This window comes from Brevibacterium sp. GP-SGM9, assembly GCF_047300845.1.
Lineage (GTDB): Bacteria > Actinomycetota > Actinomycetes > Actinomycetales > Brevibacteriaceae > Brevibacterium.
This window is the reverse complement of the sequence record NZ_CP178563.1, coordinates 1,596,010-1,711,352: the sequence shown is the minus strand read 5'-3', so window position 1 is coordinate 1,711,352 and position 115,343 is coordinate 1,596,010. Positions and strand designations below refer to the sequence as shown.

Annotated in this window: 90 protein-coding genes, 6 rRNA genes and 1 riboswitch (1 of these 97 running past the window's edge); of the genes, 55 read left to right on the top strand and 41 right to left on the bottom strand. The window is 65.2% G+C overall.

Annotation, left to right across the window (positions count from 1 at the left end):
* From ACH82I_RS07835 to ACH82I_RS07810, 6 genes are all read left to right on the top strand, one after another.
* Positions 1 to 437 carry the 3' portion of an ABC transporter ATP-binding protein gene (locus ACH82I_RS07835; protein WP_413336557.1) on the top strand. The gene continues 355 nt to the left of window position 1, outside the view, so the window shows 437 of its 792 coding nt (coding positions 356-792); its start codon lies off the left edge, out of view; its stop codon occupies positions 435 to 437.
* A gap of 46 nt (positions 438 to 483) precedes the next feature.
* Positions 484 to 1,074: a TetR/AcrR family transcriptional regulator gene (locus ACH82I_RS07830; RefSeq protein WP_413336556.1), complete on the top strand. Its 591-nt coding sequence runs from the start codon at positions 484 to 486 to the stop codon at positions 1,072 to 1,074.
* A gap of 35 nt (positions 1,075 to 1,109) precedes the next feature.
* Positions 1,110 to 1,472 (top strand): DMT family transporter, encoded by a 363-nt coding sequence (locus tag ACH82I_RS07825; protein WP_230748091.1) that lies wholly within the window; start codon positions 1,110 to 1,112, stop codon positions 1,470 to 1,472.
* Positions 1,469 to 1,783 carry a DMT family transporter gene (locus ACH82I_RS07820; RefSeq protein WP_413336555.1) on the top strand — a complete coding sequence of 105 codons (315 nt, stop codon included), beginning with the start codon at positions 1,469 to 1,471 and terminating at the stop codon, positions 1,781 to 1,783. The genes ACH82I_RS07825 and ACH82I_RS07820 overlap by 4 nt, the downstream gene beginning before the upstream one ends.
* A 68-nt stretch (positions 1,784 to 1,851) precedes the next feature.
* A complete protein-coding gene (locus ACH82I_RS07815; protein WP_413336554.1) occupies positions 1,852 to 2,085 on the top strand; it encodes a hypothetical protein in 234 nt (77 codons plus the stop codon).
* Between the two features lie 60 nt (positions 2,086 to 2,145).
* The gene (locus ACH82I_RS07810; protein WP_413336553.1) at positions 2,146 to 4,299 is read left to right on the top strand and encodes a BCCT family transporter; all 2,154 of its coding nucleotides are present in this window, start codon (positions 2,146 to 2,148) and stop codon (positions 4,297 to 4,299) included.
* On the opposite strand, the gene ACH82I_RS07805 is transcribed toward ACH82I_RS07810, so the two are convergent.
* Positions 4,258 to 5,175 carry a formylglycine-generating enzyme family protein gene (locus ACH82I_RS07805; protein WP_413336552.1) on the bottom strand — a complete coding sequence of 306 codons (918 nt, stop codon included), beginning with the start codon at positions 5,173 to 5,175 and terminating at the stop codon, positions 4,258 to 4,260. The two genes, ACH82I_RS07810 and ACH82I_RS07805, sit on opposite strands and share 42 nt — an antisense overlap.
* 147 nt (positions 5,176 to 5,322) lie before the next feature.
* On the opposite strand from ACH82I_RS07805, the gene betC reads away from it, so the two are divergent.
* A complete protein-coding gene (betC, locus tag ACH82I_RS07800) occupies positions 5,323 to 6,891 on the top strand; it encodes a choline-sulfatase (RefSeq protein WP_413336551.1) in 1,569 nt (522 codons plus the stop codon).
* 108 nt (positions 6,892 to 6,999) lie between these two features.
* On the opposite strand, the gene ACH82I_RS07795 is transcribed toward betC, so the two are convergent.
* Together ACH82I_RS07795 and ACH82I_RS07790 are read right to left on the bottom strand one after the other, a co-directional pair.
* Positions 7,000 to 7,461: a MarR family winged helix-turn-helix transcriptional regulator gene (locus ACH82I_RS07795; RefSeq protein WP_230748080.1), complete on the bottom strand. Its 462-nt coding sequence runs from the start codon at positions 7,459 to 7,461 to the stop codon at positions 7,000 to 7,002.
* Positions 7,458 to 7,859 carry a hypothetical protein gene (locus tag ACH82I_RS07790; RefSeq protein ID WP_413336550.1) on the bottom strand — a complete coding sequence of 134 codons (402 nt, stop codon included), beginning with the start codon at positions 7,857 to 7,859 and terminating at the stop codon, positions 7,458 to 7,460. The genes ACH82I_RS07795 and ACH82I_RS07790 overlap by 4 nt, the downstream gene beginning before the upstream one ends.
* Before the next feature lie 228 nt (positions 7,860 to 8,087).
* Here ACH82I_RS07790 and ACH82I_RS07785 point away from each other — a divergent pair, with 228 nt between their 5' ends.
* Positions 8,088 to 9,488 carry a TIGR01777 family oxidoreductase gene (locus tag ACH82I_RS07785; RefSeq protein WP_230748076.1) on the top strand — a complete coding sequence of 467 codons (1,401 nt, stop codon included), beginning with the start codon at positions 8,088 to 8,090 and terminating at the stop codon, positions 9,486 to 9,488.
* Between the two features lie 37 nt (positions 9,489 to 9,525).
* Here ACH82I_RS07785 and ACH82I_RS07780 read toward each other — a convergent pair whose 3' ends face one another.
* Positions 9,526 to 10,755 carry a cobalamin-independent methionine synthase II family protein gene (locus ACH82I_RS07780; protein WP_413336549.1) on the bottom strand — a complete coding sequence of 410 codons (1,230 nt, stop codon included), beginning with the start codon at positions 10,753 to 10,755 and terminating at the stop codon, positions 9,526 to 9,528.
* Between the two features lie 341 nt (positions 10,756 to 11,096).
* Between ACH82I_RS07780 and ACH82I_RS07775 the strand changes: the two genes are divergently transcribed.
* Complete coding sequence (locus ACH82I_RS07775; RefSeq protein WP_230748072.1) at positions 11,097 to 11,993, top strand: hypothetical protein; 897 nt, start codon at positions 11,097 to 11,099, stop codon at positions 11,991 to 11,993.
* A gap of 103 nt (positions 11,994 to 12,096) precedes the next feature.
* Here ACH82I_RS07775 and purL read toward each other — a convergent pair whose 3' ends face one another.
* A complete protein-coding gene (gene purL / locus ACH82I_RS07770) occupies positions 12,097 to 14,481 on the bottom strand; it encodes a phosphoribosylformylglycinamidine synthase subunit PurL (protein ID WP_230748070.1) in 2,385 nt (794 codons plus the stop codon).
* 192 nt (positions 14,482 to 14,673) lie between these two features.
* On the opposite strand from purL, the gene ACH82I_RS07765 reads away from it, so the two are divergent.
* Positions 14,674 to 15,585 carry a rhodanese-related sulfurtransferase gene (locus ACH82I_RS07765; protein WP_230748068.1) on the top strand — a complete coding sequence of 304 codons (912 nt, stop codon included), beginning with the start codon at positions 14,674 to 14,676 and terminating at the stop codon, positions 15,583 to 15,585.
* Between the two features lie 43 nt (positions 15,586 to 15,628).
* Here ACH82I_RS07765 and ACH82I_RS07760 read toward each other — a convergent pair whose 3' ends face one another.
* A complete protein-coding gene (locus ACH82I_RS07760; RefSeq protein ID WP_230748067.1) occupies positions 15,629 to 16,654 on the bottom strand; it encodes an epimerase in 1,026 nt (341 codons plus the stop codon).
* A gap of 509 nt (positions 16,655 to 17,163) precedes the next feature.
* Here ACH82I_RS07760 and ACH82I_RS07755 point away from each other — a divergent pair.
* The 9 genes from ACH82I_RS07755 (at position 17,164) to ACH82I_RS07715 (ending at position 31,528) form a co-directional block, all read left to right on the top strand.
* Positions 17,164 to 18,689 (top strand): 16S ribosomal RNA (locus ACH82I_RS07755).
* Positions 18,690 to 19,134: 445 nt separating this feature from the next.
* A 23S ribosomal RNA gene (locus ACH82I_RS07750) occupies positions 19,135 to 22,249 on the top strand.
* A gap of 147 nt (positions 22,250 to 22,396) precedes the next feature.
* A 5S ribosomal RNA gene (rrf, locus tag ACH82I_RS07745) occupies positions 22,397 to 22,516 on the top strand.
* Together the 16S, 23S and 5S rRNA genes form the textbook arrangement of a ribosomal RNA operon.
* A 318-nt stretch (positions 22,517 to 22,834) precedes the next feature.
* Complete coding sequence (locus tag ACH82I_RS07740) at positions 22,835 to 23,128, top strand: helix-turn-helix domain-containing protein (protein ID WP_230748576.1); 294 nt, start codon at positions 22,835 to 22,837, stop codon at positions 23,126 to 23,128.
* Positions 23,125 to 24,360, top strand: coding sequence for a type II toxin-antitoxin system HipA family toxin (locus ACH82I_RS07735; protein WP_230748575.1), 1,236 nt, complete (start codon positions 23,125 to 23,127; stop codon positions 24,358 to 24,360). The genes ACH82I_RS07740 and ACH82I_RS07735 overlap by 4 nt, the downstream gene beginning before the upstream one ends.
* A gap of 548 nt (positions 24,361 to 24,908) precedes the next feature.
* A 16S ribosomal RNA gene (locus ACH82I_RS07730) occupies positions 24,909 to 26,434 on the top strand.
* A 445-nt stretch (positions 26,435 to 26,879) separates the two neighbouring features.
* A 23S ribosomal RNA gene (locus ACH82I_RS07725) occupies positions 26,880 to 29,994 on the top strand.
* 147 nt (positions 29,995 to 30,141) lie between these two features.
* Positions 30,142 to 30,261: ribosomal RNA gene (gene rrf, locus ACH82I_RS07720) — 5S ribosomal RNA — on the top strand.
* Positions 30,262 to 30,649: 388 nt separating this feature from the next.
* Entirely contained in the window at positions 30,650 to 31,528 is an 879-nt protein-coding gene (locus tag ACH82I_RS07715) for a DoxX family protein (RefSeq protein ID WP_230748569.1), read from the top strand.
* 106 nt (positions 31,529 to 31,634) lie between these two features.
* Here ACH82I_RS07715 and ACH82I_RS07710 read toward each other — a convergent pair whose 3' ends face one another.
* Positions 31,635 to 32,819: a DUF6882 domain-containing protein gene (locus tag ACH82I_RS07710; RefSeq protein ID WP_413336548.1), complete on the bottom strand. Its 1,185-nt coding sequence runs from the start codon at positions 32,817 to 32,819 to the stop codon at positions 31,635 to 31,637.
* A gap of 269 nt (positions 32,820 to 33,088) precedes the next feature.
* Between ACH82I_RS07710 and ACH82I_RS07705 the strand changes: the two genes are divergently transcribed.
* The 4 genes from ACH82I_RS07705 (at position 33,089) to ACH82I_RS07690 (ending at position 39,084) form a co-directional block, all read left to right on the top strand.
* Positions 33,089 to 34,822 (top strand): ABC transporter ATP-binding protein, encoded by a 1,734-nt coding sequence (locus ACH82I_RS07705; protein ID WP_413336547.1) that lies wholly within the window; start codon positions 33,089 to 33,091, stop codon positions 34,820 to 34,822.
* Between the two features lies 1 nt (position 34,823).
* Complete coding sequence (locus ACH82I_RS07700) at positions 34,824 to 36,968, top strand: ABC transporter ATP-binding protein (protein WP_284934810.1); 2,145 nt, start codon at positions 34,824 to 34,826, stop codon at positions 36,966 to 36,968.
* A gap of 394 nt (positions 36,969 to 37,362) precedes the next feature.
* A complete protein-coding gene (locus tag ACH82I_RS07695) occupies positions 37,363 to 38,133 on the top strand; it encodes a hypothetical protein (RefSeq protein ID WP_413336546.1) in 771 nt (256 codons plus the stop codon).
* Positions 38,134 to 38,181: 48 nt separating this feature from the next.
* On the top strand, positions 38,182 to 39,084 hold the full coding sequence (locus tag ACH82I_RS07690; RefSeq protein WP_413336545.1) for a hypothetical protein: 903 nt from the start codon (positions 38,182 to 38,184) through the stop codon (positions 39,082 to 39,084).
* 268 nt (positions 39,085 to 39,352) lie between these two features.
* On the opposite strand, the gene purQ is transcribed toward ACH82I_RS07690, so the two are convergent.
* The 9 genes from purQ to purD form a co-directional block, all read right to left on the bottom strand.
* Positions 39,353 to 40,093 carry a phosphoribosylformylglycinamidine synthase subunit PurQ gene (gene purQ / locus ACH82I_RS07685; protein WP_413336544.1) on the bottom strand — a complete coding sequence of 247 codons (741 nt, stop codon included), beginning with the start codon at positions 40,091 to 40,093 and terminating at the stop codon, positions 39,353 to 39,355.
* Entirely contained in the window at positions 40,090 to 40,347 is a 258-nt protein-coding gene (purS, locus tag ACH82I_RS07680; protein WP_230748039.1) for a phosphoribosylformylglycinamidine synthase subunit PurS, read from the bottom strand. Before purS ends, purQ begins: the two co-directional genes overlap by 4 nt.
* Positions 40,348 to 40,437: 90 nt before the next feature.
* Positions 40,438 to 41,859: an NAD(P)/FAD-dependent oxidoreductase gene (locus tag ACH82I_RS07675; protein WP_230748037.1), complete on the bottom strand. Its 1,422-nt coding sequence runs from the start codon at positions 41,857 to 41,859 to the stop codon at positions 40,438 to 40,440.
* A gap of 79 nt (positions 41,860 to 41,938) precedes the next feature.
* Positions 41,939 to 42,802: an ABC transporter permease gene (locus ACH82I_RS07670; protein WP_230748036.1), complete on the bottom strand. Its 864-nt coding sequence runs from the start codon at positions 42,800 to 42,802 to the stop codon at positions 41,939 to 41,941.
* Position 42,803: 1 nt separating this feature from the next.
* On the bottom strand, positions 42,804 to 43,760 hold the full coding sequence (locus tag ACH82I_RS07665; protein WP_230748030.1) for an ABC transporter permease: 957 nt from the start codon (positions 43,758 to 43,760) through the stop codon (positions 42,804 to 42,806).
* Positions 43,757 to 44,920, bottom strand: a complete 1,164-nt coding sequence (locus ACH82I_RS07660; RefSeq protein WP_230748028.1) for a spermidine/putrescine ABC transporter substrate-binding protein — start codon at positions 44,918 to 44,920, stop codon at positions 43,757 to 43,759. Before ACH82I_RS07660 ends, ACH82I_RS07665 begins: the two co-directional genes overlap by 4 nt.
* Before the next feature lies 1 nt (position 44,921).
* A complete protein-coding gene (locus ACH82I_RS07655; protein WP_230748026.1) occupies positions 44,922 to 46,109 on the bottom strand; it encodes an ABC transporter ATP-binding protein in 1,188 nt (395 codons plus the stop codon).
* Complete coding sequence (locus ACH82I_RS07650) at positions 46,106 to 47,755, bottom strand: amidohydrolase (protein WP_230748024.1); 1,650 nt, start codon at positions 47,753 to 47,755, stop codon at positions 46,106 to 46,108. Before ACH82I_RS07650 ends, ACH82I_RS07655 begins: the two co-directional genes overlap by 4 nt.
* 440 nt (positions 47,756 to 48,195) lie before the next feature.
* On the bottom strand, positions 48,196 to 50,466 hold the full coding sequence (purD, locus tag ACH82I_RS07645; protein WP_413336543.1) for a phosphoribosylamine--glycine ligase: 2,271 nt from the start codon (positions 50,464 to 50,466) through the stop codon (positions 48,196 to 48,198).
* A 33-nt stretch (positions 50,467 to 50,499) separates the two neighbouring features.
* Here purD and ACH82I_RS07640 point away from each other — a divergent pair, with 33 nt between their 5' ends.
* The 4 genes from ACH82I_RS07640 (at position 50,500) to ACH82I_RS07625 (ending at position 54,632) form a co-directional block, all read left to right on the top strand.
* The gene (locus ACH82I_RS07640) at positions 50,500 to 51,762 is read left to right on the top strand and encodes an asparaginase (RefSeq protein ID WP_230748020.1); all 1,263 of its coding nucleotides are present in this window, start codon (positions 50,500 to 50,502) and stop codon (positions 51,760 to 51,762) included.
* Positions 51,740 to 52,141 carry a sterol carrier family protein gene (locus ACH82I_RS07635; RefSeq protein ID WP_230748018.1) on the top strand — a complete coding sequence of 134 codons (402 nt, stop codon included), beginning with the start codon at positions 51,740 to 51,742 and terminating at the stop codon, positions 52,139 to 52,141. Before ACH82I_RS07640 ends, ACH82I_RS07635 begins: the two co-directional genes overlap by 23 nt.
* Entirely contained in the window at positions 52,138 to 53,580 is a 1,443-nt protein-coding gene (locus ACH82I_RS07630; protein ID WP_413336542.1) for an aldehyde dehydrogenase family protein, read from the top strand. The genes ACH82I_RS07635 and ACH82I_RS07630 overlap by 4 nt, the downstream gene beginning before the upstream one ends.
* Before the next feature lie 122 nt (positions 53,581 to 53,702).
* Positions 53,703 to 54,632 carry an EamA family transporter gene (locus ACH82I_RS07625; RefSeq protein WP_413336541.1) on the top strand — a complete coding sequence of 310 codons (930 nt, stop codon included), beginning with the start codon at positions 53,703 to 53,705 and terminating at the stop codon, positions 54,630 to 54,632.
* Positions 54,633 to 54,788: 156 nt separating this feature from the next.
* Here ACH82I_RS07625 and ACH82I_RS07620 read toward each other — a convergent pair whose 3' ends face one another.
* Positions 54,789 to 55,769 carry a universal stress protein gene (locus ACH82I_RS07620; RefSeq protein WP_230748012.1) on the bottom strand — a complete coding sequence of 327 codons (981 nt, stop codon included), beginning with the start codon at positions 55,767 to 55,769 and terminating at the stop codon, positions 54,789 to 54,791.
* Positions 55,770 to 56,006: 237 nt separating this feature from the next.
* Between ACH82I_RS07620 and ACH82I_RS07615 the strand changes: the two genes are divergently transcribed.
* From ACH82I_RS07615 to purM, 3 genes are read left to right on the top strand one after another with little or no spacing between them, the layout of a single operon-like run.
* Positions 56,007 to 56,570, top strand: coding sequence for a hypothetical protein (locus ACH82I_RS07615; protein WP_413336540.1), 564 nt, complete (start codon positions 56,007 to 56,009; stop codon positions 56,568 to 56,570).
* Positions 56,571 to 56,614: 44 nt separating this feature from the next.
* The gene (gene purF / locus ACH82I_RS07610) at positions 56,615 to 58,096 is read left to right on the top strand and encodes an amidophosphoribosyltransferase (protein ID WP_413336539.1); all 1,482 of its coding nucleotides are present in this window, start codon (positions 56,615 to 56,617) and stop codon (positions 58,094 to 58,096) included.
* Position 58,097: 1 nt separating this feature from the next.
* Entirely contained in the window at positions 58,098 to 59,198 is a 1,101-nt protein-coding gene (gene purM / locus ACH82I_RS07605; protein WP_413336538.1) for a phosphoribosylformylglycinamidine cyclo-ligase, read from the top strand.
* Positions 59,199 to 59,309: 111 nt separating this feature from the next.
* Here purM and ACH82I_RS07600 read toward each other — a convergent pair whose 3' ends face one another.
* Positions 59,310 to 59,564 (bottom strand): DUF3073 domain-containing protein, encoded by a 255-nt coding sequence (locus ACH82I_RS07600; protein WP_413336537.1) that lies wholly within the window; start codon positions 59,562 to 59,564, stop codon positions 59,310 to 59,312.
* A gap of 104 nt (positions 59,565 to 59,668) precedes the next feature.
* Here ACH82I_RS07600 and ACH82I_RS07595 point away from each other — a divergent pair, with 104 nt between their 5' ends.
* From ACH82I_RS07595 to ACH82I_RS07585, 3 genes are all read left to right on the top strand, one after another.
* Positions 59,669 to 60,484 carry a hypothetical protein gene (locus ACH82I_RS07595; RefSeq protein ID WP_413336536.1) on the top strand — a complete coding sequence of 272 codons (816 nt, stop codon included), beginning with the start codon at positions 59,669 to 59,671 and terminating at the stop codon, positions 60,482 to 60,484.
* A 67-nt stretch (positions 60,485 to 60,551) separates the two neighbouring features.
* Positions 60,552 to 61,145, top strand: coding sequence for a hypothetical protein (locus ACH82I_RS07590; protein WP_413336535.1), 594 nt, complete (start codon positions 60,552 to 60,554; stop codon positions 61,143 to 61,145).
* Positions 61,142 to 62,068 (top strand): hypothetical protein, encoded by a 927-nt coding sequence (locus tag ACH82I_RS07585; RefSeq protein ID WP_413336534.1) that lies wholly within the window; start codon positions 61,142 to 61,144, stop codon positions 62,066 to 62,068. Before ACH82I_RS07590 ends, ACH82I_RS07585 begins: the two co-directional genes overlap by 4 nt.
* Positions 62,069 to 62,090: 22 nt before the next feature.
* On the opposite strand, the gene ACH82I_RS07580 is transcribed toward ACH82I_RS07585, so the two are convergent.
* Entirely contained in the window at positions 62,091 to 63,017 is a 927-nt protein-coding gene (locus tag ACH82I_RS07580; RefSeq protein WP_413336533.1) for a LysR family transcriptional regulator, read from the bottom strand.
* 103 nt (positions 63,018 to 63,120) lie between these two features.
* Between ACH82I_RS07580 and ACH82I_RS07575 the strand changes: the two genes are divergently transcribed.
* Positions 63,121 to 64,104 carry an EamA family transporter gene (locus tag ACH82I_RS07575; RefSeq protein WP_413336532.1) on the top strand — a complete coding sequence of 328 codons (984 nt, stop codon included), beginning with the start codon at positions 63,121 to 63,123 and terminating at the stop codon, positions 64,102 to 64,104.
* Positions 64,105 to 64,126: 22 nt separating this feature from the next.
* Here ACH82I_RS07575 and ACH82I_RS07570 read toward each other — a convergent pair whose 3' ends face one another.
* Positions 64,127 to 65,005 carry an AraC family transcriptional regulator gene (locus tag ACH82I_RS07570; RefSeq protein ID WP_413336531.1) on the bottom strand — a complete coding sequence of 293 codons (879 nt, stop codon included), beginning with the start codon at positions 65,003 to 65,005 and terminating at the stop codon, positions 64,127 to 64,129.
* Positions 65,006 to 65,117: 112 nt separating this feature from the next.
* Here ACH82I_RS07570 and ACH82I_RS07565 point away from each other — a divergent pair, with 112 nt between their 5' ends.
* Positions 65,118 to 66,449, top strand: coding sequence for a hypothetical protein (locus ACH82I_RS07565; RefSeq protein WP_413336530.1), 1,332 nt, complete (start codon positions 65,118 to 65,120; stop codon positions 66,447 to 66,449).
* A 29-nt stretch (positions 66,450 to 66,478) separates the two neighbouring features.
* Here the strand turns inward: ACH82I_RS07565 and ACH82I_RS07560 are convergent, their stop codons facing one another.
* Entirely contained in the window at positions 66,479 to 67,960 is a 1,482-nt protein-coding gene (locus ACH82I_RS07560; protein ID WP_413336529.1) for a phytoene desaturase family protein, read from the bottom strand.
* 429 nt (positions 67,961 to 68,389) lie between these two features.
* Between ACH82I_RS07560 and ACH82I_RS07555 the strand changes: the two genes are divergently transcribed.
* Positions 68,390 to 68,647 (top strand): hypothetical protein, encoded by a 258-nt coding sequence (locus ACH82I_RS07555; protein ID WP_413336528.1) that lies wholly within the window; start codon positions 68,390 to 68,392, stop codon positions 68,645 to 68,647.
* A 49-nt stretch (positions 68,648 to 68,696) separates the two neighbouring features.
* Here ACH82I_RS07555 and ACH82I_RS07550 read toward each other — a convergent pair whose 3' ends face one another.
* The 4 genes from ACH82I_RS07550 to ACH82I_RS07535 form a co-directional block, all read right to left on the bottom strand.
* Positions 68,697 to 69,062 (bottom strand): hypothetical protein, encoded by a 366-nt coding sequence (locus ACH82I_RS07550; protein ID WP_413336527.1) that lies wholly within the window; start codon positions 69,060 to 69,062, stop codon positions 68,697 to 68,699.
* 176 nt (positions 69,063 to 69,238) lie between these two features.
* Complete coding sequence (locus ACH82I_RS07545) at positions 69,239 to 69,892, bottom strand: uridine kinase (protein ID WP_413336526.1); 654 nt, start codon at positions 69,890 to 69,892, stop codon at positions 69,239 to 69,241.
* 72 nt (positions 69,893 to 69,964) lie between these two features.
* Positions 69,965 to 70,972, bottom strand: coding sequence for an ATP-grasp domain-containing protein (locus ACH82I_RS07540; RefSeq protein WP_413336525.1), 1,008 nt, complete (start codon positions 70,970 to 70,972; stop codon positions 69,965 to 69,967).
* Between the two features lie 134 nt (positions 70,973 to 71,106).
* A complete protein-coding gene (locus ACH82I_RS07535; RefSeq protein WP_413336524.1) occupies positions 71,107 to 71,799 on the bottom strand; it encodes a TenA family protein in 693 nt (230 codons plus the stop codon).
* A riboswitch (TPP riboswitch) is annotated at positions 71,796 to 71,902 on the bottom strand. Its footprint overlaps the gene before it by 4 nt.
* Before the next feature lie 68 nt (positions 71,903 to 71,970).
* Here ACH82I_RS07535 and ACH82I_RS07530 point away from each other — a divergent pair.
* Positions 71,971 to 72,333 (top strand): VOC family protein, encoded by a 363-nt coding sequence (locus tag ACH82I_RS07530; RefSeq protein ID WP_230747979.1) that lies wholly within the window; start codon positions 71,971 to 71,973, stop codon positions 72,331 to 72,333.
* 72 nt (positions 72,334 to 72,405) lie between these two features.
* Here ACH82I_RS07530 and ACH82I_RS07525 read toward each other — a convergent pair whose 3' ends face one another.
* Positions 72,406 to 73,839, bottom strand: a complete 1,434-nt coding sequence (locus ACH82I_RS07525) for an MFS transporter (protein ID WP_230747977.1) — start codon at positions 73,837 to 73,839, stop codon at positions 72,406 to 72,408.
* 246 nt (positions 73,840 to 74,085) lie between these two features.
* Between ACH82I_RS07525 and ACH82I_RS07520 the strand changes: the two genes are divergently transcribed.
* From ACH82I_RS07520 to ACH82I_RS07510, 3 genes are all read left to right on the top strand, one after another.
* On the top strand, positions 74,086 to 74,655 hold the full coding sequence (locus ACH82I_RS07520) for a HutD family protein (protein ID WP_413336523.1): 570 nt from the start codon (positions 74,086 to 74,088) through the stop codon (positions 74,653 to 74,655).
* A 248-nt stretch (positions 74,656 to 74,903) separates the two neighbouring features.
* A complete protein-coding gene (locus ACH82I_RS07515; protein WP_230747973.1) occupies positions 74,904 to 76,313 on the top strand; it encodes a hypothetical protein in 1,410 nt (469 codons plus the stop codon).
* 248 nt (positions 76,314 to 76,561) lie between these two features.
* Positions 76,562 to 78,046: a catalase gene (locus tag ACH82I_RS07510; RefSeq protein WP_230747971.1), complete on the top strand. Its 1,485-nt coding sequence runs from the start codon at positions 76,562 to 76,564 to the stop codon at positions 78,044 to 78,046.
* A gap of 87 nt (positions 78,047 to 78,133) precedes the next feature.
* On the opposite strand, the gene ACH82I_RS07505 is transcribed toward ACH82I_RS07510, so the two are convergent.
* The gene (locus ACH82I_RS07505; RefSeq protein ID WP_413336522.1) at positions 78,134 to 80,068 is read right to left on the bottom strand and encodes an aconitate hydratase; all 1,935 of its coding nucleotides are present in this window, start codon (positions 80,066 to 80,068) and stop codon (positions 78,134 to 78,136) included.
* A gap of 213 nt (positions 80,069 to 80,281) precedes the next feature.
* On the opposite strand from ACH82I_RS07505, the gene ACH82I_RS07500 reads away from it, so the two are divergent.
* Together ACH82I_RS07500 and ACH82I_RS07495 are read left to right on the top strand one after the other, a co-directional pair.
* Positions 80,282 to 81,154: a DNA-formamidopyrimidine glycosylase family protein gene (locus ACH82I_RS07500; protein ID WP_413336521.1), complete on the top strand. Its 873-nt coding sequence runs from the start codon at positions 80,282 to 80,284 to the stop codon at positions 81,152 to 81,154.
* Between the two features lie 89 nt (positions 81,155 to 81,243).
* Positions 81,244 to 82,194 carry an aldo/keto reductase gene (locus ACH82I_RS07495; protein WP_413336520.1) on the top strand — a complete coding sequence of 317 codons (951 nt, stop codon included), beginning with the start codon at positions 81,244 to 81,246 and terminating at the stop codon, positions 82,192 to 82,194.
* 14 nt (positions 82,195 to 82,208) lie between these two features.
* Here ACH82I_RS07495 and ACH82I_RS07490 read toward each other — a convergent pair whose 3' ends face one another.
* The gene (locus tag ACH82I_RS07490) at positions 82,209 to 82,697 is read right to left on the bottom strand and encodes an Lrp/AsnC family transcriptional regulator (protein ID WP_413336519.1); all 489 of its coding nucleotides are present in this window, start codon (positions 82,695 to 82,697) and stop codon (positions 82,209 to 82,211) included.
* 290 nt (positions 82,698 to 82,987) lie between these two features.
* On the opposite strand from ACH82I_RS07490, the gene ACH82I_RS07485 reads away from it, so the two are divergent.
* The gene (locus ACH82I_RS07485) at positions 82,988 to 85,351 is read left to right on the top strand and encodes a transketolase-like TK C-terminal-containing protein (protein WP_413336745.1); all 2,364 of its coding nucleotides are present in this window, start codon (positions 82,988 to 82,990) and stop codon (positions 85,349 to 85,351) included.
* Between the two features lie 115 nt (positions 85,352 to 85,466).
* Here ACH82I_RS07485 and ACH82I_RS07480 read toward each other — a convergent pair whose 3' ends face one another.
* Together ACH82I_RS07480 and ACH82I_RS07475 are read right to left on the bottom strand one after the other, a co-directional pair.
* Positions 85,467 to 87,089 (bottom strand): GMC family oxidoreductase, encoded by a 1,623-nt coding sequence (locus ACH82I_RS07480; protein ID WP_413336518.1) that lies wholly within the window; start codon positions 87,087 to 87,089, stop codon positions 85,467 to 85,469.
* A gap of 195 nt (positions 87,090 to 87,284) precedes the next feature.
* Positions 87,285 to 89,234, bottom strand: coding sequence for a primary-amine oxidase (locus ACH82I_RS07475; RefSeq protein WP_413336517.1), 1,950 nt, complete (start codon positions 89,232 to 89,234; stop codon positions 87,285 to 87,287).
* A gap of 101 nt (positions 89,235 to 89,335) precedes the next feature.
* Between ACH82I_RS07475 and ACH82I_RS07470 the strand changes: the two genes are divergently transcribed.
* The 4 genes from ACH82I_RS07470 to ACH82I_RS07455 all read left to right on the top strand — a co-directional run bounded on the left by ACH82I_RS07470 (position 89,336) and on the right by ACH82I_RS07455 (position 94,144).
* On the top strand, positions 89,336 to 89,965 hold the full coding sequence (locus ACH82I_RS07470; protein WP_413336516.1) for a TetR/AcrR family transcriptional regulator: 630 nt from the start codon (positions 89,336 to 89,338) through the stop codon (positions 89,963 to 89,965).
* 34 nt (positions 89,966 to 89,999) lie between these two features.
* Positions 90,000 to 91,028 carry a helix-turn-helix domain-containing protein gene (locus ACH82I_RS07465; RefSeq protein ID WP_413336515.1) on the top strand — a complete coding sequence of 343 codons (1,029 nt, stop codon included), beginning with the start codon at positions 90,000 to 90,002 and terminating at the stop codon, positions 91,026 to 91,028.
* Between the two features lie 109 nt (positions 91,029 to 91,137).
* Entirely contained in the window at positions 91,138 to 92,637 is a 1,500-nt protein-coding gene (locus tag ACH82I_RS07460) for an APC family permease (protein WP_413336514.1), read from the top strand.
* Between the two features lie 91 nt (positions 92,638 to 92,728).
* Entirely contained in the window at positions 92,729 to 94,144 is a 1,416-nt protein-coding gene (locus ACH82I_RS07455; protein WP_413336513.1) for an aldehyde dehydrogenase family protein, read from the top strand.
* Positions 94,145 to 94,205: 61 nt separating this feature from the next.
* On the opposite strand, the gene ACH82I_RS07450 is transcribed toward ACH82I_RS07455, so the two are convergent.
* Positions 94,206 to 95,108, bottom strand: coding sequence for a LysR family transcriptional regulator (locus ACH82I_RS07450; RefSeq protein ID WP_413336512.1), 903 nt, complete (start codon positions 95,106 to 95,108; stop codon positions 94,206 to 94,208).
* Between the two features lie 168 nt (positions 95,109 to 95,276).
* Between ACH82I_RS07450 and ACH82I_RS07445 the strand changes: the two genes are divergently transcribed.
* Genes ACH82I_RS07445 through ACH82I_RS07430 form a run of 4 tightly spaced genes read left to right on the top strand, consistent with a single transcriptional unit; the run spans position 95,277 to position 100,861 of the window.
* The gene (locus ACH82I_RS07445) at positions 95,277 to 96,647 is read left to right on the top strand and encodes an MFS transporter (protein WP_413336511.1); all 1,371 of its coding nucleotides are present in this window, start codon (positions 95,277 to 95,279) and stop codon (positions 96,645 to 96,647) included.
* Positions 96,648 to 96,682: 35 nt separating this feature from the next.
* Positions 96,683 to 98,383: an acyl-CoA dehydrogenase family protein gene (locus ACH82I_RS07440; protein WP_413336510.1), complete on the top strand. Its 1,701-nt coding sequence runs from the start codon at positions 96,683 to 96,685 to the stop codon at positions 98,381 to 98,383.
* 26 nt (positions 98,384 to 98,409) lie between these two features.
* Positions 98,410 to 99,663 (top strand): CaiB/BaiF CoA transferase family protein, encoded by a 1,254-nt coding sequence (locus ACH82I_RS07435; RefSeq protein WP_413336509.1) that lies wholly within the window; start codon positions 98,410 to 98,412, stop codon positions 99,661 to 99,663.
* A gap of 1 nt (position 99,664) precedes the next feature.
* Complete coding sequence (locus tag ACH82I_RS07430; RefSeq protein WP_413336508.1) at positions 99,665 to 100,861, top strand: acyl-CoA dehydrogenase family protein; 1,197 nt, start codon at positions 99,665 to 99,667, stop codon at positions 100,859 to 100,861.
* Here ACH82I_RS07430 and ACH82I_RS07425 read toward each other — a convergent pair.
* Both ACH82I_RS07425 and ACH82I_RS07420 read right to left on the bottom strand, forming a co-directional pair.
* A complete protein-coding gene (locus ACH82I_RS07425) occupies positions 100,854 to 101,924 on the bottom strand; it encodes an amidohydrolase family protein (protein ID WP_413336507.1) in 1,071 nt (356 codons plus the stop codon). The genes ACH82I_RS07430 and ACH82I_RS07425 overlap by 8 nt on opposite strands.
* A gap of 39 nt (positions 101,925 to 101,963) precedes the next feature.
* On the bottom strand, positions 101,964 to 102,863 hold the full coding sequence (locus ACH82I_RS07420) for an oxidoreductase (RefSeq protein WP_413336506.1): 900 nt from the start codon (positions 102,861 to 102,863) through the stop codon (positions 101,964 to 101,966).
* 49 nt (positions 102,864 to 102,912) lie between these two features.
* Here ACH82I_RS07420 and ACH82I_RS07415 point away from each other — a divergent pair, with 49 nt between their 5' ends.
* Positions 102,913 to 104,610 (top strand): ABC transporter transmembrane domain-containing protein, encoded by a 1,698-nt coding sequence (locus ACH82I_RS07415; protein ID WP_413336505.1) that lies wholly within the window; start codon positions 102,913 to 102,915, stop codon positions 104,608 to 104,610.
* Positions 104,607 to 106,382, top strand: a complete 1,776-nt coding sequence (locus ACH82I_RS07410) for an ABC transporter ATP-binding protein (RefSeq protein ID WP_413336504.1) — start codon at positions 104,607 to 104,609, stop codon at positions 106,380 to 106,382. The genes ACH82I_RS07415 and ACH82I_RS07410 overlap by 4 nt, the downstream gene beginning before the upstream one ends.
* 28 nt (positions 106,383 to 106,410) lie before the next feature.
* Here the strand turns inward: ACH82I_RS07410 and ACH82I_RS07405 are convergent, their stop codons facing one another.
* From ACH82I_RS07405 to ACH82I_RS07390, 4 genes are all read right to left on the bottom strand, one after another.
* On the bottom strand, positions 106,411 to 107,679 hold the full coding sequence (locus ACH82I_RS07405; protein ID WP_413336503.1) for a C45 family autoproteolytic acyltransferase/hydolase: 1,269 nt from the start codon (positions 107,677 to 107,679) through the stop codon (positions 106,411 to 106,413).
* 66 nt (positions 107,680 to 107,745) lie between these two features.
* Positions 107,746 to 109,113, bottom strand: coding sequence for a magnesium transporter (gene mgtE, locus ACH82I_RS07400; RefSeq protein WP_413336502.1), 1,368 nt, complete (start codon positions 109,111 to 109,113; stop codon positions 107,746 to 107,748).
* Between the two features lie 70 nt (positions 109,114 to 109,183).
* Entirely contained in the window at positions 109,184 to 109,558 is a 375-nt protein-coding gene (locus ACH82I_RS07395; RefSeq protein ID WP_230747927.1) for a universal stress protein, read from the bottom strand.
* Positions 109,559 to 109,574: 16 nt separating this feature from the next.
* Positions 109,575 to 111,002, bottom strand: a complete 1,428-nt coding sequence (locus ACH82I_RS07390) for a sugar porter family MFS transporter (RefSeq protein WP_413336501.1) — start codon at positions 111,000 to 111,002, stop codon at positions 109,575 to 109,577.
* Between the two features lie 73 nt (positions 111,003 to 111,075).
* Between ACH82I_RS07390 and ACH82I_RS07385 the strand changes: the two genes are divergently transcribed.
* Complete coding sequence (locus tag ACH82I_RS07385; protein ID WP_413336500.1) at positions 111,076 to 111,786, top strand: ArsR/SmtB family transcription factor; 711 nt, start codon at positions 111,076 to 111,078, stop codon at positions 111,784 to 111,786.
* Positions 111,783 to 112,589: an isocitrate lyase/PEP mutase family protein gene (locus tag ACH82I_RS07380; RefSeq protein ID WP_413336499.1), complete on the top strand. Its 807-nt coding sequence runs from the start codon at positions 111,783 to 111,785 to the stop codon at positions 112,587 to 112,589. Before ACH82I_RS07385 ends, ACH82I_RS07380 begins: the two co-directional genes overlap by 4 nt.
* A gap of 10 nt (positions 112,590 to 112,599) precedes the next feature.
* Here ACH82I_RS07380 and ACH82I_RS07375 read toward each other — a convergent pair whose 3' ends face one another.
* From ACH82I_RS07375 to ACH82I_RS07360, 4 genes are all read right to left on the bottom strand, one after another.
* Positions 112,600 to 113,055, bottom strand: coding sequence for a hypothetical protein (locus ACH82I_RS07375; protein ID WP_413336498.1), 456 nt, complete (start codon positions 113,053 to 113,055; stop codon positions 112,600 to 112,602).
* 97 nt (positions 113,056 to 113,152) lie between these two features.
* Entirely contained in the window at positions 113,153 to 113,896 is a 744-nt protein-coding gene (locus ACH82I_RS07370) for a TSUP family transporter (protein ID WP_413336497.1), read from the bottom strand.
* A 98-nt stretch (positions 113,897 to 113,994) separates the two neighbouring features.
* Positions 113,995 to 114,879, bottom strand: coding sequence for an SDR family oxidoreductase (locus ACH82I_RS07365; protein WP_230747919.1), 885 nt, complete (start codon positions 114,877 to 114,879; stop codon positions 113,995 to 113,997).
* Positions 114,880 to 114,983: 104 nt separating this feature from the next.
* Positions 114,984 to 115,343 carry a dihydrofolate reductase family protein gene (locus tag ACH82I_RS07360; RefSeq protein WP_413336496.1) on the bottom strand — a complete coding sequence of 120 codons (360 nt, stop codon included), beginning with the start codon at positions 115,341 to 115,343 and terminating at the stop codon, positions 114,984 to 114,986.

Below are 115,343 nucleotides of genomic sequence, written 5' to 3'. Positions count from 1 at the left end.
CCACCTCGGCGAGGCGGGAGAGATTCAAGGAGGAGCTGGCCACCCTGGAACTCGGCCTCGAGAACCGGCTGAAGACGAAGGTCGGGCTGCTCTCGGGCGGGCAGCGGCAGGCACTGAGCCTGCTCATGGCCGGATTCACCCAGCCCCGCATCCTCCTCCTCGACGAGCACACCGCCGCCCTCGATCCGCAGCGGGCGGCCCTGGTCACGGCGCTGACGAAGAAGATCGTCGAGAACGACGGGCTGACCACTCTCATGGTCACCCACAACATGGAGCAGGCGATTGCGCTGGGCAACCGCCTGATCATGATGCACGAGGGCCGGATCATCTACGAGGCGACGGCCGAGGAGAAGAAGAACCTGACCGTGAAGATGCTGCTCGCCGAGTTCTCCAAGCTCAAGGGCGCAAGCCTCGGCGACCGGGCGCTGCTGAACTGAGGGGCCGCCTTCGCCACTTTACCAACCGGAAGGTAAAGTGGAGGGCATGGACGGGAACACGAGAGACCGCATTCTCCAGGCAGCGCAGGAACTGGCCGGGCAGAACGAGTCGATTCAGGGTGTCACGATCTCCTTGGAATCGGTGGCGCAGCAGGCGGGTCTGACCAAACCCGGCCTGATGTATCACTTCCCCAACAAGGAAGCGCTCATGCTCGGCCTCGTCGCGCACGCCGCCGAACACTGGGCGCTGCTGCTGCGCACCCAGTCGGGCAGTGACGCCGCAGCGCTGGGTCCCTGCGACCGGCATCGCGCCTATATCAGGGTGGCGACCACCGCCGAGGTCTCCCGGGCCGACTACTGGATCTTCTCCGATGCGCTCTACCATCCGACCCTCGCCCAGGCCTGGAACGAGCAGCTGAGTCCCTGGTTCGACACCGCGGGACTGAATCCGCAGGCCCGGTCGCTGCTCACAGCCGCCCGGTTCTGCGCCGACGGGGCCTGGATGTCGGAGGCGACCGGAGTGTTCCCCGCCGAGGACCTCGCCGCGGTCCAGATCCACGCGCTCGGACTCATCGACGCGGCCGAATCCCTCGCGGCCGAATCCCTCGCGGCCGGCGACCGGAACGCAGAAGCATGAATGCCAATGACCATCACGACCGAGGAGGTGTGTCGATGAAGAGGAAACGCAAGTGGACGCTGCTGGCAGGAGCGATCGCCGCCGAGGTGGCCGGAACCCTGACCTTGAAGGCCTCTCTCGATCACCCGGGATGGATCCCCGCGGTCGTTGTCTTCTACGCCCTCGCCTTCGCCCTGCTCGGTCTGACGCAGCGCCTGGGCATGCCGATCGGCGCAGTCTACGGTGTGTGGGCGGCCTGCGGGGTCAGCCTCGTCGCGATCCTCGGCATGGTGCTCTTCGGTGATGCCCTGAGCATCGGCACGATGATCGGAATCGTCATCATCATCGTCGGCGTCGTCCTCGTCGAGACCGGAACCCCGGACAAACCCGCCGAGGCGGAGAGCGAGGTGTCCACATGAGCTGGATCTGGCTTTCGGCCGCCATCCTCAGCGAGGTCACCGGCACGCTCAGTCTGCGTGCGAGCGCCGGGCTCAAACGCAAACGCTGGTTCATCCCGGTGGCCACCAGCTATGCGATCGCGTTCTTCTTCCTCAGCCTGGCCCTCGGCGAAGGCATGCCGCTGGGGGTCGCCTATGGTCTCTGGGCCGCCTGCGGTGTGGCCCTGGTCAGCCTGCTCGCCCGAGCGATATGGAAGGATCCGCTGACCAGACGGGCACTCATCGGCATCGGACTCATCGCGATCGGCGTCTTCCTCGTCGAAATCAGCTGAGTGAAGTTCGGGCGAAGATGACAGCATTCCTTTGAGAAGCTCACAGGCAGCTGTTAAGGTCCGAAGCTATGGCAGTGACACGGATCTCCAGGGCGCAGCACCGTGCCCGGACTCTGCCTGCCGCGACGAACGCTCTCGCCCTGCCCCCTGCCGCCGCACTGAGGAATCGTGGGCGGGTGCGCCCGGCCACCTCGGCGGGGCCTGAACTCATCATCGCCACGCCGGCACCCCGGCCCACCCTCGGCTATGCCAACGACTCCTGGGAGGGTGCGGCGATCGGGTGGTGCGGTCGGGAGCCATAGACCCCACGGACAGTCTCCGATCACCCGCTTCGTCAATTCATGAGAAAGGGCCATCGCCGCATGTCCGATGAGACCACACCCGAACCCGAGAGTCACACCGTCGCCCGGAAGGCCTCCCGCGACCGCCTCAAGGCCGATGCCAAACGCGTCGGCCGCGAGACCGGAAAGACCCTGGGCAAACTCGACTACGCACGCCCCCGCTACCCGCGGGAGGAACAGGCCGAGAGCAACACCCAATACCCCCACAACACGCACCCGATCCTCGTCCCCGGCATCGCCATCGACGAACAGCGTCGCCGCTACTCCCTCGACAAGGTCATCTTCGCCATCGCCGGCACACTGACGGTGGCCTTCGTGATCTGGGGCATCGCCGATTCGGCCAGCGTCGCCTCGGTGGCCAAGGCCGCCTACGACTGGTCGACGATGAACGTCGGCTGGTTCTTCAACCTCGTCGCCATCATCATCCTCGTCGCCCTGCTCATCCTCGCGTTCTCGCCCTACGGCAAGATCCCCCTGGGCAAGGACGGGGAGAAATCGGAGTTCTCCACCTTCTCATGGGTGGCCATGCTCTTCGCCGCGGGCATCGGCATCGGCGTGCTCTTCTTCGGACCCTCCGAACCGCTGACCTACTTCATCAGCCCGCCGCCGCTGACCAATGAGGCAGAGACGACCGAGGCCCTGCACACGGCAATGGCGCAGACCTACTTCCACTGGGGCTTCCACGCCTGGGCGATGTACGCCCTCGTCGGCGGCGCCATCGCCTATGCCGCGTACCGCCGCGGCCGCTCCCTGCTGCTGTCCTCGATCTTCGTCACACTCTTCGGCAAACGCCAGTCCGAGGGCTTCGCCGGCAAGCTCGTCGACATCTTCGCGATCGTCGCCACTCTCTTCGGCACCGCGGCGGCCCTGGGCATCGCGGCCATGCAGATCGGCACCGGGGTCAGCATCGTCTCCGGGGCGGGACCGATGACGAACAACATGCTCGTCGTCATCATCTGCGTGCTCACCGTCGGCTTCATCATCTCCGCCGTCTCCGGTGTCTCGAAGGGCATCCGCTACCTCTCGTCGATCAACATCATCCTCACCGTCGGCATCGTCGCGCTCGTCCTCTTCCTCGGCCCGACCCTGTTCCTGCTCAACCTGCTGCCCTCGGCACTGATGGAGTACATGGGCTCGCTCTTCGACCTCATGGGCCGCTCCCTGTCCTGGGGTGCCGAGACGCAGGAGTTCCAGTCCGTGTGGACCGTGTACTACTGGGCCTGGTGGATCTCCTGGTCGCCGTTCGTCGGCACTTTCATCGCCCGCATCTCCCGCGGTCGCAGCATCCGCCAGTTCATCCTCGGCACGATCTTCATCCCCTCGACCCTGCTCTTCGTCGCCTACGGCATCATGGGCGGAACCTCGATCTCGATGTACCGTTCCGGGGCCGCCGGGTTCACCGACAGCATGGAGGCCCCCGAGGTGTTCTTCACGCTCATCGACAACCTGCCCTATGTCGAATGGCTGCCGTTCGTGGCGATCATCGTGCTCGCGATCTTCTTCATCACCTCGGCGGATTCCGCTTCGGTGGTGATGGGCATGCTCGCCAGCCGCGGGGACCAGGAGCCGAAGAAGTGGGTCGTCGTGTTCTGGGGGCTCGTGATGTCCGGGATCGCCGTGGTCATGCTGCTCCTCGGCGACGCCAGCGCGCTCGAAGGCCTGCAGCAGCTCGTCATCGTCACGGCCGTGCCGTTCGCGGTGATCATGCTCTTCATCGTCGTCGCCTGGTTCAAGGAGCTGCGCACGGATCCGCACGCTCTGCGCCGGAAGTACGCGCAGAACGCGATGGACAATGCCGTGATCGCCGGTGCCGATGCCTACGGGGACAACTTCGCCCTGCAGGTCGTCGAGACCGAACCGGGCGACGGCGCCAACGGCGACATCGACTCCGAACACGAGGACTACACGGACTGGTACCAGCGCACCGATGAGGACGGCGAGCCCGTCGGCTACGACTACGAGACCGGCCGGTGGGACGACGGGTGGACACCCGAGTCGGCTGAGTCCGATGAGTCCGGTGCGTCGGAGGCGGACGGCAGGGATTCCGAGAATACGGACCCCAGCGCCGAGGCGACCGCGGCCGAACGCTCGGCCGCCGGCAACTCAGAGGTTGGCGGCTCAGACGCCGACGGCTCAGATGTCGACGGCCAGTCGAAACCCCGTGTGACCGAGTGAGGTGTCCGGTGTCGAGCCAGTGCGCGCCGAGGTCCGATACCGGCGGCAGTAGGAGTCGTGGCACATGTATGAGCCACCGCGGAGGACCGCGCGATGGTCTCCGGAACTGAACGCATCGGTCGTCCACTCCCAGACGTTGCCGGTCATGTTGTAGAGACCGAAGCCGAAGGGCCGGAACGCATCGGCGGGCATCGTGCCCACGGGAGCGCTCGGTGCGTCGGGGAATTCGCCTTGGAAGGTGTTCATCCACGGTTGTCCGTGGGGTTCGCGTTCGGCACCCCACGGGTAGGGCTGCTGTTCGTGCTTGCCGCGCGCGGCGTACTCCCATTCGGCTTCGCTGGGCAGGCGGACTCCCGCCCAAGCGGCGAAGGCCTCGGCATCCCGTCGCGAGACATGCGTGACCGGATGATCGGCTCGTTCTCTCACGTCGGAACCGGGGCCTTCGGGTGCGTACCAGGCGGCGCCGGAGACCTGACGCCACCACGGGGTCGCCGCCACCGCGGGAGCGCTCTCCTGCAGGTCGGGGGAGAGCAGGCCGGTGAAGACGAGCGAGTCGCCGAAGGACTCGGCATCCGTAACATGACCGGTGTTGACGACGAAGGCCGCGAACTGGGCCACGGTCACCGTGGTCGGCGCCAGCGCGAACGGCGCGACCTCGACCCGGCGGACCGGTCCCTCACCGTCCTCGGGATAGGCCAGCGGGTCGTCGCTGCCCATGAGGAACTGACCTCCCGGCAGGGCGATCATCGGCAGATCCTGCGAGGCGCGGGCCGCCAGATCGGCCAGCAGCCCAGGATCGGCACCGGTCGCTTCGGGGGACGATTCCCGGCCCGGCACAGCCACCTCGGCGGGGGATTCTTCTTCCTCAACACCCACTTCGGAAGGCCGACGATCGCCCTGCCCCGCAGCAGCGGGAGACGTCCGTTCCGGTCCGCAGCATGAGCTCATCTTCGCCACCTTCACATTCCCGACAACAACTCCGCCTCCGCGGCGACGCCGTCGCCGGCGCGGAGACTTCCTTCCATGAGAAAAGGACGTGACCAGCATATGCAACCGCCGAACATCGTCGTCATCCAGGCCGATCAGATGGCCGCCCAGGCGCTCGGCGCCTACGGAAACGATGCCGCACTGACCCCGAACATCGATGCCCTCGCCGCCGAGGGCGCCGTGTTCGATCGCGCCTACTGCAACACCCCGCTCTGCGCCCCCTCCCGGGCGTCGATGATGACCGGGCGCATGCCCTCCGAGGTCGACTGCCTCGACAACGGTGACGACTTCGCCGCCTCGGTGCCGACCTTCGCCCACCGGCTGCGGGCGCAGGGCTATCACACGGCGCTGATCGGGCGCATGCACTTCATCGGCCCCGATCAGCACCATGGCTTCGAGGAGCGCCTGACCACGGATGTCTACCCGGCCGACCTCGACATGGTGCCCGACTGGACGAGGCCGCTGGACCAGAAGCTGCAGTGGTATCACGAAGCCGATCCGGTGTTCACCGCCGGTGCCGCGAAGGCGAACGTCCAGCAGGACTTCGACGACGAGGTGATCTTCCGGACCCTGCGTCATCTCAATGACCGGAAGCGGGCCAACCAGGCCGCGGGGGAGGATCAGCCGTTCCTCATGGTCACCTCGTTCATCCACCCGCACGACCCGTACGAGCCGCCGCGGGAGAACTGGGACCGATTCGCCGAGGTGGACATCCCCGACCCCGCCCACCCCGAGGTGCCCGATCCCGCCGTCGACCCGCACAGCCACCGGCTGCGGACGATGAGCGGATTCGACAAGCGCAACCCCGGCATCGAGGACGTGCGCCGGGCCAGGCGCGCCTACTATGCGGCCGTGAGCTACATCGACGACCACATCGGTGCGATCCGCAGGCGGCTGTGCGAGCTCGAACTCGAGGACAACACGGTCATCATCGTCACCAGCGACCACGGAGACATGCTTGGGGAGAAGGGCCTGTGGTACAAGATGTCCCCGTACGAGCAGTCCTCCCGGGTCCCGATCGTCATCACCGGCCCCGCCGAGGTGGTCCGCCCCGGCCGTTATGCCAACCCGGTGTGCCTGATCGACCTCGCCCCGACCCTGCTCGAGATCGCGCAGGGTTCGCGTGGTGGCGCCGAGGAAGAGGACCTCGCCGGGACCTCTCTGCTCGAGTCCGCGCGTCGGGAAGTCGCCGGCGAGCAGGGTCCAGAAGACCGGGACATCGTCATCGAGTACTTCGCCGAGGGCACCTACCGGCCGCAGGTGACGCTGGTGCGCGGAGCGTACAAGCTGACGATCTGCCCGGGCGATCCCGAGCTGCTCTTCGACCTCGAATCCGATCCGGATGAGCTGGTCAACCGGGCCGGGGATCCCGCGTATGCGGAGGCGCTCTCTGCGATGCGGGCCGATCTGGGAACCAGCTACGACCTCGAGCATCTCGAGGACCACGTGCTGGGTTCGCAGCGCAGCCGCCAGCTCGTCGCCGACTCCCTCAAGGTCGGGAAGGTCCGTCACTGGGACTTCGACCCGGATCCGGAGAACGGCTATGTCCGCGGTGACTTCTGGGCCGCGTTCAGCTTCGGCAAGATCCCCGACTCCACGCAGTAAGGGCTCTGCGCCGAGCGCAGGTCGCGGCTTCGAGAGCAGGCTTCACGAAGTCGTCCCTCGACGCTGCGGCCTGCGTTCGGCGTTGCACCCTGCGCTCGGTGGGCGCCGCTAGAGGGCGCCGCCGCTGTCGAGTTCACGCGAGCGGTCGATGAGTTCGCTCATCGACCGCTCGAATTCGCTGCGGCGCTGCTCGCTCCAGTCTGCGGTCAGTTCGCCGAAGACCCGTTCCTGCCAGGCGTGGGCATCGGTGAGCAGCGATCGGCCGGCCGCAGTCACGGTCACCTCTCGGCGACGGGCGTCGTTCGCCGAGGCGGTCGCAACGAGATGACCGGACTTCGTGGCCGCGGCGACCAATCGGGACGCCCCGCTCTGGTCGATGCCGATCTCAGCCGCGACCGCATTCACCGTCGCCGGCTCCCCGCGGAGCACGAGCGAATCGACGGCCTCAGTGACGAGGACGATCCGTCCCTGTTGTGAGGACTCCGACGGGTGGCCGCTGAGCTGTCGTCGCGACCAATGTCGGACGAAGGAGAAGAGGGTCTGTCCCGGCCCGGGCGAGCGGGCGTTCATTCGCTGGCCGCCATCTCACGGCAGATATAGGCCAGATCGAGCGCCGACCTGAGATCCGGCAGCCGCAGGGCGGCGGTGACCGTTCCATCGGTCACCCGGAAGACGGTGGCGACCTTGGTGATGTCGTTGCTCGGCTCGGCAGGATTGCGCGACCACGAGGCATCCTGCTCGACGACCATGAGCCGGTCGCTGACCGGATGCCATGAGCGTGGAACGAGGCAGATGCCGGAGCGTTCGACCCATTGGGCGAACTGTTCGGCGGTGATCGGCCCCGCGCCCTTCGGGCCGAGGACGACGATCGGCGTGCCGACCGCGGCGGCTGCCCGCTCGAGGTCGCCGTGATTGACCGCAGTGTGCCATTCGCTGATCGCGTCTTCGAGCGCAGTGTTCATGTTCATGAGCAGAATTATATGCGAATTGCATAGAAATCGATGCGGTGCGGTAGGACACTTCGCCGAGAGCAGACCGCAGCTTCGAGAGCATCCTGCAGGGAGTCGCCCCTCGACGCTGCGGTCTGCCCTCGACGCAGCCTGCGCCCAGGCGTGGGGATAATTCATCTGGGCTTGGGCGCGTTGTCGGGCTGGCTTTCAGATTCCGGTGGCATCATCTCTGGTAGGAGGGATGTCATGACCAATTTCGAGTGGACATCTGAAGTCCCGCTCGCTGCCGAGACGACTTTCAACTGGCACGCGCAGCCGGGAGCTCTGACCAGGCTGTCGCCCCATTGGGCGCAGGAGATCGTCGAGGAGAGCTATCCGCCGATCGCGCCGGGCTCCGTCGCTCAGGTTAAGACCAGCCTGCCCGGCAGCTACGGACTCGTCCGGCGGCCGTTCAGCTCGGTGCACTCGGAGGGGCCGTCCCGGTTCTCCTTCGTCGATGAGCTCAAGAAGGGTCCGCTGATTCAGTGGAAGCACACCCACGAGTTCACCTCGGTCGCGGGTGGGACGAAGATCGACGATCACATCGAGTTCTCGATGGCACCCCAGGGATTCGAGGCCATCGACCGCAGCCTCACCCACAATCTCGAGGCCACGTTCGAAGCCAGACACCGCCGCATGCTCGCGGACATCAAATTCCTCGAGAGCATCAACGCACCCCTGCTGACCAGGAACAAGGGCAAGAGGATCCTTATCGCCGGCGGCAGTGGGCTGATCGGCCGGCAGGTCGCGGCACTGTTCTCCACCGCCGGCCACTTCGTTCGCCTGCTGGTGCGCGGGACTCCGAAGTTCCCCTACGAAGTGCACTGGAACCCCGACCTCGGGATCATCAACTCCCGCGACCTCGCATGGGCGGATGCGGTCGTCCACCTCGGCGGGAAATCCATCGCCACCCGGTTCACGAAGAAGGCGAAGGAGGAAATCAGGTCCTCCCGGATCGAATCGACGACGCTGCTCGCAGAGACGATGTGCGCCCTGCCGGAGGAGAAGCGCCCCGAGGTGTTCGTCTGCGCCTCGGCGGTCGGGATCTACGGATCCAGCTCGGCGGAGCCCGTGGATGAATCCGCACCCGCCGGAGAGGGATTCCTCGCCGAGGTGTGCCAGGAGTGGGAGGCTGCGGCGGCCCGGGTCGAGGACGCCGGGATCCGTCGGGTCTCGATCCGCACCGGGGTCGTGCTGACCTCGCTGAGCGGGTTCCTCAAGCTTCAGGCTCCCCTCTATCTCGCCGGTGCCGGAGGCCGATTGGGCAGCGGTGAGCAGGGGCTGGCCTGGGTCTCCCTCGACGACGTGGCCAGGGCCTATGTGCATGCCGTGCTCTATGACTATGTGCGCGGTCCGGTCAACGCGGTTGCCCCGGATCTGGTGTCACAGGCGGAGTTCGCCGAGGCGCTCGCCGCCCACCTACGCAGGCCCGCCCGGATCTCGACGCCCGGTTTCGTCACCGAACTCGTGCTCGGCCGCGACGGTGCCAAGGAGCTCGCGCTGGCCGATCAGAAGGTGGTGCCGGAGAAGCTCCAGGAGACCGGATACCAGTTCGCCCACCCCACGCTGCCCGCCTGCCTCGAGGAGGAACTCGGCAGCGGAGCGTGAAGTGGGCGAAGAGTCGGATCGGATCAGGTTCTGTGAGTCAGAACCGCTTCGAGGCGATCTCGGCACCTTGAGTCAGGGACTGCAGCTTGGCCACAGCGATCTCCGGGTGGACGCGTCCGCCGAGGCCGCAGTCGGTTGACGCGACGACGTTCTCGGGGCCGACGAGCTTGGCGAAGCGCTCGATGCAATCGGCGACGAGCTCGGGGTGCTCGACGACGTTCGTCGAGTGGGAGACGATGCCGGGGATGATGTACTTGCCCTCGGGCAGCTTGGTGTCCTCCCAGATCCGCCATTCGTGCTCATGGCGGACGTTGGCGGCCTCGAATGTGATGCCGCCGGCGTTGACGGAGAGCACCTGATCGACGATCTCCTTGAACGGCAGGTCGGTCACGTGCGGTCCGTGCCATGAGCCCCAGCAGGTGTGCAGACGCACCTGGGCCGGGTCGATTCCGCGCAGGGCATGGTTGAGGGCATCGATGCGCACCTGGATGAACGCCCGGTAGTCGTCGAAGGACGGTTCGGGGTTGATCTGGTCGAAGTTCTCGGCCAGGGACGGATCGTCGATCTGGACGGTCAGCCCCGCCTCGGTGATGGCGAGGTATTCCTCACGCAGCACATCGGCCCAGGCCCAGATGAACTCTTCATCGGACTTGTAGTATTCGTTGGCGATGCGGGAGGCAGAGCCGGGGGAGAGGGCGTTGATGTAGCCTTCGCGCTCGCCGTAGCCGGCCGCAGCCAGGCCCGTCTTGAGGTTCTTGATATCGCTGGCGACCTGATCGTGGCCGATGTAGCTGATGGCGCTCGTGGCCTTGGGGAACTGGGGCTGCTGGCCGGTGTCCGTGCCGGCATTCGCGTCACCGTAGACCCCGGGGAAGAGGTTGCGGTCGCGGCGGTCGCCGAAGCTGGTGAGAACCGTCTTGCCCGGTTCGGAGCGGACGGCGGGAGCGTCCCACTTGTCGACGTTGTCGAGCTCGAGTCCGCCGGTGCGGGCGAACGAGTAGTGCCACCAGGCTCCGTAGTCGAAGTCCGCCGCCATCGAGTGACCGTATTCGCCGTCGTTGGGCAAGGAGATGCCGAGGTTCTTCTGTCGCTTGACGAGGTCGACGACGCTGGCGGCCAGCAGCTCGTCGAACTCCTTGGTCTCGGCGTCGGAGACGGACTCACCAGCGAGACGCGCGTGGTTCTGCGCCTGCTTGACCTTGTTGGCTTCGATGAGTTCGGGGGTGCGGGGTAAGGATCCTGCGTGCGAGGTGCGGATGGCGGCCATCGTTGACTCCTTCGGTGGTTCGACTGCCTGTGCACTGCGGTCGTGGCAACGGCCGTTCGACCGCAGTTCTTCCCTCAGGCAATCACATCAGCGTGGATGCATGTGTGGGTGTCGTCATCTTGGGTCACCTGGGTGATTCGGGTCCTGGAACGTCGCGCGCAATCGTCGCTGGTGGGTCCTGGTCGTCGCCGTGATGTGGGCCGGTGTCTGCGACGGAGTCACGGCGCTGGTCCAAACGACGATCGGGTCGAGTGGATCCGTCGGCGCCGGTTTGAACATCGTCGTTCGGCTGAACACGGCGTTGCGGGTAGGAGGCCCCGGCGCAGGACTATAGTTGCGGAATGAGCGACCAGCGGTCGGAGCGGAGCGGTCCCGGGGGCGACTCGGACTGGGGCCCGGGAGACAATGCCGAGGCGCACTTCGGGCTGGGGATCCTCCCCGGCCAGCAGGAACGAGTCCGCAACTCCGGCATCCCGGCGCACTTGCGAGGAGTGACCGCGTCCCAGGACGCACAGGTGCCGTCCCCTGGGAATCCTGCGGTTCAGGCCCCAATCGGAGGCTGGAACGCGATGCCGACCCCGCCGTCCGCGGTCGTTTCCGGCTCCTCCACCCCGGGTTCCTCCACCCCGGGCTGGCCTGCTCGGATCCTGCTGTGGTCGGGAATCCTCGTCGCCCACCTGCCCGGCATCGTTCTGCTGCCGCTCGTCATCACCGGGGAGCGGCTGGTGATTCTCTCGGCATATCCGCTCATCAGCGTCATGGCTGGGGTGCTCAGTCTCCTCGTTGTCGGCGGCGCCTTCCTCCTCGCGCGGAACACGACCTGGGCCAAGAGACTGATCGGTGGAGGGATCTACGCGGTCGCCGGAGTCCTCGCGCTCGTTGTCCCGCCAGCTCTGAACAGGCTCATGCTCATGATGATGTATGACTTCGGTCCCGGAATGTGGATCCACAGCCTCATCTTCATCGTCTTCTCCATGGGCATCACGGCGGCAATGCTCATCGCCTGGAACATCGCCCGCAACCGTCGCTGGTGGGTGCATCTCATGGCGGCAGGTCTTGCCATCCTCTTCGGCACGTTCTCGACGACGGTGCAGCTGCTCTTCAACATCTCAGGGGTTCCGCCGGTCCTCGCGACCGTATCGACGCAGCTGCTCGCGCTCGTGCTCATGTACGGCTCCCTCATCCTGCTCCACGCCTGCGGACGTATGAACGGAGGATCGGTGCCGAGCGAAGGCTGACCCGTCCCGCCAGGCACTGACCCACCCCGCCGGACGACGAGAAAAGGCCCGGACCAAGCCCCTTTGCGGGGGTGGTCCGGGCCTGAGCTCTGCCGGATTCGACTTACAGAGCGGCTTCGGTCGCCGCAGCGGCTGCGCCGCCGAAGTGCTTCGGCAACGTCGCCTCGTGCGTCTCGCGCAGTTCGTCCAAGCCGATGGAGAAGTGATCGACGACCTCGAGGGCGGGTGCCTCGTCACCGGTGTCGGTCATGCCGATGCGGATGAACGGGAAGTGCCGAGCGGTGCACATGTCCTTGAACCGGACCTCCTCCGACCGCGGCACGGCCACGATCGCCCGGGCCGTCGACTCGGAGAAAAGAGCGGTGAAGACGTCGATGCCATCGCGTTCGCACACCTCATCGAGCCAGACCCTGGCCCCGGTGCCGAACCGCAGGGACGATTCGACGAGCGCCTGGGACAGGCCGCCCTCGGACAGATCGTGGGCGGCATCGATCATGCCGTCGCGCGAGGCGTTGACGAGGATCTCGCCGAGCTCCCGCTCCGCGGCCGGCTTGTACTGCGGGGGAACCCCGCCGAGGTGGCCGGCAGTGACATCGGCCCATGCCGATCCGTCGAGCTCCGCCGCGGTCGTGCCGAGCAGGTAGATCGTCTGGCCGGGCTCCTTCCACCCGCTCGGGGTGGCGCGGGTGACGTCGTCGAAGACACCGAGGACACCGACGACCGGGGTCGGGTGGATGGCCACTCCGCCGGTCTGGTTGTAGAGGGAGACGTTGCCGCCGGTGACGGGAATGCCGAGATCCTGGCACGCCTCGGCGAGGCCTTCGACGGCGGCGGCGAACTGCCACATGATCTCCGGATCCTCGGGGGAGCCGAAGTTGAGGCAGTCAGTCACGGCCCGGGGGATGGCCCCGGCGGTGGTGACATTCCGGTAGGCCTCGGCCAGTGCCAGCTGGGCGCCGCGAGCAGGATCGAGGTAGCCGTAGCGGCCGTTGGCATCGGTGGCGATGGCCACGCCGAGCCCGGATTCCTCGTCGACGCGGACGACTCCGGCATCATCGGGGAAGGCCTGGGCGGTATTGCCCTGGACGTACTTGTCGTACTGCCCGGTGATCCAATCCGCCGAGGCGAGGTTGGGCGATCCGGCCAGCTGGAGGACGGTCCGACGCAGTTCCTCATCGGTGGACGGACGCGCCAATCCGGCGGCTTCGACGGTGTTCGCAGCCACCTCGGCGGTCCATGAGGGCTCACGCATCGGACGCTCATAGACGGGTCCGTCGTGGGCGACCGAACGCGGGGGCACGTCGACGATGACATCGCCGTGCCATTCGATGATGAGGCGGCCGGTGTCGGTGACCTCGCCGAGCACGGAGGTCTCGACATCCCACTTGCCGACGATTGCGAGGAAATCCTCGAGGCGGTCGGGGCGGACCACGGCCATCATGCGCTCCTGCGACTCCGACATGAGGATCTCCTCGGGAGTCAGGGTCTCATCGCGCAGCAGCACATCGTCGAGGGCGATGTGCATGCCGCCGTCGCCGTTCGACGCCAGCTCCGAGGTCGCGCAGCTGATGCCGGCGGCTCCGAGGTCCTGGATGCCCTCGACGACTCCGGCGTGGAAGAGTTCGAGGCAGCATTCGATGAGCACCTTCTCCGCGAAGGGGTCGCCGACCTGCACGGCCGGACGCTTCGAGGGCTTCGTATCGTCGAAGGACTCCGAGGCGAGGATCGAAGCCCCGCCGATGCCGTCGCCGCCGGTCCGGGCACCGAAGAGCACGACCTTGTTGCCCTTGCCCGAGGCATTCGCCAGGCGAATGTCCTCGTGGCGGAGGACGCCGACAGCCAAGGCGTTGACCAGGGGGTTTCCCTGGTAGACGGAGTCGAAGACGGTTTCGCCGCCGATGTTGGGCAGGCCCAGGGAATTGCCGTAGTTGCTGATGCCCGAGACGACGCCGTGGACGACGCGGGAGGTGTCGGGATGGTCGATCGCACCGAAGCGCAGCTGATCCATCACGGCGACCGGGCGGGCGCCCATCGAGATGATGTCGCGGACGATTCCGCCCACGCCGGTGGCCGCACCCTGGTGCGGTTCGACATAGCTGGGGTGGTTGTGGGACTCGACCTTGAAGGTCACGGCCCAACCGTCGCCGATGTCGACGACGCCGGCGTTCTCGCCGATGCCCACGAGCAGGTGCTTCTTCATGTCTTCGGTGACCTTGTCACCGAACTTCGACAGGTGGACCTTCGAGGACTTGTAGGAGCAGTGTTCGGACCACATGACCGAATACATCGCCAACTCCGCCGAGGTGGGGCGACGTCCCAGGATCTCCCGGATCCTGTCATATTCGTCGGCCTTGAGACCGAGATCCGCATAGGGCTGTTCGACCTCCGGATTCGCGGCGGCGAACTCGACCGTCTCCTTGACCTTCTTCGAATTCTCCTGCGGGGGATCGACCTGCGCGGAATCGGCAGAACTGAGGTGTGACGACATGTCCTCTTCGGGGCCCTTTCATACGACGCGGCACTCAGCGCCAATCTTAGCCGGGGTCACGGCGGGGGAGCGAAGCGGTCCGCGCCTTGACCATCGCGGGCCGGATGTCGGGCGGATGTCGGGCGGACATGCGGTGAGCGCCACGGTCCGGATGAGGATCGAGCGCCTCGGCGCGCATTTAGAATGGTGGCCATGGCAACTCCCAAGATCGTCCTGTTCTACGTCTTCACCCCCTTGGCCGACCCCGAGGCGGTCAAGCTCTGGCAGCACACCCTGGCCGAGAGCCTCGGGCTCAAGGGGCGAGTGATCGTGTCGAAGGACGGCATCAACGCTACCATCGGCGGGGACATCTTCGACGTCAAGCAGTACGTGCGGGCCACGAAGTCCTACGCCCCATTCAAGAAGGCCGACATCAAATGGTCCAACGGCGAGGGCGACGACTTCCCGCGCCTGAGCGTCAAGGTCCGCCCCGAGCTCGTCACCTTCGGCACCGACGACGAGATCACCGTGACCGAGAACGGCGTCGAAGGCGGCGGCCGACATCTCAAGCCCGGAGCCCTGCACAAACTCCTCGACGAACGCGGCGATGACGTCGTCTTCTTCGACGGCCGCAACGCCATGGAGGCCCAGATCGGGAAGTTCCGCGACGCCATCGTGCCCGAGACCGACACGACCCGCGACTTCATCGCGGAGATCGAATCCGGCAAATACGACGAACTCAAGGACAAGCCGGTCGTCACCTACTGCACCGGCGGAATCCGCTGCGAGGTCCTGTCCGTGCTGATGAAGAACCGCGGCTTCTCGGAGGTCTACCAACTCGACGGCGGGATCGTCCGCTACGGCGAGACCTTCGGCAACTCCGGCTACTGGGACGGCTCCCTCTACGTCTTCGACAAGCGCATGCACGTGGAGTTCGGGGAGGACGGCGAATCGATCGGCCAATGCGTGTGCTGCGGGAAGAACACCCCGGAGTTCGTCAACTGTGCCAACCTCGAATGCCGCCGGCAGTATCTGCGCTGCGCCGAGTGCACGGAGAAGGGTCTCCAGCCCTACTGTGCCGAGTGCGTGGAGGCAGGGATCCCCGCCGAGGCGGCCGCCGGCTGAGCGCAGCCGTCACCTACGCGGCTGGCGCGGCAGAGCGCAGCCGTCACCTACCGGGGTGGCGCAGCAGAGACTTGGTCGCGGCCCGGATATCCGTCCAGCGGAAGTCGAAGCCGGCCCGCTCGAGCTTTTCGGGCACGGCCCAGCGGCTCTTGAGTACGAGCTCGGATTCCTGCTGCAGGACGATCATCCCGATCTCGAGCAGCCACCTCGGAGCGGGAATGCCGATCGGCATCCGCACGGCCGAGCGCAGTGCGGACATGAGGGCCGAGTTGTCGGAGGCCCCGGGGGTGGAGACGTTGATCGGGCCGGTGAGCTCGTCGTGGGTGTCGATGAACCGGATCGCGCGGATGACGTCCTCGATGTGCACCCAGCTGAAGCGCTGGTGGCCATGCGTCGGCGGGTGCTGTCGCCAGACTCTCGGCCCCGAGGCGTCAGGACCGATCCCGCGGTACCGGGTATGCGGCAACCATCGGCCCTCGAGCTGAGGGCCGCCGACGCCGAAGCGTGCGGCAGTTGCCAGCATGTTCAGGGCGGCACCGTCGCCGAGCACGATGGCCATGCGCAGCGCCACTCGCCGGGTCTCAGGCAGCTCTCCGGCGAAGAGCTCCTTCTCCCACCCTTTGGCCACATCGACGGAGAAGCCCTCCCCGACGTCGCCGTCGGCCTCGGTCTGCGGACGGTCCGTCGCATGGCGGTAGATCGTCGCCGTGCTCGAGTTGATCCACAGGCGTGGAGGCGCCGAGGCGGCCGCGACAGCATCGTTGAGCGCTCGGGTGGTCAGCATCCGGGAGTCCCAGATCTCCTGCCGGTTGCGATCGCGATAGCGACATCCGACGCTGCGCCCGGCGAAGTTGATGAGGAGATCGGCGCCGTCGATTAGGTCGGCGATCTCGTTCGGTGAGTCCCAAGTGGCATCGCTGCCCGAGGCGGGGCGTCCGATGGTGCGCACCTCATAGCCCCACACGCGCAGGGGAGTGACGAGAGAACCGCCGATGAAGCCGGAAGCTCCCGCGATGACGGCACGAGGACGGGCGGACTGACCGGAAGAACTGATGGAGTCATCGCTCATGGCACGACCGTAGCACCGGGTGCAGGGCCAAGCCGCGGGAGAAATCAGCCGCTCGAGTTTGCTGGTGACCGTTGTCACAAGCAAGACTCCGGTTTCGAGTTGCACGCACATCCCGAACTGGTCTAGAGTTATATCTCGTTGCCCCGGCGATAACGGATCGAAACGAAACGTTCTCCACAGGGTGTGACCAGGACAAACACTCAGATGTTTGGCAGGTCTTCCAGCAGGGCAACAAGAAGCTGATACCCCCAGTGAACGTGCCGCTCTTTTGTGTGGTTCGGTGATGGGTGTGTGTTTGTGGTTTGAGAATCCAATAGCGTGTTTGTTTGAACAATTAGTGATGCCAGATAATTATTTTCTGGTAAGACAACCACATGATCAAACATTTGGTGCCGACCCTTCGCCGGGTGGGTGCCGTTGTGGTGTTTGGTTGTGTTTTTTTTGGGTCAACCTTCTCACCCCGTGAGGGGTTGGCTGTCTTGCTGGGATTCTTACGTAACATAAAGTTTTTTATGGAGAGTTTGATCCTGGCTCAGGACGAACGCTGGCTGCGTGCTTAACACATGCAAGTCGAACGCTGAAGCCTACAGCTTGCTGTGGGTGGATGAGTGGCGAACGGGTGAGTAACACGTGAGTAACCTGCCCCCGATTTCGGGATAAGCCCGGGAAACTGGGTCTAATACCGGATATGACCAGAGGACGCATGTTCTCTGGTGGAAAGTTTTTCGATCGGGGATGGGCTCGCGGCCTATCAGCTTGTTGGTGGGGTAATGGCCTACCAAGGCGACGACGGGTAGCCGGCCTGAGAGGGCGACCGGCCACACTGGGACTGAGACACGGCCCAGACTCCTACGGGAGGCAGCAGTGGGGAATATTGCACAATGGGGGAAACCCTGATGCAGCGACGCAGCGTGCGGGATGACGGCCTTCGGGTTGTAAACCGCTTTCAGCAGGGAAGAAGCGAAAGTGACGGTACCTGCAGAAGAAGTACCGGCTAACTACGTGCCAGCAGCCGCGGTAATACGTAGGGTACGAGCGTTGTCCGGAATTATTGGGCGTAAAGAGCTCGTAGGTGGTTGGTCACGTCTGCTGTGGAAACGCAACGCTTAACGTTGCGCGGGCAGTGGGTACGGGCTGACTAGAGTGCAGTAGGGGAGTCTGGAATTCCTGGTGTAGCGGTGAAATGCGCAGATATCAGGAGGAACACCGGTGGCGAAGGCGGGACTCTGGGCTGTAACTGACACTGAGGAGCGAAAGCATGGGGAGCGAACAGGATTAGATACCCTGGTAGTCCATGCCGTAAACGTTGGGCACTAGGTGTGGGGGACATTCCACGTTCTCCGCGCCGTAGCTAACGCATTAAGTGCCCCGCCTGGGGAGTACGGTCGCAAGGCTAAAACTCAAAGGAATTGACGGGGGCCCGCACAAGCGGCGGAGCATGCGGATTAATTCGATGCAACGCGAAGAACCTTACCAAGGCTTGACATACACCGGACCGGGCTGGAAACAGTCTTTCCCTTTTTGGGCTGGTGTACAGGTGGTGCATGGTTGTCGTCAGCTCGTGTCGTGAGATGTTGGGTTAAGTCCCGCAACGAGCGCAACCCTCGTTCTATGTTGCCAGCACGTGATGGTGGGAACTCATAGGAGACTGCCGGGGTCAACTCGGAGGAAGGTGGGGATGACGTCAAATCATCATGCCCTTTATGTCTTGGGCTTCACGCATGCTACAATGGCTGGTACAGAGAGAGGCGAACCCGTGAGGGTAAGCGAATCCCTTAAAGCCAGTCTCAGTTCGGATCGTAGTCTGCAATTCGACTACGTGAAGTCGGAGTCGCTAGTAATCGCAGATCAGCAACGCTGCGGTGAATACGTTCCCGGGCCTTGTACACACCGCCCGTCAAGTCACGAAAGTCGGTAACACCCGAAGCCGGTGGCCCAACCCTTGTGGAGGGGGCCGTCTAAGGTGGGACTGGTGATTGGGACTAAGTCGTAACAAGGTAGCCGTACCGGAAGGTGCGGCTGGATCACCTCCTTTCTAAGGAGCACACATTAAGATCCTCATGCCACGACCCGTACGTGGTCGTCATGAGAGCTCAAGGGTGGAACATCATCTAATTGGCTCGTCCACACAGCGTCGCCTGGGGTTTGTGCCTCGGGTGGCGGTGAGCGTGGGCGAATATGAACTGACACGTTATTGGGTCCTGGAATCACAAGCTCCCGCACACTGTGTGTGGGTGTGGTTTCAACCAACAGGACCAACCCGAACCAGCAGGTGCCACGTGTTGTGGCAGGTGTTGGGGTGGTGTTTGGTAGTGGTTTGAGAATCGTATAGTGGACGCGAGCATCAACAGGCCCGCAGCAATCCCCTCTTTGTGGGGGAGTGTGTGTGGGGTTGTTTATGTAATGTGATTTTCTTGTGATCATCTTAGAGTGATTGAAAAATATTTTCGCGCATACACGAAACCAGCCCGTGTGGGGTGGGATGAGTGTATAAGAGCGCATGGTGGATGCCTTGGCATCAGGAGCCGATGAAGGACGTGGAAATCTGCGATAAGCCTCGGGGAGCCGATAAACGGGCGTTGATCCGAGGGTGTCCGAATGGGGAAACCCCGCCACCTGTGAGGGTGGTGACCCGCATCTGAATATATAGGGTGTGTGGAGGGAACGCGGGGAAGTGAAACATCTCAGTACCCGTAGGAAGAGAAAATAACAATGATTCCGGGAGTAGTGGCGAGCGAAACTGGATGAGCCTAAACCTGATCAGTGTCAAGCGTGCTGGTGTTGCTGGTTGGGTGTTGTGGGGTGTGCGTGTTCGGTCCAGCATGACCGGGACGTTGATGTGTGATGCGTGTAGTCGAACCTGGTGGGAAACAGGACCGGAGTGGGTGAGAGTCCCGTAGGCGAAACATGTGTCCCCGACGTTGTGTACATACCCGAGTAGCACGGAACTCGTGGAATTTCGTGTGAATCTGCCAGGACCACCTGGTAAGGCTAAATACTTCCTGATGACCGATAGCGGAATAGTACCGTGAGGGAATGGTGAAAAGTACCCCGGGAGGGGAGTGAAAGAGTACCTGAAACCATGTGCTTACAATCCGTCAGAGCCTCCTTTGTTGGGGTGATGGCGTGCCTTTTGAAGAATGAGCCTGCGAGTTAGCGGTGCGTGGCGAGGTTAACCCGTGTGGGGTAGCCGTAGCGAAAGCGAGTCCGAATAGGGCGAATCTAGTCGCGTGTCCTAGACCCGAAGCGGAGTGATCTAGCCATGGGCAGGGTGAAGCAGCAGTAAGATGTTGTGGAGGCCCGCACCCACTTCAGTTGAAAATGGAGGGGATGACCTGTGGTTAGGGGTGAAAGGCCAATCAAACTCTGTGATAGCTGGTTCTCCCCGAAATGCATTTAGGTGCAGCGTTGCGTGGTTCTTGCCGGAGGTAGAGCTACTGGATGGCTGATGGGCCCCACCGGGTTACTGACGTCAACTAAACTCCGAATGCCGGTAAGGTTCAGCGTGGCAGTGAGACAGTGGGGGATAAGCTTCATTGTCGAGAGGGAAACAGCCCAGACCATCAACTAAGGCCCCTAAGCGTGTGCTGAGTGGGAAAGGATGTTCAGTTGCGAAGACAACCAGGAGGTTGGCTTAGAAGCAGCCACCCTTGAAAGAGTGCGTAATAGCTCACTGGTCAAGTGATTGAGCGCCGATAATGTAGCGGGGCTAAGTACACCGCCGAAGTTGTGGCAGCATCCCAGATAGCCGTAATGGTGGGGTGTTGGGTAGGGGAGCGTCGAGTCGCCGGTGAAGCTGCAGTGTGAACTAGTGGTGGAGGCGGCTCGAGTGAGAATGCAGGCATGAGTAGCGAAAGACGGGTGAGAAACCCGTCCACCGGATGACCAAGGGTTCCAGGGCTAGGCTAATCCGCCCTGGGTAAGTCGGGACCTAAGGCGAGGCCGACAGGCGTAGTCGATGGACAACCAGTTGATATTCTGGTACCGACACACAACCGACAGTACCAAAACACATGATACTAACCCCCAGACTCGCCCTTTTCGACTTCGGTTGAGTTGGGATGAGCGAGGGGGGACCTGAGTGTGGAGTCGGTAAGCGTGAGGTGTGACGCAGAAAGGTAGCCAGGCCGTGCGATGGTAGTCACGGTCTAAGGTTGTAGCACGTGGGGGTAGGCAAATCCGTCCCCACACATAGTGTGAGAGCTGATGGGCGCCCCACTTGGTGGGGTGATCTGGTGATCCTCTGCTGCCGAGAAAAGCATCGACGTGAGGGTGTGTGTTGCCCGTACCCTATAACCGACACAGGTGGTCGAGTAGAGAATACTAAGGTGATCGAGAGAATCGTGGTTAAGGAACTCGGCAAAATGCCCCCGTAACTTCGGGAGAAGGGGGGCCATCCCGGTGAACCCAACTTGCTTGGGGATGTGCTGGTGGTGGTCGCAGAGGCCAGAGAGAAGCGACTGTTTATTAAAAACACAGGTCCGTGCGAAGATGTAAGTCGATGTATACGGACTGACGCCTGCCCGGTGCTGGAAGGTTAAGAGGACCTGTTAACCCCTTTCGGGGGGTGAAGCGGAGAATTTAAGCCCCAGTAAACGGCGGTGGTAACTATAACCATCCTAAGGTAGCGAAATTCCTTGTCGGGTAAGTTCCGACCTGCACGAATGGCGTAACGACTTCTCTGCTGTCTCAACCACGAACTCGGCGAAATTGCATTACGAGTAAAGATGCTCGTTACGCGCAGCAGGACGGAAAGACCCCGAGACCTTCACTATAGTTTGGTATTGGGCTTCGGTGTGGTTTGTGTAGGATAGGTGGGAGACTATGAAGCTGGATCGCTAGATCTGGTGGAGTCATTCGTGAAATACCACTCTGACCATTCTGGATTCCTTAACTTCGGACCCTGATCGGGTTCAGGGACAGTGCCTGATGGGTAGTTTAACTGGGGCGGTTGCCTCCTAAAGAGTAACGGAGGCGCCCAAAGGTTCCCTCAGCCTGGTTGGCAATCAGGTGTCGAGTGTAAGTGCACAAGGGAGCTTGACTGTGAGACGGACGTGTCGAGCAGGAGCGAAAGCTGGGACTAGTGACCCGGCCATGGCTTGTGGAAGCGTGGTCGCTCAACGGATAAAAGGTACCTCGGGGATAACAGGCTGATCTTGCCCAAGAGTCCATATCGACGGCATGGTTTGGCACCTCGATGTCGGCTCGTCGCATCCTGGGGCTGTAGTCGGTCCCAAGGGTTGGGCTGTTCGCCCATTAAAGCGGTACGCGAGCTGGGTTTAGAACGTCGTGAGACAGTTCGGTCCCTATCCGCTGCGTGCGTAGGAAATTTGTGGAGGTCTGTCCTTAGTACGAGAGGACCGGGACGGACGAACCTCTGGTGTGCCAGTTGTTCTGCCAAGGGCATGGCTGGTTGGCTACGTTCGGGATGGATAACCGCTGAAAGCATCTAAGCGGGAAGCCTGCTCCGAGATGAGATTTCCAACCCACTTTGTGGGGGGAGGTGTCCTATAGATGATGGGGTTGATAGGCCGGGTATGGAAGCACTGTGAGGTGTGGAGTTGACTGGTACTAATACACCGATCACTCATCAACCTTTTGGGTTGGTGTGTGCGTGGAAGAGTAGACACTCTGTTTGATCATACGAGATCACATTTTTTGTGGTGTTCGCGTTCGCTGTGCGGTTCTTGGACCACTACCGCCGATACGTCGTTGTGGCGTGTGGTGGTGGTTTGTTGGTTTTGCGGTGGTGATAGTGGTGGGGAAACGCCCGGTTAACCGTTCCGATCCCGGTAGCTAAGCCCATTTCATGCTGATGGTACTGCAACTTGGTGGTTGTGGGAGAGTAGGTGACTGCCGCAATATTTTTTGGAGAGGGTCACCCCCTGTTGGGGGTGGCCCTCTTCGTGTATTCACACCCAAACACAAACGAGGGGAGTGTCCTCCTGGCTACGGTCAGGAGGACACTCCCCTCGTGGCTTTTGCGGCTTCCAATCGGCTGCATAGTTATCTGCTGATGATGGCAGCTCGGAGCCAAGTGGGAGTAGCTGGTTATGACGGTGTGCAGTGGCGCAGCGACGCCGCACGGATGCCGAGTCGCCCCTTGTCGAGCCGTATGATGAGTCGTAATCTAGTCATATAGCGGGTTAGTGGGTAGTAGCTCAGTCGTTAGGATTCGAGATGGACGTTACACGGTCAGTTACGCGTCGCCTCGGCGAGGTCGGAGGGTCTGTACGCCGGTGGCGACTGCTGCAGTCGCTCAAGGCCGAGGAGCTCGCGGAGCGTGCAGGAATCTCCCGCTCTACCCTGCAGAAGATCGAACGCGGTGAGGCCGGTGTCTCGTTCGGGGCGGTGCTGTCGGTGATGCAGGCATTAGGGCAGCTGGAGCACGTCGCCGAGTCGTTCGACCCTCTGAGCACCGACGTGGGCAAGTTGCGTGCATCTGAGGTACTGCCTGAGCGGATCCGTCGATGAGCGAAGAGATCCGGGTCGAGATGGCTCATGACGATGGCGCGGTGCTCGTCGGCACGGCCTACTTCCATGTGGCCAGAGGGCAAATCTCGACGACCTTCAGATACTCCGACGACTATCTCTCCTCTCGTTGGGCCTACCCCATCGATCCATTGCTGTCGCTGTCTGCTGCTCCCTTCAGCGTTCCTGGGCTGCCCGGGTGCTTCTCCGACTGCGCCCCCGATCGATGGGGCAGGAATCTTGTGGCCAAACAGCACCGCAGGCTTGTCGGCGAGGGCATCGCTCGGGATCGTCGGCTGACCGATGTCGACTATCTGCTCGGCGTCAGCGATGAGACACGGCAGGGTGCGCTTCGCTTCAGACATTCCATCGCAGAGGAGTACCTCGGCTCCGGCACTCATATCCCGAAGCTGCTCTCACTCCCGGAGCTGCAGCGGGCCGCGGACGATGCGGCAGAGGGATCCGACGTCGCCATCAAACGCCTGCTCGAGGCCGGTACCGGTTCACTTGGTGGCGCCCGGCCCAAAGCGTCCGTCCTCGGCGATGACGGAACGCTGATGATCGCGAAGTTCTCACGAGAGACCGACGACTGGAACGTCATCGCCTGGGAAGCCCTGTCGCTCAGGCTTGCGCAGTCCGCCGGCATCTCGGTTCCGGTCAATAGACTGCTGACGATCGACGAGAGGCCCGTCCTGCTTCTGCAGCGATTCGACCGCACCGGCAACCGTCGCCACGGCTACATCAGCGCCATGACAGCCGCAGGACGACGTGACGGAGAGCCGGCCGACTACCTCGACGTCGTCGAAGCCATCGAAGATCTCAGCGGTCGCTGGCGTCGCGACTGCGAAGCACTCTTCCGTCGTTTGGTCTTCTCGGTGGCCACTCACAATACAGATGATCATCTGCGCAACCATGGATTCGTTCGCACCGAATCCGGTTGGGAGCTGTCGCCGGCGTTCGACATCAATCCCCAGCCTTCGCTCGTCGTTGATCGGCAGACTGGGATCAACGGCGTCACCGAAACCGACGACGAAGCAGAGGCGCTCCTCGAGTTCGCCGGCTTATGTCACCTGACCATTCCGGCCGCACGGAGGATCATGGTCGACGTCGCCGAGGCGGTCGGGCAGTGGCGACAGCATGCTGCGGCACTGCCGATCACGTCCACAGACCTCGACCGCATCGGCAGTGCCATCGAGACACAGGTTGACCGGGTGAAGAACGCCGCAGGCGCCTGACCGGACAGCGGCGATTCCAGCTCGGATGTTCGGTGTGCTGAAAGCAGGAAAGCGTCGTCAATCCAGGTCGATGGTCCGGTGATGACGGGGCTGCAGGGCTACGTGCGCGGTGTCACAGTGGCGTGGTTGGGTTTCGAGTTGCACGCACATCCCGAACTGGTCTAGAGTTATATCTCGTTGCCCCGGCGATAACGGATCGAAACGAAACGTTCTCCACAGGGTGTGACCAGGACAAACACTCAGATGTTTGGCAGGTCTTCCAGCAGGGCAACAAGAAGCTGATACCCCCAGTGAACGTGCCGCTCTTTTGTGTGGTTCGGTGATGGGTGTGTGTTTGTGGTTTGAGAATCCAATAGCGTGTTTGTTTGAACAATTAGTGATGCCAGATAATTATTTTCTGGTAAGACAACCACATGATCAAACATTTGGTGCCGACCCTTCGCCGGGTGGGTGCCGTTGTGGTGTTTGGTTGTGTTTTTTTTGGGTCAACCTTCTCACCCCGTGAGGGGTTGGCTGTCTTGCTGGGATTCTTACGTAACATAAAGTTTTTTATGGAGAGTTTGATCCTGGCTCAGGACGAACGCTGGCTGCGTGCTTAACACATGCAAGTCGAACGCTGAAGCCTACAGCTTGCTGTGGGTGGATGAGTGGCGAACGGGTGAGTAACACGTGAGTAACCTGCCCCCGATTTCGGGATAAGCCCGGGAAACTGGGTCTAATACCGGATATGACCAGAGGACGCATGTTCTCTGGTGGAAAGTTTTTCGATCGGGGATGGGCTCGCGGCCTATCAGCTTGTTGGTGGGGTAATGGCCTACCAAGGCGACGACGGGTAGCCGGCCTGAGAGGGCGACCGGCCACACTGGGACTGAGACACGGCCCAGACTCCTACGGGAGGCAGCAGTGGGGAATATTGCACAATGGGGGAAACCCTGATGCAGCGACGCAGCGTGCGGGATGACGGCCTTCGGGTTGTAAACCGCTTTCAGCAGGGAAGAAGCGAAAGTGACGGTACCTGCAGAAGAAGTACCGGCTAACTACGTGCCAGCAGCCGCGGTAATACGTAGGGTACGAGCGTTGTCCGGAATTATTGGGCGTAAAGAGCTCGTAGGTGGTTGGTCACGTCTGCTGTGGAAACGCAACGCTTAACGTTGCGCGGGCAGTGGGTACGGGCTGACTAGAGTGCAGTAGGGGAGTCTGGAATTCCTGGTGTAGCGGTGAAATGCGCAGATATCAGGAGGAACACCGGTGGCGAAGGCGGGACTCTGGGCTGTAACTGACACTGAGGAGCGAAAGCATGGGGAGCGAACAGGATTAGATACCCTGGTAGTCCATGCCGTAAACGTTGGGCACTAGGTGTGGGGGACATTCCACGTTCTCCGCGCCGTAGCTAACGCATTAAGTGCCCCGCCTGGGGAGTACGGTCGCAAGGCTAAAACTCAAAGGAATTGACGGGGGCCCGCACAAGCGGCGGAGCATGCGGATTAATTCGATGCAACGCGAAGAACCTTACCAAGGCTTGACATACACCGGACCGGGCTGGAAACAGTCTTTCCCTTTTTGGGCTGGTGTACAGGTGGTGCATGGTTGTCGTCAGCTCGTGTCGTGAGATGTTGGGTTAAGTCCCGCAACGAGCGCAACCCTCGTTCTATGTTGCCAGCACGTGATGGTGGGAACTCATAGGAGACTGCCGGGGTCAACTCGGAGGAAGGTGGGGATGACGTCAAATCATCATGCCCTTTATGTCTTGGGCTTCACGCATGCTACAATGGCTGGTACAGAGAGAGGCGAACCCGTGAGGGTAAGCGAATCCCTTAAAGCCAGTCTCAGTTCGGATCGTAGTCTGCAATTCGACTACGTGAAGTCGGAGTCGCTAGTAATCGCAGATCAGCAACGCTGCGGTGAATACGTTCCCGGGCCTTGTACACACCGCCCGTCAAGTCACGAAAGTCGGTAACACCCGAAGCCGGTGGCCCAACCCTTGTGGAGGGGGCCGTCTAAGGTGGGACTGGTGATTGGGACTAAGTCGTAACAAGGTAGCCGTACCGGAAGGTGCGGCTGGATCACCTCCTTTCTAAGGAGCACACATTAAGATCCTCATGCCACGACCCGTACGTGGTCGTCATGAGAGCTCAAGGGTGGAACATCATCTAATTGGCTCGTCCACACAGCGTCGCCTGGGGTTTGTGCCTCGGGTGGCGGTGAGCGTGGGCGAATATGAACTGACACGTTATTGGGTCCTGGAATCACAAGCTCCCGCACACTGTGTGTGGGTGTGGTTTCAACCAACAGGACCAACCCGAACCAGCAGGTGCCACGTGTTGTGGCAGGTGTTGGGGTGGTGTTTGGTAGTGGTTTGAGAATCGTATAGTGGACGCGAGCATCAACAGGCCCGCAGCAATCCCCTCTTTGTGGGGGAGTGTGTGTGGGGTTGTTTATGTAATGTGATTTTCTTGTGATCATCTTAGAGTGATTGAAAAATATTTTCGCGCATACACGAAACCAGCCCGTGTGGGGTGGGATGAGTGTATAAGAGCGCATGGTGGATGCCTTGGCATCAGGAGCCGATGAAGGACGTGGAAATCTGCGATAAGCCTCGGGGAGCCGATAAACGGGCGTTGATCCGAGGGTGTCCGAATGGGGAAACCCCGCCACCTGTGAGGGTGGTGACCCGCATCTGAATATATAGGGTGTGTGGAGGGAACGCGGGGAAGTGAAACATCTCAGTACCCGTAGGAAGAGAAAATAACAATGATTCCGGGAGTAGTGGCGAGCGAAACTGGATGAGCCTAAACCTGATCAGTGTCAAGCGTGCTGGTGTTGCTGGTTGGGTGTTGTGGGGTGTGCGTGTTCGGTCCAGCATGACCGGGACGTTGATGTGTGATGCGTGTAGTCGAACCTGGTGGGAAACAGGACCGGAGTGGGTGAGAGTCCCGTAGGCGAAACATGTGTCCCCGACGTTGTGTACATACCCGAGTAGCACGGAACTCGTGGAATTTCGTGTGAATCTGCCAGGACCACCTGGTAAGGCTAAATACTTCCTGATGACCGATAGCGGAATAGTACCGTGAGGGAATGGTGAAAAGTACCCCGGGAGGGGAGTGAAAGAGTACCTGAAACCATGTGCTTACAATCCGTCAGAGCCTCCTTTGTTGGGGTGATGGCGTGCCTTTTGAAGAATGAGCCTGCGAGTTAGCGGTGCGTGGCGAGGTTAACCCGTGTGGGGTAGCCGTAGCGAAAGCGAGTCCGAATAGGGCGAATCTAGTCGCGTGTCCTAGACCCGAAGCGGAGTGATCTAGCCATGGGCAGGGTGAAGCAGCAGTAAGATGTTGTGGAGGCCCGCACCCACTTCAGTTGAAAATGGAGGGGATGACCTGTGGTTAGGGGTGAAAGGCCAATCAAACTCTGTGATAGCTGGTTCTCCCCGAAATGCATTTAGGTGCAGCGTTGCGTGGTTCTTGCCGGAGGTAGAGCTACTGGATGGCTGATGGGCCCCACCGGGTTACTGACGTCAACTAAACTCCGAATGCCGGTAAGGTTCAGCGTGGCAGTGAGACAGTGGGGGATAAGCTTCATTGTCGAGAGGGAAACAGCCCAGACCATCAACTAAGGCCCCTAAGCGTGTGCTGAGTGGGAAAGGATGTTCAGTTGCGAAGACAACCAGGAGGTTGGCTTAGAAGCAGCCACCCTTGAAAGAGTGCGTAATAGCTCACTGGTCAAGTGATTGAGCGCCGATAATGTAGCGGGGCTAAGTACACCGCCGAAGTTGTGGCAGCATCCCAGATAGCCGTAATGGTGGGGTGTTGGGTAGGGGAGCGTCGAGTCGCCGGTGAAGCTGCAGTGTGAACTAGTGGTGGAGGCGGCTCGAGTGAGAATGCAGGCATGAGTAGCGAAAGACGGGTGAGAAACCCGTCCACCGGATGACCAAGGGTTCCAGGGCTAGGCTAATCCGCCCTGGGTAAGTCGGGACCTAAGGCGAGGCCGACAGGCGTAGTCGATGGACAACCAGTTGATATTCTGGTACCGACACACAACCGACAGTACCAAAACACATGATACTAACCCCCAGACTCGCCCTTTTCGACTTCGGTTGAGTTGGGATGAGCGAGGGGGGACCTGAGTGTGGAGTCGGTAAGCGTGAGGTGTGACGCAGAAAGGTAGCCAGGCCGTGCGATGGTAGTCACGGTCTAAGGTTGTAGCACGTGGGGGTAGGCAAATCCGTCCCCACACATAGTGTGAGAGCTGATGGGCGCCCCACTTGGTGGGGTGATCTGGTGATCCTCTGCTGCCGAGAAAAGCATCGACGTGAGGGTGTGTGTTGCCCGTACCCTATAACCGACACAGGTGGTCGAGTAGAGAATACTAAGGTGATCGAGAGAATCGTGGTTAAGGAACTCGGCAAAATGCCCCCGTAACTTCGGGAGAAGGGGGGCCATCCCGGTGAACCCAACTTGCTTGGGGATGTGCTGGTGGTGGTCGCAGAGGCCAGAGAGAAGCGACTGTTTATTAAAAACACAGGTCCGTGCGAAGATGTAAGTCGATGTATACGGACTGACGCCTGCCCGGTGCTGGAAGGTTAAGAGGACCTGTTAACCCCTTTCGGGGGGTGAAGCGGAGAATTTAAGCCCCAGTAAACGGCGGTGGTAACTATAACCATCCTAAGGTAGCGAAATTCCTTGTCGGGTAAGTTCCGACCTGCACGAATGGCGTAACGACTTCTCTGCTGTCTCAACCACGAACTCGGCGAAATTGCATTACGAGTAAAGATGCTCGTTACGCGCAGCAGGACGGAAAGACCCCGAGACCTTCACTATAGTTTGGTATTGGGCTTCGGTGTGGTTTGTGTAGGATAGGTGGGAGACTATGAAGCTGGATCGCTAGATCTGGTGGAGTCATTCGTGAAATACCACTCTGACCATTCTGGATTCCTTAACTTCGGACCCTGATCGGGTTCAGGGACAGTGCCTGATGGGTAGTTTAACTGGGGCGGTTGCCTCCTAAAGAGTAACGGAGGCGCCCAAAGGTTCCCTCAGCCTGGTTGGCAATCAGGTGTCGAGTGTAAGTGCACAAGGGAGCTTGACTGTGAGACGGACGTGTCGAGCAGGAGCGAAAGCTGGGACTAGTGACCCGGCCATGGCTTGTGGAAGCGTGGTCGCTCAACGGATAAAAGGTACCTCGGGGATAACAGGCTGATCTTGCCCAAGAGTCCATATCGACGGCATGGTTTGGCACCTCGATGTCGGCTCGTCGCATCCTGGGGCTGTAGTCGGTCCCAAGGGTTGGGCTGTTCGCCCATTAAAGCGGTACGCGAGCTGGGTTTAGAACGTCGTGAGACAGTTCGGTCCCTATCCGCTGCGTGCGTAGGAAATTTGTGGAGGTCTGTCCTTAGTACGAGAGGACCGGGACGGACGAACCTCTGGTGTGCCAGTTGTTCTGCCAAGGGCATGGCTGGTTGGCTACGTTCGGGATGGATAACCGCTGAAAGCATCTAAGCGGGAAGCCTGCTCCGAGATGAGATTTCCAACCCACTTTGTGGGGGGAGGTGTCCTATAGATGATGGGGTTGATAGGCCGGGTATGGAAGCACTGTGAGGTGTGGAGTTGACTGGTACTAATACACCGATCACTCATCAACCTTTTGGGTTGGTGTGTGCGTGGAAGAGTAGACACTCTGTTTGATCATACGAGATCACATTTTTTGTGGTGTTCGCGTTCGCTGTGCGGTTCTTGGACCACTACCGCCGATACGTCGTTGTGGCGTGTGGTGGTGGTTTGTTGGTTTTGCGGTGGTGATAGTGGTGGGGAAACGCCCGGTTAACCGTTCCGATCCCGGTAGCTAAGCCCATTTCATGCTGATGGTACTGCAACTTGGTGGTTGTGGGAGAGTAGGTGACTGCCGCAATATTTTTTGGAGAGGGTCACCCCCTGTTGGGGGTGGCCCTCTTCGTGTATTCACACCCAAACACAAACGACCGGGAAGCACGGTCTCAGCGGTAGTGTCCTAGCCCAGAGAACCATCGCGACGGTCTTCCGGTTTTCCTGCCTCGCGATATGGTTCTCCCAACCTTTCTTGCCGCTCTGATATCGATAGTCTGAAGACATGTCTGCAGGCACTTCTCCTACATCCGAACCTGAACTTTCCGATCGGCCGAGCGCCACCTCGGCAAAGAAGAACCCCCGGACCAGAAGTCGATGGTTCGGTGTCCTCTGGGCGGCACACTGGGTGCTGCGAATGCTCTTGGTGCTCTCCCTGACGCCCTATGCGTTGACAAAGGTCTTCCCACACTCAGATGGGCTACTCCGACTACGCTGACGCACTCGTCCAGTACGGAGAGATGAGCCCGATGGGCCTTCTCTGGCGGTTCATGGCCTTCTCGCCCACTGTCCAGCTGCTTGCCGGCCTCGCCGAACTCCTCGCCGTGATCCTCCTTCTGTTCCGGCGCACAGCCTGGCTCGGAGCGCTCATCGCGGCTCTCGACATGGGTGTTGTGTTCCTCCTCAACCTCACCTTCGACGTCCCCGTCAAACAGCTCTCTGGAGCCATGACTCTCGTCGCATTGATCCTGCTCATACCCAACCTCGGCCGGCTCGTCTCCTTCCTGCTAGGGCGGCCCACACGAGCGGCCGTGAACGGTCGCATCTGGAAGAACCGGAGGTTCATCGCCATCACCCGATGGACCTCGCCGCTCCTCGCTCTCGTCATCATCGCCGGCGGCGGCCTGGCGGTCGGCAGCTCGGTCGGTTGGGGCCAGTCTGGCGAACCCACTGCACTCTCTGGTGTCTACTCCGCAACCGCCGAGGGCACAGCGACCGACATCGAGGGCGCAGACCACACCACCGATGACATCACCCAGATCGCCTTCAGTCAGCACTCCGTCAACGGCTACAGTCGTGCCAGCCTGCGCTACTCGAACGGGGACTACCAGGACGGCACCTACTCGATCGACGGCGACTCCGTGTCCCTCAGACTGTTCCCCATCCGGCAGGGCGCACAGGGGCTTATCCGAGACTACGAAGCTGAGATCGGGTTCGAATACACACGGATCGGCGACGACGGGTTCCGCCTGAATACCGATGGTGCCGAGATGATGATCCGCAGCGATGCCGAACGCCGGTTCTTCTTCGATCGCGGATTCCACTGGGAGTCGGACGTGCCCATCAACCGCTGACTCTCATCCAGTTAACGCTCGAGGACCCGGACCTCCGTGAAGTCCGGGTCCTCGAATGTCAGAGCGAGCTCGCAGTCACCCTCGCGAAGTCTGGGGCTGTGAAACCTCAGCGACCGAAGAGCTTGGAGAAGAGCCCCTTCTTCTTCGGCTTGTCCTCGGCCTGCTTCTCCGCATCGGACGACCGGGTCGGCTCCTCGTCGGCGGTGCTCGACGAGGCTTCGTCCGCATCGTGTTCCTGTCTCCCCGCCGAACGTTCGCTGGCGGACGGGGTCTCCGCGGCCGACTGTGAGCCGCTGGTGGGGGACTCGTCGTTCGCCGAGGCGGCTGCGGCCTTCTCATCGGCTGCGGTGGTCTCTTCGTCGGCGGTGCCGGACGGGGCCTCGAAGCGTGCGCCGACCGGCGTCGTCTCGGAGGCTTCGGCGTCTCGGTCCTTCGCGACGGCCGCCGCATCGGATCCGGTCTCGGCAGGCTTCGGTGCGCTCGTTCCTCCGACAGGCGATCCCGTCGGTGCGGTAGCCGCGGCCTCGGATCCCTGCGCACTCGAGGCGGCCCCCACCTCGGCGGGGGGAGTCGTGTTCGCCTTGGCGAACTGCTCGGCGGCCTCGCCCTCGAGTGGGGCGTGGAAATCGCAGTTCGAGATCCGCCGCTGCTCATCGAAGGACAGATCGGCCGAGCCGTCGGCGAAGAGGATCCGCACCCCGCCTTCGGGCAGCTCGGCGGTGGGAATGCCGCGCTTGGCGACATAGGCGTCGAGAGCCGCACGGTGATCGGTCACCGTCGTCTGGGTCAGCCCCTGCATGAGCGCCCGCACCGCCACCTTGACCTGGGGTGCCGGGAGCGCAAGCTCGGGAGCGTCGACGAGGAGCCACACGGTGGTTCCGGCGCCGGCCGCAGCAGGATAGTGCGCCCACTTCCCGGTGGCTTCCTTCGCCGCCAAGGTCAGGCGCAGGGCAAGTTCGTCATCGAGATCGAGCTCCGGGGTGATGAGCTCCCCTACGTCCTCGGCGGCACCGAATTTGCGGACATCGTGGGAGAGGCCGACAACAGCCTCGGGGAACTCATTGATGTTCTCCCACCCCCACAGCCACGTGTTCTGGCCGCTCGATTCGGAGCCGAGCAGATGCGGCCGGGTGCGCAGCGTCGTCCCGTCCTCCGCGGTGAAGCTCAGGTGCGGGTCGGCGGTGAAGTCGACTTCCCAGGAGGCATCGGCGATGAGGCCCCCGAAATGCGACTGCATCTCTGTGGAGTAGAAGACGGCGCGGTTGACCAGGTCCTGCAGAGTTGTGCTCATGTTTTCAAGACTAGAGATGTCCCGCCCAGAAGCGAGGAGGCACGCGGAACCGGCCCCGAGGTCACCGTTCCGAGGGGCCGATCGAGAAGCTCGCCCGGGGTCGCGCTGACGGTCCTGTCGCGCTCGTGTCAGTGCCGCATGGTGGACTGTTCTCGTGGGAAAGATTCGGCAGGCATCTACCGCTGGGAGGTGATCGTCGGTAGGATAGCTTGTCGCGCTTATTCATCTCACGACGTCTCATCCGCCACTCTTCACTCAGGACGTTCAACGTGGCCTTACTCCGCCTGTCCCTGAAATACGCGAAGCCCTACTGGGTCTTCATCGTCTTCGTCGTTGCCCTCCAGCTGGCGGCGACCATCGCGGCTCTCTACCTGCCGAGCCTCAACGCTCGGATCATCGACGAAGGCGTCGCCAAAGGTGATACCGACTTCATCTGGTCGACCGGAATGACGATGCTCCTCGTCTGCCTCGTCCAGGTGGTCACCGCGATCAGCGCGATCTACTTCGGTGCCCGCACCGGCATGGGCGTCGGCCGCGACCTGCGGCGCGCCATCTACGGCAAGGTCGACGAACTCTCGATGCTCGAGGTCGGGAAGTTCGGATCCGCGACACTGATCACCCGCAACACCAACGACGTCCAGCAGGTGCAGATGCTCGTGCTCATGACGCTGAACTTCATGGTCTCCACCCCGATTATGTGCATCGGCGGCATCATCATGGCACTGCGCGAGGACGCCGGACTGTCCTGGCTGGTGTGGGTCTCCGTGCCGGTCCTCTTCATCGTCGTCGCGATCCTCGTCTATCTCCTCATGCCGCTGTTCCGGCGCATGCAGGACCAGGTCGACGACATCAACGGCGTCCTGCGCGAACAGATCACCGGCATCCGAGTCATCCGTGCCTTCGTCCGCGAGCCCTTCGAGACCGACCACTACGCCGATGCCAACCGCGCCCTGACCGAAACCTCGGTCAAGGTCGGAAACCTCTTCGTCCTCATGTTCCCCGCGATCATGATGATCCTCCACCTCGCCACCGCCGCGGTGCTGTGGTTCGGCGGCCACCGGGTCGACGCCGGGCAGATGGAGGTCGGCTCGCTGACGGCGTTCCTGCAGTACCTGCTGCAGATCCTCGTGGCCGTGATGATGGGCGTGTTCATGATGATGATGATCCCGCGCGCGGTCGTCTGCGCCGAGCGCATCTCCGAGATCCTCGACACCACTTCCTCCATGGTCATCCCGAAAGGCGTGAACGAACTCCCGCGCCGAGGTGAACTCGAGTTCCGCAATGTCACCTTCGGCTACCCCGGGGCCGAGGTGCCGGTCCTCGAAGGTCTCGACTTCACCGCGAAGCCGGGCACCACGACGGCGATCATCGGATCCACCGGTGCGGGCAAGTCGACGATCGTCAATCTCATTCCCCGCCTCATCGACCCCCAGGTCGGAGAGATCCTCATCGACGGTGTGCCGGTGTCCTCATTCAACCGCCAGCAGCTCGCACAGCTCGTGGGGCTGGTCCCGCAGAAGCCGTATCTGTTCTCCGGCACGATCGCGAGCAATCTGCGCTTCGGCAACGAGGAGGCAAGTGATGAGGAGCTGTGGGAGGCACTGCGCATCGCCCAGTCCGATGACTTCGTCGCCGCCAAGGAGCACCACTTGGAGGAGGGTGTCGCCCAGGGCGGCATGAACTACTCGGGCGGGCAGCGCCAACGCCTCTGCATCGCCCGGGCCCTGACGGCCAAACCGCGGATCTACGTCTTCGACGATTCCTTCTCCGCCCTCGACGTGGCCACGGACGGCCGCCTGCGCGAGGCCTTGGCCGCGTCTACCGGCGATGCCACGGTCGTGGTCGTCGCCCAACGCGTATCGACGATTCGCAGCGCCGACCAGATCATCGTCCTCGAAGACGGCAAGATCGTCGGCCGCGGCACCCATGAGGAGCTGGTCGCGGAGAACGAGACCTATCAGGAGATCGTCGAATCCCAGCTGACCACGGAAGAGGTGAACTGACATGGCCGAGGACGCCACCGAATCCACCACCGTCGTCGACAGGGAAGACGACTACATCCCCAGCGGTGAAGAGCTCGAGATGAGCGGGGGAGTGCCGCCGCGGAAGGCCAAGCATTTCTGGCCCTCGGTCAAACGGCTCTTCGGACTCATGGCCAGCGAGAAGGTCGGACTCATCAACGTCGTCCTCCTCGTCGTCGGTTCCGTGGTGCTCACCGTCATCGCTCCGAAGGTTCTGGGCAAAGCGATGGACGTCGTCTACTCCGGCGTCATCGGATCCCAGCTGCCGGCCGGGGCGGACATCGCGGACATCATCGCCGGAGCCAGGGCGGAGGGCCGCGACGACTTCGCGGACATGCTCGCCACCGCGGATGTGGTCCCCGGGCAGGGCATCGACTTCACAGCTCTGGGACAGATCATCATCATCGTCCTGCTCATGTACCTTGTGGCCTCGATGCTCATGTGGGCGCAGGGCTACATTCTCAACGCCCTGGTGATGCGGGTCGTCTACCGACTCCGCGAGGACATCGAACGCAAGATCAACCACCTGCCCCTGCGCTACTTCGACACCCGGCAGCGCGGCGATGTGATGTCGCGGGTGACCAACGATGTCGACAACATCCAGCAGGCGCTCCAGCAGGCCTTCTCGCAGCTGGTGCAGTCGGCGCTGACGATCATCGGCATCGGCGTGATGATGTTCGTCGTGTCCTGGCAGCTGGCGCTGCTCGCACTCATCGCACTGCCGCTCTCGGCGATCATCGCCGGGGTCATCGGAACTCGGTCACAGAAGCTGTTCAAGGCGCAGTGGAAGCACACGGGAGCCGTCAACGGCCATGTCGAGGAGTCGTTCTCGGGCCTCGACATCGTGCGTGCCTTCGGCCGCGGCGAAGTCATGCGGGACGAGTTCGACCGTCGCAACGAATCGCTGTACACCGCCTCGGCGGGTGCTCAGTTCGTCTCCGGGATGATCATGCCCTCGATGCAGTTCGTGTCCTACCTCAGCTATGTCCTCATCGCGGTCGCCGGCGGTCTCAAGGTCGCTTCCGGGCAGATGACGCTGGGCGATGCGACCGCGTTCATCCAGTACTCGCGCGAGTTCTCCCAGCCGATCTCCGAGATGGCCGGTGTGGCCAATATGCTCCAGTCCGGCGTCGCATCGGCGGAACGGACCTTCGAGCTCCTCGACGCCGAGGATGAGGAAGCCGATGATGCTCACGAGGCCCTGGCACAGAGGACTCCGGGCAAGGTCGAATTCTCCGAGGTCAGCTTCCGCTACGCCCCGGAGACGCCCCTCATCGAGAAGGTCTCCTTCACCGCGGATCCGGGACAGACGGTGGCGATCGTCGGACCCACCGGAGCAGGCAAGACGACGCTGGTCAACCTCGTCATGCGCTTCTACGAGATCACCGGCGGGACCATCTACCTCGACGGAATCGACACTCGGGAGCTGACCCGGGCGGACCTGCGCTCACATGTGGGCATGGTCCTCCAGGATGCGTGGCTGTTCGAGGGCACCATCGCCGAGAACATCCGTTACGGCCGACTGACCGCCACCGACGATGAGGTGATCGAGGCGGCCAAGGCGACGATGGTCGACCGCTTCGTCAGGCAGCTGCCCGAGGGCTATGACACGGTCATCGACTCCGACGGCGGCAGCGTCTCTGCCGGTGAACGTCAGCTGATCACGATCGCTCGCGCGTTCCTCGCCGATCCCTCGCTGCTCATCCTCGATGAGGCCACCTCCTCGGTCGACACCCGCACCGAGGTGCTGGTGCAGCAGGCCATGGCCGCACTGCGCACGGATCGGACCTCCTTCGTCATCGCCCACAGGCTCTCGACGATCCGCGACGCCCACACCATCCTCGTGATGGAGGACGGCGCGATCGTCGAGCACGGCACCCACGATGAGCTCCTGGCCGCAGGAGGCGCGTACCACCGTCTCTATATGTCGCAGTTCCGCGGAGAGGACGCTGAAGAGCAATTCACCGCCGAGGTGCTCGCCGAGACCGAGACCGAACCCGGTGCCATCGGTGAGGAGACGAGCGCTGAGTCCGCTTCTGCTGCCGGTTCCGCTTCCGCAGCCGGTTCCGCTTCCGCTGCCGGCGGAGAAGGCGGAGACTCCGAGCGAGGCGATTCTCAGGAGAGCTGACTCGACCTCTGCGCCAGAATGGCACTTCGCCAGAATGGGCTCCGACGCTTCGTCGTAGGGGCCCATTTCTCTGTTTTTGCGGGTAACCATTATCTGAGGCGAGCGGTCATTCTTCTCGGGATTGTGACAGCTCTGTCGTCACGGGCCGCGGAGCCCCGCGGCCCGTCCTGGAGGGCGAATCCCCTGGTGGTCCTGGTGGCCTGGGAAAGTTCTCACAATGGGGCAGGCCGGTGTCCGGGTGCGCGACATATCGAAGTGATAAATGTTGCAGAAAACAGCAATCACACTTTCGTCATGTACTAAACGACCAAAAGTCGCCGACTGTATTACTACATGCGTACGGTCCCAGCCATAACCACATACGGCAGCCAGAATGAACTCTGGAGGGATCATCATGAAACGGCTGGCACTGGCAGCTGCCGTCGCCCTGACGGCGTCCACGATCGGGGTGGCCCCGGCAGCTGCAGAGACAACGGACAGCACGACCGAGCTCGCGGCCCAGGAGGCATCGCCGTCTCCGGGAGAGGACGCGACCGACGGCGAGGACGTCGCGGACCCGGGCTCGGACGACGCAGCAGGCAATGGCGCCGACGGCGAGGATCAGAACACCGGCGAGGACACAAGCACAGGCTCGAAGGACGGGGAGGACTCGGCGGCCTCCGACGAGACCACCCCGCCGGATGATAAAGCCGACGAAGCCGAAGGCAGCGAGAATGGCTCCGAGGAATCCGAGCCGATCGATGCCTCGCTCTCCCTCGACAAGACGGAGATGACCGTCGACGAGGCGGCCAAGGCGATTCCGTACACCGTCACCGGTCTCAAGGCCGGGGACACCGTGACCGCCGAGCCGGGCGAAGGCGGTGCACACACCGTCGACAGCGACGGAACGTTCAAGGGAGAGCTCCGCGGCAACACCGAGCTGAAGGAGGGCGCCGTCCTCGACGTCACCGTGACCGTCGCCCGCGAGGGTCAGGAGTCGAAGACACTTACCGACAGCGTGGAGATCACCGCCGACGATGATGACTCCGACGTCGGTCTCAGCGTCGACCCTGAGAGCCAGGGCATCGATACTTTCCTCGACAACGGAGTCGGCATGACCATGTCGAACTGTGAACCCGGACAAGAAGTGAAGTTCGAGATTCACGCCGCCGACGACCCCGACTAGTTCTACTGGGAGGACACGCAGAAGGCCGATGAGGACGGCGCATCTTTCATGACCTTCATCCCAGGAACCGGAGCCGACGGCTGGATCGGTGACTTCGTCGCCACCGCCACTTACGGTGACCAGAGTGCCGATGCGTCCTTCACAGTGACCGAGGACGGCGACGAATCGGATGCGGATCTGACTGTCACGCCGAAGACTCAGAAGCTGCAGGACTTCCTCAACAATGGTGTCAACATCACTCTGGTCAACTGCCATGTCGATTCAGACGTGACGTTCCGTGTGAGTACCAAGCGCGACCCCGACACCGAGATCTGGAAGGAGACTCAGAAGGCAGGTGAAGATGCGGCCGGATCCGTGCAGTTCACACCGGACGGCGATGGAGGGGCTGGATGGGCAGACGAATTCCTCGTCATGGCCTCCTGCGCCGACAAGAGCGCAGAGACCACATTCACGGTCACCGACGACGGCAGCGTCCTCGACCCGAAGCTCTCGATCGACCCGACCGAGATCTCCGGCGCGGACTTCGTCAACCGTGAAAAGGGGATCAGTCTCACGGCCACCGAGTGCGCAGCGGACGCGGAGGTCAACTTCCAGGTCTGGGACCAAGACTCCTCAAACAAGCTCTATGACCAGACGACCACGACCAATGAGGAGGGTGTTGCTGGGGTTCAGGTCTACGGCCTCGATGACCGGCCCGAGGCCTACGTCGGCACCTACGAGGTGACTGCCGTGTGCATGGAGCAGAGTATGGACGGAAAGTTCGTCGTCACTGTCGAAGGATCCGGAGGAGGCTCCGGCGGAGGTGCGGGCGACGTCGGTGACTCCGACAACGCCGGCTCGATGCCGCGCACCGGAGCCGAACTCACCGGACTCGGAGTCGGTGCCCTGCTCGTCATCGGCGGAGCGCTATCGATTCTTGTGGCTCGTCGCCGCGGGATGCTCGGGCGGTGACCGGTGACCCGTCGGGTTGGTGACCAGTCCCGGCCCGACGGCGCGAACCAACACTGACCGAGCAGCGATCGTCCCCGGTTCCTCGCACATCTGGGAAGGAACCGGGGAAGATCCGTGTGCGCCGCGGACGCAATTCCGGTGGGCAGGAAAGTGCCCTGCAGTCGAGGATAACGATCCGATCATCGACAATGCCCCACAGAAACCGCGCCGGCAGACGAGAACGCTTGGGGCGACGCAATCTGCGGTGGGCCGACTCAGCTGGAGCCGGTCAGTTCCCGCTCACGAGGGTCCGCACGGCCGAGGAGAAGAACCCCTGGCCGTCGATCCCGCCGCCGTCCTCGGGGCCGAAGCCGGCCTCGACGGCGTGCTCGGGGTGGGGCATGAGGCCGACGACGTTTCCGGCCTCGTTCGTGATTCCCGCGATGTTACGCAGGGACCCGTTGGGGTTGAGTCCCTGGTAGCGGAAGACCACGCGTCCGGTGGATTCGAGCTCGTCGAGGACCTCGTCGGTGGCGACGAAGCCGCCCTCACCGTTCTTCAGCGGGATCCGGATGGTCTGGCCCTGGGTGTAATCACCGGTCCAGGCCGTGTTCGCGTTCTCCACGACGAGCTCCTGGTCGCGGCAGATGAAGTGCTGGTGGTCGTTGCGGATGAGCGCCCCGGGCAGCAGATGGGATTCGCAGAGGATCTGAAATCCATTGCAGATGCCGAGCACCGGCATGCCGGCATTCGCCGCAGAGACCACGGCCTCCATGATCGGTGCGAATCCGGCGATGGCCCCGCAGCGCAGGTAGTCCCCATAGGAGAAGCCGCCGGGCAGGATGACCCCGTCGACACCGGACAGCGTCGCATCGGCGTGCCACAGGTTGACCGGCTTCGCCCCGGCCAGTCGGACCGCGCGTGCGGCATCACGGTCATCGAGCGTTCCGGGGAACGTGACGACGCCGATCGAGACTCCGGACTCGGCTCCCGCCTCGGCGACGGAAGGATCGTTGGCAATTGCGGTCATCGGGCGTCCTCGGCGACGCGCACGGCGACGACGTTTTCGATCACCGGATTCGACAGGAGCTTCTCGGCGGCCTCACGGGCCTGCGCGAGGACTTCATCGGTGGCCTCGCCGTCGACCTCGAGTTCGAATCGCTTGCCCTGCCGGACCTCACCGAACCCGGTGAAGCCGAGTCGGGTCAATCCACCGGAGATCGCCTTGCCCTGAGGGTCCAGGATCTCGGGCTTGGGCATCACCTCAACGACGACACGTGCCATGCGTGTTCTGCTCCTTCATGAAAGTCTCGGGACGTCCTCCCGCGCTCGCCGAGAGTCTATCAAGTGCCGCGGGCGCGAGCGGTCACCGTCTCAGGAGTCGAAGCCCATGCCTACGGCGTCGAGGACCTTGAGCAGCGGACCGCGCTTGCCCTCGTTCTCATCGGCCTTGATCAGCGCGTTCGTCGTCAGGGTGATGCCCAACCACGCCACAGGCTCCGGCGGGAACGGCAGCGGCAGCCTGCGCACCATCTCCAGGCGGGTCAGCTCGGTCTCCTCACCGGAGAGCAGATCGAGCATGACCGTGCCCGCGAATCGTGAGGCACCCACGCCGAGGCCGGTGAACCCAGCCGCCATGGCCACCTTCTGACCGTAGGCCGTGGTGAAGAAGGAGAAGAAGCGCGAGCAGGTGTCGATCGCCCCGCCCCACTTGTGGCTGAACCTCAGGCCTTCGAGCTGCGGGAAGGTGGTGAAGAAATGCTCGGCGAGGGTATCGAAGGTCTCCGGCCGCTGGTCGTACTTCCACGAGACTCGCCTGCCGTAGTGGTAGACGGCGTCCCAGCCGCCGAACAGGATCCGGTTGTCGGCGCTCAGCCGGTAGTAGTGGAAGCGGTTCGCGCAGTCCCCGATTCCCTGCCGTCCGTCCCAGCCGATCGCGGCCAGCTGGGCCTCGGTCAGGGGTTCGGTCATGAGCGCGTAGTCGTAGACGGGGACCGTGTGCAGGCTGACCCGCTTCAGCAGCGAGGGGAACACGTTCGTCGCCAGGGCCACGCGGTCGGCGGTGATGGTGCTGCAGGACGCCGCCCGACAGTCGTCCAGAGTCTCGGCGGTCACCTTCGTCGTGAGCAGGACCGTGGAGCGCCGGTCGCTGACATCGGTGACCTTCGTGCCTTCGTAGACCTCGACGCCGAGTTCGCGGATAACGCGAAGCAGCTCCCAGCACAGCTTCGCCGGGTTGACCATGGCGACCTCGCGGGAATCCCACAGAGCCCCCTTGTAGGTCGGTGACTTCACGACCTGGGCGAGCTCCTTCTGGTTGTAGAAGATGAACCCCGCTTCCGGGTCGTGGGCATCTCGCAGCTCGGCGACCTGGTAGTCCTCGGTGGCGACGTCGAGTTCACCGGTGCGTTCGAACTCGACGTCCATGCCGTAGCGGGCCACAGCGGCTTCGATCTCATCGAGGTTCTCTCGTCCCAGCTCGGCCAGGCGCTCGTTCTCCTTCGGCAGGTGGGCTTCGCCGTTGTCGTAGCCGTGGGTGAGGCTGGCGGCGCAGAACCCGCCGTTGCGCCCCGAGGCGGCCCATCCGACCGAGTTCGCCTCGAGCAGGACGACATGCCGGTCGGGATCGCGTTCCTTGGCCTGCAGGGCGGTCCACAGTCCGGTGAAGCCGCCGCCGACGACGAGGAGGTCGGCGGAGATGTCGCGGCCCAGCGGCGGGAGCGGCTGCGGGCGTTCGTCGGTGTCGAGCCAGAACGGCACGGTGGAGGCGTCGGCCAATGCGGCTTTGACGTTCATTGCACTTCTCAATCTGCCTTGCGGCATCAGATATCGGTCATACGGCATCAGGGATCTGTCTAGCGGGGAATCTCGGTCCTCACCCGGCCATGGTCTTGATGATCTCCGTCGAACTTCCGCCTGCCTTGCGCAGCACGAAGCCTACGAAGGCCAGGGCCAGCAGCGTGAGCAGGAACATCACGGTCGACATCGCCGCGACCTCGGGGCGCAGCGCCACACGCACGGCGGAGAAGATGTAGACCGGCCACGGCGTGTACCCGGGCTGCTGGACGAAGCTCGAGAGGATCGTGTTGTCGAGGCTGACCGTGAACGACATCAGCGCACCGGCGAGGATGCCGGGAGCCGCGATCGGCAGCGTGATGTCCTTGAACCGGTTCCACGGACTCGCCCCGAGGTCCGCGGCCGCGTCCTCGAGCTGCGTGTCGATGCCGGCCAACCGGGCACGGACGATGAAGGTGACGATCGCCATCGAGAACATCGCATGGGAGATGATCAGCCTGACCAGGCCGTTGTTGAGCGGTGTGATGCCCCAGTCGACGCCGACGGTGACGAACCACGGCAGGAACGAGATGCCGTCGACGATCTCTGGGGTGACCAGGGTGAGCCCAAGGATCGCCGTCAGCCCGAGTGCCCACCAGGCGCCCTTCGGCGCCCTGGCCAGGGCCACTCCGCCCAGCGTCCCGAAGATCGTGGAGACGAGCGCCGCACCCACGGCGGCCTGGAGGCTGGTGACGATCGAGGAGATGATGATGTCGTTGTTCAGCCCTGAGATGTAGGCCTCGAGGCCGAAGCCGCGGAAGTTCGCGAGCACCTTGCCGTTGTTGAACGAGTAGGCGATGATCACCGCGATCGGGATGAACAGGTACGCGAAGACGAGGATGCCCCAGACGTGGAGTCCGATGTCCGTGGGCGTGCGTCGGGCGAAGGTGTTCTTACGTGACATCTCAGGCCCTCCCATCTGTCAGCGGCACGCTGTTCAGCCTCGCCGCGATCGTCTGCCCCAATTTGAGCAGCCCGAAGCCGATTCCGACCACCGCCAGGGTCGAGAGGATGAGGATCATCGCCATCGCCGCACCGACCGCCCAGTTCTGAGCGGTGTTGAACTGGTTGGCGATGAGCTGACCGACCATCGATCCGCTCGCCCCGCCCAGGACGGTCGCCGTGACGTAGTCGCCGTTGAGGGGGATGAAGACGAGCAGGCAGCCGGAGACGACACCGGGCATCGCCATCGGCAGGGTCACCCGCAGAAACGTCTTCACCTTCCCCGCGCCGAGGTCGTAGCTGGCTTCGCGCAGCTTCTGACCCGAGGCGTCGATGGCGACGAAGAGGGGCAGGATCATCAGCGGCAGATAGTTGTAGACGACGCCGATCTGCACGGCCGAGCGGGTGTAGAGGATGTCGAGCGGAGCGTCGAGGAGGCCGAGTCCCTGCAGCCAGTTCGAGAGGAACCCGTCGGGGGAGAGCATGATCTGCCAGCCCAGGGTGCGGACGAGGAAGTTCGTCCAGAACGGCACCATCACCAAAGCCAGGGCCAGCGACCGTCTGGCCGGGGAGACCTTGATGGCCAGCCAGTAGGCGAAGGGCAGGGCGATGAGCAGGCACAGGATCGTGCCGAGGATCGAGATCCGCAGGGTCGCGAAGAATGTGGAGACGAAGCTTGCTGACATCGCCTCCGGATAGCGGTCGAAGGACAGCTGATCGGTGGCGATGGCGGTGAACTCATCGGGCTTGTAGCCGAAGCTGTAGAAGATGACCAGTGCCACCGGGATGATGAAGAAGAACAGCGCATACGCCCAGGTCGGAAACGACATCGCTGAGGCCCCGAAGAATCTCGTCGACATGCCGCCGGGTTTCACAGGTTTCTTCCTCGCTGGTGTCGAAGTCGGTGTTCGGGTGCTCATGCTCCGCTCCTTGCCTGCGCATCAGCGAAGATCTTCGTGCGGATCTGATCGGCCGGCGTCTGCTTGCTGGGTTCGAGTCGGTCGAGGACCTCCTGGGTGGGGAAGATGAGATCGCGTTCGTCGATATCGGCCTCCTTGGCCAGCTCGGCCAGGCCCTTCGTGCCGATCGGGTAGCCGATGTAGTCGAGTTGGTCGACTGCGGTGTCCGGGGAGATCATGTGGTTGATGAAGGCGTGTGCGGAGTCTGGGTGCGGGGCGCCGGTGGCGATCGCCCAGCAGTCGGTCCACAGATTCGCCGAGGGGGTCGGGAACACGTATTTCCAGTCCTCCGGGTTCGGCACCTCGGACAGGCCCTGGCGGGCGTCGCCGTTGAAGGCCTGCAGCAGGGTGAAGCTGCCCTGGATCATGCCGGTGGCGACATTGCCGATATAGGCCTTCGTGTTCGGCGCCAGCTGGTCGACGATGATCGTGCGCGCCTCATCGAGCTCGCCCTCGTCCTCGGTGTTGAGGCTGTAGCCGAGCGCGGCCAGGGCGATGGCCGAGACCTCCCACGGGTCCTCGAGCAGAGAGGTGGTCCCCGCGCCCTCCTTCTGCGCGGCATCGATGAAGTCCTGCCAGCTCGTCATCTCGTGAGTGATCGTCTTCGTGTCGTAGACGAAGCCGGTGGTGCCCCAGGCCTTGCAGATCGAATACCGGTTGTCCGGGTCGAAGTACTGGTTCGTGAAGTTCGGGTCGATGTGCTCGAAGTTCGGGATGAGATCCATCTGCAACTCCTGGAGCAAGTCGTGCTCGAGCATCTGCGGAATGTTCGACCCCGTCGGCACCACCACGTCGTAGCCCGAGGTTCCGCGCGAGGTCGAGAGCTTCGCGATGAGCTCCTCATTCGATCCGTAGGAGTCGACCTGGACGAGCACGTCGTTCTGCGCCTTGAAGGCCTCGATGAGTTCGGGGTTGTCGTAGTCGCCCCAGGAGTAGAGGTTGAGCTTCGACTCGAGCTCACCGTCCGTGGCCGGGGACTCCGCCATCTTCGTGTTCCGTCCGCAGGCCGACAGTGCACCCAGTCCGGCGACCCCGAACCCGGCCAGCAGTGCGCGTCGGGTCAGTCTCGCCGAGGCGGTCCTCGGCGCCAGGAATGTCACATCGGGTCGTCGTCTGACCATCTCAGGCACCGTCCCCACCGGCCGGCGCGGACGCACCGTCTTCGTAGCCGTAGACGGCCACGTCGTCGGCATCCCAGCTGAGGTCCACCTCGGCGCCGGCGGCCAGCAGCTCATTGCCGGTCGCGGGCACGCGGGCGAGGATCTCGTCGTTGTCGCCGACGATGATCATGTACTGGATGACGTCTCCGAGGAAGGACACCGACATCACCGTCCCGCGGGCGGAGTTCGTTCCCGGTCCCTCCTGGCCGGCCGGAGCCACGCGCATACGTTCGGGGCGGATGGCCACCCGCACCCGTTCGCCGACGCTCAGGGTCCCGGCAGTCCCCGACGCCGAGGCGGGTCGCCGGTTCAGGGACGAGGCCTCCATGATCGCGTTCGCCGTGCGCAGGCGCGCGGTGCCGGATTCGGCGGCGACCACCTCGGCGGGGACGAAGTTCTGTTTGCCGATGAACCCGGCGACGAAGCCGTTGACCGGGTTCGCGTAGATGTCCTCCCCGGACCCGATCTGCTGGATCACGCCGTTGTACATGACGACGATGCGGTCGCTCATCGCCAGCGCCTCGTCCTGGTCGTGGGTGACGAAGACGAAGGTGGTGTCCAACCTCGTGTGCAGGCGCTTGAGTTCGAGCTGCATCTCCTCGCGCAGCTTCCGGTCGAGCGCCGACATCGGCTCGTCGAGGAGAAGCACCTGCGGGCGGTTGACCAGGGCCCGGGCCAGTGCGATGCGCTGCTGCTGACCGCCGGAGAGCTGTTCGGGCTTGCGCCCGGCGAAGTCCTCCATCTGCACCAGCGCGAGGACCTCGCGGACGCGCTCGGCGATCTCGGGCTTCGGGGTCTTCGACTGCTTGAGCCCGTAGGCGATGTTGTCGGCGATGTTCATGTGCGGGAACAGCAGATACGACTGGAACACCGTGTTGACCGGTCGCCGGTGCGGCGGGAGGGAGACGATGTCCCTGCCTCCGAGGAGGATCGCACCGTCGGTGGGGACTTCGAAGCCGGCGATCATGCGCAGCAGGGTGGTCTTGCCGCAGCCCGACGGTCCGAGCAGGGAGAGGAACTCGCCCTTGCGCACGGACAAGTCGAGGCGTTCGATCGCCGTGTTCTCGCCGAAGACCTTCTTCACGCCCTGGATCTCGAGGTGCTCGAACTGCGTGGTCGCCGAGGTGTCGGCCTGAGCTGTGCTGGTCATGATTGCCTTTCAGCGTCGTCGGCTGGGATGGTCGAGGTGCGGCTGTGGAGCCGGGCCGCGTCGTGGACGATGCGGCCGCCGGCGATCGTCAGCTCGGTGGTGATGCCGGCGATCTGTGTGGGATCGAGGGCGAAGGGGTTCCTACTCGCCAGGGCGAGGTTCGCCGGTGCGCCCGCGCGGATGGTGCCGTTGGCCTCCGAGCGCAGCAGGTGCGCCGAACCGGAGGTGTAGGCGGTCAATGCCGTGGACAGGTCGATCGCCTGCTCGGGCAGCAGAGGTGCGGGGTCCCCGGCGCTCGGGTGGCAGCGGTTGAGGGCGACGTGGATGGCTTCCCACGGATTCGCCGTCGACACCGGCCAGTCCGATCCCATCGCCAGGTGGGTGCCCGCCTCGGCAAAGGAGGCGAAGGGGTAGAGCCAGGTGCTGCGCTCGGGCCCGAGGACGGGGAGATTGAGGTCGATCATCTGCTGGTCGTGGCAGGCCCAGAGCGCCTGCAGGTTCGCGGTGATCCCGAGTTCGGCGAAGCGGGGCACGTCGATCGGGTCGACGACCTGGACGTGGGCGATGTGATGGCGGGCGTCGCTGCCGGCGCTCGCCCCGATCGCTGCGAAGGCGTCGAGTGCGGCCTTGACCGCAGCGTCGCCGATCGCGTGGCAGTGGATGTCGAAGCCGGCGGCGTCGAGGGCGGCGAAGGAGCGTTCGAGGTGTTCGCGGGTGAAGTAGCTGGTGCCGAATCCGCCGCACGCGCAGGCGTACTCCGCGCTCATCGCGGCTGTCTGCGATTCGACGATGCCGTCGAGCATGAACTTCACCGAGGTGGTGCGGAAGCCTCCCTCGGTGCGGCGCAGCCTCAGCAGCCGGTCGACCTCGGCGTCGATGTCCTCGACGTCACGGGGCCACCACAGGCTCCCGACCACCTCGGCGCGCAGATCGCCCGTCCGCTCGGCCTCGACATAGGTCTCGAAGGGGGAGCGGTGGCCGGAGTAGTCGCCGACGATGGCATCCATCCACGCGGTGACGCCGAGCGAGTGGAGATAGGACTGTCCGGCGAGCAGTCCGGCGCGGATCACTTCGTCCGCGGCCGGGGGAATGTAGGCGGAGACGAGGTCCATGGCGGATTCGTGCAGGCAGCCGGTGGGTTCGCCGATGTCGTTGCGGACGATGACGCCGCCGGGCGGGTCCGGGGTGGTGATGTCGATGCCGGCGAGAGCCAGGGCCGCCTGGTTCACCCAGGCCGAATGGTGGTCGGCGCTGAGCAGGAACATCGGACGATCCGGGCTGACTTCGTCGAGGATGTCCGCGGTCGGTGCCCCGCCGGGGAAGCCGGCCATCGACCAGCCGCCGCCGGTGACCCAGACCTGGGTCTTCGTCAGGTGGAGGCGGATGAGGTCGAGCGTCTCCTCGAGGTCCTGCGCCCCGCTGATGTCGCAGGCCAGGGATTCCTGACCGCCGAAAGTCGTGTGCACATGAGCGTCGACGAATCCGGGGGTGAGCAGCGCTCCGGTGGCGGTGATGGTGCGCGGGGCTGGCTCGGCGGCTTCGCCAGTGCCGATCTCGGTGACGATGCCACCGCGGATGCTCACCCGGTTTGCGGGCAGGAGGGAGTGACCGTCGAAGATGCTGACGTCGAGGATGTCGAGGTCCATGGCTGCCTCCCGACTGCGATGCCGAAGATCAGGCGAAGACGCGCCGGACGCGCTCCGCAGAATGTCAGTCTAAGTCCGGGTCGCGGCGTCCAATAGGCCTTCTGCCCAGCCGTTATCCGTTCGTGTTCGACGAATGACCTGCATGGGTTCTCCTGCTGGTCAGCGAGGATGCGCCGCGGGTGTGCGGGAGCATGACTCGCCGTGTCGTCGACCGGACCGGGGAGTGTGTTCCCGGTCACTAACGGAACACCTTAGCCCACCGCCGAGGTGGAATCCACCGAATCCGTTGTGTGAGACGGTTTGCGGAGTCGGAAGTTTCAGCGGGAGCGTTTACCGGGTGCGGGATCAGTATCCGTAGGTGCGGTTATCGCGGGCGGGTGGGCAGTGCTCTCGCCTGCGCCGATAGGTCAGGGGAGCGGGATTCGCTCCGCGGTGAGCACTCAGCCGGGGAACGTCTCTCCGGTGAGCTTCTCGAAGGCCTCGATGTAGCGGGCGCGGGTCTTCTCGACCACCTCGGCGGGCAGGGCCGGGGGAGGAGTGTCAGAGGACTTGTCCCACCCGGATTCGGTGGTCAGCCAGTCGCGGACGAACTGTTTGTCGAAGCTCGCCTGCGCCTGTCCCGCCTGGTACCTCGAGGCGTCCCAGAAGCGGGAGGAGTCGGGGGTGAGCACCTCATCGCCGAGCACGACCGTGCCGTCGGGCAGCGTCCCGAACTCGAACTTCGTGTCGGCGAGGACGATGCCGCGCTCGCGGGCGATGGCCTCGGCACGCTGGTAGATCTCGATCGTGAGATCGCGGATCACCGAGGCGGTGCCATCCCCGATGGTCTCGGCGACCTGGTCGAAGCTGACGTTCTCGTCGTGATCGCCGAGCTCCGCCTTCGTCGCGGGGGTGAAGATCGGCGGTTCGAGACGGTCGGCCTCGACGAGTCCTGCGGGCAGGCGGATGCCGCACACGGAGCCGGTCGCCTGATAGTCGGCCATGCCCGAACCCGTGAGGTAGCCGCGGGCCACGCATTCGACGGGGATCATCGACAGGTTCTTCACGATCAGTCCCCGTCCGGCCACGGCGGCGGGCACATCGGAGCTGATGACGTGGTTGCCGATGAGCTCGGCGAGCTGGTCGAACCACCACAGGCTCAGTCCGGTGAGCACCTTGCCCTTGTCGGGGATCTCGGTGTCGAGCACCCAGTCGTAGGCGGAGATGCGGTCGGAGGCGACCATGAGCAGCCGCTCGGCCGAGGCCGCATCGGCGGCACCCTCGGGGATGTAGAGGTCGCGGACCTTGCCCGAGTACACGTGCGTCCAGCCCGGCAGCTCGGGGGCGTTCGTGTCGAGTCCGGTCGCCGGCGCCGAGGTGGTTGCCGGCTCCCCGTAGATCTCGGGCAGTTGGATGCGTCCCCGGGCGGCCGCCTCGGCGATATCGGTCCGGTGCTGCTCACCGTCCCATCGGATCTCGTCCACGGCCGCATAGGCCTTGGCCCGTGCCTCGTCGAGGTCGGTGCCCAGAGAGACCACGGAGAGCACGCGCCCGCCGGAGGTGACGATGTCGCCGGTCTCGGCGATGTCCTCGGTGATCACGGCATCCTCGGGGGCGAACCCGCCGCTCGGGCCGGTGGCCAGGGCGGTGCCGGCGTGGAGGACGCTGATGTCATCGAGTCCGTCGGCGGTTTCGAGACCGCGGATGATGTCGCCGGCCGAAGGTGTGCCCGGATAGTTCTCGGCGGCCATGACCACGGTCACCGAGGTGCGCGGATCCCACTCGAGTTCGCCCACCTCGTCGAGACGACCCTCGGCGGCGGCGAGCATGGTCTGGCCCAGCGGGGAGGCCAGACGCGCGAGCACCGACTGGGTCTCCGGGTCGCCGAAGCGGACGTTGAACTCGACGACGCGCAGGCCCTTCGAGGTCAGCGCCAGACCGCAGTAGAGCAATCCGACGAACGGGGTGCCGCGCTTGGTCATCTCGTCGACGACCGGCTGGGCGACGGTGGACACGATCTCATCGACAGTGCCGGCGGGCAGCCATGGCAGCGGGGAGTAGGCGCCCATGCCGCCGGTGTTCGGGCCGGTGTCGCCGTCGCCGATGCGCTTGAAGTCCTGCGCGGGAGCCAAGGGCAGGGTGTGCTGCCCGTCGCAGAGGACGAAGAGGGAGACCTCGGGGCCGTCGAGATAGTCCTCGATGACGACCCGGTCGGAGACCTCGAGGCAGGAGGTGGCATGCGCCAGGGCCTCATGGCGATCGGAGGTGACGACGACGCCCTTGCCGGCGGCCAGGCCATCGGCCTTGACCACGTGCGGGGCACCGAATTCGGCCAGGGCCGCGGCCGCCTCGTCGACGGAGTAGGCGACCACCGCACGGGCGGTGGGCACGCCGGCGGACTCCATGATCTCCTTCGCGAAGGCCTTCGAACCCTCGAGCGCCGCGGCGTGGGAGCTGGGGCCGAAGACCGGGAACGACGCCTCCCGCAGGGCGTCGGCGACCCCGGCGACCAGCGGAGCTTCGGGCCCGATGACGACGAGGTCGACGTCGAGGGTCTCCGCCAACGCGGTCACGGCGGCGGCATCGTTCGCATCGACCGCCTCGGTGTGGGCGATCTGCGCGATCCCGGGGTTGCCGGGAGCGGCGATGACGGCGTCGACCTGGGGGTCGCGGGAGAGAGCAAGGACGAGGGCGTGTTCACGGGAGCCCGAACCGATGACAAGAACCTTCACACCACCAGCCTATAAGGTCGTAGGCTTGAGTGCGTGACTCGTTCCACCTTCACCCCCGCCGAGGCGGCCGAACTCGCCGTGGTCATCCGCGGCGGATTCGTCGAATCCCGGCACATCGGATCCGCCGTCGTCCTCGATCCCAGTGGTTCACCGGTGCTGAGCCTCGGCGCGCCCGCCGTCCCCGTCTTCACCCGTTCGAGCCTCAAACCGTTGCAGGCGATCGCGGCGATGAGCCTCGGTGCGCGCCTCGAGGGCGTCTCGGCCGCGCTGGCGAGTGCCTCCCACAAGTCCGAGGCCGGGCACGTCGAGGTCGTCGAGCGGATGCTCGCCGATGTCGGTCTGACCGACTCGGACCTCAGATGCCCCTCCGCCCATCCGGCCGACGGGTCCTTCCGGCGCAGCCTCCAGGCCAAAGGCTTCAGCGGGGAGTCGGGACTCATCGACCCGAAGTCGCGCCTGTACTTCAACTGCTCCGGCAAGCACGCGGCCTTCCTCGCAGCCGCCGTCGCCCAGGGGGCCAGGACCGCCGACTACCTCGACCCGGCACATCCGGTCCAGGCCAAGGTCGCCGAGGTGGTCGAGACCTTCGCGGACGAGACTCCCGCGGCCGTGGGCATCGACGGCTGCGGTGCCCCGGTGTTCGCGCTCAGCCTGCTCGGACTCGCGAGAGCGATCGGCCGGGTCGTGCGCTTGGGCAGCGGCGACGGGTCCGTCGCGGACGGGGTGAACCGGCACGGCGCGGACGGGGTGGACGGGTCCGTCGCGGACGACGTCGACCCGGGCACCGCCTCGGCGCCGGAATCATCGTCTGACTACACGGTTTACACGGCCTACGCTGCCGAGGCCCGCACCCTCATCGACGCAGTCTTCGCCCACCCCTGGGCGATCGAGGGACATGGGCGACCGAACTCCACGGTCATCGACCGCCTCGGCGTCTTCGCCAAGGGCGGAGCCGAAGGCGTCATCGTCATGGCCACGAAGACCGGCTACTCGGTGGCACTCAAATGCCTCGACGGATCCTCCCGAGCCACGGGACTCGTGGCGCTGCGGCTGCTCGAGAAGGCGGGAGCCTTCGCCCGGTCAGGTGCGGGCGCCGAGGACGGGGCCGCCTCGGCGTCGGATCCCGTCATCACCGAGGAACTGCTGGCGCAAGTGATCGCGGCGATCACCGAGCCCGTCACCGGCGGCGCGGATTCCGAGGGGCGGACGGCGGTTGTCGGGCGCACCGACCTGGGTGAAGATGTGAGCCAAGGATCGAGAGGGAGACGGACTGATGGCGATTCGCAGAAGAATTGACCCTGTCGAGGGGCGCAACGCCCTCGAGATGTGGGTGGCGCACGCGCACACAGACGCGGTGCCGGCTGATCGGGCGACCCTGGCCACGGCCGTGCGGTTCACGCTCGAGGAGCTCGCCGACCGCGCCGAGGGCAACAGCGTCGAGGTTCGGGTCCCGCCCTTCGGCGTCACCCAGTGCATTCCCGGGCCCCGGCACACTCGCGGGACCCCGCCGAACGTCGTCGAGACCTCCGCACAGGTGTGGCTGGAGATCGTGACCGGAGCGACCGACTTCTCTGCCGCGCTCGCCGAAGGCCGGGTCGACGCCTCGGGCACCCGCGCCGACATCGGAGATTTCGTCCCCCTGTACACCCGGGAAGAACTGGAAGGCCGACGATGAGCGCGCAGATCACCCAGACCACCTCCTTCATCGGGGGTCGCCATGTTCCCTCCCTGACCACCTACGCCAACATCGACCCGGCCACGGGCGACCACCTCGGCGACGTCTCCCGCGGTGGGGCCGACGAGGTCGACCGTGCGGTCAAGGCCGCCGCCCGGGCGCAGCAGGAGTGGAAGCGCTCGAGTCCCGAGCAGCGCTCGAAGCTGCTCGTGGCCACCGCCGAGGTGGTCCGGGCCAACCGTGACGAGCTCGCCCGGCTCGAATCCGAGGACACCGGCAAACCCCTGACCCAGGCCTACGCCGACGTCGATGTCTGCGCCCGCTACTTCGAGTTCTACGGTCACACCATCGAGTCGTACTACGGGCATCAGATCCCGCTCGGTGAGGACATGCACGTCTACACTCGCCGCGAACCCTATGGGGTGACCGGGCACATCGTGGCCTGGAACTATCCGCTGCAGCTCATCGGCCGGGCGGCGGCGACCTCCCTGGCCACCGGCAACTGCGCGGTCGCCAAACCCGCCGACGAGACTCCGCGCTCGACCGTGCGGCTGGCCGAACTCATCCATTCCGTGGGCTTCCCCGCCGGGGCGTTCAACGTGGTCACCGGGCTCGGGGCCGAAGCCGGAGCCGCCCTGTCCGCCCACCCCGGAGTGGCGCATCTCGGGTTCGTCGGGTCCACGCAGATCGGCTCGGCCATCGCCCACGCCGCCGCGGATCGGGTGGTGCCGACGGTCCTCGAGCTCGGCGGCAAGTCCGCGAACATCGTCTTCGCCGATGCCGACATCGACGCCGCGATCCCGTCCCTGGTCCGGTCGATCATCCAGAACGCCGGTCAGACCTGCTCGGCCGGGTCCCGGCTCATCGTCGCCCAGGACGTCCACGCCGAGGTGGTCGAGAAGATGGCGGCAGCGATGGAGCAGGTGACCATCGGCTACGGCCTCGACGATCCGATGCTCGGCCCGCTCGTCTCCGCGAAGCAGCAGTCCCGGGTCGAGGGCTTCCTGTCCCAGGTCGGCAGCGGCCAGATCATCACCGGCGGCACCCGGCCCGAAGGGCTGGCCGCCGACCTCGCCGGCGGGGCTTTCGTCCGTCCCACCCTCGTGGACAATGTGTCACCCGGTTCGACGATCGCCCAGGAGGAGATCTTCGGCCCCGTGGTCGTGGCCATGACCTTCGGTGACGAGGAGGAGGCCGTGGCCCTGGCCAACGGCACCGATTACGGGCTGATCTCGGCCATGTGGACCCAGAACATCTCCCGGGCACACCGGGTCGCCGCCGAGGTGGATGCCGGACAGATCTTCGTCAACACCTATGGTGCCGGTGGGGGAGTCGAGCTGCCCTTCGGCGGTTTCAAGAAGTCCGGCTACGGGCGCGAGAAGTCCATTGAAGCCTTCGACGAATACACGCAGACGAAGACCGTCGCCGTGAAGCTGTGAGGCCGTGAAGCTGTGAGGTCGGCCGGCACGGGCGTCGCGGTGGGGGCGGGGCCTGCGGTGGAGCCGAGGCTCGCGCCGCTGCGTGGTCGTGTACCTGCGCCGCCGCATGGTCGCGTGTCTCGATGACTCCTGCTGTCCTCGCTCTGGTCCTCGGCGCCTCGTTCGCCCACGCCCTGTGGAATCTTGCGGCGAAGTCCGTGTCCGGGAAGGGGTATGCCTTCGTCCTGGCCTATCACGGGCTCTCCGCTCTCCTGCTCGCCCCGATCGCGATCTGGCTGCTCGTTTCCGGTGCGCACACCCTCAACTGGGGACTCGTAGCGGTGGCGGTGCTCTCGGCGATCTTCCACATCGCCTACTCGGTCTCTCTGCAGTCCGGCTACGACCATGCTCCGCTGGGAGTGGTGTATCCGGCCGCCCGGGGGATCGGGCCGGTGATCACGATCATCATCGCCGTGGCCTTCCTCGGCGAGCGGCCGACGATCCCGGAGATGCTCGGCGGCTTCGTCGTCATCGCCGGCATCGCGGTCGTCACGATGCGTCCGCGGGGAGTGCCGAGCCGGCAGCGCGTGGATACCGCCGCGACTGCCGATGCCTCCCCGCATGCGTCCGGGGTCCGTCGCGGCCTGGCCTGGGGCGGACTGATCGGGGCGTTCATCGCCTGCTACACCCTGTGGGATGACTTCGCGGTCAACCACATCACGGATTCGCCGCTGCTCTACTTCGCCGTCTCCGAATCCTGCGTGGCGATCATCATGGCAGCGGGCATCGTCACCGTCCCCGGCGGCGCGGGGCGGCGGGCCGACTTCCTCTCGATCCTCCGCGAGCACAAGAGAGCGCTGGTCACGGTCGCGATCCTCTCGCCCCTGGCGTACCTGCTCGTGCTCTATGCGATGCAGCGGGCGCCGGTGGCTCTCGTCGCCCCGGTGCGGGAGACCTCGATCATCGTCGGCACCCTGCTGGCCTGGTGGTTCTTCGGGGAGAGGAACATCGCGGCGAAGCTCATCGGGGCCGTGATCGTCGTCGCCGGCATCGCCCTCATCGCCCTCGGCTGAGCCCCGCTGGCTGTCGCCACCGCAACCGCAACCGCTGCCTCCGCGGCAACCGCTTGCCAGAAGACCCTGCGCTACGGACTAGTTCACTACGCTGGGTCTTCTGGCAAGCGGTTGGTGCGGCCGCGCGACCGGCAGGTGCTCAGCGTCAGCCGGACCCTACCGGCGGCGGGTGGGCTTGCGGCGGGTGACGCGGACGACTCGGACCGGGCACACCGCATGGGAGAGCACACCCTGGGAGGTCGAGCCGAGGATCGTCGAGATGAAGCCGCCGCGGCCGCGGGAGCCGATGACCATGAGCTCGGCGGAATAGGTGGCGCTGACGAGGACCTCGGTGGACGGGGCGTCGAAGACCGACCAGCGGACGGCCACCTCGGCGAAGTCTTCGGCCAGACTCGCTGCGGCCAATTCGCTCGCCGTCGCCGCTTCGTCGTACATCTTGGTCAGATGCTCTTCGCTCGGCAGCCATTCGGGGGAGAGGATGTGGGTGGCGGTGACTCCGACGAGGTGGAGCGGCAGTCCGTAGAACCGCGCCTGCGCCGCAGCCTCACGCAGAACGGGGGTGTCCGTCTCGAACGGATCGATCCCGGCCACGACCTCACCGGAGAACACGGGGCGCTCGGCACCGGAACCTGCGGACACGGTCTGCGCGTTCGAGGAACGGACCGGCAGCTCGATGGGCAGCGGAGTCTCGGGCATCACCCGCTCCGGCCAGGTGCTCGGAATCACCACGGTCGGGCAGTGGGCGTGGGCGGGCATTGCCAGAGCCACGGAGCCGAGCAGCCGACCGGCGAATCCGCCGCGGCCGCGGGCGCCGATGACGGCGAGATCGGCGTTCTTCGAGTTCTCGACCATCACCCCGGAAGCATCCCCGGGGGCCACCATCGTCGACACGGGAACCCCGGCCTCGGTGACGAGCTCCGCGGCCGCCTCGGTGATGTCATGGACCGATTTCTTGACCGCAGTGTCGAAGTCGGCGGGATAGACGATGTCGGCCTGGCTCATATTCACCCCGGGCACCGTGTATGCGGATACAAGCCGGATCTCGGCGGAGGTCAGCCGCGCATGGCGGATCGCCCAGGTGAGAGCACACTGGCTGTTGGTGGAGCCGTCGATGCCGACGATGATCGTATGAGACATGTCCAAGCCTTCGTGAGTGGGTGTCCGGTTCGGCGTGCTTGATCTGGTGCCTGTCCCCAGTTTATGGGATCGGCACGGATTATTGGGGGCTGTGACCGGGGATGAGACCGAAGGTGAGACGAGGACGGACCATCGGGACTGCCTGAGAACCGGCTCAGGAGATCTCGATTAGACTGTCCGCGACGTGTTCAGCCGGGCATCCGACCCGGAGCAGACCCCGCATCGCCCAAGGAGATCATGAAGGACCAGATCGACGTCGCCGTTCGTCGCAGCCCCAAGTACTCGGTATTCATGGGTCTCGGGGCGGTCCTCGGCGTCGTGGTCACAGGTGTACTCGCACTGTTCGTCGACCCTGCTGCGATGCCCACCGGCTACACCGTGTCCAAAGGGCTCGGGCTGATGCTGCTCGTCCTCGGTGTCGGCGGTCTCTTCCTCGGTGGGTTGCTCGCCCTCATCCTCGACTGGATCGGTCGGCGTCGGGCCAAGCAGTTCCGGGTCGAGGCGCAGATCGATATGGTCGATGATCCGAAAGAGATCGCGCGCCGTCGCCTCGCCGAGATGCGGGGCGAGGATCCCGATGCAACCGACTCTGCCGGCCCCGACGCTCCCGATGCGACCGACCATTCCGTTCCGGACATGGCCGACCCCTCCGCTCCCGATGCGACTGACTCTGATGTCGCCGGTGTCGCCTCCGGTTCCGCCGATTCCGCATCGTCCGAGCACGGCGGGGAACCCACCGACGCCGAGGCGGTCGAGCCCGATGAGAGGCCCCGGAGCCAGGAGCCCGGTTCCACAGTCTGATCACGCGTGAGAATCGACCGCGGCGATGTGAGACAATTTCACGCGTGGCAAGAGGAGACGGGCAGCTGACGCACGAAATCGACCCCCTGGACCGTGGACCGCAGGATGAATGCGGAGTATTCGGAGTCTGGGCCCCCGGCGAGGAAACCGCCAAACTCACCTACTTCGGGCTCTACGCCCTGCAGCATCGCGGACAGGAATCCGCGGGCATCGCCGCCAGCAACGGCAAACAGATCCTCATCTATCGCGATATGGGCCTGGTCTCACAGGTCTTCCACGAACGCGACCTGGATCTGCTGCAGGGGCACATCGCTCTGGGGCACACGCGCTATTCGACGACGGGTTCGCCCTCGTTCGAGAACGCCCAACCGACCCTCGGGCCGACCCCCTTCGGCACCGTGGCGCTCGCGCACAACGGAAACCTGACGAACTACGACGAGCTCGAGGCGATGGCCGACGGCCGCCGCGACGATGCCACGAAGCTCGTCGAAGAGGCCACGAAGAAGACCGCCCGAACAAGACCCTTCCGTGATTCCTCGAACGACACCTCGCTGGTCACCGAGCTGTTCGCGACCGAAGGCGGAGCCGACCTCACCGAGGCGGCGCTGACGCTGCTGCCCAAGGTCGACGGCGCGTTCTCGCTGGCGTTCATGGACGAGAACACGCTCTACGCCGCCCGCGACCGGCACGGGGTCCGCCCCCTGTCGCTGGGTCGGCTGGAGAACGGCTGGGTCGTGGCCTCGGAGACCGCGGCCCTCGACATCGTCGGTGCCACCTTCGTCCGCGACGTCGAACCCGGTGAGCTCATCGCCATCGACGAGGACGGGCTGCGCTCCTATCGCTTCGCCGAGGCCGAGCACGCCCGCTGCGTGTTCGAGTACGTCTACCTGGCCCGCCCCGACAGCATGCTCAACGGCAAGAACGTCCACGCCGCCAGAACCCAGATGGGCCGCCAGCTCGCCGATGAGTACCCCGTCGACGCCGACCTCGTCATCGCCACTCCCGAATCGGGAACACCGGCCGCCGTCGGCTATGCCGAGCAGTCCGGGATCCCCTTCGGACAGGGACTGATGAAGAACGCCTACGTCGGCCGCACCTTCATCCAACCCTCGCAGACGCTGCGCCAGCTGGGCATCCGGCTCAAGCTCAACCCGCTGCGGGAGAACATCGAGGGCAAACGCCTCGTCGTCGTCGACGATTCGATCGTGCGCGGCAACACCCAGCGGGCGCTGATCCGCATGCTGCGTGCCGCAGGCGCGAAGGAGATCCACGTACGCATCTCCTCACCCCCGGTGAAGTGGCCGTGCTTCTACGGCATCGACTTTGCCACCCGTGCCGAACTCATCGCCAACGGCCTGACGACCGATGAGATCCGGGACAACCTCGGCGCCGATTCGCTTGGTTACATCTCACTCGACGGCATGATCGCCGCAACCCAGCAGGAGCGCAGCCAGCTGTGCACCGCCTGCTTCTCCGGTGAATACCCGATTCCCGTCAACAACACCCCCGCCGACAAAGGATGCTGAGTTGAGTTCCGAAGCCGACGCCCCGAAATCCACCACCTACGCCTCAGCCGGTGTCGACGTCGAGGCCGGCGATCGCGCGGTCGAGCTGATGAAGTCCGCGGTCTCGGCCACGCACAATGCCAACGTCGTCGGCGGGATGGGCGGCTTCGCCGGACTCTTCGACGTCTCCGTGCTCAGGGACTACGACCGCCCCCTCCTCGCGTCCTCGACCGACGGAGTGGGGACCAAGGTCGCGATCGCCCAGGCCCTGGATAAGCACGACACCATCGGCTACGACCTCGTGGGAATGGTCGTCGACGATATCATCGTGTGCGGGGCGAAGCCGCTGTTCATGACCGACTACATCGCCTGCGGCAAGGTTGTGGCCGAACGCATCGCCGACATCGTCCGCGGCATCGCAGACGCCTGCGCCAGCGCCGACGTCGCCCTCGTCGGCGGGGAGACCGCCGAACACCCGGGGCTGCTCGGGGTCGACGAATACGATGTCGCAGGTGCGGCCACCGGCGTCGTCGACGCCGCCGATCTGCTCGGCCCGGAGAAGGTCAGGGCCGGCGACGTGCTCATCGGTCTGCCCTCGTCGGGCATCCATTCCAATGGGTATTCCCTCGTCAGGCACATCATCGCCGAGGCGGGATGGGGTCTCGACCGGTCCGTCGAGGAGTTCGGGCGGAGCCTGGGTGAGGAGCTTCTCGTTCCCACCCACGTCTACACCGGCGAACTCAACGCCCTCTTCGCGGCACTGCCCGGGGCCGTTCATTCGGTCTCGCACGTCACCGGCGGCGGACTCTCGGCGAACGTCGCCCGCGTGCTTCCCCAGGGTCTCGTGGCGAAGATGTCCCGAGCCTCGTGGGAGGTGCCCGCAGTGTTCTCGGTCCTCGGTGAGCTGGGCGGAGTGCCGCGGGAAGACCGCGAACGCACGTGGAACCTCGGCGTGGGTATGGTTCTCGTCGCCGATGCCGCGTCCGCTGACAGCGTGCTCGCGGCCAGCCCCGGTTCGTGGGTGCTCGGTGAGGTCGTGGCCGATGACGGTTCGCTGGCTTGCGAACTCGACTACGTGCAGGGCGCCAAAGGCGTCGACGGCGGTGCCGCGATCCTCCAGTGACCAGGACTCAGCGACAGTGACGATGCAGTGAGGGCGGGGACCGAAGTCCCCGCCCTCATCTCAAGTTCGTCGGCTCAACGGCCGTGACCGTGAAGCGTCGATGCAGACCGCTTACGACTCCCGCTGCGAATATTCGTCGTACTCGTCGTCATCATCGTCGACGTTGTACTTATCGGCGTAGTCGGAGTAGTCCGGTTCGTCATCATAGGGATCGGACGAGCCGTCCTTCGAGGAATCGGCGCCCAGTTCCTGCTGGAGTCGATTCAGGTCGGTGTCCGGGCTGTAGTACTTGAGCTTCCGGGCTACCTTGATCTGCTTTGCCTTTGCGCGGCCGCGACCCACTGGCGTGACCCCCTCCGTCGTCATGTGGGGCGATCCGCCCCGGACTAGATCTCTGCTATGCGCTTAAATCCTACCTGTTCGCACTGGGAAGTTCCATTTTGGGACCCGACCTTGGATAGGCTGAGTGCATGTCCTACAGTCGCGATTACGTTGTCACTCTGCGGATCTTCGAGCCCACCGTGGTTCATTCCGAATTGCAAGACAAGCAGGTGGAAGACAACCGGTCCCGGGTCGAAGACCAGATCTCGAGGGACGCCGACAAGCGCCTGATATCTCTGCCGCCGAGGCCCGTCGCCGATTCCTTCCGGAACACTCCGATCTTCCTCCCGGCGTCTCAGAGCGCGGACGGGGTGGACCGCTTCTGTCCTGCTCAGGAGGACATCCGCGGGTGGGAGGCGCTCGAATCGCTGACCGAGCACACCTCGAAGGCCACCCTCGACATCATCGCTCCGAAGTCCGCTCGCAGGCGTGCGGCCAGCCACCGTGCCGAGTGGGTGCAGGACGCCAAAGACACCCGCATCTTCACCCGCGTCTCGGCATGGGATGTGCCGCCGTCGTGGTGGCTGTTCTTCTCGCTGAGCGAGGACACCATCATCACCGACGACACCGAGGCGGGACCCAGAGTGATCATCCGCACAGACATTCTGGCCGCCTCGGCGCGGATGGAGTGGGCGGCCGAGACCGTCGCGGACAAGTCGAAGGTCGTCGACATGGTCGAGCAGACCGCGAACCTCGCGCAGTGGATCGACAGCTTCGATATGAACTCGGTGCTCGAACTCGACCTCGGCGGGATGAGCGATGTGCTCTGGCCCAACGAAGGCCCCGAACTCGTCGACTCCTGGGTGACGGCGCTGAGCAACGACGACTCCGAGTCGGCGGTGGCGGCGTTCCAGAAGTATGCGGCCGCCTGGGAGCAGCTCAACCTCTACGCCCGCAGCTCCTGAGCTCGGCGGCGGGGAAGCTACGATAGTCTGCGTACCCCGGGCCCCGAGAGAATGATCCCCACCGCGCATGGAAGAGAAGAAGCATCGACTTCTGAGCCGAACCGACCCCACGGCCGGCCCGGATTCCGAGGCCGCCGACACCGGGGCCGCCGACCGTCATGGTCGCACCGCCGACACCGGGGCCGCATCGAAGAAGCGTCTCAAGCCTGCCCGCCGCACACCGATGTCGCGGGTCTCGGTCGGATGGCGCATCGGCGCGACCGCGGTGGCCTTCGTCATCCTCACCTGCGGACAGTTCCTCAACACCAATGACTTCTTCCCGCTCGGCTCGCTCACCCAGTACGCCACGGCCAAGGATCTCAACGGGACCGTGAACTCTACGTGCATCGCCGCCGAGTTCCCCGGCGAGGACGAACGGCGTCGGCTCGGCTTCAACACCGCCACGGTCGGCATCGAACGCGGCGACATCGAATCCCAGATCGACCGGGTCGTCACCCACCCGGAGCTGCTGCAGACCCTGGCCGACTCCTATGTCCGCCTCCACCCCGATGAGCCGAAGCCGGAGACGATGATCCTCTGCCGCACCGTGACCCAGTTGGAGAACGGCCGCAGCGTCGGCGAACCCGAGATCAAGACCCTGGCGACCTGGGAGGTGCAGTGAGCGACTCCGCTGAACCCACCACGGGTACACAGCCCACGGGTACGCAGCCCACGGGTACACAGACCCTGACCACCGCCGAGGCGGAGCGCCGCAATCCGGTCCTGCGCTGGTTCATGCCCGAGATCCCTCTGGCCCGGGTCGCGGTCTTCCGGGTCTTCATCTACGTCTTCATCATCATCGATGTGCTCACGATCTCCGGGGACGTCATCCCGCACGGGTGGACCCCGGACCTCTACCAGCCGCTGTGGCTGGCCCGGTTCCTCCACCTCCCACCGGTCAGCGTCCTCGGCGCGCAGATTCTGCTGGCTTTCATCATCGTCTTCTCACTCCTCGCCGCCGCCGGGATCCTCCAGCGCATCAGCGGGTGGATCGTCGCGATCACCTTCGGCACGTGGATGTTCTACACCCAGGGCTACGGCTACGTCGCCCACGACCACATGGCTCTCGTCATCGCCGCCCTGGTGCTGCCGACGATCGGAATCGCACGGTTCCGCGAGGGACGGACCACCTCGACGCGGGCCGGTTGGGCCTTCCGCGTCGTGCAGGTCTCGGTCGTGCTCACCTACTTCTACTCGGCGGTGATGAAGTGGATCGCCTCGGGCAACATCGCCCACTGGGGCAACGGGGCCGTGATCATCTGGGCGCTGATGCGCCGCGGAGCCGAATGGTCGAAGCCCTTCCTCGAGATGCCCGGATTCCTCATCGCCGGGCAATGGGCGACGCTGGCCTTCGAGTTCCTCTCGCCGATCGCCCTGTTCGTCAAGGGCAAGTGGCTCTACGGCGTCGTCATCTTCTTCTGCATCTTCCACCTTCTGACCTACCTGGCGCTGGGCATCCACTTCCTGCCGACCGTCATCTGCTGGGCGGCGTTCCTGCCCTTGGAGAAGCTCGTGCCGAAACGATTCCGGAGCCTCGAGGGCTGAGCCTTCGCCGTGTTCGTGCGGGCTAAGCCTCCGCTGTGCCCGTGGCTGTGCTCGTGGCCGTGCCTGTGCCCGTGCGCAGGGTCTCGAGCACGCGGCGCACGGCCGCTCGGCGGGCGGTGTCGGGTCGCATCACCGCGACCACCCAGCGTTCGGTCGTCACCCCGGTCAGCGGGATGAGGGTGAGGCCCCTGCCCCGGGGCGTGGTGAAACGGGGCAGCAGTGCGAGGTGCTCGCTCGAGGCGACGATGGATTCGATGAGACGGTTGTCGCGGATGCGTTGGGTGACGTCGAGGGAGCGGCCCGTGATGTGCTCGATCGAGGTGAGGATCGTGTCGAAGGGGTAGCCGAGGGGCACGCCGATCCACGGTACGTCGACGACATCGGCGGGGCTCAGCTCGGTCCGGTCCGCAAGCGGATGGCTGTTGGAGAGGGCGACGTCGATGGGCTCCCTGGCCAGCGATTCGACGCTGAGACCGTCCGTTCCGGCGGGGCGTCGGGAGACGAGGCTGTGGGCGATGACGATGTCGTGATCGGAGCTCAGACCCGCGAACTCGTGTTCGGCGAGGTCGACGTCCGTGGTGTGCAGGGTGATGGCCGGGTTCGTTTCCCGCAGCTCTCTCAGCGCGCGGGGCAGCAGGTAGCTCAAGGCGCTGGGCAGGCCCGCGATGTGGACCTCTCCGCTGGCTTCGCCGAGGTAGCCCTCCCAGTCCGCCTGCACGCCGGCGATCGCGGTGGCCACGTCCCGACCGCCGGCGGCCAGCAGGCGCCCGGCAGCGGTGAGTCGAAGGCCGCGTCCTGCGGGTTCGGCCAGCGTGTGCCCGAACTCCCTGGTGGCGGCCTTGAGCTGCTGGGACACCGCGGAGGGCGTTCGGAAGGTGGCTGCGGCCACGGCGGTGATGCTGCCGCGTTCGTCGAGGGCGCGGAGGAGTTCGAGGTGCCTTGGGTCCATGGCTTAAGGCTAGGGGTGCGGGCAGCGATTGTGAAGTGTGGCTACATCATCGGGTTAGAAACAATCGATTGTGTTAATGGTCGGTGACTTCGAGAATGGGTTCATGACACTCAAGCACTGCCTTCTCGCCGCCTCGGTGGCGCTCATGTGGGGACTGAACTTCCTCGCGATCGATCTCTCGCTCGATCAGTTCCCGCCCTTCCTGCTCGCCGCCGTCCGCTTCGCCCTCCTGGCTGTGCCTGCGCTGCTGTTCGTGCCGAAGCCGGACGTGAAGTTCCGGTGGATCCTCGGCTACGGGGCCGGTTTCGGGCTCCTACAGTTCCTCTTCCTCTACTGGGCGATGGCCGCCGGAATGCCCGCCGGGCTGGCCTCGCTGGTCCTCCAGGCCTCCGGGCCCTTCACGGTGCTGTTGGGGATGACGTTCCTGCGGGAGCGGGTCCGCGCCTCGCAGATGGTCTTCCTGCTCGTGGCCATGGCCGGACTCGGCATCGTCGGCTGGCAGCGCCTGGACTCCTCGGCGAGCTTCCTGCCCTTCTTCCTCACCCTCGCCGGAGCCTTCGGGTGGGCGATCGGCAACACCTGCAACCGGCAGGCCCACTCCACCGAGCCGGTGAAGTTCACGATGTGGATGTCCGTGGTCCCGCCGGTGCCGATGTTCGTCCTCTCGCTCCTCGTCGAAGGACCGGAGCGGATCGGCCGGTCGTTCACCGGACTCGATTCGCCCACGGGTCTGCTCGGCCTCGCCGGCCTCGTCTACACCGTCGTCATCGCCACGGTTCTGGGATCGGGAATCTGGTCGTGGCTGATGGCCCGCAACCCGGCCGGCGTCGTCGCTCCGTTCTCGATGCTCGTGCCCATCGCCGGCATGAGCGCGGCCTTCGTCTTCCTCGGCGAGAGGGTCACCCTCGGTGAGCTGTGCGGTGCGGCTCTGGTCATCATCGGGGTGCTGGGGGCCGGGCTCAAGGCGGCGAAGGGAGCGAAGATCCTCGCCGCCGAGGTGGTGCCGGTCGACGAGACCGAACTTCCTCCGCCCGATTCCCGGGACGGTGCGGGCGACGGAGCCGAGGTCCCCGCGGGGACGCGGTAAAAACGTCCCCGCGGGTACACGATCACTCGCGTTCGACGGGCAGCCACAGTTCCGTCGTCGCCGTGCTGAAGTCCTCGGCGCGTTCGAGAACGGAGACGATCGATGGCCCCGGCCGCAGTCGCCAGGGGTTCGAGGGGAGCCATTCGGCGGCTGTAGCCGCCCACGTCTCCTGGAGCATTGCCGGGTAGGCTCCTGACGCGGTGAAGATCGCGCACGTCCCCGCGGGGACGTCGATGACATCGAGGTCTGCCGACGCCGAGGCGGTCGCCAGGACCGCGACCCCGTGCAGGTAGGTCAGCTCGGTGCCTTCGCGGTAGTCGGGGTCGACGCCGTCTGTGACCTGGAGGGGCCCGGCGGGCTCGGACTCCGAGAGTGACTTGAGACGGTGATGTTCGTCGACCGGGATCGTTTCGAGGAAGTCGCGGATGTGCGGATTGACTCCCTCGTGGATGAGCGGCACCCGCGCCGAGTGGCCGATGAGTGAGAATGCTGGTCTGTCGATGATTCTGGTGTCCATAGTTGTGTTCCCTTCGATGGTCAGGCGGAACCTGATCGATTGTTGACTGTGAAGGGGTCCACCGTTTCGTCTGGCTTCGGACGGACCGATGCCGTGCACCGAACGGAAGGCTCGGCCGAAGGCCTCGGTCGAACCGTAGCCGTATCGAACCGCCACGCTCAGCAGATCCTCGCCGGCGATGACCTCAGCTGAGGCGATCGTCATTCGCCGGCCGCGGACGTACTCCGAGAGCGGCATTCCGGCCAGCGAGGAGAACATTCGCCGCAGGTGGTACTCGGTCGTTCCGAGTCTCGCGGCCAAACTGCTGATCTCGATGGCCTCGGCCGGGTCGGCGGACAGGCTCGTCTCGATGATGTCGATGAGCGTGTTGAGTTCGGCGATCACGATCTCTCCCTTCGCTCATCCATGCTTCCGGAATGCGGGGTCGTCCCGCCCGACAATCTGTGCCCGATTCAATCATGCGTGCGACTTGGGCCTGGCGCATAGGCATGGGGACATGCACTCATCCGCACCCGACTCCCTCACCGCCGATGAGCTCCTGGCGTCCCCGCGGGGACGTTCTCTGGTGTTCGGGCTCGCCGGTCGACCGGTATGGGAGACGGATCCGCGGTGCCTTGCTGAAGGCGAACCGTGGAGCGACGCCGATCGTCGGTACATCGAATTCCGGCAGGCGGCAGGGGAAGCCCAGTCCTGCATCGATGCGCAGCGCGGGAACTCAGGTGTGACTTACACGTCCGGCTCAAAGCGTCCACTGCGGCGGGACCGCCCCGAAAAGCAGGACCTCAACGCGCTCATCGCCGAGGTGGTCGAGACACTCGGGGCCATCCGACCGCGCGAACCGACTCAGGCAGACCTGCGCGGCGCAATGACTGAAGTCATCGCCGGTGCGATGTACTGGCAGCCGCCGCATGCGGACGCACTCTTGGCAGGATTTCCCGCGGTGCGCCGAGCACTCCGGCCGTTCGCGGTGGCCCTCGTCGACTCCGGCCTCCTCGATTCCTGGCCGCACTCCGCGGTGGTGAGATCACAATGGGCACCGGCCGGGGACGATGAGGATCAACGGAACGGACTGCCCGCGGTGTTCACTGTGGATCCGGCAAACGGATCAGAACTCGCCGGAATTGCGCGAGCGGACATGGACGCGGTCGATGGCGCGGAGCCGTGGGCCACCTCGGCGGACCTGCTGCGACACTGGCTCGCCGACTCATTCGTCGCTGAACTCCGGTGGAGGCGAGAGTTCGCGAAGGGCCCCCACCAGCAGGTTTCCGGGGAGTGGGAGTCAGCTCCTCCGAACGACCTCTGGTCCTCGACCGGGACGTGGCCGGATGGGAAGCCGGTCGGTCTCGACCTCGTCGAGGATGACTTCGGTCTCGAACGGGCACGCGCCTGTCGCCTGCGGATCAATGACGACGCCCGGATTTATGAGATCCACCGCCCCGAGGACTGGGCGCAGCTGTGCCGCAGATTCCCACTCGACGTCACCGCGCAGCGCCGCCACGTGTGGTTCGAGACGACCGACCGGAAGGGCCTCTGGGTGATCCCGGACTGGGCTCGCGTGGCCGAGGAGTTCGACGGAATCCACGTCAGTCCCGCCGGCTATCTGCGCTCGGCGGGTGCCGTCATCGACGTCGGTGACGCGAGCCTCGTCGAGGAGTCACCGTCACGTCCGACGGTCGGCGATACGGATGACCGGGCGGCAAGTCTCATGGCGGGGTGGAATCCGGACACGATCTATTGGCTGAACGACGTCATCGCCGGAGTCGCAGAGGTGGTCGAATGGGTCTACGACAACGACGCAGATGCGTGGAGGCAGACGCCGACTGGCTGAGAGCCGAAACGTCCTCGCGGGGACGTGGCTTAGGCCTGCGGTGACAGGCTCGGTGCCTCACTGATGCCGAATCGGTTCTTCAGCGCACGGCGGGCGGCGAACCAGCCGTTCATGCCGTGGACGCCGGGCGCCGGCGGTGTCGCCGCCGAGCACAGGTAGGCACCGGGCACGCCGAGGCTGTAGTTGTCCCAGCTCGTGCGCGGCCGCGCCATCATCCGGTAGAACGACACCACGCCGGTGGCGATGTCCCCGCCGATGTAGTTCTGATTGTGCCCGGCCATCTCGGACGCGGGGATCGAATTGTAGGCGACGATCGTGTCGCGGAACCCGGGTGCGAAGCGTTCCATCTGGCGGATGATGTACTCGGCCGGGTCGAGCGGACAGTCGAAGGGCACATGACAATACGTCCACAGCGGCCGCAGCCCGTTCACCTCACGCGTGGGGTCGAAGATGGTCGGGTCGGAGACCAGGCAGACCGGGTGCTCGGGCATCCGTCCATTCATCACATCCGCCTCGGCGGCGGCCATCTGCGCGCGTGTTCCGCCGACGTGGATGGTTCCGGCCCGGTTGACGTTCGGATCCGCCCAGGGGACGGGTCCGTTGAGGACGAAATCGACCTTGGCCGCGGCATTGCCCTGTCTGAAGCCGCGCAGCGCCCGGTCGACGTGGGTGGGCAGCAGTCCGGAGAAGATCTGGGCTGCACCCAGCGCTGAGGTGTCGAGCAGATAGGCGCGGGCCGCCGGCATGTTCGAGACATGCTCGATGCGCGCATCCGCGGTGACGGTCCCGCCGTGAGCTTCGAGGTCGGCGACGAGGTGGTCGATGATCACCTGCGACCCACCGATGGGGGAGGGCCAGCCGGCGGCATGGGCCACGGTCGAGAGCATCGTCGCCGTCGCCGCCGTGCCCATGCCCGGCAGCCCGCCGATCGCGTGCGCGGCAACGCCGGTGAACAGAGACTGGGTGGATTCGTGCGAGAGCGGAATGTTCCACGCCGGGCTCGCCTGGGACAGCAATCGGAGACCGAACTTCACGACGTTGGCAATGCCGGGAACGTCGCGGAGGGTCTCGGGCACGGATCGTTTGTCGCCGAGAGAGAGCCAGATCGCGTCGTCGACGCGCTCGAGCAGCGGAGCGAAGAACCGGTGCCATTCGGGTCCGGCCGCGCCGAGGTGGTCGACCGTTTCCGCAAGATCGTGAAATGCCAGCGCGGCGGGTTTGCCGTCGAGCGGCTGCGCATAGGAGATGTCCGGGGTGGTCAATTCCATGCCTCGGGCACGGAGGTCGAAGTCGACGAAGAAGGGGCTCGAGATCGCGAGGGGGTGGACGGCCGAGCAGATGTCGTGGGTGATTCCCGGGGCCAGGCCCAGGTCGAGGGTGCGGGCGCCGCCGCCGATGGTGGGCTGAGCCTCGAAGACCTGCACGGACAGGCCCGCGCGAGCCAGGGTCACCGCCGCGGCCAACCCGTTGGGACCAGTTCCGACGACGACTGCATCAACCTCAGTGCTCATGGGGCCAGTCTAGGTCAGAGGACAGGCACGGGTGCTCGAGCTCTGTGTTGTCGACGACCCAGGTGGCGCGTTCCCAGGGTGAGGCCTCTGCGAAGTAGAGCCGTTGCCCGCCGACTGAACGTGGCCCTATGGTTTTTCGGTGCCGATAGCTGACGGCATGAATCGTGCTGGGAGTCGTGGGCCAGTGATCTCTTCTGTCCTGCAAGAATGCGAGTCTCTGTCCTGACGCACTGTGGGCTGTTCTAAAGGTGATAGTGGTCAACAGGATCTATTTGACGAAGTCCGGATTCAGCTTCGAAGCTGGAGTCAGCAAGATAATTTGCGTTCATTTCCAAAGGGGAACGCCATGTTCACGTGCGCTCTGAATCGACAGCCGAAGCCTCGGGTCACGCTGTCTTCACTGGTGAGGAAAAGGTCTGCGGCTCAGAGATGAAACACTTCATTCTCGTGGTCGCTGCCGCGGCCGCCACCTTTCTGATCGCGGCCGCAGCAACGGTACTCACGCACAAGCAGATCGACCCGACACTGGTTCTGACTTGGGTCTTCAATACGGCGCTCATTATGGGAATCGTCGAATACGCGTGGTACTCCCGAGCGCGGTCTGCCCATGACACCGACGACCTTCGAATGGGAGGTCGTACGAGTCCCCGCGCAGACCAGCAGCCGCCGCCATTCGACGAGGAATAGCCGGATCAGGGCCTCGATCTCGGGAGCGCAGAGGCCGCGTGGCTTGTGTTCAATTTCTGGTCCGGTGGGAAACATTCTTCTTCTTGTCGATGACAATCGTCACCAGCCCCAGAAGCAGGAGTCCTGAAACGGAACTGATCCAGGCACCAGCAGAGCCGAAGAACGCTGAAACGGCACCAAAGGCCACGAGGACTGCGGACAACGTCAGATACACGTGTCGGCGGCCTCTGAATCGTTCGTCCGTGCCCTCACCAGACGCGAGCACCAGAGCTATCAGCGCGCTCAGCACCAGCGGGGCGAACTGGGTGATCGGGACGACTCCTTCGATGACCGGCATGATGACACCGCACGTCAGATAGGCGCAGTTGGCGGCAAACAGCAGCACCATCCCGGCTCGATACTTCGTCTGTTTCACTTGCACCTACTTCCGTCGTCCGTTTGCCCTTCTCCCCGACGTCAAGAGCCTGGCTCAGGCCGGAGGAATCACCACCATTCCAGGGTTTCCCCGGACCGGTGGGGATGTCGTTCCACGCGTTACCGACCAAGTCAGAGCAGAGGCCGCCGCAACCGTTGAGTGTTCCCGATGGCAGTTCAGCTCAGCCGTGGAGTATCGAGATCGGCGTTGTCGATGAACCAAGTGGCGCGTTCCCACGGTGCTGCCTCGGCGAAGTAGAGCCGCTGCCCGCCGACGTAGCGGTGGCTCGCCTCGGATTCCGGATCTGAATCGCCGAGGTGGGGAAAGCGTTGGTTTCCCCTCGGCACGGACACTTCGAAGGGAACCTTGACCCAGATGCTCGCATCCCAGATCTCGCGCAGTTCGGGACGGTGGAGGAAGATGCCGTCGACGAGGAGGACACAGTCCTCAGGCAGGTCGAGCACCTCCGGCGACACCGGTTGATCCGCATCGACGTCCCAGACCGCCGGAGTGATCACCGCTCCCCGGCGGAACGGTGCCACCACCACGCGTTCAAAGGCTGCGTAGTCATAGGAGTCGCGGTAGAAGGACTCGGGGCCTCGGCCCGCGGCATAGCGAACCGCTCGGGGGTGGTGGAAGCCATCGATGCTCACCGAGGCGACCGAACGAGCGCACGCGCCCTCTGCCGCCAACCTCACAAGCTCCTCGGCGAGGACCGTTTTGCCCGCACCGTCGAGACCATCGACGGCGACGATGGCGCGATGCCCCGGTCGCACTTCACGGATCGCTGTGAGCAGGCGGCGAAGAACTGCTCGACGCGCACTCTTCATACCGACCAGAGTAGCCGAGCCGCACCCTGCGGTCTCGGCAGCACTCGGCAGTCTCAGTGGGACTCGGCGGTCTCAGTGGGACTGTGTGAACGCCTCGGTGCCGGGCACCGCCTCGGCGAGTTCACCCTTGAGGAATTCTGCAATCCGATCCGCGGCAGCGATCCGGCCGGCCCCGCGTTCGGTGTCCTCGACGCTCGGGTTGTAGTTCGTGTTCGTGTTGATGTCGTAGACGACCTGTCGGCCATCGAGGGTCTCGATGAACTCGATGCCGGCGATGTCGATGCCCAGCTGACTCAACAGCGTCTCTAGCCTGCCGACGAGGGGAGTCTGCGCGGTGATCTCCTCCCGGCGGGTGAACGGATCGACCGCAGATGCCGATGTGCCGGGCACCGCGCACGCGTCGGCCGGGCAGAGTTCGAAGGATCCCGCGGAGACATCGACGCGCACGGCATAGTGCAACCGGCCGCCGATGAACTCGGCGCGGGTGATGAAGGGCTGCGCGGGCTGCAGGTACTCCTGCACGAGGGTGATCCCGTCGATCGGCTCACTGGACCCGCCGGGAGCGAAATCGCCTGCCGCGGCATCGAGCTCGGCATGAGAGTCGAAGCGACGCACACCGAGGCCTTTGCCGCCCTGATTGTGCTTCGTGATGAATGGGGGAGTGAAGTCCTGTGCCGCCGCGGCGAGTCCGGTGCCGCCGAAGACCGCCGAGGTGCGAGGTGCGTCGAATCCGTGCGCGACCAACTCCTGGTGCTGGCGGACCTTGCTGACCTCGAGCTCGTAGACATGCGACGCATTGATCACCGTGCGCCCCGCCGCCTCGAGCCACGCGAGCACGGCACGTCCGTACTCCTTGACATGGGAATCCGTGCGGGTATGAGCTGACGCCGAGAGCCGGGACCAGAACAGACCCTGAGGCGGCTCCGCCGTGAGGTCGATCTGAGCCTCAGGCAGAAGCCATTCGACATAGTCGACGCCGAGACGCTCGAGTGCCTGCGCAAACGGGGCGATCCATTCGGGATTGTCATGGATGATGTAGACCGCGGGACCGTCCGCGACGGGAAGCAGCTGTGTGCTCATCGGTGATACCTCGCATCCTCCAGCGGCAGTGTCGGGTGACTGAGTACACCCGCACCTCTGATCTGTTCAACAATCTTAGTCCGGGTGGTCTTATCCATGCGAGGGAAACAGAATATGGACCGAGTGCGCCGGGGTCACGAAACGTCGTTGACCGCGTACGCCTCATCGAAGAACGCCAACTCCAGATCGACCGCCCGTTGCCAGATCCGTGCCAGTCTGTCTTGCGCCGCCACGGACTCCGAGTCATCACCGGTGGGAAACACGCGGTCGAGCTCATCGACGAGGAACTGCACCCAGGCGCGGAAGTCCGTCCCGCGGTGCAGTTCGATCCACCCGGCGTGGACGTCTCGTTCCGGCAGCGGATCCGAACGCTCACCCCAGTCGAGGTAGAGCCACTCGGCGATGACGAGGACGACAAGCAGATCCGGGTACGAAGCCGAGTCGACGACCTCGTCCATCAAGTCGCTGAACCCTGCGGTCGGGACGGTCAGCTCGGGATCAGCGTAGGCGGATTCGCCGACTCCCACCTCGGCGAAGGCGCGGACGAAGTACGAATCCTCATCGGCCACGAGGATTCCGAGCTGCTTGGCGAACCGCAGCTTCGGCGTCAACTCGTCGGCGTGGGCGACGCAGGCGCCGAGCATGGACAGGAACGATTCGAAGAACTGATAGTCCTGGATCAGGTACGTGCTCATCACGGCGTCATCGACGGTCCGCGCGAACAATTCGGTGACGAACCTGTGTCCGACAGCGGCGTCCCACGCCTCTGCGGACCGGGCTCTCAGGGCGGTCACGGGTCCGCCTTCGTTCAGCTCAATAGTGGTCATTGCCGTGTCCTCACTTCCTCCGCCGGTGCTCACCGGATCAGGTTCAAAGGGTCTGCTCTTCGCACTCTCAGCGCCGCTTCTCGGCGCTCCCCTGGGGTGATTCGAGCCTAACACCAGCGCCTTCGCTCAGGGTCTCTTCTCTGCGTCAGTGCCGCGGCGTAGACTCGCATCATGGCTATCGCAAAGCAGCCCGTGGTCGTTCTCGACGCTCCTGATGCAGGCGAACTCGCCAAGTTCTACGGCGAACTCCTCGACTGGACTGTCAACGTCGATGAGGACGGAACCTGGGCAGAGATCACATCCGACTCCTGGCCGCCGATCTGCTTCCAGCAGGTCGAGGACTATCACGCCCCCAGCTGGCCCAGTCAGGCGCACCCGCAGCAGATGCACATCGACGTCATGGTCGATGACCTCGACGTCGCCGAGGCGGCTGTGACTGAACTCGGGGCAGGAAAGGCGGCCGACCAGCCGGGGGAGACCTTCCGCGTCTTCCTCGACCCAGCCGGACACCCGTTCTGCCTGTGCCAGAACTGATGAACTGAGCCGTCGGGGGCCTAGCTCGCCCGGAGGGCCGGTGCCGACGACCCAGATGCTCGCGCCCGGACCTCAGGCGTGCTCGGCCTCGCTGTTGAGCTCCTCGGCGAGGTCCTTCGCCTCCTCCTTCGACGCTGCCGACGGGGTCGAACCCCACAGGGGACGACGATTGCTCTCCGGCACGAAGTGGATGGCGATAAGTCCGACGACTCCGGCCGCCACCAGGTAGACCGCCGGCCACATGAGGAACCCGGTCGCATTGATCAGCGTCGTCATGACGAACGAAGTGGTGCCGCCGAACAGCGAGATCGAGACATTGAACGCGATCGCCAGGGCACCGGCGCGAACCATCGTCGGGAACAGCGACGGCAGAGTCGAGGGCATCGTCGCGCTGAAGCAGATGAGGCTCAGACCCATCACTAGCAGCCCGAGGAAGACGACGACGTCATTGTGACCGCGGATGAGCCACAGGGAGGGGAACGAGAGCACGATGAGCGCAATCGAACCTGTTCTCACCACGGCCTTGCGTCCGACCTTGTCCGAGACCCGTCCGATGATCGGAATGAGACCCAGGCAGGCGGCCATGACGAGGATCTGCAGGATCTGCGAGGTCAGTTCGGAGACCCCGCCGCTGCCCTGGATGTCCTCGACCATCGGGAAATAGAGCGGCATGAACGAGGTGAGCATGTAGTTCGTGACGTTCCAGGCCAGGACCAGTCCGCAGCAGGCGAGCAGGTTCGGCCACAGGGCGAAGATCTTCTTGAACTCGCCCTTGGCATGATTCTTCTGCTCCTCCTGCTCCGACAGCCTCTCCATCTCCTTGTAGGCGGGAGTGTCGGCGAGCTTCGTGCGCAGGTAGACGCCGATGAAGCCGAGCGGCAGGGCGACGAAGAACGGAATCCTCCATCCCCAGGATTCGAGGAATTCCGGGGTGGACGCGGCCTGGATGATCGTGGCGAACAGAGCGCCGAGGACATAGCCGGTGAACGTGCCGACTTCGAGCAGGCTGCCGAGGAACCCGCGCCGCCGGTCCGGAGCGTATTCAGCGATGAAGGTCATCGCATTGCTGTACTCGCCGCCGGTCGAGAAGCCCTGCAGCAGTCGGCAGGCGAGCAGCAGGAACGGCGCCCACAGACCCACGGTCGCGTAGTCGGGGATGACACCGATGAGGAATGTGCCCGCGGCCATCATGATCATCGTGATCGCGAGGACCTTGTTGCGGCCGATCTTGTCGGCCAGGGGACCGAAGAAGAGACCTCCGAGGGGGCGGACGAGGAAGGCGACGGCGAAGAGACCGGCGACGATGATATGGCCGATGGGGCCCGAATCCTTCGGCAGGAAGATGCCCTCGATGACGACCGCCAGATAGCCGTAGACGCCGAAATCGTACCATTCGGTGATGTTGCCGATGGCCGCGGCGCCGATCGCCCGCTTGGTCACATCGGGCTTGGTCACGGTGATCTCTTCCGGACGCCACCGGCGCCGGACATTGTCTGGACCGAACATGTGCTTCCCTCCCTGCTGATGTCGTGAGAGGCACACGAGAACAGTCGTTCAGGGAACCGAGAATCATGCGCGGTCGAACCCGGCATGCCCCTCGCGATTGTGAAGATCGCTCGTGCGATCGTCCGAGTCGCCCCGACCGAAAGCACCACTCAAGGCTAGTCCTCTCAGCTCCTATGGCAAGTCCTCTTCCTCTTCCGGGATCTTCTCCGACCGCAGGAGCGCTGATCTCGCGGCTACAGTGAACCCATGCGCGTGCTCACTTCGTTTCACGAACTCTCACCCGTCCCCTGGGCCAACGGCGCCGGAGAGACGACCGAGCTGGTCTCGCTCGCCGACTCCGTGGCGCTGACCCCCGGACTGCGGCGCTGGCGGCTGAGCATCGCAGCACTTGAAATGCCAGGCCGGTTCTCCTCCCTGCCGGGGATGGCGCGATCGTTCCTTCCCACCGCCGAGGTGGTCCTCGAGATCGATGGACGTGTGCACCGGGTGGAACCGCGGCAGGTCCTCCGCTTCCACGGCGAGCAGGAGGTCACTCTCCTCGAACTGTCCCGCCCATGCCATGCGGTCAACCTCATGGTCGCCGATGCCGATGCCGATGCCGATGCCGATGCCGACGCTGATGCTGTGGCGAGCGGCGGTGCAGCGGCCGCGATGCGGCTCTCAATCGACAGCGATATCGACAGTGATGCTGCGGTCGGACGGCACCGCTTCGCCGTGACCCTCGACGAGGTCCCCGGATACTCTCGCTTCCAGCTGCTCGAACTCGAGGCCGCCGAGGTGTTGCCAGCGGGGCTCGGCGCGGTCATCCTGCACTGAGGCGATACCGACTCGCAGAGCTGCCGCGCACGGCGGGCTCCCGCGGCGACCTCGTACCCGTGATCCGAGCCTGAGGAAATGGTGCGAGTCGACTGTCCTCTGCGTCACACGAACCGACGTCCTTACTGGTCAGAGACGCCATTGGCGGTCGCGGCCATCAGCGGACTCTCAGCCTCGACGAGGGCGGGTCAGGGTGTCCGAACATTGCCGTCGCATACTGGTTCGAAGCACGGGCTTTTGGAGGAACATTGGCATCGAATCAGGGCGAATCAAACACACCGAACAAACGGGGAGACGAGCAGGGAACCACGGACGCTGAGAATGCAGCGCAGCACTCTCAGACGCTTCCGCTCATCACCGAGGAACTCGCCGCCACCCAGCACACCGGACAGTCCGGGGCCGACTCGACGACCCCGACCCAGCATGTGACGACCCCGGTGATGCCCCCGAATCCGATTCGCCGGGACGACGTGTCCCGAACCGCCGCGCTGTCGCGCACCTCCCCGACACCACCATCCGCTCATGCGGGCGACGCGGTCCAGACGGCCGAGGCCCAGCCGCAGGAGTCCGACGGCAAGGACGAGAAGAAGAGCGAAGGCCGGATCTCGGCCACGCAGCTGCTCGCCGGTGCCGGTGCCGCGGCCACCTCCTCGGTGATCGGCGGACAGCTCGGCGTGGCCGGCACCGTCGTCGGTGCCGGTGTTGCGAGCATCGTCACCGGTCTGGCCGTGACCCTCTACAGTCGCAGCCTCGACAAGGGCAAAGAGAAGATCAAGGAAGTCGGGCAGAAGCTCGCCCCGGCGGTCAAGGCCCAAGCCGGAGCCGTGAACCGGAGAACGGGCGTCGACGATGCGACCCTCGTCGACGCCCGACCCCTGAACGCGGCGGGCGGCCGACCGGCGGACGAGCCCGGGGGAGGGACCGCCTCGGCGGAATTCCCCGCAGCCGCTGCCGCCGGAACCGAGCCCCAGGACTCCGAGCCGGCAACGGCGGTCGACGACGACGATGAGACGCAGTCCTGGTGGCAGAAGCTGCGGCGCAAGCGGGTGCTCTACCCGCTGACGATCGGCGTTGCCGCCTTCGGCATCGGCCTCGGCGCAGTCGTCATGGCCGAATCCTTCACCGACGCCGACATCTCTCCGGGCACATCGGAGATCTCCCGCTCTGTGTCTGGGAACTCGAGCAGCGGCGACGAGACCGGGACAAGCGAGGACGGCGGCAGCTCCGCAGATTCGGGATCGTCCGGTTCAGGATCCGGCTCGGGAGAGAACGCGAATCAGGGCGGTAGCGAGAACTCGACGTCGAGCGAGGGAGAGTCCACCTCGGCGGGTGAGGACACCTCAGGGTCGACGAGCACCGGCGAACAGGCCGAACAGGGCACCGACGCAAGCTCGAGGTCGAATGCGGACACCAGCGGATCGACCACATCGGAGGGATCCAGCCAGGGCAGTACCGACTCGTCCAGCGGCGGCACCGACTCCTCGAGCGGAAGCTCGAGCTCCTCGGGATCGTCCTCGGCCGGTGGGTCGTCCTCGAGCTCCGGGTCCGGCAGCTCCGGATCCTCGGGGTCGGGCAGCGGTTCCGGCAGCGGCTCGGGAGGCTCCGGCAGCGGCTCCGGCGGCGGAAGCGCGGGCGGCTCAGCCTCGGCGCAGGGGTGAGCTGATCGACTCCGGATTCGGGAATGAGGGCAGGGTGGCCTTGGTTGTACTGGGTGGAGAACCTGGCTAGCGTGAAAATCAGCTCCGACGGCCGTCCCCAAGATGGTCGTCGATGCCGGGAAATCGATATCAGGTGAGTGGCGTACGGCCCTCCGTCTCATCACACGAGGATGAGTGATTTTCAGCGTGTGACGAGACGCCGTGGTCTTGAGCCGCCATCCTGCGCCCAAGTGGTTGAAGGAGATGCAATGACGTTACACACCGATCATGAATACCCAGGACACGACAGCAAGAAGCCCTCGACGACCGAAACCGGTGCCCGGAGGGAATCCGACGCCCATTCGCTGAGCGTCGGAAACGACGGTCCGCTTCTCCTCCACGATGTCGCCCTCGTCGAGAAGCTCGCCCGCTTCGACCGGGAGCGGGTGCCCGAGCGCAGCCCGCACGCGAAGGGTTCGGGAGCATTCGGCGAACTCGAGATCACCGCAGACCTCTCCGCTTACACGAAGGCGGATTTCCTGCAGCAGGGCAAGAAGACCCCGATGCTCGCCCGTTTCTCCACCGTCGCCGGCGAACTCGGCTCACCGGACTCCTGGCGTGACGTGCGCGGATTCGCGCTGAAGTTCTACACCGAAGAAGGCAACTTCGACATGGTGGGCAACAACACGCCCATCTTCTTCGTCCGCGATCCGATGAAGTTCCCCGACTTCATCCACTCGCAGAAGCGCACCCCCGATTCGGGCCTGCGCAGCAACAACATGCAGTGGGACTTCTGGTCGCTCTCGCCCGAGTCGGCCCATCAGGTCTCCTACCTCATGGGACCGCGCGGTCTGCCGAAGACCTGGCGGAACATGAACGGCTACTCCTCGCACACCTACATGTGGGTCAATGCCGAGGGTGAGAAGTTCTGGGTCCAGTACCACTTCCACACCGATCAGGGCGTGGAGAACATGAGCAACGAGGAAGCCGGGAAGATGGCCGGGGAGGACGCGGACATGCACCGCCGCGATCTGTTCGACGCGATCGAACGCGGCGACTACCCGTCCTGGACCGTCAACGTCCAGATCATGCCCTACGAAGAGGCGAAGACCTACCGGTTCAATCCCTTCGACCTGACGAAGACCTGGTCGAAGAAGGACTACCCGCTCGTGGAGATCGGCAGGTTCACCCTCAACGAGAACCCGTCGAACCACTTCGCACAGATCGAGCAGGCGGCCTTCAGCCCCTCGAACACCGTGCCCGGTACCGGAATCTCACCTGACAAGATGCTCATGGGCCGCGTGTTCTCCTACCCGGATGCGCAGCGCAACCGGATCGGCACGAACTACAACCAGCTGCCGGTCAACGCACCCGTAACGAAGACGAACGCGTACGACAAGGAGGGGCAGATGGAATACCACCACTCGGGCAACGCGCCGGTCTACGCCCCGAACTCGTACGGACGCGCCTACCAGGAAGAACAGGGCCCGGTCGACAACGGCTGGGAATCTGACGGCGAACTCGTCCGCAGCGCCTACACCCTCCACGCCGAGGATGACGACTTCGGCCAGGCACACACCCTGGTCCGCGGGGTCTACTCCGAAGAGGAGCGTCAAGGTCTCATCGAGACCGTCGTCGGAATGCTCCAGGACGGGGTCGAAGAGCCGGTGCTGACCAACGTGTTCACGTACTGGAAGAACATCGACGCCGAGGTGGGTCAGGCCATCGAGGACAAGTACCGCTCCGAGAGCTGAGCCTCGAACCTCGCGCTTCCAACTGCTACCCGACGGGCGCCCAGATACCTCGCGCCAGGTATCTGGGCGCCCGTCAGGTAGCTGGGGTCAGCCTTCTTTCGCAGCCCGCTGGGCGATGCGACCGCCCGCGAGGACCATCTCGACCTGCCTGGGCGAGAGGCCATGGCGGAAGGAGAACTTCCGACCGTCCGCCTCGGCGGTGATCGTCTCTCCTCGGCCCAATTCCTCGCGCAGCCTGCGGAACTCCAGCACATCGCCCTGGGACAGAGCGTCGTAGTCGTCCTCCGCGGCGAATTCGAGGGCGAGGACCCCGAAGTTCGCGAGGTTCTGCCAGTGGATGCGTGCCAAGGACTTCGCAACCACCACGCGCAGACCGAGGTAGCGCGGCGCGATGACAGCGTGTTCGCGCGATGATCCCTGACCGTAGTTCTCCCCGCCGATGATCGCGTGCCCGCCCTCGTGCTCGGCCGCACGTTTGGCGTAGGTGTCGTCGACCTGGATGTAGACGAACTCGGAGATCTTCGGAATGTTCGACCGGTACGGCAGCACACGAGAACCGGCCGGCATGATCTCATCGGTGGACACATCGTCGCCGACCTTGAGCAGGATCTCGAGGTCGATGTCGTCGGGCAGCGGATCGAACTCGGGGAGGGTCGAGATGTTCGAGCCCTTGACGAGTTCGACCTCCCTGGCCTCCTCGATCGGCAGGGGCGGAACGAGCATGGAGCGATTGGCGGAGAATCGCTCGGGCAGTCGCACCTGCGGGTAGTCCATGTCGAGGTCACGGGGATCGGTGATCCTGCCGGTGAGTGCCGCGGCGGCCGCGGTCTCCGGTGAGCAGAGCCAGACGGCGTCCTCGTCCGTGCCCGAACGGCCCGGGAAGTTCCGCGGCATGGTGCGCAGGCTGTTGCGGCCCACTGCCGGGGCCTCGCCCATGCCGATGCAGCCCATGCAGCCGGACTGGTGGATGCGCGCTCCCGAGCCGACGAGCGAGGTCAGCCAGCCGCCGGCGATGAGGTCGGCGAGGATCTCCCGTGAGGTCGGGTTGACGTCGAGGGAGACCTGGCCGTGGATCTGCCGGTCGGCCAGCGTCTCGGCGACGACGGCGAAGTCACGCAGCCCGGGGTTCGCCGAGGATCCGATGACCACCTGGAAGACGTCCTCACCGGTGACCTCGCGGACGGGGCGGACGTTGCCGGGAGAGGACGGTGCCGCGATGAGAGGTTCGAGCTGCGAGAGATCGATCGAATCGTGCAGATCGTACTCGGCTCCCTCGTCGGCGACGATGCGGGTGAAGTCAACGGCGCGGTCACTGGCCGTCAGATAGTCCTTGACCGCGTCATCGGCGGGAAAGACGGTGGCCGTGGCCCCGAGCTCAGCGCCCATATTCGCGATGACATGGCGATCCATGGCCGTCAGAGATTCCAGGCCCTCGCCGTAGTACTCGATGATCTTGCCGACTCCGCCCTTGACGCCGTGGCGGCGCAGCATCTCGAGGATGACGTCCTTCGCCGAGACCCAGTCCGGGAGCCGGCCGGTGAGCTCGACGCCCATGACCTGCGGGGAGCTGATGTAGAGCGGTTCCCCGGCCATGGACATGGCGATCTCGAGCCCGCCGACACCGATCGCCAGCATGCCCAGAGCCCCGGCCGCGCAGGTGTGGGAGTCCGAACCGATGAGCGTGGTCCCCGGCCTGCCGAAGCGCGACTGGTGCACCGGATGGGAGACGCCGTTGCCGGCCGGGGAGAACCACAGGCCGTAGCGCTGCGCCGCCGAGCGCAGGAACATATGGTCCTCGGGGTTCTTCTCATCGGTCTGCAGCAGGTTGTGATCGACGTACTGGACGGAGGTGTCCGTCCGGATCCGATCGAGTCCCAGAGCTTCGAGCTCGAGCATCACGAGCGTGCCGGTCGCGTCCTGGGTCAGGGTCTGATCGATGCGGATGCCGATTTCGCCGCCGGGTTCGAACGTCCCTGACTCGAGGTGCGAATCGATGAGCTTCAGAGCGACATTCTCAGCCATAGCGACCTCCTTCGGCGGCATCGACGCCACCTCGTGGTCCTTCCACGTTAGACCCGAGCGCGGGCACGGACAAGCCAGGTGACCCTGTCCTCCCACCGCCGTTCGTTCTCCGGTGACAGTGACACCGGCACACAGGAACACGCGCACACGGATGCGCGGATGACGCTGACGACCGAACACGGATGACGCGGATGATCGAGTACGGATGCGCGGATGACCGAGCAGGAGCATACTGGAGTCATGCCGGAGCTGCCCGAGATCGACGCACTCGTCGACTTCCTGCGCCCGCGCCTGACCGGGGACTTCATCGAACGCGCCCTCGTCGGCGAGCTGAGCATCCTCAAGACCGTCGATCCTCCGCTGGAGGCGATCGCCGGATTGGAGATCACCGGGTTGCGCCGCGTCGGCAAGGCCCTCATCCTCGAATTCGAGGGTCTCAGTCTCGTCTGCCGATTCGCTCGCATGGGCTGGCTGACCTTGCACGACGAGGTGCCGCTGACTCCGGTGAAGATGGGGAAGGGGCCCTTGGGGCTGCGTCTCCGCCTGGCCTCGGGAGCCGGGGTCGACATCGTGGAGCAAGGCACGAAGAAGAACGCCTCGGTGGCCCTGGTGACCGATCCGACCGAAGTCGCCGCCATCGCCGAGGCTGGTCCCGATGCGCTGAGCATTGACGTCGAGGAGTTCACCCGAGTCCTCAAGGGCTCGACCTCGCGGATCAAGACCGTTCTCGAGGACCAGAGGCTCATCAGCGGCATCGGCAACGCCTACTCCGACGAGATCCTCCACGCGGCCACGCTCTCCCCGTTCGCCGCGGCGAACGCCGTCGACGCCCCCGCCCTGCTCGAGGTGGTGCGCCACGTGCTCGGCGATGCTCGGGCGGCCCTCATCGGATTGCCCCCGGGAAAGATCAAGGCGGCGAAGAAACGCGGTTTCGCCGTCCACTCACGCGCCGGGCAGGTCTGCCCGGTGTGCGGGTCGACCATCGCCGAGGTGTCCTTCGCCGAGAAATCGCTGCAGTACTGTCCCGGCTGTCAGACCGGCGGGAAGAAGCTCAGTGACCGCAGAATGGACCGCCTGCTCAAGTGAGGGTCCCACCTGCTGAAACAGGGAAATAATCGCCGCCGGCCCTTCGTTGTCTCCGATGACAGAGAAGACCATGGACTCGAAGGAGCGAGATGACGCAGCACAGCCAGATCCCGGGAACCGACCTGAGCATCTTCCCGATCAGCCTTGGCACCAACACCTTCGGCTGGACCGCCGACGAGACCGAATCCCACGCCGTCCTCGACGCGTTCGTCGCCGCCGGCGGCAACTTCCTCGACACCGCCGAGTCCTATCCCGCCTGGGTGCCGGGCAACACCGGCCGTGAGTCCGAGACGATCATCGGCACGTGGCTGGCTGAGCGCGGCAACCGCGAAGACATCGTGCTCGCCACGAAGGTCGGGGACCATCCCGACCACAAGACTCAGGACCCTGCCTACATCCGAACCGCCATCGACGCCTCCCTGCAGCGCCTGCAGACCGACCACGTCGACCTCTACTACGCCCACCGGGACGATGAGGTCACCCCCATCGCCGAGGTGGCCCGCGTCTTCGACGAGATCGTCCGTTCCGGAAAGGCCCGGTATGCGGCCGTGTCCAACTACTCGCCTCAGCGCCTGGGCGAATGGCTCGCGGTCGCCGAGGCGGAGAACCTCGCGAAGCCCGTTGCCATCCAGCCCCAGTACAGCCTCGTCTTCCGCGAGGAGTACGAGACCGAGCTCGCCCCTCTGGTCCGCGAGCACAACCTCGGCGTGTTCACCTACTTCAGCCTCGCCGCCGGCTTCCTCACCGGCAAATACCGCACCGAGGCCGACCTCGAGGGCGCGAGCCGCGGCGGAATGGTCCAGGGCTACTTCAACACCGAGGGGCTCAAGGCCGTCGACGAGCTGCTCGCCGTCGCCGACGCCCACGGTGCGGCACCGGCCACGGTGGCACTGGCCTGGCTGCTGACCAAGGGAGTGAGTGCGCCGATCGTCTCGGCACGGACCCCGGACCAGCTCGACGCGCTGATGGCGGCACCGGAGCTCACACTCAGCGCCGAGGAGGTCTCCCGACTCGACCGGGCCTCCGCACCCTTCGCCTGAGCTGCGGTCGGCTCTCAGCCGCCTTCGATCGTTCGGTGGAGCAGCGGAGTCACCCGGTAGCGGACCATCTGCTTCATCGTCACCAGCGTGCGGGTGCGTTTGACCCCGGGGATCGCGAGGATTCGCCCGGCGATGCGGTAGAGATCGTCCGTGTCGCGGGCGACGACCTGGATGAGCGTATCGGCGGTGCCGGAGACGCCGATGACCTCGAGCACCTCAGGAATCCGGCCGAGTTCGTCACCGACCTCGTCGAGCCGGGACTGTTTGAGGTTGGCCATCACATGCGCCCGCAGCGGATAGCCGAGCGCCGCGGCGTCGACGCGATGATCGAAGGGATGCAGCCCCTCGGCCTCGAGCCGACTCAGCCGTGCCTGGGCGGTGTTGCGAGCGGCGCGCACCCGGTGGGCGATCCCGGCCACGGTCGCCCGCGGCTCCCGCACGAGCTCGAGGAGGATCTTCGCATCGAGGGCATCGGCGATTCTGCGCTGTCTGGCTGCGGACATGGGGCACCAACTTCCGTGAACGAAACTGTTACTCAACGATAGGTCACAGGGTTCGAGATTGAGCACTATGCTCAGTTTCATTTCTGAGTGTTGAGCACTCCGCGCAGATCTGTTTGGATCCTGACTACACCGATCGGCATCCTGATCGGTGCCCTGCCGACCGATCCCGTCGGCGAACTTTCGGGCGACCCCGCCCTCGGTGTGCAGGTCCACGCGCGACACATCGCGTTGGACCTGCACACGAACCCGGGGCCCAGCATGCCAGTTTCGAGGAGGAAACCGTGTCCGCCATCGCCCGTCCGGAGCTCTCAGCCGCACCCGCAACCGCACCCGCCGATCTCGCCGCACTCGAGGAGATTCACGATCGCCTCCTGTGGCTGGCGACCTCGATCATCCACCATGCCAATCGCGTCCGCCCCAACCGGAGCGGTCTCAAGGTCGGCGGGCACCAAGCCTCGTGTGCGTCGATCGCCTCGATCATGACCGCTCTGTGGTTCCACGAGCTCGGGCCAGAGGACCGCGTGAGCATCAAACCGCACGCCGGTCCCGTCTGGCACGCCATCAACTATCTCTTCGGCGACCTCGACGAAACGCAGATGACGAGCCTGCGCGCCTTCGGCGGTCTCCAAAGCTACCCGAGCCGCACCAAGGACCCGGTCCCGGCCGACTATTCGACTGGCTCCGTCGGCATCGGTGCGACCGCTCCGATCTGGGGCGCCGTCGCACGCCGCTATGTCGACTCCGGCCTGCGGCCCATCGGCACCGGCCGTCAGTACTCGCTCGTCGGCGATGCCGAACTCGATGAAGGCGCCGTCTGGGAAGCCGTCAACGATCCCGGGGTCAAACACCTCGGCGAGATCGTGTGGATCGTCGACCTCAACCGGCAGTCACTCGACCGCATCGTCCCCGACATCGCGGCCGGGCGGATCGAAGCGATGTTCGCCGCCGCCGGCTGGCAGGTCATCCCGGTCAAGTTCGGACGACTGCTCGAGGAGCTGTTCTTACGGGAGGGCGGGACGGCGCTGCGCACCCGCATCCTCACGATGTCGAACCCCGAATATCAGCGGATCCTGCGCTGCACTCCCGCGCAGCTGCGTGAGCGTCTGCCCGGCGAGGGCGAGGACGCGGGAAGCCTGCGCGCCCTCATTGACGACCTCGATGACGACACGCTGCTGGCCGCGATCAGGAACCTCGGCGGGCATGACATTCCGACGCTGCTCGAGGCCTTCGCACGGATCGATGACACCCGACCGAGTGTGATCATCGCCTACACGATCAAGGGATACGGGCTGCCGAGCTCCGGGCATCCGCAGAACCACTCGGCGCTCATCGACGAGGCCGAGTACGCCCAGCTGGCCAGTCGGGTCGGCCAAGACCCGCAGCATCCCTGGGCCCGGTTCACACCCGGAACTCCCGCCGAACGCCTCGTCACGGCGGCCGCCCGGCGTCTCAAGCGCACGGACTTCGCGCCGGCCCCGGCGGTGGACCTGCCGCGGGACCTCGGCAGGTCACACAAAGGCACCTCCTCGTCACAGGCGGCGCTCGGGCGGGTCCTCATGGACCTCAGCCGGCAGTCCCCGGAGACGGCCCGCCGGGTCGTCACCGTCAGCCCCGATGTGTCCTCGACGACCAACCTCGGCGGATGGGTCAACAAGGTCGGGGTGTGGAGCGCGGACGCGGCGAGGAATTGGTTCGCCGACGATGCGGAGACGATTCTGCAGTGGAACGAATCGGCGACCGGGCAGCACATGGAGCTCGGCATCGCCGAGACCAACCTCGTCGGCCTCCTCGGCGAACTCGGTGCGACTTGGAGTCGGTGGGGCGAACCGCTGTTTCCCATCGGCGTGATGTACGACCCGTTCGTCAATCGCGCGCTCGAGCCGTGGACCTTCGGCATCTACGCCGGTGGGCAGTCGATCCTCGTCGGGACTCCTTCGGGTGTCACGCTCGCCCCGGAGGGCGGTGCCCACCAGTCGATCACGACCCCTTCGACGGGGCTCGAGGTGCCCGGTCTGCTCACCTACGAACCGGCGTTCGCCCAGGACGTCGAGTGGACGCTGCTCCACGCCATGTCGCAGATGGGCAGGCCCGGCGGAGAGTCGGCCTACCTGCGTCTGTCCACCCGTGGGGTCGACCAGTCGCTGGCGGCTGTGCCCGCCGATCCCGCCGCCCGTGAGCGTCGCCGTCAGCAGACCGTCGCCGGAGCCTATCGGATCCGGTCGGCCGAGCGTCCGGCCGTGCGGTTGGTGGGAATGGGGGCGCTGATGACCGAGGTGCTCGCCGCCGCGGACCGTCTCGAGGAGCTCGGGGTTCCTGCGGAAGTCATCTGCGTGACGAGTCCCGGACTGCTCTACCGGGCGCTGCAGTCCAAGCAGCGTCGTGCGCCGGCCGGGGAGGTGGGGACCGCCTCGGCGGCCGAGAGTTCGTGGATCCTCGACCAGGTGTTCCCGGCCTCGAGTACGGCCCCGTTGGTCACCGTCCTCGACGGCCACCCGCACACGCTGTCGTTCCTCGCCACGATCAACCGCGTCGAGCACGTGGCCCTCGGGGTCAGCAGCTTCGGGCAGTCCGGTGACATCGACGATGTCTACCGCCATCACGGCATCGACACCGATTCGATCGTCTTCGCGGCCCTCGACGCGGTGCGCGGCTGAGCCCTAACCCTCCCCACTGCTACCTGACGGCGGCCTAGCCACCTCGCGCCAAGTATCTGGGCCGCCGTCAGGTAGCAGGGGCGAGGATGACTGCACCGTTCAGCGACCGCACCGCTCACTGACAGGGCGCGGTGATCCCCTCGACGCTGGAGCCGACCAGGGCGGCCGCGGCACGTTCGGCGATCATGATCGTCGGGGCGTTCGTATTGCCCGTGGGCACAAGCGGCATGATCGAGGCATCGGCGATGCGCAGCCCCTCGAGTCCGTGGACCTTGAATGAGGCGGGGTCGACGACCGCGGTCTCGTCCCGGCCCATCCGGCAGGTCCCGACCTGGTGGTGGTAGGTCACCACCGACCCGCGGACATAGTCCTCGAGATCCTCATCGGCCACCTCGGCGCCGGGGAAGATCTCTTCCGGCTGCCACGAGTCCAGGGCCTTCGCGCGACCGATCTGCCGGCACTGGCGCACCGAGGCGACGAGGGCGTCGACGTCGGCCTGCTCGGATAGGACGTGCGGGTCGATGATGATCGGGTCCTGCGGATTCGGTCCGCTCAGCGTCACCTCGCCGCGGGATTCGGGTCGGACGAGTCCGCCCTGGAGCGTGAACGCACCGCCGGGTCCCGGCCCGATCTGGGCAGCGGGAGCCGAATCCTGGGCGTACATCGGCACGGAGAAGAAGAGCGGCTGAGTGTCGGGGACCGGAAGCTCCGGATCTGATTTCCAGAACAGATGCACCTCGGCCGGTGCCACCTCACCCATCGGCACCTCGGTGTCACCGGTGGCGAAGACCACGGGCGAGAGCCAGTGATCCTGGAGGTTCTTGCCCACCCCGGGCAGATCGTGGACCGGTTCGACCTCGACCTCACGCAGCTCCTCGGCGGGGCCGATGCCCGAGCGCAGGAGCAGCTCGGGAGACGCCAGGGCGCCCGAGCTGAGAATGACCTCGTCGGCGCTGATCTGACCGGTGCGACCGCGGAAGTCGACCTCGACGCCCGTGACCTGTGTGGTCTCGATGAGCAGGCGGCGGGCGTGCGCGGAGGTGAGGATCGTGAGATTGTCGGCGCCGAGGCGGGGCTTGAGATAGGCGCGCCACGTGTTCAGCCGCTTGCCGTCCCGGACGTTGAGCTGGATCCGGGAGACGCCTTCGACGCAGCCGGAGTTGTAGTCCGGGTTGTAGGCCAGTCCGGTCTGCTCGGCCGCGGCGACCATGTCCTCCTGGAGTCGGTTGCGCGGGTAGTCGATGCGCACATCCATCGGGCCGTCCGTGCCGCGAGTCTCCGTGATCGCCCCGTCGAAGTTCTCGATGGCCGCGAAGACCGGGGACACCTCATCCCAGGACCAGCCGGGGCACCCGGAGTCGACCCACTGCTCGTAGTCCCAGGCGTCGCCGCGGACCCAGATCACGGCGTTGAGCGCATTCGACCCGCCGAGTACCTTGCCGCGCGGCAGATGGATCTTCCGGTTCATCGCGCCGGGCTGCGGAACCGTGTAATAGTCCCAATCCTGAGCCGAATGCCAGATCAGGCCGAGGTTGTTGAGATGGTCGATGTTCGGATTCGTCTCATCCCCGCCGGCCTCGATCAGGCACACCGTCTTCCCGGCATCGATGAGTCGGCGGGTGATCACGCACCCGGCGGATCCGGCGCCGACGACGATGTAGTCGAAGTGTTTGGTGGGCAGTGCGGTGGGGAAGGTGGCGCTCGCCTCGGCGACGGTGCCGGAGTCTGTGATGGTCATGGCGTCAGGCTAGTGAGCCGGGTCACCGCAGCGAAAGGGATCGGCAGCAAATCCGCACGCGTCGCCAATCCAGGCCGCGCACCCACGCACGCATCGTCAATTCCCCGCCTCAGTTGAACTCTCAGAACTACCCGACGGCGGCCCAGCAACCTCGCGCCATGTTGCTGGGCGCCCGTCAGGTAGCAGTGGGAGGGGTCAGGCGTCGCAGCAGCGGCCGCCGGAGGCCGGGGCCGGGACGTCGAGGACGGGGGAGCGGTCGAAGAAGCCCTCCGGCCGCAGCTTGAAGCCGACCGTGTCCACAGGCATGATCGGCCAGTCCTCGACCCGCGGGAAGTGGGTGAGGCCGAAGCTGTGCCAGAGGACGATGTCCTCACCGTCGACGCTGCGATCGGCGGCCGTCCACGCCGGCAGCCCCGCATGCCCCGGGTGCTGATTCGGGAAATCGCCCGTCGGGTAGCGTTCGTCCTCGTGATACTGCGTCACCCACAGTGCCTTCGACGCGAACGTCGCCCGCCGGTGGATCGAGGAATCCTCGGCCGCGAGCAGCGTCGGCAGCCCTGTGGGATGGAGTTTGTATCCGACCGGTTCGCCGAGGCGGTTGTTCGAGCTCGGGTTCGTGACCACCCAGGTCCGAGCCTTGGACTGGTCGGCGTCGCGTTGGGCTGCCAGCTCCGTGCCCAGCACCGTTCGTGACCGGCTGAACGCATTCCCGCGCGGGTTGTCCGCCGAGCTCGGCAGGCGCACGACATCCTCTTCCTCGACCCGGCACCTGCCGCCGTCGAGGGCGAAGTCGAGACGCGCCCCGAAGAGATGCTGATGGAACGGAGCGCCGAGGCCGGGTGCGATCTCCGAGGCGAAATCGCTCGAGCCGTTCGGCAGCGCCGAGGTGAACACGACGCCGGTCGCCTTGGCCTCGAACTCGATCGTCCCGTCGAGGTAGAGGTACCAGTAGAAGCCGTAGTCGTAGTTGCCGACCGTGGTGAAGAACGAGACCACGAAGCGCCGATTGCGCCGGGTGTAGGCCACCCCGGACCACAGGTCCGAGTGCTTGGCGAGGATCGAGGCGTCCTCCTCGTGCATGCAGATGCCGTTCTTGATCTGCCGCGGCTCGCCGAGGTTGTTCGCCACCCAGGGGGAGAGATAGGTGATGTCGCCGAGGCAGTCGCACCCGAGCTCGAGCGAATTCGCCCACTGCCCGACGAGGTATTCACCGGTGTCGAAGTAGTTCTGCCAGGACCGTACGGGCGAGGGATCCCCGTACGGGACGACCATCTCCGCGATCGCCGCCCGATCGAGGATCCTGCGTCGGCGCTCGCCGTCATCGAAGGCGATGTTGTGGAGGATGAGGCCTTCGCGCATGTCGAAGCCGACGTCGAGCGACCACTTCTCCCACTCGATGTGATTGCCCGCGGTGACTCTGAAGCTCGGGCCCTCGGGTTGGGTGATCTCGATCGGCTTCTGGCTTGTGCGCGGTGGCCCTGTCAGCTCCGGATCCGTGTAGTTGCCGTGCTCGGCGGGGACGGGCACGTCTTCGAGGTCGAGGATCTGATCGACGGTCCGGTTGGTGACATCGACATAGGCGACGAGGCCGTCGATCGGGTGCGCCCACGCCGAATCGGACTTGTGCTGCTGGAGGAAGGCGAGACCGCGCAGGATCCGCCGCCCCGACTCCTCGGGGTACTCGAAGACCCCGGCCGACAGGGGTGCCACCCGCACCTGGTCGAGAGGCAGACCGCGGCGCTCGAGGATCTCCTGCCACCTCGGGTCGGCGGCGAGGACGGCCTCGACGACCTCGAACTCCTCCTCCATGACGGGGAACTCGCCCTCGACGGTGGAGTCCACCTCGGCGACGGAGACCAGCCGGGAATGTGTGGCGGAGACGATGATGTCCTTCGCCGTGCCGGCGGACTTGTCGAGGACGAAGGCGCGGAAACGGCGGTCCGCCTCGGCGGTGATCTGCTCGGCCCGACCCGCACCTCGGACGGGATCGAGCAGACCGACATAGGCCAGGCGTGCGGTCTTGGGGAACTCGCCCGCCTCCCGCAGTGCCGCGGTCACGGTCGCGATCTCGGACTCGGTGGGCAGGGAGAACGCGGTGAGAGCGGTGGGAGCAGCCACCTCGGCGGATCCGGAATGGCAGGACATATGTGCACCTTTGCAACGTAATGTGTGTTCTGACTCACGCAATAATCTACGCTTGTAGAAAATAAAGTCAAGAGTGCCGCCATCGGAGATACGGAGGACGCATGCCCAAGATCGTCGACCACGACCAGCGTCGCAGCGAGCTCGTCGGGGCGACCCTGCGCATCATCGTCCGCCAGGGTCTGGCCGGGGCGACGATGCGCGACATCGCGGCGGAGGCGGGATTCGCCAATGGTGCGATCAAGTCCTACTTCGCCTCGAAGTCCGAACTGCTCGCGGCCACCTACCTCTACGTCTTCGAGGCGACGAACCGGCGCGTCGAACTGACAACCGCCGGACTGCGCGGCCTGCCCGCCCTGCGCGCATTTGCCTCCGAAGTCCTCCCCCTCACCCCCGAACTCCACGATGAGGCCAGGGTCGTCCTGTCCTTCTTCGCCGAGGTGGCGCAGAGTCCCGAGCATGCCCGCTCGACGCGGGGGACCATGACCCTGTGGAGGGGGTGGATCCTCGGCTGGCTGCGCCAGGCCAGCGAGGACGGTCGGTTGGCCGCCGAGGTGGTGTTCGAGCCCTGCGCCGAAGTCCTGCTCACCTACCTCCTCGGTGCCCAGACGACGGCGATCATCGGCGGGGACGTCGTTGATTTCGCGGGCCTCCGAGCCCAGCTCGACTTCCTTCTCTCCCGCATCTCGACCGAACATGACCGATCGGTCGGTAATTCCGCGCCGAACTCGTGACTCTCAGCACGGTTGCGGCTAGAGTGAGCGCCAGGTGATCGCCGACGCAGAGGTCGGCGGTCGGTCGTTTCTGTGGAGGACGTCGATGCTGCTCGAGAGCACAGCCTCAGACTTCGACGGGTGGCAGTCACTCGTCTCGGACTCGTTCGTGCCCTTGGACACCGAACCCCAGCGCCGCGGCGGGTTCCGCGGAACCATCGGCGCCCGCGACTACGACTCGGTCGTCATGTCCCACATCACCGCCAATCCCCACGCAGTGCTGCGCACCCCCGAGCTCATATCCGCAGGTGTCGGCGGCACCGACGGCAAGGCGCCACCGCAGAACTACTACAAGGTCTCACTCCAGCTCAAAGGGCACGGACTGCTCATCCAGGACGGTCGGGAGGTGTCCCTGGCCCCGGGATCGCTGGCGATCTACGACACCTCCCGGCCCTATACGCTCAGCTTCGACTGCGACTTCTCCTCCTACGTCATGATGTTCCCGCAGTCACGGGTCAACCTGCCCACCGACACCGTCCGGCAGCTCACCGCCACCTCGATCGGTGCCGACCACCAGCTCGGCGCCGTCGCCACCCAGATCATCACCCAGGCCGGGGCGATGCTGCCAACCCTCAGCCGCTCCGTCGGCATCAGACTGGCCGGCAACGTCGTCGACCTGCTCACCACCGTGATGGCCGACGAACTCTCCGACTCCGGCGAAGGTGCGGACGAGAGGCACCGCCTGTGGTCGGACATCACCGCTCATATCGAGGCCAACCTCGGCGACCCCAGGCTCTCACCATCGACCATCGCGGCCGCCCACTTCATGTCGGTGCGCACCCTGCACCAGATCTTCGCCGGCAGCGGGGACACCGTCGCCGGGGAGATTCGCCGGCGCCGGATCGACCGCTGCCGCCAGGACCTCGCCGACCCGCTGCAGCGCCAGGTCCCCGTCTCAGCGATCGGGGCCCGCTGGGGACTGAGCGACCCTGCCCACTTCTCTCGCCTCTTCCGTGCGGCCGTGGGTCGCCCGCCCGCGGAATTCCGTCGTATGACCGCCGAAGGATCGACCCGCCGAGGCTGACCGGCGCTCTTCCCGCACCGATCGTCAAGCTCTCTGCCTGCAAAGCCAAGACGCGGAGGCCCGCCCAGGGCCATGCTGAGTGCACAGACACAGACGTCAGGTGGATCTCATGAGCATTCTCGGATCGGAACCGGCCGCAGACAGCGCGGCCACTCCGGACACCACGGTGACCGCGGGCCTCGATGCCCGCCGCATCGGCACCCCGGCACTCGTCTTCATGATCATCGCCGCCTCGGCGCCGCTGACCGTCGTCGCCGGGGGAGTGCCGAGCAACTTCGCGGTCACCGGACTGACCGGGATCCCGCTGTCCTTCGTCGTCCTCGGCATCGTGCTGATCCTCTTCGCCATCGGATACGCGGCGATGAGCCGTCACGTGCACAACGCGGGAGCCTTCTTCGCCTACATCTCGAAAGGCCTGGGCAAACCCGTAGGCATGGGCGCGGCACTGACCGCGCTCGTGGCCTACAACGCGATGCAGATCGGCATCGCCGGAATGTTCGGATTCGTCTTCTCCTCATTCCTCGACTCGCTGTTCGCGATCGAGGTGAACTGGTGGATCTGCGCACTCATCGCCTGGGTCATCGTCGGGATCATGGGCGTCTCGAGGGTCGACTTCTCCGCCAAGGTCCTCGGCGTCATCGTCGGCACCGAATTCCTCGTCGTCATCGTCTTCGACATCATCGGGCTCGGTCACAGTCCGGGCGGTGTGAGCGCGGCCGGCCTGCTGCCAGGGGAGCTCTTCGCTCCGGGCGTCGGTGCGGCCCTGGCGTTCTCGATCGCGGCCTTCATGGGCTTCGAATCCGGTGCCATCTACAACGAGGAGGTCAAGGACCCCAAGCGCACCGCGGGCCGGGCGACGATCATCGCGGTGTCCATCATCGCCGTGTTCTACGCCTTCTCCGCCTGGGCCATGGTCGTCGGCGAAGGGGCCTCGAACGTCATCGGCCGGTCCCAGGAGTTCGGGCCCGACCTCATGTTCGTCTTCCTCGGCGAGCACGCCCCCGTGTGGTTCGTCGATCTCGCGAACCTGCTCTTCCTCACCTCTCTGCTGGCCGCTCTCGTCGCCTTCCACAACATCGTCGCCCGCTACTTCTTCGCCCTCGGTCGCGACCGCGTGCTGCCGACCTTCCTCGCCCGGACATCGCGCCGGTCGGGTGCCCCGGTGGCCGGATCCCTCGCCCAATCGGGGCTCGCGCTCGTCGTCATCGTCGTCTTCGCCATCGTCGGCTCCGGCACTGAGGATCCGCTGTTTCCCGTCGTCACCCTCTTCACGTGGCTGACGAACATGGGCGCCTTCGGCCTCGTCCTGCTCATGGCGCTGACCGCGCTCGCGGTGATCGGCTTCCTCCGCACTCGTGCCGACGAATACTCCCTGTGGACCCGGGCCATCGCACCAGGGCTCGCCGCGATCGGACTGGCCGCGCTCTTCATCGCCATCGTTGTGAACTTCAACGTCCTCATCGGACTCGAGGGCGCCTCGGTGCTGTCCTGGCTGCTGCCGGCCATCGTCCTCATCCCCGGCGTCATCGGCACCATCTGGGCCCTGCGACTGCGCTCGAGCAGACCGGGACTCTATGCAGGAATCGGTTCGGGTGGTTCGCTGGGATGAGAAGCCCGCCCACCCCGATTCCGATCCCACCCCGACCCCGACTCCATCCCTAACCCGACTTCACCATCACGTGCAGCGAAGGAGAGACCACATGACCACCGATCTCACCACCACCGAGGCCTTGCGCAGGGCAGTCGATGACCCGAGCGGTCGCGAAATCCACGATCCCGCCACCGGCGAACTCGTCGGACGCACCCGCGAAGGCAGCGTCGCCGACATCGTCACGGCCGTGACCGCCGCCCGCGCGGCCCAGCCCGACTGGGCGGCCCGCTCAGCCCAGGAGCGCAGCGACCTGCTGAACAGGGCCGCCGACGCCGTCGAAGCCTCCGCCGAGGCGCTGGCCGAACTGCTCTCCCGCGAACAGGGCAAGCCGCTCAACGGACCCAATGCCCGCTTCGAGGTCGGGGCCTGTGCGGCCTGGCTGCGCGCCAACGCCGCCTTCGAACTCGACCCCGAAGTCCTCGTCGACGACGGTGAGACCCACGCCGAGCTCCACTACGATCCCGTCGGCGTCGTCGGAGCGGTCGGCCCATGGAACTGGCCGATGATGATCTCCGTCTGGCAGTTCGCACCGTCATTGAAGATGGGCAACACCGTCGTCCTCAAACCCTCGGAGTACACGCCGCTCTCGGTCCAGGCGCTCGTCGCTGTCGTCAACCAGGTGCTGCCGGCCGATGTACTCACCGTCGTCCCCGGCGACGGTGCCGTCGGAGCGGCCCTGACCAGCCACGATGGTGTCGACAAGATCATGTTCACCGGGTCGACGAAGACGGGTCAGGCGATCATGCGCACCGCCGCGGACAAGCTCGCTCGGATCACACTCGAACTCGGCGGCAACGATGCCGGGATCGTGCTCGAGGACGCCGACCCGGCCGCGATCGCCGGCGACCTGTTCTGGGGTGCCTTCATCAACACCGGCCAGACCTGTGCGGCGATGAAGCGCCTCTATGTTCCCGATTCCCTCTACGATCAGGTCTGCGACGCCCTCGTCGAAGTGGCCGCACAGTCTCCGATGGGTGTGGGGCTGAAGGAGGAGAACGTCCTCGGTCCCCTGCAGAACAAGCAGCAGTACGACATCGTCGCCCGACTCGTGCAGGCGGCGAAGGACTCCGGTGCCCGAGTCCTCACCGGGGGAGACCCGGTGGCCGACCAGCCCGGCTACTTCTACCCGACGACCCTGGTCGCCGACATTGACAACGACAACCCGCTCGTTGCCGAGGAGCAGTTCGGGCCCGCCCTGCCGATCATCAGGTACAGCGACCTCGACCAAGCCATCGCCTGGGCCAATGAGCTCGAGGTCGGACTCGGCTCCTCGGTGTGGGGCAGCGACCTCGACGCCTGTAAGAGCGTGGCGGCCCGTCTGCAGGCGGGCTCGACCTGGATCAACAAGCACGGGGCCGTCGACCCGCGTGTGCCCTTCGGCGGAGTGAAGAAGTCCGGCTTCGGTCTCGAGTTCGGTCTCGAAGGGCTCAAGCAGGTCAGCGTCCCCCACGTCATCAGCTGGTAACCCTCCCCAACTGCTACCTGACGGCGGCCCAGCCACCTCGCGCCAGGTATCTGGGCCGCCGTCAGGCAGCAGCCAGGGGGGCTTCGGGGAGGATCTCGCGGATGATGTCGAGGACTCGGGCCAGTGCCTCGGAGGGGTTGTTGTGCCGCCAGCCCAAGGCCAGGGTGAAGGCCTCGGTGCCCTCGGCGAGCGGAACGTAGCTGACCCCGTCGATGCGAATGTGGTCGGAGGATTCGACGACGAGCGCGATGCCGACCTGCGCCCCGACGAGCGCGAGCAGGCTGTAGGGATCCGGTGCTTCCTGGGCGATGCGGGGCAGGAACCCGGCCTCGTCGGCCAGGCGCATCATCACTTCGCGCACCTGAGAACCATGGGAGGGTGCGTAGGAGATGAAAGGTTCGTCGGCGAGCTCGGTCATCGACACGCGTTCCCGTTCGGCGAGCCGATGAGTGCTCGGGACCGCGGCCATGACGGTCTCCTGCCTGATGACATGGACATTCACGCCGGCCGGAGCCGGAGGGCTGATCACGGCGAGATCCATCTCTCCGTCGCGAACGGCCAGGGCGGCTTCGCCCGAGTAGGTCTGCGGGTGGAGCTCGAGGCCGATGCCCGGATGGCGGTCCGCGACTTCTCTTGAGAGCAGCGAGAGGATCGAATAGCCGCTCGTGCCGCCGAAGCCGACCCTGACCCGGCCGACCGTCCCCTCCTGGGCCGCTCGGGCGATGCGCCTGGCACCCGCGACCTGGTCGCCGATGGTGCGGGCAGGGTCGAGCAGGGCCTCTCCCGAGGGGGTCAGCCTGACCCGTCGAGTGGTGCGTTCGAACAGCGGCACCCCGAGGTCCTTCTCCAGGGCCCGGATCATCTGGCTCAGGGCCGGCTGGGCGATGTGGAGCTTCTCGGCGGCGCGTCCGAAGTGGAGTTCCTCGGCGACAGCGACGAATGCCGAGAGGTGTCGCAGTTCCATCGGATCGCCTCCTGTGGCCGGCCCGGCCGCACCGATTGCACGGGTCGACCAATTGATAAAGAATCGATAATGATCACCTAGATATTAAGTCTTGGACACCCGGTAATGGAAGTGGAAGAGTGGCTTCCGGCAATGAAGCACACCCACCTCCACCTCGGGAGACCACACATGAGCAGCACCGGATCAGCGTCGATCCCAGAGCCCACTCCAGCGGCGATCGACCCCAAGCAGGGACGTCGCGCAGGCGTGGCCGCCTTCGTCGGCACCACCATCGAATGGTTCGACTTCTACATCTACGGCACCGCCTCGGCGCTCGTCCTCGGGCCCCTTTTCTTCCCCGATGTCAGCCCCGCAATGGGCACGCTCGCCGCTTTCGCCACCTTCGCCGTCGGCTTCATCGCCCGCCCGCTCGGCGGCGTCATCTTCGGCCACTTCGGTGACAAGTTCGGTCGCAAGAACACCGTCATCACGACCCTCATGCTCATGGGGCTGGCCACAGTCGGAGTCGGCCTCCTGCCCACCTATGAGCAGATCGGCTTCATGGCACCGATCCTCCTCGTGGCCCTGCGGATCATCCAGGGCGTGGCCATGGGCGGCGAATGGGGCGGAGCGGTCCTCATCGCCACCGAATTCGCGCCACCGGGGAAGAAGATCCTCTACGGTGCCTTCGCCCAGCAGGGCTCACCGGTGGGCAACCTCCTCGCCACGGTCGCCTTCCTCGGTCTGACCTACATGAGTGCGGAGAACTTCGGCGACTGGGGCTGGCGGATCCCGTTCCTCGCTTCGGCAGTGCTCATCATCGTCGGTCTCTACATCCGACTCAAGATCACCGAATCGCCGGAGATGATCGCGGCGACCCAGAAGGAACCGCAGCAGCGCACTCCTCTGGTCGAACTGCTCCGCGATCATTGGAAGGTCGTGTCTCTGGCCATCGGAGCGGTGGTGACGGGAGTCGCGATCACCTACGTCAAGACCACCTTCGCCCTGTCCTGGGCGACGACCGACCTCGGATTCGGGCGCACAGAGTTCCTGCAGGTCATCACCGTGGCCCTGATCGCGCAGGTGATCGTGCAGCCATTCGGCGCAATCCTCGCCTCGAAGATCGACGCCCGCAAGGCGATCCTCATCATGCTTCTGCCCGAGCTCGTGCTGCTGCCGCTGATGTTCGTGCTCATCCAGACCGGCAGCTACGGACTCGCAATGCTCGGCATGGTGCTGGCCACCGCCCCGCACGCCATGTATTACGCAGCCCTGGCCGGGGTGCTCGCCCAGCTGTTCCCGACGACCATCCGCTACACCGGCATCTCCGTGGCCTATCAGGTCTCGACGGCACTGTTCGCCGGCACCGCCCCGTTCCTCAGCCAGGCTCTGCTGGGCGCGACCGGTTCGATCTGGGTCGTCGTCGGCCTCGGCCTCGGCTACGTCCTCATCTCCGCGGTGTGCATGTCTCTGCTCCTGCGGGCAAAGGCGTGGACGGGCCGTGAAGGAGAACCGGGCCACCTCGCCGAGGCGGAGCCGAAACCCAGCGTCAGCCGCTGACGACCACCCCAGAAGAGAAGAACACAGAAGGACAGATGAACTACGTCGATCTCGACCCCGCCCTCGCACCGCTTATCGAGTCCTACCTCGACCCGGCCGACCGCGCACTGCTTGCCCCAGTGCTCAGCGCGCTTGGCACCGACGCGGCCGAGCGCCTGGCCCCGCTCGCCGATGTCGCGGACAAGAACCCGCCGACCCTGGCCCAGTTCGATCGAGAGGGCGACCGGGTCGATGCCATCGACTACCACGCGAGCTACCAGGAGCTGCAGAAGGCCGCCTACGAGGAGTACGGGCTCTCCGCGCTGTCCCACCGTGGACTGCACGGCTGGGACGAGGCGCCCCCGCATCTGATCAAGTACATCCTCTCCTACGTCTTCGTGCAGGCCGAGTTCGGTCTCGCCTGCCCGGTGTCCATGACCGATGCCGCCGCACGGACCCTGCGGAAGTTCGGCGAAGGCGAGCAGATCGCCGAGGCGGTCGAGCGTCTGATCTCGACCGATCCCGAGCACCGATTCACCGGGGCCATGTTCATGACCGAGATCCAAGCCGGCACCGACATCGCCCAGACATCGACCGTCGCCGAACGCGACGGTGAGAACTGGACGCTGTCCGGCCGCAAATGGTTCGCCTCCAACCCCGACGCCGACATCATCCTCACTCTCGCCCGCTTCCCCGGAGGAGAGGACTCCACCCGCGGCGTCGGACTGTTCATGCTGCCCAAGCGGCGCCCGGACGGGACGAAGAACTCCTATGTCATCGACCGTCTCAAGGACAAACTCGGCACCCGGTCGATGCCCAGCGGAGAGGTCACGCTCAACGGAGCCTACGCCGTCCAGGTCGGGGCGCTCGAGCGCGGCTTCCGGCAGATGGCGGAGATGGTCAACACCTCTCGCCTGTCCAATGCGATGCGAGCCACGGCACTCATGCGCAGGTCCATCAACGAGGCGCTCGCCCACGCCCGCACCCGCGTCGTCTTCGGCGAGCCGCTCGTCAAAGCGCCGCTCATGCGCATGACCCTGCTGCCGCTGCAGGCCGAGGCCGAGGCCGCCCTGGGGCTCGTCTTCCACTCCGGTGACATGCTGCAGCGCGGCGATGCCGGAGATGCGGACGCCGCGGCTCAGATCCGCGTGCTCACTCCGCTGGCCAAGCATTACATCTGCAAACGCGTGCGCTTCGTCGCCGGGGAGGCGATGGAAGTCCGCGGCGGCCGCGGCTACATCGAGGAATGGCCCGACGCCCGCCTCGTCCGCGATTCCCACCTCGGCTCCATCTGGGAGGGCTCGAGCAACGTCATTGCCCTCGACGTGCTGCGCTGCCTGCGCAAGCAGAACACGCACCGCCTGTTGGCGCAGTCGATGACCGCGAAGCTCAACGACAGCACCCTCGCCGAGGCGGACTCCGAGATCCGTGAGCTGCTGAGTCGGTGGGAGGCCATCGTCTCCCGTGGAGACGCGCTGTTGGCCGCACAGTCTGAGGCCGAGGCACTCATCGGCAACTACGCCGACGACCTGGCACAGCTCATCATGGCGACGCTGCTGCTCGAACAGGCGGGCGGCGAGGTCGCTCGCGAGGAGAACTATCGCACACTTCTCGTCGCCAAGGCCTTCATCGCGGGCGCCATCGCCCGCGATGACACAGCTGTGGCGCGTCTCCTGTCCCATTTCGAGGACATCGTCGACGGAGTGGCAGTGTCCCGCGAGGTCGCAGCCTCGACCACACTGACGCCTGTGGCATGAGGCCACACGAAAGTCTGGAGCACATCGTGAGAACCACAGAATCCGAATCCACACGGGAGACAGCGAACTCCGCTGCGGCCACCTTCGAAGGCCCGCTGTCCGGAGTGCGCGTCATCGACCTCTCGAAGATCCTCGCCGGCCCCTACGCCACCATGTCGCTGGCCGACCTCGGCGCCGAGGTCATCAAGGTCGAACATCCGAATGGCGGGGACCCCACGCGGGCCTGGGGCCCGCCGATGGTCGGTGCCGACGCCACGTACTTCCATGCGGCCAACCACAGCAAGAAGTCTGTGACCATCGACCTCAAATCCGAACGGGGACAGGCACAGGTGCACGAACTGCTTGCCGAGGCCGATGTGCTCGTCGAGAACTTCCGACCCGGCAGCTCACTGCAGACGATCTTCGACTATCAGGAGCTGTCGGCGAAGTTCCCGCACCTCGTCATCCTCCACATCTCCGCGTATGGGGATCACGGACCGATGCGCGACGAACCCGGCTATGACATGGTCGCCCAGGCACGCGGGGGACTGATGTCTCTGACCGGTGAGCCCGGCGGGCCACCGATGAAGGCCGGATTCGCGATGGGCGACCTCGGTGCCGGTCTGTTCGGGATCATCGGTGTGGTCTCCGCTCTCTTCGAGCGCAGCCGCACCGGCAGAGGACAGTACCTGACGACCTCTCTGTATGAGGGGCAGCTGGCGCTGCACGTGAACTGGGCGACGAACTACTTCGCCGATGGCAGACGCCCTCATGCTCTCGGTTCGGGCCACCCCAACCTCGTGCCCTATCAGGCGTATCCGGCCGCCGATGACTACTTCGTCATCGCCATCGGCAACGACTCCCTGTGGCAGCGTCTCTGCACCGCCATCGACCGCTCTGACCTCGGCGAGGACGAGCGGATCTCCGCCAATGCGGGCAGGCTGGTCCACCGCGACTATGTCAACGAGGAGCTGTCGAAGACGCTGCGGACGAGGTCGGTCGACGAGTGGTGCGAACTGTTCTCTGCAGCGGGGGTCCCGGCGGCGCCGATCAAGCACCTCGATGAGGTCTACGCCGATCCGCAGACCGAGGCTCTGGGCATGGTTCAGACCGTCGACCACCCCACTGCCGGGCCGATGCGCCAGGTGGCCTTCCCCGTGAATTTCAACGGAGTTCGCCCACCCGTGCGCTCGGCACCACCCGAACTCGGCGCCGATACGGACGAGATCCTCGGTCGCGACAGGGACGACCACCTCGGCGCAGCAGGACCGCAGACGATCGCCACCACCACAGGAGCCTGACATGACTACGACCGCTTTCACTCGCGCGAACTCCAGCAGCGAGAACTCCGACCTGCTCAACCTCGAGGGACTCTTCAGCGAGTCCGAGATCGCCCTGCGCGACACAGTCCGAGCCTTCGTCGATGAGCGCTTCCGCCCGAACATCGCCGACTGGTATGAGAACGCGGTCTTCCCGCGAGAGATCGTGGCCGAGATGGGCGAACTCGGGCTGCTGGGTATGCACTTGCACGGCTACGGCTGCCCCGGCCGCTCGGCCGTCGAGTACGGACTCGCCGCACTCGAGCTCGAAGCCGGGGACTCCGGTCTGCGCACCTTCGTCTCGGTGCAGGGATCGCTGGCGATGTCGGCGATCCACAAGTTCGGCTCCGAGGAACAGAAGAACCGCTACCTGCCCGGCATGGCCAAGGGCGAGATCATCGGCTGCTTCGGTCTGACCGAACCCACCGCCGGATCCGACCCCGGGTCCATGGCCACCACCGCGATCCGCAGTGACGACGGATCCTGGACCCTCAACGGTGCCAAGCGTTGGATCGGTCTGGCCTCGATCGCCGATGTCGCCGTCATCTGGGCGGCCACCGATGAGGGCATCCGCGGCTTCCTGGTTCCCACGGACACCGCCGGGTTCACCGCCACTCCGATCGAGCAGAAGCTGTCGATGCGCGCCTCCATCCAATGCGACATCACCCTCGAGCAGGTGCAGCTGCCCGCCGATGCGGTCCTGCCCGAAGTGACGGGACTCAGAGGACCGTTCTCCTGCCTCAACGAGGCTCGTTACGGAATCATGTGGGGCGCCATGGGCGCCGCGCGTGACTCCTACGAGGTCGCGCTGAAGTATTCGCAGGAACGTCTCCAGTTCGACAAGCCTCTCGCCGGCTACCAGATCACCCAGCAGAAGCTGGTGAACATGGTCCTCGAGATTCAGAAGGGGATCCTCGTCGCCGTCCAGACCGGACGTCTTAAGGACGCCGGGACGCTCGACCCGGTCCAGATCTCGGTCGGCAAGCTCAACAACTGCCGTGAGGCGATCGCCATCTGCCGGGAAGCTCGCACGATGCTCGGCGGCAACGGAATCACCCTCGAATACTCACCGCTGCGGCATGCGAACAACCTCGAGTCCGTGCGCACCTATGAGGGCACCGACGAAGTCCACACCCTCATCCTCGGCCGCCACATCACCGGGGAGCAGGCCTTCAGATGAGCTGAGTTCCCGCCACCCACACCTCGGCGGGGGAGTGCAGTGCAGAGACGTCGCCCAGCGGATCTCCGCCTGCGACCAGCAGATCAGCGCGAGCCCCCTCGACGATGCGTCCGCGATCGCCCGGCCTCAGCGCATCCGCAGCACCCGAGGTGGCCGACCGGACCACCTCGGCGACGGTCATTCCGGCCTCGATGAGATAGTCGAATTCGTCGTGCAGCGATGGGCCGTGCGGCACCGGAGCGAACGGCGTCTCATTCGCATCGGTGCCCGCGATGATCTTCACCCCGGCCTCGTGGAGGGCACGGACATTCGCCAGGGCCATTCCGAAGGCCGCATCGGCATGCTCGCCGAGGCGGGCCTCGGCGATCGCGCGCATCATCACCAGGGTCGGGGAGACGAGGGTGTTCGTCTCAACGATCCGCTCGATCGTCTCCGGCCGCAACGGGCCGTCGAAGGGGATGTGGGTGAGGACGTCGACCCCCGCGTCGAGGCCGCGGTCGAAGGCGGCGGCCGTGACTGCGTGGGCAACGGTGAGCAGTCCGCGCTCGTGAGCTCCATCGACCAGCGCCCGCAGGGTCGGAATGTCGAGGGCAGGCACCTCGGTGGCCTCGGGATCCTCGATGATGATCCTGATGAGATCGACGTTGTTCTCGGTCCGCCAGTCGAGGAACCGCTGCGCATCCTCGGGTCCGGAGACCCCGGATTCCGCGGGGAAGCCCATGGCGGTGGTCTGTGTGCTGCCCGGCGCCGAGGCGGCCGAACCGGCACTGAGGATCGCAGGGATCCCAGCGTCGGCCCGGAAATCGGCGACGAGCGAATCCGGGTGCGTGCCCAAGTCGACGATCGTCGTCAACCCCGCGGCCCCGGCGGCGACGAGAGGCTCCCGGGACTTCAGATGGACGTGGGTGTCGATGAGGCCGGAGAGGAGCGTGGCCGCCGACGTCGGATCCGGATCCGCGGCCGGGTGGATCGCGGTGATTGTCTCGGAGAACTCGATGTCGACGGGCTCACTGGAGACGGCAGAATCGACGTCGAAGATACGCACATTGTGCAGAGCAGTCATGACGCCACGATACTCAGCGAGCTTGTGAAACCCGTCGAATCACCGAAGCGAATCGGGAAAGGTCACTCCCGTCAGCTCCTCGGAGACCTTCCACAGGCGGCGCGCCACGTCCTCGTCGAGGGATGCCGCTCCGCGACCGGCGAAGGCCGGGGCGCCCCGCGTCTCGAGCCAGCTGCCTGGGCCCAGGTAGGAATTGCCTGGGACATCGGCGATCGCGGCGTTGAGCGCCGGCGCGGCACCGGCGGCCTCGGGTTGGGTGAACAGGCGGGTGAGTGCCTTGCCGAGACTGTCGCGCACGCGTCGCCGCTCACCGGATCGGAACAAATTGGTCGCCGCGAGACCAGGGTGAGCCGCCGTCGCGATCACTGCGGAATCCTGGAGTGTCAGCCGGCGTTCGAGCTCGGTGGTGAAGAGCAGATTCGCGAGCTTCGACTGTGCATAGGCGCTCATCGCCCGGTACCTGCGGCGCTGCCAATTGAGATCGGCGAAATCGATCGACCCCTGCCGGTGGGCCAGCGAAGAGACCGTGACCACCCGAGCCCTGATCTGCGGCAGAAGCAGATTTGTCAGCGCGAAGTGCCCGAGGTGGTTGGTCCCGAACTGGGATTCGAAGCCATCGACGGTGTAGCCCAGGGGAGGGGTCATGATGCCCGCATTGTTGATGAGGACGTCGACCGGCGTCTCCAGCGCCGCGGCGAAGGCGCGCACGGAGCCGAGATCGGCCAGATCGAGCTCACTGACCTCGACGGATCCGCTCATGGTTGCCGCCGCGGCAGCTCCCTTCTCCACGTTGCGCACCGCCAGAATGACGTGGGCCCCATGCGCGGCGAGGGCACGGGCGCTGACTCGACCGAGGCCGCTGTTGGCCCCGGTGATGACGAAGGTCTGCCCTGTCAGGTCGGGGAATCCGTGTTCGAGGTCAGAGGTGATCGGCAGCATAGTGGGCAGTGTAGACCCTGAAGATGCACGAACTGTTAGGGTAGCCTTCGTGCCGCAGACTCCTTCATCAGGTTCGAAACTCCTCCGCAGAGCCGCTCGGCGACGCCTTTCACTCCTGCTCCCCGGGGCGGCCACGCTCTCGCTGTGGCAGGTCTGTGAAGCGCTCGTTCCCGTGGCCATCGGCATCGTCGTCGACCGGGCGATCATCCCCCTGTCGCTGCCGATGCTCATCGTCACGATCATCGGCGTCGGTCTGCTCTTCACCGTGCTCAGCCTCGGATACCGCTTCGGTTCCCGCTTCTGCAATGCCGCCCGCGAACACGAAGCCCATGCCCTGCGGGTCGAGATCACCCATGCGGCGCTGACCTCGGCGAACCTGCCCGCCGACCGTGCCTCCGGAGAGGTCCTCTCGATCGCTTCGGCCGATGCCGACACCGCCGCCCAGTCCTTCGCCCAGGCCGGGCGCGGCATCGCCTCGGTGTTGGGCATGATCACCGCCGCCGTCTTCCTCCTCATCGCCGACCCTGTCACCGGACTCGTCGTCCTCATCGCCGTGCCCATCGGACTGATCATCGTCGCCCTGCCCGGCCGCTCCGTCTCCGCGAAGGCCGGCACCCAGCTCGAGGCCGTCGCCCGGGCCGGACGCTCTGCCTCCGACCTCATGCACGGACTCCGCGTGATCAAAGCCATGGGCGGCGAACCCTGGGCCGTCGACCGTTACCGGGTCACCTCCGACGAGGCGGCCACCGCCGGCATCGCCACCGGCGAGCGCACCGGGCGACTCGCCGGACTCGGCGCCCTGGTCATGTCGATCGTGCTCGCCGCCGTGCTCATCGTCGCGAGCCTGCGCCTCATCGAGGGCCAGATGAGCGTCGGCGCCCTCATCGGCATCCTCGGCATGACCGCCTTCCTCACCGAACCCATGCGGGCGCTCGCCGACATCGTCGGACTCTTCGCCCAATCCCACGGTGCGGCCGGCCGGATCGCCCGACTGCTCGTCGACATCGATTCCGCCGAAGCCAGCGATACCACCGACGGCTCCTCGAACGAAGCGACGCCGACCCCGCGCATCGGACTCGACGACACCGCACTGACCGTGCGCGACTGGGCCGTCGGAGCCGAGCGCAGCGTCGACTTCACCACCGATTTCGGGGCCCTGACCTGCATCGTCACCGAAGCCTCCGAACCAGCGGCGAACCTCCTCGGCGCTCTGGCCACCCATGCCCGGGGCACGGGGCCGGACACGATGATCGTGTCCCCGCACACCGTCGACATGTTCGAAGGCACGATCCGGTCGAACATCACGATGATCGTCGGCACCACCGACCACCCGGTCACCGAGGAGGTGCTCACCGCTTCGGGCACCGATGAACTCCTCGGCCTCGTCGACGGCGGCCTCGATCACCGCATCCAGGAACTCGGCGGCAACCTCTCCGGCGGTCAGCGGCAGCGCGTGGCGCTCGCTCGAGCACTCGACGCCGACCCGTCGATCCTCGTCCTCCACGAACCGACGACCGCCGTCGACGCCGTCACCGAAGCGCGCATCGCCGAGGGGGTGACCCGTCTGCGAGGCACCGCCGAGTCCGCCGCAACGATCATCCTCACCAGCTCGCCCGCCTTCCTCGCCGCTGCGGACTCCGTGGTGTTCGTACCCGAGACCGGTCCGGTCCTCATCGGCCGCCACGCGGAGCTGCTCACCGCCGCCGACGAAGCGTCCGAGGCCTACCGGCAGGCGGTGACCCGATGAGCGCCCACACCACCCTGAGCATCGCCACCCGGCGCCGCGCCTTCTCCCACCTCGCCCCGCTGCTGCGGGCACGGTCCGGCTGGATCGTCCTCCTCGTCATCGCCGGCATGGCCAACGCCGGAGCCGGCCTCGTCGGACCCTGGGCGATCGGTCGCCTCGTCGACGAGCTGCCCGCCGGTGCCGGCTCCGAACTCGTGTGGACCTGCGCGATCGCGGTCGCCGTCGCCGGTATCGTCATGGCCCTCGGCACCTGGATCGGAGCCTGGGCGCTGGCACACATCGCCATGCCCGTCGTCGCCGAACTGCGCACCCAGGTCGTCGATTCGGCCATGTCTCTGCCCTCCCAGCGGATCGAGACCACCGGCACCGGGGACCTCGTCTCCCGCGTCGCCGACGACTCCCGAAAGATCAGCGAAGCCGCCGCGCAGGTGCTGCCGCTCGTCGTCGAATCCCTCCTCGTCGTCATCGTCTCCGCCGTCGGGCTGGCCGCCATCGATTGGCGTCTCGGCCTCACCGGTCTCGTCGCCCTGCCGATGTACTGGCTCACCCTGCGCTGGTATCTGCCCAGGTCGGAGCCTATCTACAAAGAGGAGCGCGCGGCGTTCGGCAGACGTGCCGGCCGCCTCCTCGGCGGGCTCACCGGAGCCCAGACCCTGCGGGCCTACCGCGCCGAGGCCGGAGAGATGACCCGCATCGACTCGGCCTCCGGGCAGGCCCGTGACCTCTCGATCGATGTGTTCAGATTCCTCACCCGGGCCTTCGGCCGCAACAATCGCGCCGAGGCGGTCGTCCTCTCCCTGCTTCTGGCCGCGGGGTTCGCCCTCGTCTACTTCGGTGAGACCACCGCCGGTGCAGTGACTACCGCGGCGCTGGTCTTCCACCGCCTGTTCAACCCCATCGGGGCGCTCGTCGGCCTCTTCGACCAGATCCAATCGGCCGGAGCCTCGCTGACCCGGATGGTCGGCGTCATCGATGAGGCCCAGACCTCGCCGAGGCGCTCGATCGATATCGACTCGAGTTCCCCTACGCTGCTGCTCGAGGACCTGTGGTTCACCTACGATGCCGACCCGCACTCGAACAACCATGTCCTCAAGGGCGTGAGCCTGCGCATCGATCCCGGTGAGGTCGTTGCCGTGGTCGGCACCACCGGTGCCGGAAAATCGACGCTGGCGAGGATCGCCGCGGGACTCTCGGCGCCGACACGCGGACGTGCGGCGCTCGTCGACGACGGTGCCGCCTCGGCGGGGGAGCTGACAGCACTGGCCGAACCCGTCCTCCGATCCCACATCTCGATGGTCGCTCAGGAGGTCCACACCTTCGCCGGCGCCCTGCGGGAGAACGTCTCCCTGCCCGTTCCCGCGGCCACCGCCGAGGCGGTCAGCATTGCCCTCGAAACCGTCGGTGCGGACTGGGTGCGATCACTGCCGAACGGTCTGGACACGGAGCTCGGCGATGGGGGGATGCGCCTGAGCGCGGTGCAGGAGCAGATGATCGCCCTGGCCCGACTCGTGCTCGCAGATCCCGATTTCGCGATCCTCGATGAGGCCACCGCCGAGGCGGGATCCGCCGGTGCCCATGTCCTCGAAGGCTCTGCGCGGGCGGCCCTGTCCGGACGCGGGGCGTTGATTGTGGCCCACCGCCTCAGCCAGGCGGAGACCGCCGACCGGGTGCTCGTGATGGAACACGGTGAGGTCGTCGAAGAGGGCAGTCATACCGAACTCGTCGCCGCCGGTGGCCGCTATGCCGAACTCTGGGCGGCGTGGTCGGCCTGAGGCCTCCGGCACCGGCGGTCAGCGGCGCTCAGCGCCAGCGCTGCCAGGCCGCCTGACGGCTGATATCGGCCATCTCGGCCACCCTGGCCCAGGAATTGTGCTCGGCCATCGTGCGCGCACTCGTGCCCATGGCCTCGCCGATTTCCGCGGAGAGGCTGAGCAGCGCCGAGAATGCCGCCGGGTCCGGCGAGTGGGACAGGTCGTGGATCGCCTGCCGTGCGGTGCCCAGCGTGTCGGCCACGGCGGAGGTCTCGCTCGCGCCCGTGGGTGGCCCCGTGAAATCGGATTCGGCGGACGGTCCGGTCACGTCTATCGGTTCGGGGCTGTCTTCATCGAGGGTCACGATGATCTCCTCCTCGGGCGAGCTCAGGCTGCGGGTCCAGGTGCGGTCGTGCCAATGATATTCGACCTCGCCGCGCAGCGGCAGATAGACGGCGGTGTACAGGGTGCCGAATGCGTTGTCGTAGTCCGCACTGAAGACCCCCGGACCGAGCATCCTCGCGGTCATCTCCTGGACATCGCAGCCCTGGTCCACCGCCTCGGTGAGCAGATCCTGACGCTCCACGCTGCGGAAGCGGCGGGCATGGTCGGGGAACTCCGGATGCCGTCCGCGGTGGTTCGTCGCGACCGGATCCTCGATGATCTCCGGGGTCATTCCGGGACCGACGTAGGCGGTCGCCGCGGTGCCCGTGGAGTCGATCATGGTCAGGTTGTAGTACATGGAGACGGGGATCGTCTGGAGCCTGCGCAGAGCCTCGGGCACGGATTCGGCGACCTCGAGGAGGAAGCGCACGACCAGCGGGGCGGCGAATCCGTCACCGTCGCCGGGGCGCCCACCGAAGGCAAGCGACACGGCAAGCCCGTCCTCGTTCATGCCGTCGAGCAGACCCCACAGGCAGTCGGACGTTCCGATCACCCGGCGGGAGCCGAATCGGGTCGAGGCGTGGACCTGCTCGAACAGCTCGAGCCCGTAGTCGTAGTTGCGCAGCAGGGCAGGCTCGGGAGACTGCAGGGCGACCTGTGAGCACCCGGGCAGGAAGCGGGGAGGATTCCACAGGGTGAGCATGCGGGCCGCGGTCTCGTCCCCGCCCGCCAGCTCGACGAGCCGCCGCCAGGTGGGGACGAGCTCGGGCATGTGCTCGCGCAGTCGGGCCTCGGCTTCCGCGAGGCTGGGTCGAGCGGCATCTCCGTCACGGAGATACCACGCCCGATAGGCGGGCCAGACGGTATCGAACAGTGCCTGCCAGCGGGTGGAGGGGAGTTCTTCGGTGATTCCGAAAAAGTTGAATGAGGTCATTTGTCAAGGCTAGGTTGACACTCATCGGGTGTCAATAAAAACTTGACAGTGGTTGTGGAGCTGGACTCAGCTCAGTCCGAGCACCGTGGTGGCGATCGTGAAGTAGATGATCAGTCCGGTGGCGTCGCAGAACGTGGAGATGAACGGGTTGGAGAACACAGCCGGGTCGGCTCCGAGCCGCTTCGCGATGATCGGCATCAGCCCGCCCACGGTTGCGGCCATCATGCACACCGAGAGCAGGGTCAGGCCGATGACCAGGCCGATCGCCCAGCCGTAGACGAGTCCGGCGATGGCGAAGCCGAGGCAGCCGAGCACGGCACCGAGCAGCGCACCGACGCGCAGTTCGCGCCAGATGACCTTTCCCAGGTCACGGATGCGGACCTCGCCCACGGCCAGAGCCCGGGTCACGGTGGTCGCGGCCTGGTTGCCGGTGTTGCCGCCCGTGCCGGTGAGCAGGGGGATGAACAGGGCGAGGATGACGACCTGATCGAGGCGGTCCTCGTAGACCTCGAGGACTTGGACGGTGAGGACCGCCGAGACCGCGAGGACGAGGAGCCACACGATGCGGCTCTTGACCAACCGGACGATGCTCGAGGAGAGGTAGGAGCGGTCGAGGGGTTCGGAGCCGCTGGAGCGGGCGATGTCCTCGGCGTCCTCTTCGTCGACGATGTCGAGCACGTCATCCATGGTGAGGATCCCGACAAGGCGGTTCTCCTCATCGACGACCGGCATCGCGATGAGGCGGTGGGAGAGGAACGTGCGGGATGCTTCCTCACGGTCGGTCTGGGCATGAGTCGTGATCGATTCGCGCACCATCTCACCGATGATCGTCTCGTCGGCGGCGGCGATGAGGTTGCGCAGGGAGATCACCCCGAGGAGGACGCGTCCGGAACCGACGACAGGCAGCAGGTAGACGGTCTCCGGACCGTCGATGCGGGCACGGACGACCTCCATCGCCTCGGCGGAGGTCCAATCTTCGTGGAGACTGAGCACCTCCGGGGACATGTACCGGCCGATCGCGGACTTCGGATAGCCGAGGACCGCCGTCGTCATCTCTCGTTCCTCGGCGTCGAGGCCCTTCATCAGGCGGGAGGCAACGCTCGCGGGCAGCTCACCGAAGAGTTCGGCACGATCATCGGGGTCGAGACCGTCGACGATGTCGGCGACCTCCGGTTCGCGGAGATTCTGGATCAGCTCGGCCTGGTAGCCCGGGGTCAGATTCTCAAAGACCGCGAGGGCCTCGTCCTTGTTGAGCACGCGGAAGAGGACGGCCGACTGCAGGGGAGTGGTGGTGTGGACGAGCCGGGTGAGTTCCGGGAGGGGGACCTGCCCGGCGAGATCGGCGACCGAGTCCATCGCGGTCCGGTCGACCCGGCCGGAGAGTGCGGATTCGAGCCGGTCCGCCGCCGACCTCTCTACCATCGCATCTGCCACGACTGCCTCCTGACATCCCTGCCGCCACTGTGATCGCCCTCCACCCTATGCCACGAGGGCAATGATCGACTCAGCCCCTCTTCGCGGACTCCGGTACCCGCACGGTAAGTACCGGGACGGGGGAGCGGAGGATGAGGCGTTGGGTCACGGATCCCAGGAGGACCTTGCCCACCCGCGAGCGGGAACGTACGCCGAGGACGAGCCGGTCCACCTCGGCGTGGTCGGCCAGCTCATCGAGGACCGCGGTGACCGGATCACGGTCCCGGCGGCCGGAGCGATTGATGAGTGTGACCTCAAGGTCGCGGGGGATCTCCTCGTCGGCGAAGTCGTGGAGGGTGAGGTTGACGAGCAGCAGGCCCGTCTTCAGGGCGCGCGCCTCGGCCACGGCGCTCTCGAGAGCCGTGCGGCCTTCGGGGCTGTCGGTGACGGCAACTGCGACTGACATTCTGACTCCTTACTCTCTACTTCCGTCCGTACTTCGCTTTGAACTCCCGCTCGAACTCCGCGAGGTCCTTGTCCTTGGTCTCGGGCAGGAGTGTGTAGAGGAAGATGAAGGCGATGACGGCGAAGCCGGCGAACATGCCGAAGGTCGCGGTCATGCCCATCGCCTCGATGAGCGGCGGGAAGAACTGGGCGACGACGGCGTTCATGATCCACAGCACGAACACGCAGATGCCCATTGCGAAGCTGCGGATCTTCATCGGGAAGATCTCCGAGAGCATCAGCCAGGTCAGCGGACCGACCGTGCCCTGCATCGAGAACACGAAGAGGACGAGGAAGACGAGCACCGTCCACGCCTGCCCCGGTCCCGGCGGGACGACGACCGCGGTGAGCGCGATGAGGGTGTGGAAGACCGCGATGAGCCCGTAGCCGGTGAGGAACATGACGCGGCGCGGCAGCTTGTTGAGCAGGAACATGCCCAGTGAGATGCCGGCCAGGGAGAAGACGCCGTTGGCGATGTTGCCGATGATTGCGACACCGGAGTCGAGTCCGGCGTTGGTGAGCAGCTGCGTGCCGTAGTACATGACCGAATTGATGCCGGTCAGCTGCTGGAAGAAGCCGAGACCGGCACCGATGATGACCAGCCGCAGCACCCACCGGGTGCCGAGGTCGGTCAGTCCGCCGGTGGACTGCTTCGCGTCCTCGGAGGCGAGGTGGGTGACCTCGGCGACTTCGGCCTCGGCACGTTCGGGGGAACGGACCTGCTTGAGCACCGCGAGCGCCTCCTCGGTGCGGCCCTTGGAGATCAGCCAGCGGGGGCTCTCGGGCTGGAAGATCATGCCCACGAGCAGGGCGATCGCGGGCAGCAGGGCGACGAGGAGCATCCAGCGCCAGATGGAGTCGACGTGGCCCCAGACGTTGAAGATCACGGCGTTGATGATGAATGCGGCGAGCTGACCGGCGACGATCATCAGCTCGTTGCGAGTGACGAAGGAGCCGCGCTTCTCCGAAGGGGCGATCTCGCCGAGGTAGACGGGGACGGTCGCCGAGGCGCCGCCGACCGCGAGGCCGAGGACGAATCGCGAACCGATGAGGAACTCCGCGCCCGGGGCGAGCACGCAGCCGAGGGTGCCGATGATGAAGACCCCGGCGAGCAGGAGAATTGTGTGTCGTCTGCCGTAGGCGTCGGCGACTCGACCGCCGAAGACCGCGCCGAACGCGGCGCCGATCATGAGGCTGGCGACGACCATGCCTTCGGAGAGGGCGGTGAGACCGAAGTCCTGACTCAGCGGCTCGAGCGCGCCGTTGACGACACCGGTGTCGTAGCCGAAGAGGAGACCGCCGAAGGTGGCGACTGTGGCGATGACGCCGAGGCGGTGGACCGGCCGACCGGAACCGGCATGCGGCAGGTCGAACCGCTGTCGATGGGGATAAGGCGATGAAGACACGAACGCCTCCTTTCCTCTCTCGTTCTAACACACTTCGATCCGCGCCGAAGCAAGCGGGTTCTAGCATGGAGCCATGAGCAGGAGCTACCCGGAATCGGCGCCGGACATCGCCGCCCTCGCCTCGGCACTCGCCGATCCCACGCGCGTGATGATCTGCATCAGCGTCCTCGACGGCAGGGCCTGGACGCTCACGGAGCTCTCCCGGGCCCTGTCCATTCCGCTGTCGTCGATGTCGGAACACGTGAGCATGCTCGTCGACCGCGGCATCCTCGCCGAACGCAGGCAGGGACGCCACCGCTATGTCCAGCTGGCCTCGAACGACATCGCCGAGTGGCTCGAACACACGGGAGCTCTGGCCGGGCGCAGCGTCGAATCCGCACCGTCCCTGGCCGCGAAGACCCGCGACCATCACCTCCTCGAGGCCCGTACCTGCTACAGACACATCGCCGGTCGCCTCGGCGTCCAGATCTTCGCCGCGCTGTCCGACCGGCAGTGGATCGACGACACCGTGACCGTGACCGACTCCGGTCGCGCAGGCCTCGCCGAGGTGTGGGGAATCCATCTTCCTTCCTCTCCGGCATCGGCGCGCTCGGTCGCACGCCCCTGCCTGGACTGGACGGAACGGCGGACCCACCTCGGCGGGTGGCTCGGTGATGAACTCTGCCGAGTCTTTCTCGACAGGGCCTGGATCTCCCGGCGGTCGAGCAGCCGCGCACTCGCACTCACACCGACCGGTCGGGACGAGCTCGACTGGATCCTGACCGCAGAGGTGACCCAGCTGTGAACTCGACCCCGGAATTCCACCGCCTCCACGTCCACGGGGCGCCGTTCATCCTGCCGTGCGCCTGGGACATCGCCAGTGCCCGATTGTTCGTCGAGGCGGGTCACCGTGCCGTCGGCACGACGAGTCTCGGTGTGGCGGCGGGAATCGGTACCGTCGATGAGGACCGCGAGACCCTTGAAGCCATGGCCGATCTCATCGGCCGGATTGCGACAGTACTGCCCGAGAGGCTGCTCACCTGCGACTTCGAAGACGGGTACGGTGACACTCCCGCCGAGGTCGTCGACATCCTGGCGGAGCGATTCGTCCGTCCCGGCGCACCGAGCGGCACAGGCCTGGCCGTCGCCGGAATCAACATCGAAGATTCGACCCGCGGCCGCCTCGTCGAACCCGTCGTGCTCGCCGCGAAGATCACCGCGATCAAGGACGCGTTCCCCGACCTCTTCGTCAACGCACGGATCGACACGTACTGGGTTGGGCAGGACAACCTCGGCGAGGTTGTGCAACGGCTCCGTATCTATGCCGATGCCGGGGCGGACGGGGTCTTCGTGCCCGGCGATCTCGATGTGGACATCATCGAGCAGATCGTCACGGCCTCGACGCTGCCGCTCAACGTCCTCGCCAGCCCGCGTTTCAGCCGCCGGCAGCTGGCCGAGGCGGGGGTGGCGCGGATCAGCACGGGTTCGCTGCTCTACCGAGCCGCGGTCTCAGCTGCGGTGGAGAGTCTCGGCAGGCTCAACTTCGACCGCCCGGCGCAGACGACTGGCGTGCTGTCCTACCGGGCGGTGTCGGAGCTGGGCGAATGACCTGAGCGGCTCAGTCCTCGTCGAGCACGGTGTCCAGGCCATCCTCGGAGAGGGCATCGGCGTCGAGGTCGTCCCCGGCGAGTTCGGCCACCTCGTCATTGTCGTCGTCATCGCTGACCATCTCATCGCCGGGGCGGTTGCCCTGCTCAGCCGCGGCGATCGGGTCGGTGTCGAACTCTCCGTCGAGGTCGGGGGCGTCGTTCTCGTCCTCCCAGCCGGCATCCTCGATGAGGGCGTCGTCGGCACCTTCGATGCCGGTCCCTTCCGGGCCGTCGGCTCCGGGCTCGACGAATGGATCCTCGTCATCGGACTCAGGCTCGAGGTCGTTGTCTTCGGCCTCGGCCTCGGCAAGTGCTGCGGTGTCCTCGACCGCGCCGAGCTCGTCGGCCGTGGGTTCGTCGAGGGTGGGCTCATCCAACTCCGCTTCGTCCTGCCACTGTGTGGGATCGGTGGATTCGTCACTCATGATCGCTCCTTCGCTGGGGGTCGATGCGAGTCGCATGTCGACGCGGCCATTGTTGCACGGACCGCCGCGTCCACGCATGGGTCGGGTCTGTTCAGGCTCAGGCCGTGCGCATGCCGATGCCGCTGATCACGGCCGAGACCGCACCGAGCAGGCCGAGGATGACGACGATGATCCGGCCTGCCTTCGGGGTGATGAAGGGCTCCAGATAACGGGCACCGAAGAGACCAGCCAGCAGAGCCGCGGCCATGAGAGACCATTCGGGCAGGGCGAACGTCGGGAACGATCCGGGGGAGGCCAGCAGGGCGGCGACCGCTCCGATGCCGGAGACGACGGCGACGAAAGGCTGCATCGATGCGGCGAACTTGCGGTGCTCCCATCGCGTGACGACCGAGTACACGGTCATCACCGGTCCGCCGATGCCGGACATCGTAATGAGCATTCCGGTGCCGGTTCCCGCCATGGTCGTCGCCGGCCAGAGTTTGGCCATCCAACTCGTACGGGCGATGACCAGGGAGACGAGGATGGCGACGATGAGGATGAGGCCGACGACGATCTTGAAGGTGCTCGCGTCCAAGGCGCGGATCACCACGGCCCCGAGGAGCGCGCCGACCAGACTGGTGCTCACAAGCACGGACACCTTCGGCCATTCGACGTCCTTGCGCACCGGCCAGATCAGGATGAGTGAGGCGACCATTCCCCAGACATTGGCGAGGACCACGCCTTCTTGCCCGGGGAGGAGAAGCAGAGCCAGCGGGGCGACGACCATGGCGAAACCCATTCCGGCGATGCGCTGCAGGGTGGCGCCGACAAGCATTGCCGCGACGAGGGCGATGGTCACCATGTCCAAGCAGAGTCTCCTCGTGTGTCAGCGGTGTCAGCAGATAGGTCACGCTAGCACGGGAGTCCTTGCCGGTCAGTTCCGGTCCGAAGGGTGAGGAGTCAGCGAGTCGCGGGGGAGGAGTCGGCGGAGCTGAGCTCTTCGGCAGGTGCGGCGGTGTTCGCTTCCGCGACCACGGGACGGCGGCCGGTGAAGTGGTCCATCGTCTTATTCACGCCGAGGAAGTCCATCGCTTTGTCGAACATCCGCGTGGGCAGCAGTCGTGCTCCGGGCAGGATGCGAACCAGCGAGGGCATGACCAGCTGTTCGCGCCCGGACGCGATGGAGTCGAGGACCTTGGTCGAAACGTCGGTCTCTTCGAGGATAGGCAGCAGGCGAGGGAATTTGGTGGTCACACCCTCGAACATGCCGGTGTTGATGTAGTACGGGCAGACGACGAGGGTCGAGACCTTGCTGCCTTCGGCGCGCAGCTCCGCACGCAGGGACTCGGTGAATCCGACGGCGGCGAATTTGCTCGCCGAGTAGTCGGTCTGCCGCGCCACGCCGGTGAATCCTGCGGCGCTGGCGATGGTGACCACCGTGCCGCGGTCGCGTTCGAGCATTCCGGGCAGGAAGGCGCGGGTGACCCAGTACAGAGCGAGGGTGTTGACGTCGTAGACGCGGCGGATCGCCTTCTCGTCGGCCTCCAGCAGCTTCTCGCCGGTGACGATCCCGGCGCAGTTGATGAGGATGTCAACCGGCCCGGTGTCCTCGGCCGCTGCCGCGACCTGCGCGGAATCGGCGACATTGACCGCAAAGGATCGGGCGCGTGAGCCCGCAGCCACGATCTCCTCGCGCACTCTCTGTCCGCTCTCGGTCGACAGATCCCAGATGAGAACCTCCGCGGCCCCGCGCGCAGCCGCATCGAGGGCCATAAGTCGTCCGATTCCGTTGCCGGCACCGGTGATCAGCACCCGGGCTCCGGCAATTCGGGTTCCACGTGTCATCTGTATGCTCCTTTGCACCATCGAGGTTCGACGGTCTTCCCATCGGTGTAAGTTACTGTACAGTACGATCCCTGGGTTCGGTACGGTGGAGGCGGTGAACGCCCTCAGTGCGCAATGCGGTAGCGCAGCACCATCGTCCCCGATCTCAGCGCACGGTGAGGCACCAGTTCGAGCCGGAGACGTTCGCTCAGCCCCGCGGGCAGGGACGGTCCGTGTCCGGCGATCATCGGCTGGACGAGGAATTCGTATTCGTCGATCGGCCCCAGGTCCGCCAAGGCCTTCGGCAGGGTCACCCCGCCGACCCATAGGCGCTCACCCGGCTCTGCCTTGAGCCGTTCGACCGCCTCTGCCGCAGGACCGTCGACCAATTCGGCGTTCCAATCGACCCTGCTGAGCGTGCCCGACATGACGAACTTGTGCGCGCGATCGATGGCCTCGGCGAGGGGGTTCTCCCAGTCCTCCAT

Bases quoted from the DNA above. Each gene is read 5' to 3' on its own strand.
- ACH82I_RS07410 (WP_413336504.1), top strand. From the start codon at position 104,607: ATGAGCGCCCACACCACCCTGAGCATCGCCACCCGGCGCCGCGCCTTC.
- ACH82I_RS07815 (WP_413336554.1), top strand. From the start codon at position 1,852: ATGGCAGTGACACGGATCTCCAGGGCGCAGCACCGTGCCCGGACTCTG.
- ACH82I_RS07385 (WP_413336500.1), top strand. From the start codon at position 111,076: ATGAGCAGGAGCTACCCGGAATCGGCGCCGGACATCGCCGCCCTCGCC.
- ACH82I_RS07825 (WP_230748091.1), top strand. From the start codon at position 1,110: ATGAAGAGGAAACGCAAGTGGACGCTGCTGGCAGGAGCGATCGCCGCC.
- ACH82I_RS07525 (WP_230747977.1), bottom strand. From the start codon at position 73,839: ATGTTCGGTCCAGACAATGTCCGGCGCCGGTGGCGTCCGGAAGAGATC.
- ACH82I_RS07615 (WP_413336540.1), top strand. From the start codon at position 56,007: ATGAAGGACCAGATCGACGTCGCCGTTCGTCGCAGCCCCAAGTACTCG.
- ACH82I_RS07370 (WP_413336497.1), bottom strand. From the start codon at position 113,896: ATGGTGACCATCGCCCTCGTCGCGGCAATGCTTGTCGGCGCCACCCTG.
- ACH82I_RS07785 (WP_230748076.1), top strand. From the start codon at position 8,088: ATGACCAATTTCGAGTGGACATCTGAAGTCCCGCTCGCTGCCGAGACG.
- ACH82I_RS07650 (WP_230748024.1), bottom strand. From the start codon at position 47,755: ATGGACCTCGACATCCTCGACGTCAGCATCTTCGACGGTCACTCCCTC.
- ACH82I_RS07420 (WP_413336506.1), bottom strand. From the start codon at position 102,863: ATGCTGCCGATCACCTCTGACCTCGAACACGGATTCCCCGACCTGACA.
- ACH82I_RS07820 (WP_413336555.1), top strand. From the start codon at position 1,469: ATGAGCTGGATCTGGCTTTCGGCCGCCATCCTCAGCGAGGTCACCGGC.
- ACH82I_RS07490 (WP_413336519.1), bottom strand. From the start codon at position 82,697: ATGTCCGCAGCCAGACAGCGCAGAATCGCCGATGCCCTCGATGCGAAG.
- ACH82I_RS07430 (WP_413336508.1), top strand. From the start codon at position 99,665: ATGACTACGACCGCTTTCACTCGCGCGAACTCCAGCAGCGAGAACTCC.
- ACH82I_RS07455 (WP_413336513.1), top strand. From the start codon at position 92,729: ATGACCACCGATCTCACCACCACCGAGGCCTTGCGCAGGGCAGTCGAT.
- ACH82I_RS07480 (WP_413336518.1), bottom strand. From the start codon at position 87,089: ATGACCATCACAGACTCCGGCACCGTCGCCGAGGCGAGCGCCACCTTC.
- purQ (WP_413336544.1), bottom strand. From the start codon at position 40,093: ATGACCGCAATTGCCAACGATCCTTCCGTCGCCGAGGCGGGAGCCGAG.
- ACH82I_RS07665 (WP_230748030.1), bottom strand. From the start codon at position 43,760: ATGAGCACCCGAACACCGACTTCGACACCAGCGAGGAAGAAACCTGTG.
- ACH82I_RS07810 (WP_413336553.1), top strand. From the start codon at position 2,146: ATGTCCGATGAGACCACACCCGAACCCGAGAGTCACACCGTCGCCCGG.
- ACH82I_RS07620 (WP_230748012.1), bottom strand. From the start codon at position 55,769: ATGTCTCATACGATCATCGTCGGCATCGACGGCTCCACCAACAGCCAG.
- ACH82I_RS07575 (WP_413336532.1), top strand. From the start codon at position 63,121: ATGACACTCAAGCACTGCCTTCTCGCCGCCTCGGTGGCGCTCATGTGG.
- ACH82I_RS07700 (WP_284934810.1), top strand. From the start codon at position 34,824: ATGGCCGAGGACGCCACCGAATCCACCACCGTCGTCGACAGGGAAGAC.
- ACH82I_RS07545 (WP_413336526.1), bottom strand. From the start codon at position 69,892: ATGAAGAGTGCGCGTCGAGCAGTTCTTCGCCGCCTGCTCACAGCGATC.
- ACH82I_RS07520 (WP_413336523.1), top strand. From the start codon at position 74,086: ATGCGCGTGCTCACTTCGTTTCACGAACTCTCACCCGTCCCCTGGGCC.
- ACH82I_RS07655 (WP_230748026.1), bottom strand. From the start codon at position 46,109: ATGACCAGCACAGCTCAGGCCGACACCTCGGCGACCACGCAGTTCGAG.
- ACH82I_RS07560 (WP_413336529.1), bottom strand. From the start codon at position 67,960: ATGAGCACTGAGGTTGATGCAGTCGTCGTCGGAACTGGTCCCAACGGG.
- ACH82I_RS07735 (WP_230748575.1), top strand. From the start codon at position 23,125: ATGAGCGAAGAGATCCGGGTCGAGATGGCTCATGACGATGGCGCGGTG.
- ACH82I_RS07675 (WP_230748037.1), bottom strand. From the start codon at position 41,859: ATGAACGTCAAAGCCGCATTGGCCGACGCCTCCACCGTGCCGTTCTGG.
- ACH82I_RS07600 (WP_413336537.1), bottom strand. From the start codon at position 59,564: ATGACGACGGAGGGGGTCACGCCAGTGGGTCGCGGCCGCGCAAAGGCA.
- ACH82I_RS07530 (WP_230747979.1), top strand. From the start codon at position 71,971: ATGGCTATCGCAAAGCAGCCCGTGGTCGTTCTCGACGCTCCTGATGCA.
- ACH82I_RS07715 (WP_230748569.1), top strand. From the start codon at position 30,650: ATGGGCTACTCCGACTACGCTGACGCACTCGTCCAGTACGGAGAGATG.
- ACH82I_RS07470 (WP_413336516.1), top strand. From the start codon at position 89,336: ATGCCCAAGATCGTCGACCACGACCAGCGTCGCAGCGAGCTCGTCGGG.
- betC (WP_413336551.1), top strand. From the start codon at position 5,323: ATGAGAAAAGGACGTGACCAGCATATGCAACCGCCGAACATCGTCGTC.
- ACH82I_RS07710 (WP_413336548.1), bottom strand. From the start codon at position 32,819: ATGAGCACAACTCTGCAGGACCTGGTCAACCGCGCCGTCTTCTACTCC.
- ACH82I_RS07375 (WP_413336498.1), bottom strand. From the start codon at position 113,055: ATGAGTGACGAATCCACCGATCCCACACAGTGGCAGGACGAAGCGGAG.
- ACH82I_RS07660 (WP_230748028.1), bottom strand. From the start codon at position 44,920: ATGGTCAGACGACGACCCGATGTGACATTCCTGGCGCCGAGGACCGCC.
- ACH82I_RS07635 (WP_230748018.1), top strand. From the start codon at position 51,740: ATGGCGATTCGCAGAAGAATTGACCCTGTCGAGGGGCGCAACGCCCTC.
- ACH82I_RS07670 (WP_230748036.1), bottom strand. From the start codon at position 42,802: ATGTCACGTAAGAACACCTTCGCCCGACGCACGCCCACGGACATCGGA.
- ACH82I_RS07360 (WP_413336496.1), bottom strand. From the start codon at position 115,343: ATGGAGGACTGGGAGAACCCCCTCGCCGAGGCCATCGATCGCGCGCAC.
- ACH82I_RS07505 (WP_413336522.1), bottom strand. From the start codon at position 80,068: ATGGCTGAGAATGTCGCTCTGAAGCTCATCGATTCGCACCTCGAGTCA.
- ACH82I_RS07740 (WP_230748576.1), top strand. From the start codon at position 22,835: ATGGACGTTACACGGTCAGTTACGCGTCGCCTCGGCGAGGTCGGAGGG.
- ACH82I_RS07365 (WP_230747919.1), bottom strand. From the start codon at position 114,879: ATGACACGTGGAACCCGAATTGCCGGAGCCCGGGTGCTGATCACCGGT.
- ACH82I_RS07500 (WP_413336521.1), top strand. From the start codon at position 80,282: ATGACCGAGCAGGAGCATACTGGAGTCATGCCGGAGCTGCCCGAGATC.
- ACH82I_RS07795 (WP_230748080.1), bottom strand. From the start codon at position 7,461: ATGAACGCCCGCTCGCCCGGGCCGGGACAGACCCTCTTCTCCTTCGTC.
- ACH82I_RS07690 (WP_413336545.1), top strand. From the start codon at position 38,182: ATGACCTTCATCCCAGGAACCGGAGCCGACGGCTGGATCGGTGACTTC.
- ACH82I_RS07760 (WP_230748067.1), bottom strand. From the start codon at position 16,654: ATGAGCGATGACTCCATCAGTTCTTCCGGTCAGTCCGCCCGTCCTCGT.
- ACH82I_RS07495 (WP_413336520.1), top strand. From the start codon at position 81,244: ATGACGCAGCACAGCCAGATCCCGGGAACCGACCTGAGCATCTTCCCG.
- ACH82I_RS07590 (WP_413336535.1), top strand. From the start codon at position 60,552: ATGGAAGAGAAGAAGCATCGACTTCTGAGCCGAACCGACCCCACGGCC.
- ACH82I_RS07830 (WP_413336556.1), top strand. From the start codon at position 484: ATGGACGGGAACACGAGAGACCGCATTCTCCAGGCAGCGCAGGAACTG.
- ACH82I_RS07540 (WP_413336525.1), bottom strand. From the start codon at position 70,972: ATGAGCACACAGCTGCTTCCCGTCGCGGACGGTCCCGCGGTCTACATC.
- ACH82I_RS07580 (WP_413336533.1), bottom strand. From the start codon at position 63,017: ATGGACCCAAGGCACCTCGAACTCCTCCGCGCCCTCGACGAACGCGGC.
- ACH82I_RS07460 (WP_413336514.1), top strand. From the start codon at position 91,138: ATGAGCATTCTCGGATCGGAACCGGCCGCAGACAGCGCGGCCACTCCG.
- ACH82I_RS07695 (WP_413336546.1), top strand. From the start codon at position 37,363: ATGAAACGGCTGGCACTGGCAGCTGCCGTCGCCCTGACGGCGTCCACG.
- ACH82I_RS07775 (WP_230748072.1), top strand. From the start codon at position 11,097: ATGAGCGACCAGCGGTCGGAGCGGAGCGGTCCCGGGGGCGACTCGGAC.
- ACH82I_RS07630 (WP_413336542.1), top strand. From the start codon at position 52,138: ATGAGCGCGCAGATCACCCAGACCACCTCCTTCATCGGGGGTCGCCAT.
- purS (WP_230748039.1), bottom strand. From the start codon at position 40,347: ATGGCACGTGTCGTCGTTGAGGTGATGCCCAAGCCCGAGATCCTGGAC.
- ACH82I_RS07425 (WP_413336507.1), bottom strand. From the start codon at position 101,924: ATGACTGCTCTGCACAATGTGCGTATCTTCGACGTCGATTCTGCCGTC.
- ACH82I_RS07510 (WP_230747971.1), top strand. From the start codon at position 76,562: ATGACGTTACACACCGATCATGAATACCCAGGACACGACAGCAAGAAG.
- ACH82I_RS07780 (WP_413336549.1), bottom strand. From the start codon at position 10,755: ATGGCCGCCATCCGCACCTCGCACGCAGGATCCTTACCCCGCACCCCC.
- ACH82I_RS07565 (WP_413336530.1), top strand. From the start codon at position 65,118: ATGCACTCATCCGCACCCGACTCCCTCACCGCCGATGAGCTCCTGGCG.
- ACH82I_RS07450 (WP_413336512.1), bottom strand. From the start codon at position 95,108: ATGGAACTGCGACACCTCTCGGCATTCGTCGCTGTCGCCGAGGAACTC.
- ACH82I_RS07790 (WP_413336550.1), bottom strand. From the start codon at position 7,859: ATGAACATGAACACTGCGCTCGAAGACGCGATCAGCGAATGGCACACT.
- ACH82I_RS07445 (WP_413336511.1), top strand. From the start codon at position 95,277: ATGAGCAGCACCGGATCAGCGTCGATCCCAGAGCCCACTCCAGCGGCG.
- ACH82I_RS07405 (WP_413336503.1), bottom strand. From the start codon at position 107,679: ATGACCTCATTCAACTTTTTCGGAATCACCGAAGAACTCCCCTCCACC.
- purL (WP_230748070.1), bottom strand. From the start codon at position 14,481: ATGTCGTCACACCTCAGTTCTGCCGATTCCGCGCAGGTCGATCCCCCG.
- ACH82I_RS07595 (WP_413336536.1), top strand. From the start codon at position 59,669: ATGTCCTACAGTCGCGATTACGTTGTCACTCTGCGGATCTTCGAGCCC.
- ACH82I_RS07440 (WP_413336510.1), top strand. From the start codon at position 96,683: ATGAACTACGTCGATCTCGACCCCGCCCTCGCACCGCTTATCGAGTCC.
- ACH82I_RS07535 (WP_413336524.1), bottom strand. From the start codon at position 71,799: ATGACCACTATTGAGCTGAACGAAGGCGGACCCGTGACCGCCCTGAGA.
- ACH82I_RS07765 (WP_230748068.1), top strand. From the start codon at position 14,674: ATGGCAACTCCCAAGATCGTCCTGTTCTACGTCTTCACCCCCTTGGCC.
- ACH82I_RS07625 (WP_413336541.1), top strand. From the start codon at position 53,703: ATGACTCCTGCTGTCCTCGCTCTGGTCCTCGGCGCCTCGTTCGCCCAC.
- ACH82I_RS07475 (WP_413336517.1), bottom strand. From the start codon at position 89,234: ATGTCCTGCCATTCCGGATCCGCCGAGGTGGCTGCTCCCACCGCTCTC.
- ACH82I_RS07555 (WP_413336528.1), top strand. From the start codon at position 68,390: ATGAAACACTTCATTCTCGTGGTCGCTGCCGCGGCCGCCACCTTTCTG.
- ACH82I_RS07395 (WP_230747927.1), bottom strand. From the start codon at position 109,558: ATGTCAGTCGCAGTTGCCGTCACCGACAGCCCCGAAGGCCGCACGGCT.